The sequence below is a fragment of the Inquilinus sp. Marseille-Q2685 genome (assembly GCF_916619195.1).
GTDB lineage: Bacteria > Pseudomonadota > Alphaproteobacteria > DSM-16000 > Inquilinaceae > Inquilinus.
Genome location: NZ_CAKAKL010000006.1, coordinates 273,854 through 386,748, shown reverse-complemented (window position 1 = coordinate 386,748; position 112,895 = coordinate 273,854). Strand labels below are relative to the sequence as shown.

98 protein-coding genes and 1 riboswitch (1 of these 99 cut by a window edge) are annotated in these 112,895 nt (G+C 70.6%); of the genes, 54 read left to right on the top strand and 44 right to left on the bottom strand.

Annotated elements, in window-relative coordinates; translation table 11 throughout:
- The 7 genes from pbpC to LG391_RS25680 all read left to right on the top strand — a co-directional run.
- Positions 1–338, top strand: partial view of a penicillin-binding protein 1C gene (pbpC, locus tag LG391_RS25710; RefSeq protein ID WP_225770898.1) — the final stretch only. 1,786 nt of this gene lie to the left of the window's left edge; only the last 338 of its 2,124 coding nucleotides appear in the window; its start codon lies off the left edge, out of view; the stop codon is at positions 336–338.
- A 124-nt stretch (positions 339–462) separates the two neighbouring features.
- Positions 463–939, top strand: coding sequence for a MarR family winged helix-turn-helix transcriptional regulator (locus tag LG391_RS25705; protein WP_225770897.1), 477 nt, complete (start codon positions 463–465; stop codon positions 937–939).
- A 1-nt stretch (position 940) separates the two neighbouring features.
- Positions 941–2,077, top strand: a complete 1,137-nt coding sequence (locus LG391_RS25700) for an HlyD family secretion protein (RefSeq protein ID WP_225770896.1) — start codon at positions 941–943, stop codon at positions 2,075–2,077.
- 1 nt (position 2,078) lies between these two features.
- Positions 2,079–3,608: a DHA2 family efflux MFS transporter permease subunit gene (locus LG391_RS25695; protein WP_225770895.1), complete on the top strand. Its 1,530-nt coding sequence runs from the start codon at positions 2,079–2,081 to the stop codon at positions 3,606–3,608.
- Positions 3,609–3,733: 125 nt separating this feature from the next.
- Positions 3,734–4,489 (top strand): hypothetical protein, encoded by a 756-nt coding sequence (locus LG391_RS25690; protein WP_225770894.1) that lies wholly within the window; start codon positions 3,734–3,736, stop codon positions 4,487–4,489.
- The gene (locus LG391_RS25685; protein ID WP_225770893.1) at positions 4,489–5,052 is read left to right on the top strand and encodes a hypothetical protein; all 564 of its coding nucleotides are present in this window, start codon (positions 4,489–4,491) and stop codon (positions 5,050–5,052) included. The genes LG391_RS25690 and LG391_RS25685 overlap by 1 nt, the downstream gene beginning before the upstream one ends.
- A 161-nt stretch (positions 5,053–5,213) precedes the next feature.
- Positions 5,214–5,624 carry a hypothetical protein gene (locus LG391_RS25680; protein WP_225770892.1) on the top strand — a complete coding sequence of 137 codons (411 nt, stop codon included), beginning with the start codon at positions 5,214–5,216 and terminating at the stop codon, positions 5,622–5,624.
- A 61-nt stretch (positions 5,625–5,685) separates the two neighbouring features.
- Here LG391_RS25680 and LG391_RS25675 read toward each other — a convergent pair whose 3' ends face one another.
- From LG391_RS25675 to LG391_RS25660, 4 genes are all read right to left on the bottom strand, one after another.
- Positions 5,686–6,312 carry a macro domain-containing protein gene (locus tag LG391_RS25675; RefSeq protein ID WP_225770891.1) on the bottom strand — a complete coding sequence of 209 codons (627 nt, stop codon included), beginning with the start codon at positions 6,310–6,312 and terminating at the stop codon, positions 5,686–5,688.
- Between the two features lie 8 nt (positions 6,313–6,320).
- Entirely contained in the window at positions 6,321–8,273 is a 1,953-nt protein-coding gene (locus tag LG391_RS25670) for a bifunctional 2',3'-cyclic-nucleotide 2'-phosphodiesterase/3'-nucleotidase (protein ID WP_225770890.1), read from the bottom strand.
- 121 nt (positions 8,274–8,394) lie between these two features.
- The gene (locus LG391_RS25665) at positions 8,395–8,583 is read right to left on the bottom strand and encodes a YegP family protein (protein WP_225770889.1); all 189 of its coding nucleotides are present in this window, start codon (positions 8,581–8,583) and stop codon (positions 8,395–8,397) included.
- A 92-nt stretch (positions 8,584–8,675) separates the two neighbouring features.
- On the bottom strand, positions 8,676–10,118 hold the full coding sequence (locus LG391_RS25660) for a helix-turn-helix transcriptional regulator (protein ID WP_225770888.1): 1,443 nt from the start codon (positions 10,116–10,118) through the stop codon (positions 8,676–8,678).
- A 163-nt stretch (positions 10,119–10,281) separates the two neighbouring features.
- Between LG391_RS25660 and aceA the strand changes: the two genes are divergently transcribed.
- On the top strand, positions 10,282–11,559 hold the full coding sequence (gene aceA / locus LG391_RS25655; RefSeq protein WP_225770887.1) for an isocitrate lyase: 1,278 nt from the start codon (positions 10,282–10,284) through the stop codon (positions 11,557–11,559).
- Positions 11,560–11,588: 29 nt separating this feature from the next.
- Positions 11,589–11,792, top strand: a complete 204-nt coding sequence (locus LG391_RS25650) for a DUF4170 domain-containing protein (protein ID WP_225770886.1) — start codon at positions 11,589–11,591, stop codon at positions 11,790–11,792.
- 119 nt (positions 11,793–11,911) lie between these two features.
- Here LG391_RS25650 and LG391_RS25645 read toward each other — a convergent pair whose 3' ends face one another.
- Positions 11,912–22,570 carry a helix-turn-helix domain-containing protein gene (locus LG391_RS25645; RefSeq protein ID WP_225770885.1) on the bottom strand — a complete coding sequence of 3,553 codons (10,659 nt, stop codon included), beginning with the start codon at positions 22,568–22,570 and terminating at the stop codon, positions 11,912–11,914.
- 68 nt (positions 22,571–22,638) lie between these two features.
- Entirely contained in the window at positions 22,639–23,829 is a 1,191-nt protein-coding gene (locus LG391_RS25640; RefSeq protein WP_225770884.1) for a hypothetical protein, read from the bottom strand.
- A gap of 551 nt (positions 23,830–24,380) precedes the next feature.
- On the opposite strand from LG391_RS25640, the gene aqpZ reads away from it, so the two are divergent.
- Positions 24,381–25,103 carry an aquaporin Z gene (gene aqpZ / locus LG391_RS25635; RefSeq protein ID WP_225770883.1) on the top strand — a complete coding sequence of 241 codons (723 nt, stop codon included), beginning with the start codon at positions 24,381–24,383 and terminating at the stop codon, positions 25,101–25,103.
- A gap of 36 nt (positions 25,104–25,139) precedes the next feature.
- Here aqpZ and LG391_RS25630 read toward each other — a convergent pair whose 3' ends face one another.
- Positions 25,140–25,601 (bottom strand): GNAT family N-acetyltransferase, encoded by a 462-nt coding sequence (locus LG391_RS25630; protein ID WP_225770882.1) that lies wholly within the window; start codon positions 25,599–25,601, stop codon positions 25,140–25,142.
- A gap of 104 nt (positions 25,602–25,705) precedes the next feature.
- Here LG391_RS25630 and LG391_RS25625 point away from each other — a divergent pair, with 104 nt between their 5' ends.
- The 4 genes from LG391_RS25625 to LG391_RS25610 all read left to right on the top strand — a co-directional run bounded on the left by LG391_RS25625 (position 25,706) and on the right by LG391_RS25610 (position 30,477).
- Positions 25,706–26,959, top strand: coding sequence for a winged helix-turn-helix domain-containing protein (locus tag LG391_RS25625; protein WP_225770881.1), 1,254 nt, complete (start codon positions 25,706–25,708; stop codon positions 26,957–26,959).
- A gap of 111 nt (positions 26,960–27,070) precedes the next feature.
- Complete coding sequence (locus tag LG391_RS25620) at positions 27,071–28,216, top strand: alpha-D-ribose 1-methylphosphonate 5-triphosphate diphosphatase (protein ID WP_225770880.1); 1,146 nt, start codon at positions 27,071–27,073, stop codon at positions 28,214–28,216.
- Positions 28,217–28,290: 74 nt separating this feature from the next.
- Positions 28,291–29,205, top strand: a complete 915-nt coding sequence (locus tag LG391_RS25615; protein WP_225770879.1) for a cytochrome c — start codon at positions 28,291–28,293, stop codon at positions 29,203–29,205.
- A 99-nt stretch (positions 29,206–29,304) separates the two neighbouring features.
- Positions 29,305–30,477, top strand: a complete 1,173-nt coding sequence (locus tag LG391_RS25610; protein WP_225770878.1) for a serine hydrolase — start codon at positions 29,305–29,307, stop codon at positions 30,475–30,477.
- Between the two features lie 46 nt (positions 30,478–30,523).
- Here the strand turns inward: LG391_RS25610 and LG391_RS25605 are convergent, their stop codons facing one another.
- Positions 30,524–30,982, bottom strand: coding sequence for a cytochrome c (locus LG391_RS25605; protein WP_225770877.1), 459 nt, complete (start codon positions 30,980–30,982; stop codon positions 30,524–30,526).
- Between the two features lie 248 nt (positions 30,983–31,230).
- On the opposite strand from LG391_RS25605, the gene ykgO reads away from it, so the two are divergent.
- From ykgO to LG391_RS25585, 4 genes are all read left to right on the top strand, one after another.
- Positions 31,231–31,356 (top strand): type B 50S ribosomal protein L36, encoded by a 126-nt coding sequence (gene ykgO / locus LG391_RS25600; protein WP_026868615.1) that lies wholly within the window; start codon positions 31,231–31,233, stop codon positions 31,354–31,356.
- Positions 31,357–31,491: 135 nt separating this feature from the next.
- Positions 31,492–32,979, top strand: coding sequence for an FAD-linked oxidase C-terminal domain-containing protein (locus LG391_RS25595; RefSeq protein WP_225770876.1), 1,488 nt, complete (start codon positions 31,492–31,494; stop codon positions 32,977–32,979).
- Between the two features lie 157 nt (positions 32,980–33,136).
- Complete coding sequence (gene glcE, locus LG391_RS25590; protein ID WP_225770875.1) at positions 33,137–34,312, top strand: glycolate oxidase subunit GlcE; 1,176 nt, start codon at positions 33,137–33,139, stop codon at positions 34,310–34,312.
- A gap of 89 nt (positions 34,313–34,401) precedes the next feature.
- Entirely contained in the window at positions 34,402–34,662 is a 261-nt protein-coding gene (locus LG391_RS25585; RefSeq protein WP_225770874.1) for a GlsB/YeaQ/YmgE family stress response membrane protein, read from the top strand.
- 29 nt (positions 34,663–34,691) lie between these two features.
- Here the strand turns inward: LG391_RS25585 and LG391_RS25580 are convergent, their stop codons facing one another.
- A complete protein-coding gene (locus LG391_RS25580; RefSeq protein ID WP_225770873.1) occupies positions 34,692–35,345 on the bottom strand; it encodes a hypothetical protein in 654 nt (217 codons plus the stop codon).
- A 130-nt stretch (positions 35,346–35,475) separates the two neighbouring features.
- Between LG391_RS25580 and glcF the strand changes: the two genes are divergently transcribed.
- Entirely contained in the window at positions 35,476–36,780 is a 1,305-nt protein-coding gene (gene glcF, locus LG391_RS25575) for a glycolate oxidase subunit GlcF (RefSeq protein WP_225770872.1), read from the top strand.
- 115 nt (positions 36,781–36,895) lie between these two features.
- On the opposite strand, the gene LG391_RS25570 is transcribed toward glcF, so the two are convergent.
- Complete coding sequence (locus LG391_RS25570) at positions 36,896–39,478, bottom strand: penicillin-binding protein 1A (protein ID WP_225770871.1); 2,583 nt, start codon at positions 39,476–39,478, stop codon at positions 36,896–36,898.
- 194 nt (positions 39,479–39,672) lie between these two features.
- On the opposite strand from LG391_RS25570, the gene LG391_RS25565 reads away from it, so the two are divergent.
- Complete coding sequence (locus LG391_RS25565) at positions 39,673–40,140, top strand: phosphatase PAP2 family protein (protein WP_225770870.1); 468 nt, start codon at positions 39,673–39,675, stop codon at positions 40,138–40,140.
- 4 nt (positions 40,141–40,144) lie between these two features.
- On the opposite strand, the gene LG391_RS25560 is transcribed toward LG391_RS25565, so the two are convergent.
- From LG391_RS25560 to LG391_RS25550, 3 genes are all read right to left on the bottom strand, one after another.
- Positions 40,145–40,567, bottom strand: coding sequence for a VOC family protein (locus tag LG391_RS25560; protein WP_225770869.1), 423 nt, complete (start codon positions 40,565–40,567; stop codon positions 40,145–40,147).
- A 7-nt stretch (positions 40,568–40,574) separates the two neighbouring features.
- The gene (gene irrA, locus LG391_RS25555) at positions 40,575–40,991 is read right to left on the bottom strand and encodes an iron response transcriptional regulator IrrA (protein WP_225770868.1); all 417 of its coding nucleotides are present in this window, start codon (positions 40,989–40,991) and stop codon (positions 40,575–40,577) included.
- Positions 40,992–41,075: 84 nt separating this feature from the next.
- A complete protein-coding gene (locus LG391_RS25550) occupies positions 41,076–42,722 on the bottom strand; it encodes an electron transfer flavoprotein-ubiquinone oxidoreductase (RefSeq protein WP_225770867.1) in 1,647 nt (548 codons plus the stop codon).
- A 163-nt stretch (positions 42,723–42,885) separates the two neighbouring features.
- Here LG391_RS25550 and LG391_RS25545 point away from each other — a divergent pair, with 163 nt between their 5' ends.
- The 5 genes from LG391_RS25545 to LG391_RS25525 all read left to right on the top strand — a co-directional run bounded on the left by LG391_RS25545 (position 42,886) and on the right by LG391_RS25525 (position 47,575).
- Entirely contained in the window at positions 42,886–43,752 is an 867-nt protein-coding gene (locus LG391_RS25545) for a uracil-DNA glycosylase (RefSeq protein ID WP_225770866.1), read from the top strand.
- Between the two features lie 77 nt (positions 43,753–43,829).
- Positions 43,830–44,363 (top strand): molybdenum cofactor biosynthesis protein B, encoded by a 534-nt coding sequence (gene moaB, locus LG391_RS25540; protein WP_225770865.1) that lies wholly within the window; start codon positions 43,830–43,832, stop codon positions 44,361–44,363.
- A gap of 5 nt (positions 44,364–44,368) precedes the next feature.
- Positions 44,369–45,274 carry a PHB depolymerase family esterase gene (locus LG391_RS25535; RefSeq protein ID WP_225770864.1) on the top strand — a complete coding sequence of 302 codons (906 nt, stop codon included), beginning with the start codon at positions 44,369–44,371 and terminating at the stop codon, positions 45,272–45,274.
- Between the two features lie 299 nt (positions 45,275–45,573).
- Entirely contained in the window at positions 45,574–47,262 is a 1,689-nt protein-coding gene (gene leuA, locus LG391_RS25530; RefSeq protein ID WP_374200780.1) for a 2-isopropylmalate synthase, read from the top strand.
- 106 nt (positions 47,263–47,368) lie between these two features.
- Complete coding sequence (locus tag LG391_RS25525; protein ID WP_225770863.1) at positions 47,369–47,575, top strand: hypothetical protein; 207 nt, start codon at positions 47,369–47,371, stop codon at positions 47,573–47,575.
- Positions 47,576–47,607: 32 nt separating this feature from the next.
- Here LG391_RS25525 and LG391_RS25520 read toward each other — a convergent pair whose 3' ends face one another.
- Both LG391_RS25520 and LG391_RS25515 read right to left on the bottom strand, forming a co-directional pair.
- Positions 47,608–48,858 (bottom strand): DUF1501 domain-containing protein, encoded by a 1,251-nt coding sequence (locus LG391_RS25520; RefSeq protein ID WP_225770862.1) that lies wholly within the window; start codon positions 48,856–48,858, stop codon positions 47,608–47,610.
- 4 nt (positions 48,859–48,862) lie between these two features.
- Positions 48,863–50,182, bottom strand: a complete 1,320-nt coding sequence (locus LG391_RS25515; protein WP_225770861.1) for a DUF1800 family protein — start codon at positions 50,180–50,182, stop codon at positions 48,863–48,865.
- Between the two features lie 173 nt (positions 50,183–50,355).
- Here LG391_RS25515 and LG391_RS25510 point away from each other — a divergent pair, with 173 nt between their 5' ends.
- Positions 50,356–52,776, top strand: a complete 2,421-nt coding sequence (locus tag LG391_RS25510; RefSeq protein WP_225770860.1) for a 1-deoxy-D-xylulose-5-phosphate synthase N-terminal domain-containing protein — start codon at positions 50,356–50,358, stop codon at positions 52,774–52,776.
- Positions 52,777–52,780: 4 nt separating this feature from the next.
- Here LG391_RS25510 and LG391_RS25505 read toward each other — a convergent pair whose 3' ends face one another.
- The gene (locus LG391_RS25505) at positions 52,781–53,560 is read right to left on the bottom strand and encodes a 2-keto-4-pentenoate hydratase (RefSeq protein WP_225770859.1); all 780 of its coding nucleotides are present in this window, start codon (positions 53,558–53,560) and stop codon (positions 52,781–52,783) included.
- A gap of 66 nt (positions 53,561–53,626) precedes the next feature.
- Between LG391_RS25505 and LG391_RS25500 the strand changes: the two genes are divergently transcribed.
- The 8 genes from LG391_RS25500 to LG391_RS25465 all read left to right on the top strand — a co-directional run bounded on the left by LG391_RS25500 (position 53,627) and on the right by LG391_RS25465 (position 59,852).
- Positions 53,627–54,379 carry an SDR family oxidoreductase gene (locus LG391_RS25500; RefSeq protein ID WP_225770858.1) on the top strand — a complete coding sequence of 251 codons (753 nt, stop codon included), beginning with the start codon at positions 53,627–53,629 and terminating at the stop codon, positions 54,377–54,379.
- A gap of 86 nt (positions 54,380–54,465) precedes the next feature.
- Positions 54,466–55,203, top strand: coding sequence for a FadR/GntR family transcriptional regulator (locus LG391_RS25495; protein ID WP_225770857.1), 738 nt, complete (start codon positions 54,466–54,468; stop codon positions 55,201–55,203).
- Between the two features lie 129 nt (positions 55,204–55,332).
- Positions 55,333–56,331: a tripartite tricarboxylate transporter substrate binding protein gene (locus LG391_RS25490; RefSeq protein ID WP_225770856.1), complete on the top strand. Its 999-nt coding sequence runs from the start codon at positions 55,333–55,335 to the stop codon at positions 56,329–56,331.
- A 22-nt stretch (positions 56,332–56,353) separates the two neighbouring features.
- Positions 56,354–57,373, top strand: coding sequence for an aldo/keto reductase (locus LG391_RS25485; RefSeq protein WP_225770855.1), 1,020 nt, complete (start codon positions 56,354–56,356; stop codon positions 57,371–57,373).
- Positions 57,374–57,410: 37 nt separating this feature from the next.
- Entirely contained in the window at positions 57,411–58,334 is a 924-nt protein-coding gene (locus LG391_RS25480; protein ID WP_225770854.1) for a sugar kinase, read from the top strand.
- A 98-nt stretch (positions 58,335–58,432) separates the two neighbouring features.
- Positions 58,433–59,065 carry a bifunctional 4-hydroxy-2-oxoglutarate aldolase/2-dehydro-3-deoxy-phosphogluconate aldolase gene (gene eda, locus LG391_RS25475; RefSeq protein ID WP_225770853.1) on the top strand — a complete coding sequence of 211 codons (633 nt, stop codon included), beginning with the start codon at positions 58,433–58,435 and terminating at the stop codon, positions 59,063–59,065.
- Positions 59,062–59,568: a GNAT family N-acetyltransferase gene (locus LG391_RS25470; RefSeq protein ID WP_225770852.1), complete on the top strand. Its 507-nt coding sequence runs from the start codon at positions 59,062–59,064 to the stop codon at positions 59,566–59,568. The genes eda and LG391_RS25470 overlap by 4 nt, the downstream gene beginning before the upstream one ends.
- Positions 59,569–59,594: 26 nt before the next feature.
- Entirely contained in the window at positions 59,595–59,852 is a 258-nt protein-coding gene (locus tag LG391_RS25465) for a hypothetical protein (RefSeq protein ID WP_225770851.1), read from the top strand.
- 46 nt (positions 59,853–59,898) lie between these two features.
- On the opposite strand, the gene pgmG is transcribed toward LG391_RS25465, so the two are convergent.
- The 7 genes from pgmG to LG391_RS25430 form a co-directional block, all read right to left on the bottom strand.
- A complete protein-coding gene (gene pgmG / locus LG391_RS25460; protein ID WP_225770850.1) occupies positions 59,899–61,290 on the bottom strand; it encodes a phosphoglucomutase/phosphomannomutase PgmG in 1,392 nt (463 codons plus the stop codon).
- 26 nt (positions 61,291–61,316) lie between these two features.
- Entirely contained in the window at positions 61,317–62,639 is a 1,323-nt protein-coding gene (locus LG391_RS25455) for a UDP-glucose/GDP-mannose dehydrogenase family protein (RefSeq protein WP_225770849.1), read from the bottom strand.
- Positions 62,640–62,686: 47 nt separating this feature from the next.
- On the bottom strand, positions 62,687–63,556 hold the full coding sequence (galU, locus tag LG391_RS25450) for a UTP--glucose-1-phosphate uridylyltransferase GalU (protein ID WP_225770848.1): 870 nt from the start codon (positions 63,554–63,556) through the stop codon (positions 62,687–62,689).
- 160 nt (positions 63,557–63,716) lie between these two features.
- The gene (locus LG391_RS25445; protein ID WP_225770847.1) at positions 63,717–64,289 is read right to left on the bottom strand and encodes a hypothetical protein; all 573 of its coding nucleotides are present in this window, start codon (positions 64,287–64,289) and stop codon (positions 63,717–63,719) included.
- A gap of 17 nt (positions 64,290–64,306) precedes the next feature.
- The gene (locus LG391_RS25440; RefSeq protein ID WP_225770846.1) at positions 64,307–65,197 is read right to left on the bottom strand and encodes an Hsp33 family molecular chaperone HslO; all 891 of its coding nucleotides are present in this window, start codon (positions 65,195–65,197) and stop codon (positions 64,307–64,309) included.
- Between the two features lie 2 nt (positions 65,198–65,199).
- A complete protein-coding gene (argF, locus tag LG391_RS25435; RefSeq protein ID WP_225770845.1) occupies positions 65,200–66,126 on the bottom strand; it encodes an ornithine carbamoyltransferase in 927 nt (308 codons plus the stop codon).
- Positions 66,119–67,306 carry an aspartate aminotransferase family protein gene (locus tag LG391_RS25430; protein WP_225770844.1) on the bottom strand — a complete coding sequence of 396 codons (1,188 nt, stop codon included), beginning with the start codon at positions 67,304–67,306 and terminating at the stop codon, positions 66,119–66,121. Before LG391_RS25430 ends, argF begins: the two co-directional genes overlap by 8 nt.
- Before the next feature lie 199 nt (positions 67,307–67,505).
- Here LG391_RS25430 and rpmI point away from each other — a divergent pair, with 199 nt between their 5' ends.
- The 4 genes from rpmI (at position 67,506) to pheT (ending at position 71,713) form a co-directional block, all read left to right on the top strand.
- Positions 67,506–67,706, top strand: coding sequence for a 50S ribosomal protein L35 (gene rpmI / locus LG391_RS25425; RefSeq protein ID WP_034836893.1), 201 nt, complete (start codon positions 67,506–67,508; stop codon positions 67,704–67,706).
- Between the two features lie 18 nt (positions 67,707–67,724).
- Positions 67,725–68,090 carry a 50S ribosomal protein L20 gene (rplT, locus tag LG391_RS25420; RefSeq protein ID WP_034836891.1) on the top strand — a complete coding sequence of 122 codons (366 nt, stop codon included), beginning with the start codon at positions 67,725–67,727 and terminating at the stop codon, positions 68,088–68,090.
- A 115-nt stretch (positions 68,091–68,205) separates the two neighbouring features.
- Entirely contained in the window at positions 68,206–69,282 is a 1,077-nt protein-coding gene (pheS, locus tag LG391_RS25415; protein WP_225770843.1) for a phenylalanine--tRNA ligase subunit alpha, read from the top strand.
- A 28-nt stretch (positions 69,283–69,310) separates the two neighbouring features.
- Positions 69,311–71,713, top strand: a complete 2,403-nt coding sequence (pheT, locus tag LG391_RS25410) for a phenylalanine--tRNA ligase subunit beta (protein WP_225770842.1) — start codon at positions 69,311–69,313, stop codon at positions 71,711–71,713.
- Positions 71,714–71,852: 139 nt separating this feature from the next.
- Here the strand turns inward: pheT and LG391_RS25405 are convergent, their stop codons facing one another.
- Positions 71,853–72,968 (bottom strand): D-alanyl-D-alanine carboxypeptidase family protein, encoded by a 1,116-nt coding sequence (locus tag LG391_RS25405; protein WP_225770841.1) that lies wholly within the window; start codon positions 72,966–72,968, stop codon positions 71,853–71,855.
- Positions 72,969–73,306: 338 nt separating this feature from the next.
- Here LG391_RS25405 and LG391_RS25400 point away from each other — a divergent pair, with 338 nt between their 5' ends.
- From LG391_RS25400 to clpA, 3 genes are all read left to right on the top strand, one after another.
- On the top strand, positions 73,307–73,840 hold the full coding sequence (locus LG391_RS25400) for a phasin family protein (protein WP_225770840.1): 534 nt from the start codon (positions 73,307–73,309) through the stop codon (positions 73,838–73,840).
- Positions 73,841–74,011: 171 nt separating this feature from the next.
- A complete protein-coding gene (clpS, locus tag LG391_RS25395; protein ID WP_034844418.1) occupies positions 74,012–74,350 on the top strand; it encodes an ATP-dependent Clp protease adapter ClpS in 339 nt (112 codons plus the stop codon).
- Between the two features lie 39 nt (positions 74,351–74,389).
- The gene (gene clpA / locus LG391_RS25390) at positions 74,390–76,729 is read left to right on the top strand and encodes an ATP-dependent Clp protease ATP-binding subunit ClpA (protein WP_225770839.1); all 2,340 of its coding nucleotides are present in this window, start codon (positions 74,390–74,392) and stop codon (positions 76,727–76,729) included.
- A 281-nt stretch (positions 76,730–77,010) separates the two neighbouring features.
- Here the strand turns inward: clpA and LG391_RS25385 are convergent, their stop codons facing one another.
- Positions 77,011–78,426, bottom strand: a complete 1,416-nt coding sequence (locus LG391_RS25385) for a PLP-dependent aminotransferase family protein (RefSeq protein ID WP_225770838.1) — start codon at positions 78,424–78,426, stop codon at positions 77,011–77,013.
- A gap of 110 nt (positions 78,427–78,536) precedes the next feature.
- On the opposite strand from LG391_RS25385, the gene LG391_RS25380 reads away from it, so the two are divergent.
- Complete coding sequence (locus LG391_RS25380; RefSeq protein WP_225770837.1) at positions 78,537–79,412, top strand: DMT family transporter; 876 nt, start codon at positions 78,537–78,539, stop codon at positions 79,410–79,412.
- On the opposite strand, the gene LG391_RS25375 is transcribed toward LG391_RS25380, so the two are convergent.
- The 5 genes from LG391_RS25375 to LG391_RS25355 form a co-directional block, all read right to left on the bottom strand.
- Positions 79,409–80,329, bottom strand: coding sequence for a LysR family transcriptional regulator (locus LG391_RS25375; protein ID WP_225770836.1), 921 nt, complete (start codon positions 80,327–80,329; stop codon positions 79,409–79,411). The genes LG391_RS25380 and LG391_RS25375 overlap by 4 nt on opposite strands.
- An 85-nt stretch (positions 80,330–80,414) precedes the next feature.
- Positions 80,415–81,392 carry a magnesium transporter CorA family protein gene (locus LG391_RS25370; RefSeq protein ID WP_225770835.1) on the bottom strand — a complete coding sequence of 326 codons (978 nt, stop codon included), beginning with the start codon at positions 81,390–81,392 and terminating at the stop codon, positions 80,415–80,417.
- A 271-nt stretch (positions 81,393–81,663) separates the two neighbouring features.
- Positions 81,664–82,167, bottom strand: a complete 504-nt coding sequence (locus tag LG391_RS25365; protein ID WP_225770834.1) for a universal stress protein — start codon at positions 82,165–82,167, stop codon at positions 81,664–81,666.
- Between the two features lie 24 nt (positions 82,168–82,191).
- Entirely contained in the window at positions 82,192–82,944 is a 753-nt protein-coding gene (locus LG391_RS25360) for a TIGR02186 family protein (RefSeq protein ID WP_225770833.1), read from the bottom strand.
- Between the two features lie 3 nt (positions 82,945–82,947).
- Positions 82,948–83,868, bottom strand: coding sequence for a sulfite exporter TauE/SafE family protein (locus LG391_RS25355; RefSeq protein WP_225770832.1), 921 nt, complete (start codon positions 83,866–83,868; stop codon positions 82,948–82,950).
- 242 nt (positions 83,869–84,110) lie between these two features.
- Here LG391_RS25355 and LG391_RS25350 point away from each other — a divergent pair, with 242 nt between their 5' ends.
- The 3 genes from LG391_RS25350 (at position 84,111) to LG391_RS25340 (ending at position 88,888) form a co-directional block, all read left to right on the top strand.
- Entirely contained in the window at positions 84,111–85,271 is a 1,161-nt protein-coding gene (locus LG391_RS25350; protein WP_225770831.1) for an efflux RND transporter periplasmic adaptor subunit, read from the top strand.
- 24 nt (positions 85,272–85,295) lie between these two features.
- Entirely contained in the window at positions 85,296–88,397 is a 3,102-nt protein-coding gene (locus LG391_RS25345; RefSeq protein ID WP_225770830.1) for an efflux RND transporter permease subunit, read from the top strand.
- Positions 88,398–88,633: 236 nt separating this feature from the next.
- A complete protein-coding gene (locus LG391_RS25340) occupies positions 88,634–88,888 on the top strand; it encodes an acyl carrier protein (RefSeq protein ID WP_225770829.1) in 255 nt (84 codons plus the stop codon).
- Between the two features lie 34 nt (positions 88,889–88,922).
- Here the strand turns inward: LG391_RS25340 and LG391_RS25335 are convergent, their stop codons facing one another.
- Together LG391_RS25335 and LG391_RS25330 are read right to left on the bottom strand one after the other, a co-directional pair.
- On the bottom strand, positions 88,923–89,372 hold the full coding sequence (locus LG391_RS25335) for a GNAT family N-acetyltransferase (protein WP_225770828.1): 450 nt from the start codon (positions 89,370–89,372) through the stop codon (positions 88,923–88,925).
- Positions 89,373–89,510: 138 nt separating this feature from the next.
- Positions 89,511–89,750, bottom strand: coding sequence for a hypothetical protein (locus tag LG391_RS25330; protein WP_225770827.1), 240 nt, complete (start codon positions 89,748–89,750; stop codon positions 89,511–89,513).
- A gap of 134 nt (positions 89,751–89,884) precedes the next feature.
- Here LG391_RS25330 and LG391_RS25325 point away from each other — a divergent pair, with 134 nt between their 5' ends.
- Positions 89,885–90,682 (top strand): helix-turn-helix transcriptional regulator, encoded by a 798-nt coding sequence (locus tag LG391_RS25325; RefSeq protein ID WP_225770826.1) that lies wholly within the window; start codon positions 89,885–89,887, stop codon positions 90,680–90,682.
- Between the two features lie 84 nt (positions 90,683–90,766).
- Positions 90,767–91,186: a lysozyme inhibitor LprI family protein gene (locus LG391_RS25320; RefSeq protein ID WP_225770825.1), complete on the top strand. Its 420-nt coding sequence runs from the start codon at positions 90,767–90,769 to the stop codon at positions 91,184–91,186.
- On the opposite strand, the gene LG391_RS25315 is transcribed toward LG391_RS25320, so the two are convergent.
- The gene (locus LG391_RS25315; protein ID WP_225770824.1) at positions 91,187–91,618 is read right to left on the bottom strand and encodes a DUF2000 domain-containing protein; all 432 of its coding nucleotides are present in this window, start codon (positions 91,616–91,618) and stop codon (positions 91,187–91,189) included.
- A 131-nt stretch (positions 91,619–91,749) separates the two neighbouring features.
- Here LG391_RS25315 and LG391_RS25310 point away from each other — a divergent pair, with 131 nt between their 5' ends.
- A complete protein-coding gene (locus tag LG391_RS25310; RefSeq protein WP_225770823.1) occupies positions 91,750–92,214 on the top strand; it encodes an Lrp/AsnC family transcriptional regulator in 465 nt (154 codons plus the stop codon).
- Positions 92,215–92,309: 95 nt separating this feature from the next.
- Here LG391_RS25310 and LG391_RS25305 read toward each other — a convergent pair whose 3' ends face one another.
- Positions 92,310–92,879, bottom strand: coding sequence for a bifunctional precorrin-2 dehydrogenase/sirohydrochlorin ferrochelatase (locus tag LG391_RS25305; protein ID WP_225770822.1), 570 nt, complete (start codon positions 92,877–92,879; stop codon positions 92,310–92,312).
- Positions 92,879–94,600 carry an NADPH-dependent assimilatory sulfite reductase hemoprotein subunit gene (locus LG391_RS25300; protein ID WP_225770821.1) on the bottom strand — a complete coding sequence of 574 codons (1,722 nt, stop codon included), beginning with the start codon at positions 94,598–94,600 and terminating at the stop codon, positions 92,879–92,881. Before LG391_RS25300 ends, LG391_RS25305 begins: the two co-directional genes overlap by 1 nt.
- Before the next feature lie 123 nt (positions 94,601–94,723).
- On the opposite strand from LG391_RS25300, the gene LG391_RS25295 reads away from it, so the two are divergent.
- From LG391_RS25295 to cysC, 3 genes are read left to right on the top strand one after another with little or no spacing between them, the layout of a single operon-like run.
- Complete coding sequence (locus LG391_RS25295; RefSeq protein ID WP_225770820.1) at positions 94,724–95,467, top strand: phosphoadenylyl-sulfate reductase; 744 nt, start codon at positions 94,724–94,726, stop codon at positions 95,465–95,467.
- A gap of 3 nt (positions 95,468–95,470) precedes the next feature.
- Positions 95,471–96,265 (top strand): sulfate adenylyltransferase subunit CysD, encoded by a 795-nt coding sequence (gene cysD, locus LG391_RS25290; protein WP_225770819.1) that lies wholly within the window; start codon positions 95,471–95,473, stop codon positions 96,263–96,265.
- Between the two features lies 1 nt (position 96,266).
- Positions 96,267–98,162, top strand: coding sequence for an adenylyl-sulfate kinase (gene cysC, locus LG391_RS25285; protein WP_225770818.1), 1,896 nt, complete (start codon positions 96,267–96,269; stop codon positions 98,160–98,162).
- Between the two features lie 152 nt (positions 98,163–98,314).
- Here cysC and LG391_RS25280 read toward each other — a convergent pair whose 3' ends face one another.
- The 3 genes from LG391_RS25280 to murJ all read right to left on the bottom strand — a co-directional run bounded on the left by LG391_RS25280 (position 98,315) and on the right by murJ (position 101,173).
- Entirely contained in the window at positions 98,315–98,575 is a 261-nt protein-coding gene (locus LG391_RS25280) for a TfoX/Sxy family protein (RefSeq protein WP_225770817.1), read from the bottom strand.
- A complete protein-coding gene (gene trpS, locus LG391_RS25275; RefSeq protein ID WP_225770816.1) occupies positions 98,572–99,576 on the bottom strand; it encodes a tryptophan--tRNA ligase in 1,005 nt (334 codons plus the stop codon). Before trpS ends, LG391_RS25280 begins: the two co-directional genes overlap by 4 nt.
- 61 nt (positions 99,577–99,637) lie before the next feature.
- Positions 99,638–101,173, bottom strand: a complete 1,536-nt coding sequence (gene murJ / locus LG391_RS25270) for a murein biosynthesis integral membrane protein MurJ (protein WP_225770815.1) — start codon at positions 101,171–101,173, stop codon at positions 99,638–99,640.
- A gap of 620 nt (positions 101,174–101,793) precedes the next feature.
- Between murJ and chvE the strand changes: the two genes are divergently transcribed.
- The 3 genes from chvE (at position 101,794) to mmsB (ending at position 105,746) form a co-directional block, all read left to right on the top strand.
- Positions 101,794–102,855 (top strand): multiple monosaccharide ABC transporter substrate-binding protein, encoded by a 1,062-nt coding sequence (chvE, locus tag LG391_RS25265; RefSeq protein ID WP_225770814.1) that lies wholly within the window; start codon positions 101,794–101,796, stop codon positions 102,853–102,855.
- 140 nt (positions 102,856–102,995) lie between these two features.
- A complete protein-coding gene (gene mmsA / locus LG391_RS25260; RefSeq protein WP_225770909.1) occupies positions 102,996–104,510 on the top strand; it encodes a multiple monosaccharide ABC transporter ATP-binding protein in 1,515 nt (504 codons plus the stop codon).
- 12 nt (positions 104,511–104,522) lie between these two features.
- Complete coding sequence (mmsB, locus tag LG391_RS25255) at positions 104,523–105,746, top strand: multiple monosaccharide ABC transporter permease (RefSeq protein ID WP_225770813.1); 1,224 nt, start codon at positions 104,523–104,525, stop codon at positions 105,744–105,746.
- 64 nt (positions 105,747–105,810) lie between these two features.
- Here the strand turns inward: mmsB and thiD are convergent, their stop codons facing one another.
- The 6 genes from thiD to LG391_RS25225 all read right to left on the bottom strand — a co-directional run bounded on the left by thiD (position 105,811) and on the right by LG391_RS25225 (position 112,765).
- Entirely contained in the window at positions 105,811–106,611 is an 801-nt protein-coding gene (thiD, locus tag LG391_RS25250; RefSeq protein WP_225770812.1) for a bifunctional hydroxymethylpyrimidine kinase/phosphomethylpyrimidine kinase, read from the bottom strand.
- Positions 106,608–107,279 carry a thiamine phosphate synthase gene (thiE, locus tag LG391_RS25245; RefSeq protein WP_225770811.1) on the bottom strand — a complete coding sequence of 224 codons (672 nt, stop codon included), beginning with the start codon at positions 107,277–107,279 and terminating at the stop codon, positions 106,608–106,610. Before thiE ends, thiD begins: the two co-directional genes overlap by 4 nt.
- Positions 107,280–107,337: 58 nt before the next feature.
- Positions 107,338–107,433, bottom strand: a riboswitch (TPP riboswitch).
- 54 nt (positions 107,434–107,487) lie between these two features.
- Positions 107,488–109,350, bottom strand: a complete 1,863-nt coding sequence (locus tag LG391_RS25240; RefSeq protein ID WP_225770810.1) for a VWA-like domain-containing protein — start codon at positions 109,348–109,350, stop codon at positions 107,488–107,490.
- A gap of 4 nt (positions 109,351–109,354) precedes the next feature.
- Positions 109,355–110,416 (bottom strand): ATP-binding protein, encoded by a 1,062-nt coding sequence (locus tag LG391_RS25235; protein ID WP_225770809.1) that lies wholly within the window; start codon positions 110,414–110,416, stop codon positions 109,355–109,357.
- Complete coding sequence (gene rtcA / locus LG391_RS25230) at positions 110,413–111,453, bottom strand: RNA 3'-terminal phosphate cyclase (protein ID WP_225770808.1); 1,041 nt, start codon at positions 111,451–111,453, stop codon at positions 110,413–110,415. Before rtcA ends, LG391_RS25235 begins: the two co-directional genes overlap by 4 nt.
- An 88-nt stretch (positions 111,454–111,541) precedes the next feature.
- Entirely contained in the window at positions 111,542–112,765 is a 1,224-nt protein-coding gene (locus tag LG391_RS25225; RefSeq protein WP_304608563.1) for an RtcB family protein, read from the bottom strand.
- Between the last annotated feature and the right edge of the window lie 130 nt (positions 112,766–112,895).

The following is a 112,895-nucleotide window of genomic DNA, read 5'->3' as shown; positions in this document are numbered from 1 at the left end:
GGGCGGAGGATCTGCCGCCGCGGCTCAGGCGTCTGCCCTCCGGCCCGGTCACGGTCGCGCCGCTGCCGTCCCTGGCCGGGATCGAACCGCTGGCGATCGCCTTCCCGGCCGATGGCGCGGCGGTGGAGCGGCCGCGCGACGGCGACCGCTTCGGCTCGCTGGCCCTGGTCGCCACCGGCGGGCGGCGGCCGTTCCTGTGGATGGTCGACGGCCGGCCGATCCCGTCCTCGCCGCTGAAGCGCGACGCCGACTGGACACCGCCGGGCCCGGGCGCGGCGCAGATCACCGTGATCGACGCCACCGGCGCCACCGCGACGGCCAGAGTCTGGCTGCGCTGACAGCTTTCCCCGCCGCCGCGCGAATTCCTGCCGGCAGCCCTGCGCTGCGGCGATAGGTCCGTCGTTTGCGCAGGTCGGTCAGCGGCCATATAGTAAGGCAGTTTACAATCAGGTCGTTTCATAGATGAGCGAGACCAAGCCTCTCGTCAGCCTCTACACCCTGATCAAGGATCTCGATCAGCTGCTGCGCCGCCGCTTCGAGGAGCGGGTGCGCGCGGCCGGGCTGGACCTCACCCGGCCGCAATACCGGGTGCTGCTGTTCATCGACCGCAATCCCGGCATCACCCAGGCACGGCTGGCGGAGCTGCTGGACGTCGAGAAGATGACCGTCACCGGCCTGGTCGACCGGATGGAGAAGCGCGGCTGGGTCGAGCGCCGGCGCGACCCGCGCGACCGGCGCGCCCATGCGCTGCACCTGCTGTCGCCCGCCCGGCCGATCGTCGACCAGCTCGAGGCCATGATCGCGCAGTGGCAGGACGACTACAGCGCCCGGCTGCCGGCCGAGGTCATGGCCCGGCTGATCGGCGACCTGCAGATCCTGAAGACCAAGCTGACCTCTGAGACGGACGAACCGGCGGCCGATGCCGCCAGGCGGTGCTGAGATGCCGGACGGAAGCAACGACACGAACACGAAGCCCTCGCCGCAGCAGGCCAGCGACACGCCGGCCGCACCGATGCCGTCGCCGGCCAGGCCGCGCCGGCGCGGCCTGCGCCTGGCGCTGCTGGCCGGCGTGCCGCTGGTGATCGCGGTGGGCGGCCTGGCGCTCTACGCCATGGGCGGCCGCTATGCCGAGACTGACAATGCCTATGTCCATGCCGACACGGTGTCGATCGCGCCCGAGATCTCGGGCCGGCTGGTCGGCATCGACGTCGCCACCAACCAGCCGGTCCGGGCCGGCCAGGTGCTGTTCCGGATCGACGACCGGGCGCCGCGCTACGCGCTGGAGCAGGCGGAGGCCGACATGCGCCAGTCCGCCTTCGATTTCCAGGGCATCAAGGCCAATCTGGTAGAGCAGCAGGCGGTGCTGGAGCAGTCCCGCACCACCCAGGACTACCGCCAGAAGGACTACGACCGCATCGCCGCCCTGGCGAAGAACGGCAACGCCTCGCAATCCGCCCTCGACGACGCCCGCCAGGCGCTCGACATGGCCCGCAGCAATGTCGAGGTCGCCCAGTCGCAGATCGGCATGACCCTGGCCAAGCTGGGCGGCAATCCCGACCTGACGCTGGACGACTATCCGCCCTACCGCCAGGCCCAGGCCCGGCGCGACCAGGCGCAGCTCGACCTCGACCACACCCAGGTCAAGGCGCCGTTCCCCGGCATCGCCGCCAAGGCCGATGCGGTGCTGCCCGGCGCCTATGTCACTGCCGGCTCGCCGGTGCTGGCGATCGTCCGCTCCGACAAGGTCTGGATCGACGCCAACCTGAACGAGACCGACCTGACCAACGTCAAGACCGGCCAGCCGGTCGAGGTCACGGTCGACACCTATCCGGGCGTCACCTGGCAGGGCAAGGTCGACAGCCTCAGCCCGGCCAGCGGCGCCGAGTTCTCGCTGCTGCCGCCGCAGAACTCCAGCGGCAACTGGGTGAAGGTGACCCAGCGCATCCCGGTCCGCATCCTGGTCGACACCGCCGGCAAGCCGCAGCTGCGCGCGGGCATGAGCACCGAGGTCGCGATCGACACCGGCCATGCGCGCGGCCTGCCCTTCCTCGGAGGCACGGCGTTCGGAGCGCAGTGAGATGGCGGCCCCAGGCGAAAGCGTTCCCTATCGGGGGATGATCACGGTCTGCGTGATGCTGGCGACCATCATGCAGGCGCTCGACACCACCATCGCCAACATCGCCCTGCCCTACATGCAGGGCAACCTCGGCGCCAACCAGGACCAGATCAACTGGGTCCTGACCTCCTACATCGTCGCCGCGGCGATCATGACGCCGGTCACCGGCGCCCTGGTCAGCCGGATCGGCCGCAAGAACCTGTTCATCGTCTCGGTGATCGGCTTCGTCGCCGCCTCTGTGCTGTGCGGACTGGCCCAGAACGTCACCGAGATCGTGGGGTTCCGGCTGCTGCAGGGCGTGTTCGGCGCGCCGTTGGTGCCGCTGTCCCAGGCCACGGTGATCGACATCAACCCGCCGGAGCGGCGCGGCCAGGCCATGGCGATCTGGGGCGTCGGCGTCATGGTCGGCCCGATCCTGGGCCCTGTCCTCGGCGGCTGGCTGACCGACCACTACTCCTGGCGCTGGGTATTCTACATCAACGTGCCGATCGGCGCCCTGGCGCTGGCCGGCATGCTGATCTTCATGTCGAACAGCGGCCGGCAGGCGGCCAAGCGCTTCGACTGGCTCGGCTTCGCCTTCCTCAGCCTCGGCATCGGCGCGCTGCAGATGATGCTCGACCGCGGCCAGGACCAAGACTGGTTCAACTCGCTCGAGATCATCATCGAGCTGGTGCTGGCGGCGCTCGGCTTCTACCTCTTCGTCGTCCATCTGCTGACGGCCGACGCGCCCTTCGTCCGGCCGGCGCTGTTCACCGACCGCAACTTCGTGGTGGCCATGGTGGTGATGGCGATCGTCGGGTCGCTCTACTACTCGATCATGGCGCTGGCGACGCCGTTCCTGCAGAACATGCTGGGCTATCCGGTGGTCACCGCCGGCCTGGTGATGGGCCCTCGCGGCGCCGGCACCATGGTGGCGATGATGGTGGTCGGCCGCCTGATCGGGAAGGTCGACACCCGCCTGCTGCTGCTGATCGGGCTCGGCATGATCATCGGCTCGCTGTGGCGGATGAGCGGCTACAACCTCGACATCTCCTCGACCGAGTTCATGCTCGACGGGGTGGTGCAGGGCGCCGGCCTCGGCCTCGTCTTCGTGCCGCTCTCGACCATGGCCTTCTCGACCCTGCCGCGCCTCTATCTCGACGAGGGCGCCGGCATCTACAGCGTGTCGCGCAACCTCGGCAGCTCGATCGGCATCTCGATCGTCACGGCGCTGCTCACCCGCAACACCCAGATCAACCACCAGCTGCTGGGCGAGCATGTCACCGCCTTCAGCCCGGCGGTGCAGCAGCTGCCGGACATGATGTCGCCGGGCACCCTGACCGGTCGCGCCATGGTCGACCAGCTGGTCAACCAGCAGGCCTCGCTGATCGCCTATATCGACGACTTCAAGCTGCTGATGGTGCTGGCGATCGCGGCGATCCCGCTGCTGCTCCTGCTGCGCAAGCCCAAGGGCGGCGGCAGCGCGCCGGCGGTGTCGGTGCATGCGGATTGACGGCCGACCGACCCGGCAGGACTGGCCTCCCATCGCCGCGCCGGACCGTGTAGGCTCCACACACGGACGACGTGATGGAGTCATCGATGGGCCCTGGTGGCACCTACAACCGATATGCGATCCGCATGGCCGACCGCAAGGAGGAGGAGGCGGTCGTCATCAGTGTCGAGGATCTCGCCCGGACGCTGATCGATACCAACAAGTTCCTGGAGACCAACACTCGGGGAGCGCTCGACGTGCCGGGGATCATCCCCCTGCTGCGGGACGCGAGATCGGGCGTGGAGCTGCTGCGGGAACTGGGGCTGAACGGGAGATACTACACCAAGGAGATCAACGGCCGGACCTATGTGATCCTGCGAGGCTATGCCGGGTTGCGCAAGGTGCTCAGCGCCAGCCGATATCTGCCGACGAATCCGAAGGTGATCACCTACGGCCTGACCCGGGCGGCGGCCGCCGCCGAAGGCGCATTGAACGTCATCATCACCATCGTTGTTCTGGTGCCTCTTGAGATCATCCGCCATCTGATGGGGGAACAGACGCTCAGCCAAGTCTTCGGCAACGTTCTAAAAGGCACCATGGTTGCGGCTCTGTCAAGCGCCGCCAGCATTGGCGCGGCGTCTGTTCTCGCTCTGATGAACTTCCCGGTCTGTGTGGTAGTTGGCGGAGCGATCGTCGCGGGTTTGCTAGTCAGTATGGCGCTGGACCAGCTTGGGGTCGCTTCTAGTGTTTCAGGATTCATCTCGATAGCACTCGACAAAGCAGTGCAGCACTGGGCTGAAGATGAGGCCAGGAAAGCTCGCGGTCAGCGCATTCTCGGGCAATTCTACCATGACAACCCAGGGCCAAGCCCGTGGCGAGGCCTTATCCTGGGGCGGCGGTAGTGCAGCGCAACGGCCTCCTGGCGCGTCTGGCGGCCCTGCATGTCCGGCCCGGTACAAGGCCGCCTTGGTGGGTTATTCCCGTCTGGCTTCTGTTCGATGCCGTCGGCCTCTTCATCTGCGGTGTCGGCATCTCCGCCCTGAGCGATACGAGTGCCCAATTGGCAATGCACGCTGACGTGGTGCGGATTACGACGCCCGTGGGCTTCATCATGCTGTTCGGGCCTATTTTCCCGATAATGCACATCATCGGTCTGCTCGGCAATTGGGCGGAGCGTCGGCGGAAGCCTGTCATCGGCCTACGGCAAAGGCACTTGTGGGCGATTTTGTCGGTCCTGGTACTTGCGGTTTTTCCGCTGATCTTCATTGCCAATTGGATGATCGGGATCCCCTTGCGCGAACGGGCAGCGGCGGCCGGCTATATCGAATGCGACGGCATCTTTGACCGGCTGGAACGCGGCCACGCTTACACAACATACGCACTCTCTGCGGATCAATGTCGTAAAGCAGGCTTCCAGCGCAGCCGGATTGAGCCGGATTTCGACACGCCGCGGCCACCGGCTTGATGGCGCCACGGTGGTGACGGACGATCGCCCCCTCTCGTGCCGAGCCGGGTATCAGGAAACCGTGGATCTCCATTCCGGCATTGCTTTTGTTGGACGCTCTCGGCCTCTCCATGTTTGGTTGGGCCGTCTGCAGGCTCCAGGAGGTGGATGCGAGCTTGGCGATGCGTGCTGACGTGGTGAAGATCATGGTTCCCGGCGGCTTCATCATGCTGTTTGGCGCCGTTTTTCCGGTGGTGCACATCCTCGGCTGGCTTGCCGTGCGGGCGCATCGTCTGCGGAAGCAGGTGCTCGGGCTGCAGGAAAAATGGTGGTGGCTGATCGCCGGGGTACTGATCTGGGGCACGATCCCCATGACCTGGGTCGCCAATTGGACGATCGGAGAGCCGCTGCGCGAACGGGCTGCAGCGGCCGGCTATATCGAATGTGACAGTCTGTTCGACCGGCTGAGGCCGAACCGGGCCAATACGACCTACGCGCTGTCGGCGGATCTGTGCCGCAAAGCCGGCTTCAAGCGCAGCCGGATCGAGCCGGATTTCGTCACGCCGCGGCCGCAATCAGGGCTCCGGCCGTGATCGATCTGCGCCGCGGTCTGGCGATTCCTGGCCGGCGGTACAGGCGCCCGCGGGCCGGCGGTCAGTACTGCAGCCGGGTCGGACGGTCGGTGTACAGAATCTGGTGGCCTTCGCTGGCCTCCGCCCAGCTCTTCGGCATCCGAAAGCCGTCGAGCAGGAATTCGTCGACCGCCGCACGCATCTGCCGGGCGCAGATCTCGGCCGGAACGCGGCCGACGCCGGTTCCCATGCCCGGAAAGGCGATGACGCGCAGGCGGTCCGCCAGGGGCTCGCCGGTTGGCAAGGTGCCATGCCGGGCCAGCAGCAGGACGGCACGGGTCGCCAGGTAGGGATTGACGGTGTCCGGTCCCAGCACCATCGGCACCCGCATGGTCGGCGCGGCGATCAGGAAGGGCTGGGCAAGGTCGCCGGTCTCGACCACCTCGGCGCTGCCGACCAGCAGCTCGCCATGGTGGCGGTCCAGGATCAGGCGGCGCAGCCGGGTCTGGACCTCGACCCCGAACCGGTCGAGATACAGCGCGTCGATGCCGCCATCCATGAAGCCGAAGCTGTTCGCCGGGCTGACCACGGCGTCGCAGGCGACGTCGAAGATCGAGCCGCGGTGGACGCCGACGTCGGCGACATCGGCGAAGGCCTTCTCCCAGGCATCGGCGAGCCGGTTCTCCGTCGCGGCCAGGACGATCTTCATGGCGGCCGCTACCCCGCGAACACCAGCCGGTACTTCGCAAAACCGTCGCCGGCGTCGCCCATGGGCTCGACCGTCAGGCCGGGCGGCACCGCCTGGGCGGCGGCCGGGGCGCCGGGGAAGGTGACGACCGCGGTCTTCGGCAGCGGTGCGAAGCTCCAGTTGCCGTCGGCGGTCGGGTTGATCCGGCCCTGCTCGTGGATGAAGCGCACCAGCACGTCGCGGTTGGTGTCGGGCGCCTCGAGCACGATGGTCTTGCCGTCAAGGCCGGGGAAGCTGCCGCCGCCTCCGGCGCGGTAGTTGTTGGTGACCACGACGAAGTCCTGCTTCTCGTCGATCGGCTTGCCCTGGAACCGCAGGTCGACGATGCGGTGCGCGTCCGGCGCCACCAGCTTGCCGTCGCCGTCGTAGCGCGAGGCCTGGGTCAGGTCGATCCTGTAGGTGACGCCGTCGATCACGTCGAAATTGTAAGAGGGGAAGGACGGGTCGATCAGCGGCTGCTCCTCGGTCTTCGCCGGGTCGATCCGGTTGAAGATGCCGGCCGAGCGCTCCAGCCACTCCCGCACGATGGCGCCGGACACGCGCACCGCCCGCACCGTGTTTGGGTAGAGATACAGGTCGGCAATGTTCTTGATCGCGATCGGCCCTGCCGGGACGCTGGTGTAGTAGTCCGGCCCGCCGCGACCGCCGGCCTTGAACGGCGCCGCGGCCGAGAGCAGCGGCAGCCCCGCCGCCGGCGTGCCAGCCAGCAGCGGCGCCGCGTACCAGAGCTGGGCCTGGCTGACGATCTGCACCGACGGGTCGTCCGCCACCAGGGCGAAGTAGCTGGTGATCGGGGCGGTGATCTCGCCGACCGGCTGGCGCACATAGGCGAGGGTGGCGTCGTGCTCCGGCTGTGCCGCCGCCAGGATCTCCGGCCGCGATTCGACCAGCGGCGTGACTTTGCGGTCCTTCCGCTCGTAGATCGGCCGGGCCTCGGACTTGAAGGTCGCGACCGTCCAGGCGGCGCCGTCGCGCTCCAGCTCCAGGTCGATGATGCCGAGATGGCTGCCCCAGAAGCCGGCCATCACCGCCGGGATGCCGTGCAGCGCGCCGCGCTCGGCGTCCACGCCGTCGATGCCGGCGAAATCCGGGCCCGGGAAGACCCGGTGCTGGTGGCCGGTCAGGATCACGTCGATGCCCGGCACCTCGGCCAGGAACAGGGCCGCATTCTCCTCGCCGCCCTCGCGCGGGCCGCCGGCGATGCCGGAATGGCACAACGCCACCACCAGCTCGGCGCCGGCCTTTCGCAGTTCCGGCACATACCGCTTCGCGGCGTCGACGATGTCGGTGGTGGTGACGTGGCCGGCGAGATGGCCCTGGTCCCACTGCATGATCTGCGGCGGCACGAAGCCGATGACGCCGATCTTCACCGGCACCGCGGCGCCGCCGTCGTCCTTCAGATTGCGTTCCAGGATCTTGTACGGCGGCAGATAGGGGCTGCCGTCGGTCTTCAGCAGGTTGGCGCAGACCAGGGGGAAGTTCGCCCCCTGCATCATCGCGCGGCCCAGGTAATCGAGGCCGTAGTTGAACTCGTGGTTGCCCATGGTGCCGCAGTCATAGGCCAGGAGGTTCATGGCCTTGACGATCGGGTGCACCGCGCCGTTCTCCAGGCCGCGCTGATAGGCCATGTAGTCGCCCATCGGGTTGCCCTGGATCACGTCGCCGTTGTCGAACAGCAGGACGTTGGCGGCCTCGGCCCGGGCGGTGGCCAGCACCGCGGCGGTGCGGGCCAGGCCCATCGTGTCGTCGCCCTTGTCGCGGTAGTAGTCGTAGGGGAAGACGGCGACGTGCAGGTCCGTCGTCTCCAGGATCCGCAGCTTCAGCTTCGGCGCCGCGGCCCGCAGCGGGGCAGGGGCGAGGCCGATCGCGGCGGCGGCGACGCCCGCCTTCAGGGTGGTGCGGCGGGTCAGGCGGTCGAACATAGGGCGCTCCTGCGGCTGGGGCGCGCTAGTCTAGAGCGAAGCCTGTGACGGTTCCTAGCGGACGGCGAGGTGGAGTGACGCGCCGGGCGAGGCGAGGCTTCGCTCTCGCCCGGCGATGCTGTCAGGCGGTCTCGGCCGTCGTGTCCTCGGTCGGCGCCGCCGGCCCGTTCTTCTTGATCGACTCGATGGCGTTCTTGGCCGAGGCCTTGCTGGCATAGCCCTCGGTCGAGAAGATCGTCTCGGAGTTGTACTTGAACCGCACCCGGAACTCGCCGGCCTTGTCCTTGTAGATCTCGAACTTGTGCGCCATGGGGTTTCCCCTCCGGATTGAGACGTTCGCCCGGCAGTTTGATCGCGATACCCCAATATTCGCAAGCCGCTTTCTTGACGGCCGGCAAGGTTTCAGGCCGCCGGGGTGAACTGATAGGGCGTGGCACCGCGCAAATTCTCGTCCACCGACAGCACATGGTTCAGCGGCGGGAAGGCGCGCTGGTCGCAATCCGGCCGCTCGCACAGCCGGCAATGCAGCCCGATCGGCGCCGCCGCCTCGTCGGAGGCGAGGTCGATGCCGTCGGCATAGACCAGCTGGGCCGCATGGGCGATCTCGCAGCCCAGCGCCAGGGCGAAGCTCTGCCCCGGCGCGCGGAACCCGGCGCCGGGCTTCGACACGGTGCGGGCGATGGTGAACCAGCGGCTGCCGTCCGGCAGCTCCGCCACCTGGGTCTGGATCCGGCCGGGCGACCGGAAGGCGTCGGGCAGGATCCACAGGGGGCAGGCGCCACCCATCCGGGCGAAGGCGGAGTTGGTGGCGCCCAGCCGCTTGGAGACGTTGCCGGCCTTGTCGCTGCGGATCAGGAAGAAGGGCACGCCCTTGGCGCCCTGGCGCTGCAGCGTGGTCAGGCGGACCGAGACCTGCTCGAACGAGGCCTCGAAGCGGCTCTGCAGCACCTCGATGTCGTAGCGCAGCGCCGTCGCCGCCCGCCAGAACCGGTCATAGGGCATCATCACCGCCCCGGCCAGGTAGTTGGCCAGCACGATGCGGCCGAGCCGCGACGCCTCGGGGCCGGAAAAGCCGACCGGCGCCACCATCTCGTCCAGGAGGGCGCGGTACTTGATCAGCGCGATCTGCACCGCCAGGTGGAAGCTGCGGCTGGGCAAAGGCAGCATCTCGGACAGCAGGATGCGGCGGCCGTGCCGGTCGTAGCGGCGGCGCACCGGGCCCATCACCTCGACCGGCATCACCTTGACCCGCAGCGTCAGCTCCTCGTCGAGATAGCGGATCAGCCCCGGGAACAGGGCGCCGGGCTCGATCGCCCCGGCCTGCCAGATCTCCTCCGCCGCCGTCTCCAGCTCCGGGAAATGATGGCCATGCGCCTGCACCCAGTCGCGCACCTCGTCCAGCGGCGACGAGCCCTCGGCGATATCCGGCGCCGATTGCTGCTCGGCCAGGAGGCGCAGCGTCTCCCGCCCCTCGCGATAGGCCTGGTACAGGGCCAGCACCGCCTCGGCGGCCGCCGGGGCCTGGGCCGCCAGGTCGATGATATCCTGCCGCTTCAGCCCGGCCGTGCCCGGCCGCGGCGTGGCGAAGAGCGGGTCGCCGAACACCTCCGACAGGCCGCCGACCAGCCGCTCGCCCTCATCCTCGGCGAAGCTGGCGAGGTCGAGGTCGAAGATCTGGCCCAGCTTCAGCAGGATCTCGACCGTCACCGGCCGCTGGTTGCTCTCGATCAGGTTGAGATAGGAGGCGGAGATGCCCAGCCGCTCCGCCAGCTGCGCCTGGGTGACCTCGCGGTCGCGCCGCAGCCGCCGGATCTTGTGCCCCAGCATCGCCTTGCGCGCGGCCATCCGTCTTCTCCGATTTACAAAACCTGCATCAACAAACTTTACAACCTTTCCCTTTCACCCTCAACGCCGCGTTGACGCTGGTCGCAGCGCAACCCACCATCCTTCTCATCTTCGCAGCGCAACATGACGCGCTGCTTTGTCGGACTTGAAAAGGATTTACAGGATGGCTCCCCTCGACTCCCCGACCCCGACCCGAAGCGTTGCCGGCCGGTTCGACGGCATCGTCCGGGACTACGCCCCGGCCGATGTCGAGCGGCTGCGCGGATCGGTCCGGATCGAGCACACGCTGGCCCGGCTCGGCGCCGAGCGGCTGTGGGAGCTGATGCACAAGCGCGACTTCGTCAATTCGCTCGGCGCCACCAACGGCACCCAGGCGATGCAGCAGGTGCGGGCGGGGCTGGAGGCGATCTACCTCTCCGGCTGGCAGGTGGCGGCCGACGCCAACACCGCCGGCCAGATGTATCCGGACCAGAGCCTGTATCCGGCGGATTCGGTGCCGGAGGCGGTGCGCCGGATCAACCGCACGCTGCAGCGCGCCGACCAGATCGAGCATGCCGAGGGCGGCGCCAAGCGCCACTGGTTCGCGCCGATCGTGGCCGATGCCGAGGCCGGCTTCGGCGGGCCGCTGAACGCCTTCGAGCTGATGAAGGCGATGATCGAGGCCGGCGCCGCGGGCGTGCATTTCGAGGACCAGCTGGCGTCGGAGAAGAAGTGCGGCCATCTCGGCGGCAAGGTGCTTGTGCCGATGCGCAGCTTCATCCGCACCCTCAACGCCGCCCGCCTCGCCGCCGACGTAATGGACGTGCCGACCGTGCTGCTGGCCCGCACCGACGCCGAGAGCGCCAAGCTGATCACCAGCGACATCGATGAGCGCGACCATCCCTTCATCGACCGCACCACCCGCACCGAGGAGGGTTTCCATCCGATCAAGCCGGAGAACCGGATGGAGTATTGCATCGCCCGCGGCCTGGCCTTCGCGCCCTATGCCGACCTCTTGTGGATGGAGACGTCGAAGCCCGATCTCGGCCAGGCCAAGCGCTTCGCCGAAGGGATCCATAAGCACTTCCCGGGCAAGCTCCTGGCCTACAACTGCTCGCCCAGCTTCAACTGGAAGGCCAATCTCGACGACGCGACGATCGCCAAGTTCCAGCGTGAGCTGGGGGCCATGGGCTACAAGTTCCAGTTCATTACCCTGGCCGGCTTCCACAGCCTGAACTACGCCACCTTCGAGCTGGCGCGCGGCTACAAGGACCGGCAGATGGCCGCCTATTCCGAGCTGCAGCAGGCGGAGTTCGCGGCCGAGGCCAACGGCTACACCGCGACCAAGCACCAGCGCGAGGTCGGCACCGGATACTTCGACGCCGTCAGCCTCGCCATCTCCGGCGGCAAGGCCTCGACCACCGCGCTGCGGGAATCGACCGAAGCCGCCCAGTTCCACTGACCGTCCGTGCCCGATTGGAGGACACCCCCATGACCACCCGACCGAACCGCTTCTGGATCATCGGCGGCGAATATGCCGACACCCGCTTCGACCGGCTGATCGACGGCACCGAAAGCCTGCAGGGCCCGTTCGACAACTACGACGAGGCGCTGCACGCCTGGCGGCAGCTGGCCTCGGCCACCACCAGCAACGCGCATCAGCGCTACACCATCGCGCATGAGGGGGCTCGATAGAGCCGCCTGATCCGCGACCGGGCCGGGCGGCGCGGGCGCACCGTCCGGCCCTTCCACCGAAGCCGCCCTTCAGAAGACCCCGCTCGGGCCCGGCCGATCCGTTCGGCCGGGCTGCTTTATCAGGGCGTCGGCCCGCCGCCGCTGATCGGGGTCGAAGGCGGGCGCAGCGTCCGCGTCGGCACCGGGATGGTCGGCGATGGCGGCCGCAGCGTCCTCGTCGGTGCCGCGGTCGTCGGGGCGATGCTTGGGCTCGAGGGGGTGGTGGCCGGCGATGCGGTCGTCGGGCTTGCGGGCGGTGTAGCCGGAGCCTGCGAGGTCGGGGCCTGCGACGTGGTCGGAGCCGGAGGGCTGGTCGTCGTCGACGGCCGGGGCGAACGCGGGGTGATCGGCTGCTTGTCCGGATCGTCGCCCTCGAAAGCCAGGGAGACGATCGGCGTCAGCACGGCGATGCCGCCGGCCGCTAGCGCCAGCCAGCTGACGGTCAGCTGCAGGTTCTCCTTCCGGATCTCGATCGGGCGGGAGAAGCGCAGCAGCACGCGGCTGTCGTTGTGCGCCGCCCGGGCCGCGAACCATGTCAGCAGGGCGTCGGAGACGAAGCGGACGCCGTCGAATGCCGCCTCGCCGTACGATCCGCGCAGCGCGGCCTCGACCGCCGCCGTGCCGTCGCGGACCCCGAGGGCACCGGCGGCTGTCGGCGTCAGCCAGGTACCGCCCAGCTTCAGCGGGATGCGCAGGCCGGTGTTGCGATCGACCAGATTGGCGTTCCGCCGGCCGCTGAAGAAGCCGATGACGTTCTGAATGATGCCGCCCGAGCGGCCGAACAGCGACGTCGCGTGACTGGCGATCGCGTCGACCGTGCCTTTGAACGGGCTGGCGACGACCGACATCATGTTGACCAGGTTGGTGCCGGCATCGGCCAGGGAGAAGCGTCGTCCGCGCGCGGTCCGCACGTCGATCGGGTCCAGACTGAAGGAGCCGATGCCGAGCGCGCGGGTGACCGCGTGCTCGAACTGCCGCATCCGTGCCTTGATCGCATCGGTCTTCTGCGCGTCGGTCAGGCGGCTGCTGTGCTGCAGATGGGCGATGTCGGCGCGTGCCTGGCCGGCTTCCCACAGCACCTGCCTGATGTCGGCCGGGTCGACCCCCGCATCCCGCGCCACCCTGACCATGCGGTCCACATTGATGGCGAAGTTCTTCTCGCCGACCTGCCCGTCCACCGTCATCCGCCACCAGGACAGGCGGTTGAACTGCTGCGTCAGGGTGCGGCGCTGGCCGACCAGCGCGCGCATCGCCGTCGCCATGCCGCTGGCCACGGCCAGGATCCGCGACGGCACCAGCGTCGCCACGGTCACCGCAGTCCCGGCCGCGACGCCCAGCGTCGCCACCACGCGGACGGCGACCGCGGCGACGTCCCTGCGGGTGTGCGATCCCCAGCCGGTGCCGGTGCCGACCCGGTGCTTGTCCTCGGCAGTCAGGTCGGTCGGCTTGGGCGGGTCGGGACGCGGCACGGCGGTGGTGGCAGTGCGGGATGCCGGCGGCGCGGGCGGCAGGCCGGCCGCCCAGGCGTCGTAGGCGGTGCGTGCGGCAGCGCTCGCCGCAGCCTGGTGACGTTGCAGATCCTGCACCAGCTCCCGCGCCGGCCTGGCTTCGGCGTAGGTCAGGTTGGACCAGGTCCATCGATCGATGCTGGTCCGCCCGGCGTCGATCAGCGCCTCGTAGTTGCCGCGGATGAAAGCCCAGCCCAGATCCGGGTCGCGCCGCGCCAGGTCGGCGACGAAGGGCAGCATCGTCGTCGCCGTGCGGTTGTACATGCCCGGGTTCAGCGGCATCGCCATGCCGCTCTCGAACAGGACGGATCCCGGATGCCGTTCCACGAAGTCGACCAGGGCGGCGCGCAGCTCCGGCGACCGGGCGATGGCGTGGGCGCTGTGCTCGCCGATGGTCAGCTTCAGGTCCGGTACCAACTGCAGCAGCTCCTCCATCCTGGCGACATGGCGGGGCACGGTGATGCCGCCGCCGGGCAGCGGCTCCGGTGTCAGGTCCGGCCGGACATAGACGTCCAGGCACAGGTCGTTGACCACCACCCGCTTGCCGCCGGCGGCGACCTCCCGCAGCAGGGCTTTCAGCCCATCGAACTGCCGGTCATAGGCGGCCGTCGTCTCCTGCGGCCGCCCGTCATGGCCCAGCTTGACCTCGCCGGCGTTGCTGCGCAGGAACACGGGATAGCCGATCTCCTGGGCCTGCCTGATGCTGGCCATCAGCGCCTCGCGCTGCGCCGCGTTCCGGAACCGGAAGCCCTTTCGGCCCAGCAGCGTGGTCAGCGGACCGCGCATCAGCTCGGCGCCGACCGCCGCGAAGACGCCGGGATTCTCCAGGGTCAGATCCTTGAGGCGCCGCGCGCCTCTGGGATCGGTCGGGTCGAAGCGGATCTGCGGATCGACCCGTGCCGCCTTCTCCGGATCCGCGGCGTAGAGCGCCCGGAATTCGTCGGCCATCTGCCGCGGCACCCGGCCCGGCCAGGCGCGGCGGGACTTCGGCACATTCATGCCGGTGTAGCCGGTGGCGCCGGAATGGTCGATGTCGTTGCCGAACAGCCCACGATTGCCCGCCGCCATCTTCGTGGTCTGGACGGTCAGCGTGGCGTTGTCGCGCCGCCCGGTGTCCCGGGCCGCGGCGCCGGCATCGGCCATCACCCCGAGCAGATCCGGCGACAGCTCCGCCACCTCCCGCCAATGGGCCGACGGATGATAGGCGCCGTCGACGCCTTCCGCCGCCAGCTGGTCCTCCAGCGGACCGGTCCGGGCGAACTCCTCGATGATTCCGGCTTCCAGCCGCTCGAGCGACCTGGCGTCGCCGCCGGTCGGCGGACCCTTCTTGGTTTTCAGATCGGTCAGGCGCAGGGGCGGCGGCGAGCTACCCCCGGCCGGCGGCGTCGGCGGCGTGCCGCCCGGCGGCGGGCTGGCGGCCTCCAGCTCCGGTTCGTCCGCGGCGCGGCCTCCACCGGAACCGGGGACATCCCGATCCGATGCCTCGACGAACCGGTCCCACTGATCGTTCGCCCATGCCGTCAGCCGGTCCTGATAGGTGCCTCTGCCGGAGCTGCCCTCCTCCTCCCGATAGTGCAGTCCGATCTGGTCCCGCGCCGCTTGACGGTCCAGCGGGTCGTCCGCCTGGCGGGCGTGGATCTCGGCATAGGCGCCGCCCATCCGGGGGACCGGGTCGACGGGAATGCCCTCGGCCGCGAACGACCGGCGGACGCCCTGCGCAAAATCGAACTCCGCGAGGACGGCCTCCCCTTCGCCGCTCATATGGTGGTCGACCGCCTTGCGGACGAAATAGGCCCGCGCCAGGGCCATCAGATCCGACGGGTCGACGCCTAGCGCCGCGGCGAAGGCCGCCCGCACCGGTTCCGGGCTGTCGCTCATGGTCCGCAGGACCTCGCCCGGCGTCGGCGGCCTGGGACCGCCATCGTCATTGGCGTGGCGCAGTTCGTGCGCCAGGTATCGCAGCGTGTCGACGCCGCCCAGCAGATCCTCGCCGATCGTGATCGTCCGCGCGGCCCGGTTGGTCCTGGCGCCGATCCCTCCGATCTCGATCCGGTATCCCCGGCGGGTGGCGCCGATCAGGTCGTTCAGCAGGGTCGGGTCGCGACCGATCATGTTGAGGATGCCGGGCATCCGCAGGAAGCGTTCGAGCTCGGGCGGCAGCACCGGCTGCGCGTCGGGGCCGGCCTGCCGCCGCTCCGCCGCGACGGCGTCCAGGATACGCGAGGCGGTCCCGATCGCGTCGGCCTGGTCGAACGGCCGCAGCGGCGACTCCGGCGCCGTCTCGGCCGGCCGAGGCCGATGCGCCGCGTCGCCTCGAAGCTCGGCTGCGGTGACCCCCAGCGCCTCGGCGATCTTCGCCAGCGTTTCGTCGCCCGAGCGGGCCTCGGTCTCCACGTCCCGGACCGCCGACCGTGACACCCCTGCACGGTCCGCGAGCTCCGCCTGCGACAGGCCGTGCTCCTCGCGCAGCGCCTTGATCCGGCTGCCCAGCGCGGCCTGGGCGTGCCAGTCGGGAACATGCAGGCCGAGATCCTGGAGCTCGACACCCAGGGCATCCGCCAGCTTCCGGGCCTGCGCGCGGCTCGGCTCGCCCCCGTTCTCGTAATGGACGATGGTGGCCTTCGAGACCCCCGCTTCCTCGGCCAGCCGGGTCTGCGACCAGCCGCGCCCGGTGCGCAGGGCCGCCAGCTTGGGACCGAACGCCGCATGGGCGGTCGCGTGCGGAAGCGTGATCCCCAGCTCCTCCGGCGCGACCTGCAGGGTCTTCAGAAGCGCGTGCACGGCGTCCGCGCGGGGCTTTGCCTCGCCCCGCTCATACTTGCCGATGGCCGAGGACGAGAGGCCGGTGCGTTCGGCGAGCTGCTCCTGCGTCAGCCCTCGGCGCAGTCGGAGCGCCAGCAGCTTGTCGCCGAAATCGGGGTGGAAGGTGACCCGAGGCGACGCCGCTTCCAGGTCCGGCTCCCGGGCCCGTGCCTCGTTCCGCGGCTCCGGTCCGGTTGGGCGCGGCGCCGCGGGCTGCCCCGGCGCCGCGAGGCCGGGATCGGTGATGGTCCAGGCCGCGGCCTTGCGGTCGTCGCCTCGCGACCATGTCCGTTCATTGGCCAGGCCGGGCCCGCCCGGAAGCCTGCCCTTGGTGGAGATCACGGGCGCCCCCAGGGCGGCCGCCAGCGGCTCGGCGACGGCGTGGCCGTCGCCGGCCAGCAGCGCCACGGGCTGGCCGCGGCGGTAATCCCCCCGCGCTTGCAGATGAGCGGCGAACTCTTCCGGCGTGTAGCGGATGTCCCGGCCGCCCTGCTGGTAGAGGTCGCCGATGATCATGCCGTCCACGACCTGGGCCTCGACCGCGAAGGCGCCGCGCGGCACGCCGTGCAGCTGCTGGCCGTTCCAGGCGATGTCGGCCCGGCGCACTTCGATCGACGGCACCCGCTGCTCCGCGGGGCGCGGCGCGTATTCGACCAGCCCGTCCGGGCCGTCGGAGCGGACTGCGACGCGGATGTCGTCGCGGTTCAGCCGGGTCGCCAGCGCATCGGCCAGGGATTGGGCATAGGGCGTCAGGCCGCCGGTCGCCGGGGCCTCCGCCTCGTCCATGACCAGCAGGATTCTCGGCAGCGGCGCTGCCGGGTCGTCCGCCAGCTCGCCGAGGGTCAGGCGGGCGCCGTCAGGGCGATGGAACGGGGCGGCGGCGATCTCCTGCGCCAGCGCCGCCTCGGGGATCAGGCCGCCATCGATGTCCTGGGCGAAGATGCGCTGCCCGCCCAGCGCCACCGGCAGCACGTCGTGCGGCTGCAGCCCGGGCGGCACGTCCACCGCGCCCTGCGGTCCCCTCTGCGGGTCGCGGTCGATCAGGAAGGCCTGGCGCCGCGGAACTCCGGGCTCCGCCGCCGCCAGCGTCGGCGCGGCGTGGGGCGCCGGCTCCGGCCCGGCCATCAGGTCCGGGTACTCCGCGATCAGGCTCGCCCGCTGGGCCCGGCTCGCGGGGCCCTGCAACAGCGCTTCGCGGGCCGTGGCGTCGCCGCCCGTGCCGCCGCGCGCCTGCTGCTCTGCCGCGGCCTGGCGATAGCCCTCCCAGCCCTCGACCAGGCGGTTCATGTCCAGGCGGATCTGCTCCACCCCGTACGGGTCGGCCGCGCCCCGCGCCTCCAGATACTGGGCATAGGCGTCGACGATGCTCCGGTCAGCGCTCGACGCGCCGCTTTCGTCCATCAGCGTCCGGGCCCGGGCGATCGCGGCCAGTGCCGGCGCCAGCGGATCCACCGGCTCGGCGGGCGGCGGCTCGCTCTGACGGCCCCGCAGCGCCGGCGGAATCCGCGCGGCGGGATCGTCACCCGGCGGAACCGGCGCGTCCGGGTCGCGGCCTGCGGCACTCAGATCCCGCGGCTTCGGCCGCGCGGCCCGTTCGGCCAGCTGCGCCTGGATCGCCGGCATCAGGGCCGCGGCCGCCGCCTCCTGCTCCCGGGTCGGCGGCGCGCCGCGACCGAACCGCAGCTCCGGCTCCGGCAGCGGCGCCGGCCGGGACGCCGGGGTGTCCGCCCGCGGCGCCCAGTCGACCCCCCGGAAGCCGCCGGCCGCCTCGACCTGGGCGGGGCTGTCGCGCGAGACCACGAGGACCGGCCGCGGCCTCGCCTCGGGATCGCCCAGGAACCAGCGCTCGCCGGCCCTGATCCGGCCCGACACCAGGGCGTCGCCGGTGCCCCGGGGCACATGCGCCCAGTCGCGCAGCTGCGCGGTCGACAGGGTGGCGGGCGCGGTGGTGTCCGGCTCCTGCCAGCGGTTGTGGAACTTGTAGATGTAGAGGTCGCCGTCGGCGGCCAGCCGGCCGTCCTTCAGGGCGGCCATCAGGGCCCGGGCATCCGCCTCGCCGTGCAGCGCGACGTCGCCCCGCCCGATCGGGATGCGGTCCTCGGCCTGGCTGTCGCCCTGCATGACCAGGCGGTATCGCTGCGGTGCCGGCGCGGAGGCGCCGCCGTCCTCGCGGGCCGCCTGCGGCTCCGCCATCGGCGAGGGATCGCCCCGGTCGGCCTGGTTCCAGACCGTCGCCGCGTGCTCGGCGAAGGTCTCGCCATAGGTCTTGCCGGAGACGTCCCGCGGCTGGTTCCGGAACAGCTCGCCCATCTCGTGGGCGGCCTCCTCCCGCGTCAGCTCGCCGGCCTTGTACCGCGCGAACACCGCGCGGTCGGCGCTGTGCCGTTCGACCTTGGGGGGCAGCAGCCCGCCGTTCCGGTCCAGCTCGTCGCTGACGATGTATTCGGTCAGCCGGGAATGGCCTTCATCGGTCAGCTGGGCACGGACATAGGGCTCCGTGAACGCCTCCAGGCTCTCGAAGTCCCGGGGCGAAGGGGGGCGCCTCTCGTACTCGGCATGGGCCAGCTCATGCGCGAAGTTGCGGGTCATCTCCGGGATGAACAGCGCCTCGCCGCCGGGAAAATCCTTCAGCAGGTCGCGCAGCACGCTCGGATCGAGCGCGATCAGCTCCAGCCTGCGGGTGTAGGAGGCGATGGTGAATTTCTGGTCGTGCCCCAGCACGGCCAGGTCCGGGTGCGCGGCATTGATCAGCCGGACCTGGTGCCGGTCGGCGAACCGGATCAGCCGCATCAGCTCCGGCGACCGGGCGCACTGGTCCGCCAGGTCGGCGATCGTCATCTCCGGCATGCGCAGCGACTGCGGCGCGATGCGCTCGAAGATGGCCGCGGCGTCCTGCCGGTTCCGTTCGATCTCGGCCGGGCTCAGCCTGGCCGCGGCGCCTGCCGGCTCGTCGGCGCCGTGTCCAGCCGGGACCGGATCTCCGTCGCCGCGGATCGGCGGGGGCGCGGCCAGGGCCATGTCCAGCTCGGCCGGCGCCGCGGTCCGGGCGGCGGCCCGCCGGAAGTCGACCGGCGTGACCACGCCGTCGTCGGCCTGCTCCTCTTCCGGCTGGTCCCGGCGGGGATCGCGGCCGCGGCGGCCGTCGTCGCGCGAGACCGGGTCGATCGCGTCCAGCGACCGGCCGCCGGTCTCGGCCTCCCGCGCCAGCTTCGCCCGGATGCCGCGTTCGAGATCGTCCAGCATCTCGACGCCGAAGCGGCTGGTGTTGGAGCGGCCGGAGACGCGGGGATCGGCAGTGTCGACCAGGGCGATGCGGCCGTCGCGCATCACCACCAGCGAGAACCGTTCCACCGGAATCGGCCGCCCGGTCGCGGGGTCGATCGGCCGGCCCGCCAGCACCTCGCGGATCTGGCGGATCGAGGCCAGGCTGGTGGCGTTCAGCCCGGCATCGTTCAGCATCACCTGCCGGCCGCCGGCCGGGGTGACCAGGTCCCGCAGGGCCACGGCATCGCTGTCGAAGATCACCGCCGGTCGCTCGAACACGGCGGCGCGCTGGCCGGCGGCCAGCACCGGCAGGCCGGCGCTGCGCGCGGCGGCGGCTGCGGCGGCGTCGGCCGGCCGCGCCGGGGCGGCCGCGCCGTCCGCGGCCCGGGCGGTGCCCGGCAGGACGTCCGGCCCGTCGCCCGCGTCACGCGGGAAGGCCACCACCTTGTCGTAGAGGGCGAAGGCCGTCAGCCCCGGGCCGGCATCGACCCGCCGACCGAGATGCTGCGCGATGTCGATCTCGGTGGGGTTGCCGTCGCCCTCCAGCAGGAAGGCGCGGCCGTCCGACACCTGCACGGTCCGGGCCGATGTCGTGGCCGCGGCCGGCGCGACCCGCTGCAGCGGCTGGTCCGGGCCGGTCCGCCCGGCCGGCGCGTGCAGCACGTCCACGCCGGCCGCGTCCGCCAGCTTCCGGGCGAAGGCGGCGGCGTGCGGGCCGGCCTCCTCGACATCGAGGACGATATGGGCGTCCTGCCAGCTCTGGACCGCGCGGTCATGCTGGATCACCAGGTCGTGGGCGCTGACGGTGCGGCCGGTCGCGGTGACGGCGCGGCCGTCGTCGAGCAACCGGGTGACCCGGATCTCGACCGGGGTGCCGGCGCTCGGCCGGGCCGCCGCCGGAGGGACCTCCCGGCTCGCCGGCACCGGCCCGTCCTCCGCGCCGAGGGGGGCGGTCCGGCCGCTCGGCTCGGGCGCCCGGCCGGCGCCGGGCCGGGGCTGGGCGGGGGCGACGGGCGGCGCGTCCGGATCCGCGCCGGTCGCGGTCCGGGCCGTGGCGGCCGGGCTGCCCGGCGCCTCCGCCTCCCCCGTGGTGCCGGGCCGGGGCGCGGCCGTGGCCCCGGGGTCGGCCAGGGGATCGCGCAGGGTCAGGGACGACCGGGGATCGGTCGCCAGCGCCGAGGCCGGCATCGTGCCCTGCCGGACCGACGGGGCTTCCGGCATCTTCGGCCGGACGGCGAGGTTCATCGCCGTCCCGGGCACCGCGCCCAGGGCCGCCGCGACCATCTCACCGGTGTTCATGCTCCGGTGCTCGGTGATCCTGGCCGTCAGCTCGGCGCCGCCGAGATTGGTGGTGAGGTCGTTGCCGAGCTGGGCGACCAGGCCCGGCACCGACAGGCGCTGGACGCTCGGTGCCGGCGCGCCGGTGCCGGAGGAGCCGCCGCGCGAAGTGCCTGCGGTCGCCTCGGTGGAGCCGGCGGCCGCGTCATCCGCCGTGCCCGCGGCGCTGGTGGTGGCGGAGGAGCCGGTCCCGGTCGCCGCTGTGGTGCTGGTCGCAGCGGCGTCGCTGGTCGCGTTCGCGCTGGCGGTCACGACATCGTCGACCATCGTCGCGGTGCCGGTTCCGGCCGTCGTGGCGTCGTCCGCCAGGCCGGCCAAGTCGTCGGCGGCGTCGTCGACCAGATCGTCGGCGGTGCCGGCGGCGGTGCGCGTGGTGGCGGCCGGAACCGCGTCATCCGCCGCCGCGACGGCCGGGACGGCCTTGTGGATCGGGATCATGCCCGCGCCGAAGCCGGAGATGGCCGCGGTGCCCAGATTGATGCCTTCCCGGGCCAGCGACTTCAGCAGCAGGTCGCCGCCCTCGGCGGTGAACAGCTTGTTGTCGAAGGCCAGCCGGGTGGCGTCGGAGGCGATCTGGCCGCTGCCGTTGATCACCTGCCCGCCCATCCCGCCGGCGGAAGTCGAGAGGCCCCGCTGCCAGAGGGTCGGTTGCCTGATGACCTCGCCGGTGACGGCCTTTTGGGTGAACCGGCCGGCCAGGGCCTCCGAGATCTTGGTGCCCGTCGCGGTGGCGCCGCCGGTGGAGATCGACGAGATCGCGTCGATCGAGGTGTCCTTCAGCGTCGCCTTGATATGGTCGCCGCTGACGCCCATGCCGTCGCCGCCGCCGCCGAACGCGTCGATGCCGAGGCCGAGCAGGGAGCTGTGGCTGTCGGCATACATGTCCTTGCCGTCGAGGGTGGCGCCGAGGTCGCTGGCGCCGTCGATCGCCTCATAGGTCAGGAAGGTTGCGCCGGTGCCGATGACCGCGCCCATGGTGGCGCCGACGGAGGTTCCGACGGCGAAGCCGATGCTGGCGCCGGCGGCGAAGCCCAGCGCGGGGTTCATGCTGATCGCGGTGGCCGCGATCCCGACCGTGGTCGCCACCACCACGCGGCTGACCTCGTCGATCGTGTTCCAGGTCTCCTCGCTGTCCTGGAAGTCGTCGGCATGGCGCTGGAATTCGGACTCGAAGTCGCCCATCGCCGCCTTCATCTCGGCGGCATAGGCCTGCTGCGACATCGGGCTGGCCTCGTCCTTCCGGCGCAACTCGTTCAGGGCGTCGAGCCTGCCCTGGAGGAAGCCCTCGAAGTCGTCGCCCGCCCCGCCGCCGGTGACGAAGTCCCAGCCCTTGTGCAGCAGGCTGTGGTCGCTGACGGTGCTCCTGACCTTGGCCAGCGTGTCCTCGATCTGATCGATCGTTCGGCCCAGCTGCTCGTGGCGCATCTCGGTGTCGACATCGGTCAGCGCCTCGCGGCTGGCCTGCGCCAGACGGTCGGTGCCGGCGGCCCAGGCGTTGACCAGCTGCAGCTTGGCCTGGTCCTCCGGCTTCAGGTTCAGCTTGCCGGAGTCGTCGGTCTTGCCCTTGACCGTCTCGCGCAGCTCGTCCGCCAGCGCCCGGCGCACCTCGTCCCAGTTGTACCGGCTCATCTCCTTGTCCGGTTCCTGAACGAGGTCGTACCGCGCGGCCGTGCCGATCAGCGAGACCGTCGCGTCGCGGAGCGGCAGGCCCGGCAGCGTGGCGCGGACGCGCTGCACCGCGCTGGCGAAGTCGGTCTGCCGCGGTCGGGTGGCAATGCCGATCTCCGGCGAGAAAACGCCGCCGTAGCGATCGATGCGGGGTGGCATGAAGCGATCCTGTCCGCGAACAGCAGCCCGATCCAGGCCGGAGAGATAGGCCGCGGTCGGGCGAGGCGCTACTTCTTGCCGGCGTCCTTCTTGGCGTCGTCGTTCAGGTCGCCGATGTCATCGAGCTTGAAGTTGAACGGTTCGCTGGTCGCCGCCTTCGCCAGGGCGTAGTCGACCCAGTAATCCGCCTTGCCGTCCTGGCTCTTCCCGGCCATATCCTTGACCGCGTCCAGTCGGCCGTTGCCGTCCTTGGGGATCAGCTCGATACGCGTCCGGAAGATGGTCTGTCGGATATCGTTGGCCTCCTTCTCGGAGAAGAGGGGCTTGCCGTCCTTATCCTTGATGCCGGCGAAATCCTGCTTGGCCAGATTGACGGCGAGGTCGTTGTGCTCCTTGCCGTCCTTGCCGAGCAGCCAGGTCTTGACCATCGTGCCGCGCTGTTCTGCAGGCACGGTCCCCAGCGTCTTGGCGAAATCCTCCGGCGATTGGCTCTTATATTGGTCCGGGGCGAGATCCTGTACCTTCTCGGGGCTATAGGGGAAGTTGGCGGCCTTCGCCCGCTCGACGATGAAGCTGTCGCTGGCCGGATACTTCTCGAGCAGATCGTCGACAGCCTTTTTCTTCGTCGGCTCGTCCGCATCCCGGTACAGGTTCAGGTAGTTGTCGACGACCTGCCGCTTGATGTCGCCGTTGTCCTCGCCGTAATCCTTTTCGAGCAGCGGGAGCACGTTGCCCAGCGGGCCGTCCTTGTTTTCCTGGCCGATGACGTTGCGGATCATCGCCTCGCGCTGGGCAGGATCCTTGGTGCCGGTCAGCGCCTTCACCACGTCCGCCGGCGGCTCGGCCGTCGGTTCGTAGGTGGCGACCTTCTTATCGGACACCTCCGGCTCCCGCCCGTTCATCTTCGGCGCCACGACGAAGTCCACGTCAGTGTCGCCCGCATGGTAGAGCCGGATCAGATTCGGATTCTCGAACGCATTGAGCGGAATGACCTGAGTGGCGATCTGCTTGTCGCTCAGGCCCAGCTCGTAGCCGATCCTGTACTGCGAATCGCCGGCCTCGTCCGGCACGGCGACGTCGTATTGTGCCAGCAAGTCGTTGACGCTGCCGCCCGTCACCTGCTTGGCATAGCCGGAAAGGGTCTGCTCCCAGGCCTTGGACTGCTCCGGGGTGATCTGGGACATCGTGACCTTGCCGGCGTCGTCCCGCTTCTGCAGGACCAGATGTCCATCCTTGTCCCGAGTGATCGTGGCAACCATGACCGCGTTCCTTCCATCGCTCGACACACATCCGGGGCGCCACGGGCCGGCCCGCTGATTGGGCGAAGGCCGTCAGCGGCTTCTTTGACCTGGGCTGCGAATGGATTCCGCCTTCTCCCCCCAGAACTTTTGCAGCAACCCAGGAACAGTGCAATTGTTCCGCAACGTTTATGACATCCAGTCGCAACATCTCGGCGCATTCGTCATACAAATATCGGAAAGAGTAGGTCGTGTCCCAGGGAGTGGTGTAGGCAATGCCGTACCCGTCTCGACAAGCCGTTTCGGCCCGGATCCTTCGGATGACCCGGTAAGATCCAAGGCGCCAATAGCGGGCATTCGGGCCATCTGTGCCGACCGCTCTTCGAACATTTTCGGCCGGCATCCACCGGACGTCTGTATCCGTGCAGCCAGCAATTGCAATCGATCTTGAGACAAAAGCTAAACATCGTCTCAAAGTCACTTTATTGCGTATGATTACATAATACTATATATTGGCACTTCGATTTCTCCTCGCCACCAGCGGCGGTAGGAGATCGAATGGAGGGAACCTCATGCTCAAACGTGTCCTTGCAGAGGCCGTGGGGACGTTCTGGCTCGTCCTCGGCGGCTGCGGCACGGCCGTCCTGGCGGGCCAGCACGTCGGGTTTCAAGGCGTCGCCCTGGCGTTCGGGCTGACGGTCGTGACCGGGGCCTACGCCCTCGGCCGCGTCTCCGGCGGCCATTTCAATCCCGCGGTCACGGCCGGGCTGGTCGCCGCCGGCCGGACGCCGGCCTCCGATCTCGTGCCCTACATCATCGCCCAGGCGGTCGGCGCCATCATCGCCGCGGCCGTCCTCTACGCCATCGCCAGCGGCGCCCCGGGCTTCGACCTGGCCAAGGGCTTCGCCTCGAACGGCTATGCCGAGCATTCGCCCGGCGGCTACGGCCTGACCGCCGCGGCGATCAGCGAGGTGGTGCTGACGGCGGTGTTCCTGGTGGTGATCGTGGGCGTGACCGGCAGCAGCGCCACGGCGCCCTTCGCGCCGCTGGCGATCGGCCTGGCGCTGACCCTGATCCACCTGATCTCGATCCCGGTCACCAACACCTCGGTCAACCCGGCGCGCAGCCTGGGCCCGGCCGTGTTCGTCGGCGACTGGGCCCTGGGGCAGCTCTGGCTGTTCATCGTGGCGCCGCTGGTCGGCGGCGTCATCGGCGGCCTGATCGGGCGTTTCGTGACCGAGCCGGAAGCGTCGATCGGCGCGGCCGCCACCCCTCCGGGAGCTCCGGCGGAGTAAGCCGACGCTGGGCTGACGTACCGGTTCGCCGGGGCGTCAGTCCAGCGCCTTCTCCATGAACAGGCTCAGCGGGTCGGGCCCGTAGCCGCCGAACGGGCCGCAGTCCCGGTATCCGAAGCGGCGGTACAGCCCGATCGCCTCCGGCTGGTGGATCCCGGTCTCCAACTGGATCAGGCGGACGCCGAGGCCGCGGGCCTCGTGCTCGATCCGGGCCAGCAGGTCGCGGCCGACCTTCAGGCCGCGGGTCGCCGGGTCGACGAACATGCGCTTCAGCTCCGCCTGGCCGTCGGCCCCGACCACCAGCGCGCCGCAGCCGACCACCCGGCCCTCGCGCCGGGCCACGAAGAAGCGCACCTCCGGCCGCTCCAGCGACGTGATGTCGAGCATGTGGTTGCTCTCGGCCGGATACAGGCTCGCCATCAGGGCGTCCGACTGGCGGATCAGGTTGAGCACCGCGTCCTGGCGCGGCGGCTCCGGGGCGATGAGGGTGGCGGTCACGATGCGGAACCTCGGTGGTTTCGGTCCGACTATAGCCGGCCGCGGCGGCGCGCGAAGGGCTTTCCTCTTGCCTGGCCGCGGGCAGCTATGTTCTTGTCTTGTTCATGGCCGACTCCGCTCCGCTCACGATCCCGAACGCCGATGCCCGGCGCCTGTTCCTCGATCTGCACGCCCTGTCGGACCCGCCGCTCGGCCGGCTGACGGTCGAGGGCTGCCAGTCGGTGGTGGACCGCATCGGCTTCGTCCAGGTCGACAGCATCAACACGGTCGAGCGGGCGCATCACATGATCCTGTTCGCCCGCCGCCACGGCTACGTTCAGACCCAGCTGCCGCGGCTGGTGGAGAAGCCCCGCGGCCTGTTCGAGGGCTGGACCCACGACGCCTCGCTGATCCCGACCCGGTTCTTCCCCTACTGGTCGCGGCGCTTCGCCGATGTGCAGGCCCGCGCCGCCACCAGCCGCTGGTGGACCGAGGCGGGGCCGGACTTCCCGAAGGTGCTGGAGCAGGTGCGCCAGCGGGTGGCGGCGGAAGGGCCGCTGCTGACCCGCAGCTTCGAGGAGGAGCGGCAGCGCCCCTCCGGCGGCTGGTGGGACTGGACGCCGTCGAAGATGGCGCTGGAGTTCCTGTGGCGCACCGGGGTGCTGGCGGTGGCGCGGCGCGAGGGCTTCCAGAAGGTCTACGACCTGACCGAACGGGTGATCCCGGAGCAGCATCGCGGCCCGGCGCCCGACCCGGAGGAGGTGGTCGACTGGGCCTGCCGCTCGGCGCTGGAGCGGCTGGGTATCGCCCGGCCCGGCGAGATCGCCGGCTTCTGGGACCTGATCACCATCCGCGAGGCGGAGCAGTGGTGCGACCGGCTGACCCGGCGTGGCGATCTGCGCGTGGTCCATGTCCAGGGCGCGGACGGCAAGACCACCGCCGCCTTCGCCTTCGCCGATATCGAGGACCGGCTGGCCGCGGCGGCGCCGGCCCCGGACGTGCTGCGGGTGCTGTCGCCCTTCGACCCGGTGATCCGCAACCGGCAGCGGCTGGAGCGGCTGTTCGGCTTCGACTACCGCTTCGAAGCCTTCGTGCCCGAGGCGAAGCGCCGCTGGGGCTATTACGTCTTCCCGATCCTGGAAGGCGACCGCCTGGGCGGCCGGATCGACATGCGGGCCCGGCGCGACAGCGGCGACCTCGCCGTCGCCGGGCTGGGGGGGGAGCCGAAGGTGCGGTCCAGCAAGGCGCGGCTGCGCCGGCTGGAGACGCAGCTCGACCGCATCCGCCGCTTCGCCGGGGTCGAACGCGTGGTGTGGCCGGACGCCAAATCGTCGCTGTCATCCGCGAGTCATCAAATGGTCGCAAAGCTCGGGGCATAAGGTCGCCGGCGCGGGGCCGGCTTTGCGATGCCGGCCCGGCTGCCCATATAAGGCCGCGCGGGCGCACTCCGCCGGACCGATCGTGCGGAAGCGGATAGAGAAGGACTGGGTATGCCGGGGGATCTGATCGTCGCCCATGCGCGGATCGTGACCGCGGAGGACGTGCTGACCGGCAGCGTCGCCGTATCCGATGGGCGGATCACCGATCTGGACAGGGACGCGGCCTGCCCGCCCGGCGCGGTCGATTTCGAGGGCGACTACCTGCTGCCCGGCCTGGTCGAGCTGCACACCGACCATCTCGAGCGGCACTACACGCCGCGGCCCGGCGTGCGCTGGCCGGCGGTGACCGCGGTGATGGCGCATGACGCCCAGGTGGCGTCGGCCGGCATCACCACCGTGTTCGACGCCCTGGCCCTGGTCGGCGGCCGCAACGGCGAGGACCGGCTGGAGACGCTGCGGCCGATGGTCGACGGCATCCGCCAGGCCCAGGCCGGCGGCATGCTGCGGGCCGAGCATTTCCTGCATCTGCGCTGCGAGGTCACGGAAGCGCAGGTGCTGCAGCTGTTCGAGCCGTTCCGCGACGACCCGCTGGTGCAGTTCATGTCGGTGATGGACCATGCCCCCGGCCACCGCCAGTTCTCGGACCTCGCCAAGTACCGCGAGATCTACAAGGGCATGCTGGGCCTGACCGACGAGCAGATCGACGCCCAGATGGCGGAGCGGATCGCCGCCTCGCGCACCCATGGCGTGGCCAACCGCGACGCCTTGGCCGCCTTCGGCCGCGGCCGCGGCCTGCCGATCGCGAGCCATGACGACGAGACCCCGGCCCATGTCGAGGAGGCCGCGGCGCTGGGCATGGTGGTGTCGGAGTTCCCGACCACCCTCGCCGCCGCCCGCGCCGCGCGCGAGCACGGGCTGCAGATCCTGATGGGCGCGCCGAACCTGGTCCGCGGCGGATCCCATTCCGGCAACGTCTCGGCCGGCGAGCTGGCGCGCGAGGGGCTGGTCGACATCCTGTCCTCGGACTACGTCCCGGTCAGCCTTCTGCACGGCGCCTTCACCCTGGCCGAGGGCGAGCACGGCATCGGCCTGCCGCAGGCGCTGGCGACGGTGACGGTCAACCCCGCCCGCGCCGCCGGCCTCGAGGATCGCGGCCGGATCGAGCCCGGACTGCGCGCCGATCTGCTGCGGGTCCGGCTGGTCGACGGCGTGCCGGTGATCCGCGCCGTCTGGCGCGAGGGTGAAAGGGTCGCATGACCCCGGAATGACGGGCCAGGGCGAAGGATCGGGTTATAAGGGCTGATCCGCCTGTTCGCGTTCCGGAGGCCAGCATGCGTCCGTTCCCGGTTCTTACGGCCTTGGGCCTGTGGCTCGCCCTCGGATCGGCCGCCGCCGCCCAGACGGCAGACCCGGCCGCACCCGCCCCGGCACCCGACCCGGCCGCCTCCGACCCGGTGGCGCGCGGCGCCTACGTCTTCGCCGCCGGCGGCTGCGCCGCCTGCCACACCGCGGCCGGCGACGCCGCCAAGCCGCTGGCCGGCGGCCGGGCGCTGAAGACCGCCTTCGGCACCTTCTACACGCCGAACATCACCCCCGACCCCGAGACCGGCATCGGCAAGTGGAGCGAGGAGGATTTCCGCCGGGCGCTGCGCGAAGGCGTGTCGCCCTCGGGCGAGGATTTCTATCCGGCCTTCCCCTATACCGCCTATACCGGCATCACCGACCGCGACCTCTCCGATCTCTGGGCCTATCTGCGCAGCGTCCCGCCGGTGCGGCAGGCGAACAAGCCGCACGAGCTCTCCTGGCCCTATTCCTGGCGCGCCCTGCTGCCGGGCTGGCGCCTGCTGAACTTCACCGAGGGGCCGTTCCTGGTCCCGGCCGGCCAGTCCGCCGACTGGTATCGCGGCGCCTATCTCGTCCGCGTGCTCGGCCATTGCGGCGAATGCCACACGCCGCGCGACATGTTGGGCGGACTGAACTGGTACAGCCCCTTCGCCGGCAACCCCCAGGCGCCGGAAGGGCAGGGCAAGATCCCGAACATCACGCCCGACCCGGAGCACGGGATCGGTGAATGGAGTGACAAGGACATCGCCTATTATCTGGAGACCGGCTCGACCCCCGACGGCGACTTCGCCGGCGGCGCCATGAGCGAGGTGATCCGGGACAACACCAGCAAGCTGACCGCCGTCGACCGCGAGGCGATCGCCACCTATCTCAAGAGCCTGAAGCCGCTCTCCGGCCCGTGACGGCGAATCGGGGCTGGGCCTTGCCGATGATCCTGTCCTAGACTGCCCCCCGCCGCATCAAGGCGGCGCCGCCCAAGGGGCGAAGAAGCAGGGTCAGGGATGGCGATCGAGCTGGAGACGAACGAGGCGGCGCCGGAGGCGACGCTCGCCAATTGGCGCCAGGCGCCCTACAGCCGCTGGGGCTTCCGCAATGTCCGCCGGCTGGTGCCGGTGGCCGAGATCCCGCGCGGCGAATTCGCCGCCTGCCTGAAGCCCGGGCCGGCGCTCGACCTGGACCGCATCGCGGTGCCGGGGCAGGACGGGTCGGTGGCCCGGCTGATGGCCGAGAGCGACACCGACGGCATCCTGGTGCTGCATCGCGGCCTGATGGTGGCCGAGCACTACGCCCACGGGCTGGGGCCGAAGGCGCAGCACATCGTCTTCTCGATCAGCAAGTCGATCACCGGCCTGATCGCCGGCATCCTGGCCGGCCGCGGCCAGCTCGACCCCGATGCGCCTGTGACGGCCTATGTGCCGGAGGCGGCGGGCTCCGCCTATGACGGCGCCACGGTGCGCCATGTGCTGGACATGACGGTCGGCATCCGCTTCGTCGAGGACTATGTCGACCCGGCCGGCGACGTCGCCCGCTACCGCGTCGCCATGGGCTGGAACCCGCCCGGCGAGGTGGCGCGGGACAACGACCTGCACGGCTTCATCGCCCGCCTGCCGGCCGACGGCAGCCGGCATGGCGAGACCTTCCACTACGTCTCGCCCAATTCCGACATGCTGGGCTGGATCTGCGAGCGGGCCTCAGGCATGCGTTTCGCCGCACTGATGACGGAGCTGCTGTGGCGGCCGATGTGGGCGGAGGCGGATGCGTTCATCACGCTCGACCGGCTGGGCGCGCCGCGCACCGCCGGCGGCATCTGCATGACCCTGCGCGACCTGGCCCGGATCGGCGAACTGGTGCGGCGGGACGGCCGCGCCGGCGGGATTCAGGTGGTGCCGCAGGCCTGGGTGGACGACATCCTCGACAACGGCGACCCGCAGGCCTGGGCGCGGGGCGACCTGGCGCATCTGGCGCCGCAGGGGCGCTACCGCAGCCAGTGGTACGTGCTGGGGCCGGGGCGCGACGTGCTCTGCGGCATCGGCATCCACGGCCAGTGGATCTATGTCGACCGCGCGGCGGAACTGGTCATCGCCAAGATGTCGTCGCAGCCCACGGCCGTCGACGACGCGCTCGACCACCGGCTGCTGGCCGGCTTCCGGGCCATCGCGCAGGCGGTCGGGTAGGCCGGGTTCGCGGATGCGACCCCGGCCGGCGTGACACGGCGATTCGTCAGCTCTTCTTCACCCGATAAGTCTCGTGGCAGGCGCCGCAGGATTGGCCGACCGCGGGGAAGGCGGCCTTCACCTTGGCGGCATTGCCTTCCTGGGCGGCGGCGTCCAGCGCCGCGATGGCGTCGTGGTTGGCCTTCACCTTGGCCTGGAAATCGGCCCAGTTGGCCCAGATCTCCGGCTTGGCCGCGCTCTTGCCGACGCCGACCGCCGTGCCTTCCGGGAACAGGGCCAGCAGGTTGGCGCTCACCCCCGCCATCTTCGCGGTCGCCGCCTTGACGTCGTCGATCGTGCCCTGGTTGTCGCGCACGAAGCCGGTCAGGGTCTTGACGCTGGCGCCATAGGTCTTCATCGCATCCTCGCGCTGGGCCACCACCTCCTCGGGCGTGGCCGCCCAGGCGATGGCGGCGCCGCAGCTGACGATGGCGGCGGTGATGACGGCGAACTTCAACGAACGCATGGTGCCTCCCCTCGGGTGGGTGCCGGTCCGGCGATGATGGGCGCGAGTATGCTGGAGGATTTGTTGCGATCTCCAGCCCGTTCCCGCTCCGGTCCCCGGTTCGCTGCGACGTGTCGCAGGGTTACGCAGCAAATCGTTACGCGCCCGGTTGACAGCCGGCGGGTCGGCCACTATGGTCCGCGCCTCGAATTCCGGCCCGCGAGCTCCGGCTCCCGGCGGCGCCGGCGCCGCCGCATGGGATATGGATCATGAAAGTCGCGAACTCGCTGAAGACCCTGAAGAGCCGTCACCGCGCCTGCCGCGTCGTCCGCCGCAAGGGCCGTGTCTACGTCATCAACAAGGAGAACCCGCGCTTCAAGGCGCGCCAGGGCTGATCTCAGCCGCTCCTCGATATGATCGAAGGCCGTGTCCCCGGACGCGGCTTTTTGATTTTGCGGCTTTTGGATCTTTGTGGCCGAGCTTGCCGGATCGGCCCGGCCTTCCTATCGCCCGCGGCGGAGGTCCCGCCGATGAAGATGCCAGCCCCCGATGCCGCCGTCCTGGCCCGCCGCGAGGAGATCGCCGCGGCGCTGCGTGCCATCGTTCCGGGCGAGGGCGTGATCACGGCGGAGAGCGAGCGCCGCGCCTATGAATCGGACGGGCTGACCGCCTACCGCACCCTGCCGATGATCGTGGTGCTGCCCTCGACCACCGCGCAGGTCTCGGCGGTGCTGCGCACATGCCACGAGATGGGGGTGAAGGTGGTGCCGCGCGGCGCCGGCACCTCCCTGTCCGGCGGCGCCCTGCCGCTCGAGGACGGCGTGCTGCTCGGCCTCGGCAAGTTCAACAAGGTGCTCGAGATCGACTTCGACAACCGCTGCGCCCGGGTGCAGCCGGGGGTCACCAATCTCGGCATCACCAACGCCGTCGCCCATGCCGGCTTCTATTACGCGCCCGACCCGTCGAGCCAGATCGCCTGCACCATCGGCGGCAACATCGCCGAGAACTCCGGCGGCGTGCACTGCCTGAAATACGGGCTGACCACCAACAACGTGCTGGGGCTGGAGGTGGTGCTGATCGACGGCACCGTGCTGCGCCTCGGCGGCAAGCACCTCGATTCGCCGGGCTACGACCTGCTCGGCGTGCTCACCGGCTCGGAAGGCCTCCTGGCCGTGGTCACCGAGGTGACGGTGCGCCTGTTGCGCCGCCCGGCGACCCAGCGCGCCGTGCTGATGGGCTTCCCGTCGTCGGAGGCCGGCGGCGACTGCGTCGCCCGCATCATCGGCGCCGGCATCATCCCGGGCGGGCTGGAGATGATGGACAGGCCCGCCATCCATGCGGCCGAGGCCTTCGTCAAGGCCGGCTACCCGCTGGATGTCGAGGCGCTGCTGATCTGCGAGCTGGACGGGCCGGAGGCCGAGGTCGACCACCTGATCGAGCGGGTCGAATCGATCGGCCGCGTCTGCGGCGCCACGATCTGCGTCGTCAGTCGCAGCGAGGAGGAGCGGCTGCGCTTCTGGGCCGGGCGCAAGGCCGCCTTCCCGGCGGTCGGCCGGATCAGCCCCGATTACTACTGCATGGACGGCACCATTCCGCGGAAGCGCCTGCCCGAGGTGCTGGCCCGGATGCAGGAGATGTCGCGCCGCCACGGGCTGCGCGTCGCCAATGTCTTCCATGCCGGCGACGGCAACCTGCACCCGCTGATCCTGTACGACGCCAATGTCCCGGGCGAGCTGGAGAAGGCGGAGGAGTTCGGCTCCGACATCCTGAAGCTGTGCGTCGAGGTCGGCGGGGTGCTGACCGGCGAGCACGGCGTCGGGGTCGAGAAGCGAGACCTGATGGAGGTGCAGTTCGGGCCGGAGGACCTGGCGCAGCAGCAGCGGCTGAAATGCGCCTTCGACCCGGACGGGCTCCTGAACCCCGGCAAGGTGTTCCCGACCCTGCACCGCTGCGCCGAGCTCGGCCGGGTGCACATCCACCACGGCGCCACGCGCTTCCCCGACCTGCCGCGCTTCTGATGGCAGGCCTTGGCTCGTTGGCTCCTTTCTTGTCATGCCCGGGCTTGACCCGGGCATCCAGGAGATGTCGAGGCCGCTCTGGGTGGCCCCTGGATTGCCGGGTCAAGCCCGGCAATGACAGAAGGGGGAAAGGCCAATTCCCCTCCTGGTGTGACCGATGACCGAGACGCTGAAGCCCGAGACCGACGACCAGGTGCTCGAGATCGTCCGCTGGGCCTTGGCCGGCGAGGTGCCGCTGGAGCTGGTCGGCCGCGGCAGCAAACGCGGCTTCGGCCGGCCGGTGCAGGCGGCGCATGCGCTCGATCTCTCCGGCCTCGCCGGAATCGAGGTCTACGAGCCGGAGGAGCTGGTGCTGACCGCCCGCCCCGGCACGCCGATGGCGGAGATTGAGGCGGCGCTGGCCGCCCGCGGCCAGGCCCTGGCTTTCGAGCCTCCGGATCTCGGCCCGCTCTACGGCGGCCCGGCCGGCGCCGGCACGCTCGGCGGCACCGTCGGCTGCAACCTGTCGGGGCCGCGCCGGCTGAAGGCCGGCGCCGCGCGGGACCATGTGCTGGGGATCGAGGCCGTCTCCGGCCGCGGACAGGCCTTCAAATCCGGCGGCCGGGTGGTCAAGAACGTCACCGGTTACGACTTGCCGAAGCTGCTGACGGGCGCCTTCGGCACGCTGGCCGCCATGACCCGGATCACGGTCAAGGTGCTGCCGGCGTCGGAGACGGTGCGCACCCTCGCGGTCACCGGGCTGGACGACGCGGCCGGCGTCGCCGTGCTGACCCGGGCGCTGACCAGCCCCTACGAGGTCTCGGGCGCCGCCCATCTGCCGGCCGGCATCCTCGGCGCCGCCGCCCGAAGCCTGGTGCGGATCGAGGGCTTCGGCCCCTCGGTCGACAGCCGTGTGGCGGCGCTGTCGCAGCTGCTGGGGGAGGCCGGGCATCTCACCGTGCTCGACCCCGGCGAATCGGTCGATCTCTGGCGCCGGATCCGCGACGTCGCGGCCTTCGCCGACGATGACCGGGCCGTGTGGCGGGTCTCGGTGGCGCCGACCGCCGGGCCGCAGGTCGCGGCCGCCGCCGGCGGCGCGCATTACTTCGACTGGGGCGGCGGGCTGGTCTGGATCGCCGTTCCTGCCGACGGCGACGCCAGGGCCGCCGCGATCCGGGCGGCGGTCGCGGCCGCGGGCGGCGGGCACGCGACGCTGGTCCGGGCCCCGGCCGGGCTGCGCGCCGCGCTGCCGGTGTTCGAACCGCAGCCGCCGGCGCTGGAAGCGCTGGGCCGCCGGGTGCGCGAGGCCTTCGACCCGAAGGGAATCCTGTCGCCGGGGCGCATGACGGCCTGACGGCGTCGGGGGCGTGTGAAAGGACCGGAAACCTCGCCGTCGCTCATGGGTTATGATCGGATGGTCGACTCGCCTCGGAGGGAGAGCCCATGGGCATCATCGGCACCATCATCATCGGTTTCGTCATCGGTCTGGTCGCCAAGTTCCTGATGCCCGGGCGCGACCCGGGCGGTTTCATCATCACCATCCTTCTCGGCATCGCCGGGTCGGTGGTCGGCGGCTGGCTCGGCCTGCAACTCGGCATCGTGCCGGAGAGCGGCTTCGGCCGTTTCCTGCTGGGCGTGGTCGGCGCCATCGTGCTGCTGATCATCTACCGGATCATCGCTGGCCGCAGCAGCAGCGCCGGCTGAGAGTGCGGGCGGCCCGCGGGCCGCCCGTCCTACCGCACCGCTTTCGCCAGATGCGCGTAGGGCTCGCCGCGGCGCGGCTGCAGCGCCTGCGCCGCATCGGTGTCGGCATGGGTGGCCCGCAGCAGCGTCGGGGTCCCGTCCGCCGCCAGCTCCACCGTCGCGAACACCAGCTCGCCGCAGGGCGCCGGCCAGCCGATCGGCCGCACCCCCGACACCGTGGCCGCCGCGTAGGGCGAGCAGTCGGAGGCGACGTCGACACCGGCCGCCGCTGGCTTGCCGCCGACAAAGCGCCAGACGGCCACCTGCTTGCCCACCTGATCGAACACCGCCGCCGGCTCGCCATAGCGGGCCTTCAGCGGGGCCAGCGCGTCCGCGGCGCTGCGCGGCCCGCCCGAGTCGAAGCGCACGGTCTCGGCCACCGAATACAGCCGGTTGCCCTGGGCCGGCGGGGTGAACTGCAGCAGCAGCGTGCCGTCGCCCGGCCGTGCCGAGGCGACCAGGCCGGTCCAGGGCGCCTCGCCCGGCGCGGCGAAGGTCACCGCCCGGCCGGCGAAGGCGGCAGCCTGACGCGGCGTCTGCCCCAGCGCGATGTCCTGGACCACCGGCCCTCCGGCCCATGCCGTGCCGGACAGGCCGCACAGCAGAGCCGCGAGCAGGGCCTGGCCCATCCGAACCATTGTCATCTCGGCCTCCCGGTGTTTGCGGCCAGCGTACTAACCCCCATGACGGTTGACAACGCTCCCGGCCGCATCGGCCGGGTTCCCTTTGCGCCGGGCCGCGGGCTACTGTCGGCGCAACGACGGGAGGGTGCGGGTGCAGACTCATTTCTCGCTGGCGCAACTGGCCGATCCGGACAATGCGGTCTCGGAACAGATCCTGCGCACCTGCGTGCACTGCGGCTTCTGCCTCGCCACCTGCCCGACCTACACGGTGCTGGGCGACGAACTCGACAGCCCGCGCGGCCGCATCTACCAGATCAAGTCGATGCTGGAGGGCGGCGGCCCGGCGCCGGCCAGCGTCGCCAAGCATCTCGACCGCTGCCTGTCCTGCCTGTCCTGCATGACCACCTGCCCCTCGGGCGTGCACTACATGCACTTGGTCGATCACGGCCGTGCGGTGGTGGAGAAAACCTATCGCCGGCCGCTGCAGGATCGGGCGATCCGGGCGCTGCTGGCGGCCGTGCTGCCGCGGCCGCGGCTGTTCCGCTTGGCGCTGATGGGGGCGATGGCGGCCCGGCCGGTGGCGAGGCTTCTGCCCAGGCGGCTGCGCGCCATGCTGGCCCTGGCGCCGCGCCGGCTGCCGCCGCCCAGCCCGGTCGACCGGCCGCAGGTCTTCGCCGCCGAAGGGCCGCGCAAGCGGCGGGTGGCGCTGCTGTCCGGCTGTGCCCAGACCGTGCTGGACCCGGCGATCAACGAGGCGACGATCCGCCTGCTGACCCGTCACGGGGTCGAGGTGGTGGTGGCGCCGGGCGCCGGCTGCTGCGGGTCGCTGACCCACCATATGGGACGGGAGGAGGCGGCGCTGGCCTCGGCCCGGGCGAACATCGAGGCCTGGGGCCGCGTCCTGGAGGAGGGCGGCCTCGACGCCATCGTGGTCAACACGTCCGGCTGCGGCACTACGGTCAAGGATTACGGCCACATGTTCCGCGCCGACCCGGCCTGGGCCGGGCGCGCGGCCAGGATCTCGGCCCTGGCGAAGGACGTCACCGAGCTGATGGACGAGATCGGGCTGAACCCGCCGGCGCGGCCGGGCGGCCAGGCCGTGGCCTACCATTCCGCCTGTTCGATGCAGCACGGCCAGCGCATCGCGGCGCCGCCGCGCCGCCTGCTGGCCGCCGCGGGGTTCGAGCTGCGCGAGGTGCCGGACGGGCATCTCTGCTGCGGCTCCGCCGGCACCTACAACCTGCTGCAGCCGGAGATCGCGGACGAGCTGCGGGCGCGCAAGGTGCGGGCGGTGGAAAGCACCGGGGCCGCGATCGTCGCCGCCGGCAATATCGGCTGCATCACCCAGATCGGCCTCGGCACCGCCCTGCCGGTGGTGCACACGGTCGAGCTGCTGGACTGGGCCACCGGGGGGCCGAAACCGGCTGCCCTGAAGCTCGCCCCGGCGGCCGCCTGACGCGGTTTTCTGCGCTTCCGGTGCTCACGCACCAAATGTGCGCTGCGCTCCGGTTCTCGAAAACCACGCCAGCCGACTCACCGGGACGCGCTTCAGACCAGCCTCTTGAGACCGGTCAGTAAAGACCGCCCGTTCCTGTCAGCGCATCCTGGCTGGTCTCGCCGAAGGTGTCGGCGACCGGCGGCGGGCCGGGCTCGGTGCCGGGGCGGAACGCCTCCATGATCACATCCGACCCGCCCGGCTCCGCCGCATAGCCGTTGCGGCGGTCGACATAGGCGAAGCTGACCCCGGGCGGCACTGCGAAGGCGCCGGGGTCGTCCCCGGCCAGCGCGTCCTTGATGAAGTCGCTGAAGATCGGCACCGCGATCGAGCCGCCGGTGGCGCCGGCGCCCAGGCTGCGCGGCTTGTCGTAGCCGACGAAGATGCCGACCGCGAGCTTCGGCGAGAATCCCACGAACCAGACGTCGTTCGAATCGTTGGTGGTGCCGGTCTTGCCGGCCAGCGGCAGGCCGAGGCCGGCGAGCCGGGCGGCGGTGCCGCGCTGGGTGACGCCCTGCAGGATCGAGATCATCTGGTAGTTGGCGATCGGGTCGTCCAGCTGTTCCCCGCGCGGCCGCTGCGGCGCCGGCTGGCCGGTCCAGGAGGTCGCGGCGCAGGGGATGCAGTCGGCCCGGTCCGGTCCCACGACGCCCTGCTGCCGCAGGCTGCGGCCGTCGCGGTCCTGCACCCGCTCGATCAGATAGGGGCTGATCTGGTAGCCGCCATTGGCGATCGTGGCATAGGCCGTGGTCAGCTTCAGCGGCGTGGTCTCGCCGGCGCCCAGGCCCATCGCCGGATACAGCGGCATGTTCTGGTAGATGCCGAAGGCCTCCGCCGTCTCCTTGACCGGCTGCAGGCCCATCTCGACCAGGAGGCGCACCGTCATGACGTTGCGCGACCGCTCGACGCCCGAACGCAGCGTAGCGAGGCCGATGAAGCCGCCGCCGTAGTTGCGCGGCCGGTAGCGGCCGGCGCCCTGGCCCTGGTCGACCGAGATCGGCGTGTCGTAGATCAGGCTGGACGGGGTGTAGCCGTGCTGCAGCGCCGAGAGATAGACGAAGGGCTTGAAGGCCGAGCCCGGCTGGCGCTGCGCCTGGGTGGCGCGGTTGAACTCGCTGAGCGAGAAGTCGAAGCCGCCCGACATCGCCAGCACCTTGCCGGTGAAGGGCTCGATGGCGACCAGCGCGCCCGACACCTCCGGCACCTGGCGCAGCGAATAGGCGGCCAACGCCGGCGCCGAGGTCTTGGCCCCGGCCGGCTGCACCCAGATCACGTCGCCCTTGGCCAGCACGTCGTCGGCGCCGCCGACCTGGCGGCCCATGCGGCCGTTCTCGACCCGGCGGGCCCAGGTCAGGTCGGCGCGGTCGATGCGGCCCTGGCTGCCATCCTCCAGCCCGATGGTGGCGGCCTGGCGGTCGACCTCCAGCACCACGGCCAGGGTCCAGCCGTCGATCTGGGCCGGCCGGTCGATGCCGGTCAGGAAGCGCTGCCACACCGGCCGGTCGTCCTTCGGCGCGGCGGTCGGGGCGACCGCGGCCGCCGATGGCTGCTGCTGGTCCGGCAGGCGCACGCCCATTGCCGACAGCGCGCCGAGCAGCCGTCCCTGCTGTGCGGGGGGCTGGGCGGCCGGCTGGGCCGGCGCCTGGGCGGCCTCGGCCTGCGCCACGGCCTCGGCCGAGGCCGGCAGATCGAGCATGGCCGAGATGTTGGTGATCGGCCCGCGCCAGCCGCGGTTGCGGTCGAAGCGCTCGAGCCCGGCGCGCAGCGCCCGGTCGGCGAAGAGCTGCAGCCGCGGGTCGAGCGTGGTGCGCACCGCCAGCCCGCCGCGATAGAGCTGGTCGTTGCCGAAGGAGCGGCGCAGCGACCGGCGAACCTCCTCGGCGAAATAGGGGGCGTGCACGGTTTCCAGCGGCGCCTGGGCCCGCACCGCCAGCGGCTCGGCCTTGGCGGCGGCGGCCTGCTCGGCGGTGATGGCGCCGTCCTGGGCCATGCGGTCGAGCACGTAGTCGCGGCGGGTGCGCGCGGCCTCCGGCCGGGTGATCGGGTTGTAGTTGTTCGGCGCCTTCGGCAGCGCCGCGAGGAACGCCGCCTCGGACAGCGACAGCTCGGCCGGCGGCTTGCCGAAATAGCGGGCCGAGGCCGCGCCGACCCCGTAGGCGCCGCGGCCGAGATAGATCTCGTTGAGATACATCTCCAGGATCTGGTCCTTGGAGAAGTCGTGCTCGATCTCGAAGGCCAGGATCAGCTCGCGCAGCTTGCGCAGGGCGCTGACCTCGTTGGTCAGCAGCAGGTTCTTGGCCACCTGCTGGGTGATGGTCGAGCCGCCCTCGAGCCGGCGGCCGTGCCGCAGGTTCTTGATGTTGGCCACCATGGCGCGGGCCAGGCCGGACGGGTCGACGCCGTGATGGTGGCGGAAATTCTGGTCCTCGGCCGAGATGAAGGCCTGCACCAGATAGGGCGGCAGGGCGGACAGCGGCACCACCACCCGGTTCTCGACATAGTATTCGCGCAGCAGCGATCCGTCGGCGGCGTAGATCCGGGTGGTCTCGGGCGGCTGATAGGCGGCGAGCTGGCCGGCATCGGGCAGGTGCAGCTCGGGTCCGGCGGCGGTGGCCAGGAGCTTCAGCAGGACGGCGGCGACGGAAAAGCTGGCGGACATGCGGGCGGTTCAATGGTCCCAGGGCGTCTCTTACTAAACGTTCAACCGGCGAATCGGAAACGCCTTCTTCTGAACGAGGCCATGCGGCAGATGGGGGGCGGGCCGCGAGACACGTCCCTCCGCGCCCTTCCGGCGCCGCAGCCTGCGCCGCCATGCCGCTTCGCCGGCGGCCCCGCGCGTGGGATGATGGCGGCATGAAGACAATCGTCCTCCTGATGTCGATCGGCCTGCTCGGCTGGTGGCAGGTGGTCGTGCCGCTGCAGGTCATCGTCGCGGCCGCCGCCTTCGCCCGCGGCCGGTGGCGGCTGGCCGTGTTCAGCCTGGCCGCACTGGCCATGGCGGTGGCTGCGGTCGCGGCCGCGCGGGCGGTCGTCGATTGGCACCCGGACGGCTTCGGCCGGATCGGGGTCGTGCTGCCCAGTGGCCATTCGGCCCTGGTCGTCGTCGCGGTGACGACGGTGGCGGCGCTGGCCTGGCCGCGCTGGTCGCGGCGGCGCATCGCGGCAGCGGCGGCGCTGATCCTGGCCGTCGGCGGGGTCATGGCCGTGAGCGGTCATACGGTCGGGGACGTGCTGGTCGGCCTGGCGCTGGGCGGCGTCTCGGTCCTTGCCGCCGGGGGCGTCGCGCGGTTCCGCTGGCCGCGCCGGACGGCACCGGCCTGAGGACTCAGTAGTTCGGCCAGAGCCCCGGCGTGGCCAGCTCGATGACGTGGCCGTCGGGGTCGGCGAAATAAAGGCTGGTGCCGCCGCGCGGCCACGCCATCTCTCCGGTCAAATCGACACCGGCGTCCGTCAGCCGGGCGCGCCAGGCGTCGAGATCCGCGGCCGGCACGGCGAAGGCCATGTGCAGCCGCCCCGTGCCCTCGTGCCCGGGGATGGTGCCGGAGGATTCCACCACGTCCTCGGAGGTGGCGCCGGCCAGGAACAGCAGCAGCACGCCCTGGCGGCCGGCGTCCAGCGCCACCAGCCGCGGGCTGCGCAGCATCACGCGCAGGCCCAGCACCCCTTCGTAGAAGGCGGCGGCGCGATCCAGGTCGGCGACGTAGAGCGAGGTCTCGAGCAGCCCGTCGATGCGCGGCGCGGCGGTCATGGCGCCGTCAGGCGTCATCCGTGAGGCGGATCACCACGTCGACCCGGGCGATGCGGGTGCCGGCCGGCGCCTCGGGCAGGGCCGAGACCACCACCGCCTCGCCATGCACGTCGCGCAGCTCGCCCGTGGCCTCGTGGTAGAAGTGATGGTGGTCGCGGATGTTGGTGTCGAAATAGGAGCGGCCAGCCTCGACCACCACCTCGCGCAGCAGCCCGGCCTCGGTGAACTGGTGCAGGGTGTTGTAGACGGTCGCCAGCGCCATGGCCTGGCCGGCCGCCAGCGCCTCGCCGTGCAGCGCCTCGGCGGTGACGTGGCGGTCGCAGCCGTCGAACAGCAGCCGCGCCAGCGCCACGCGCTGGCGGGTCGGCCGCAGCCCGGCCTCGATCAGCCGGTCGATGGGGACGGTGTCGTGAGCGTCCGTCATTCTGGTCCTGCAATGATCCCCTTCGCACCATAATCTGTGCGGCTCCGGGGAACAACACCCCGGCGCCGGGGATCGATCCGCATCCTACATCATCTGGTAGTTCGGGCCGCCGCCGCCCTCCGGCACGGTCCAGACGATGTTCTGCTTCGGGTCCTTGATGTCGCAGGTCTTGCAGTGCACGCAGTTCTGCGCGTTGATCACGAAGCGCGGGTCGCTGCCGTCCTCGTTGCGCACCACCTCGTACACCCCGGCCGGGCAGTAGCGCTGCGCCGGCTCGTCGAACACCTTCAAGGTGTAGGCGATCGGGACCGACGGGTCCTTCAGCTTCAGATGCGACGGCTGGTTCTCCTCATGGTTGGTGTTCGACAGGAACACCGAGGAGAGGCGGTCGAAGGTGATCACCCCGTCCGGCTTCGGATAGTCGATCTTCTTCGACTGGGCGGCCGGTCGCAGCGTCTCGTTGTCCGCATGCTTGTGGTGCAGGGTCCAGGGCAGCTTGCCGCGGGTCCACAGCTCGAGGCCGGAATAGAGCGTGCCCAGGATGGTGCCCCAGCGGAAGGCCGGGCGGCAGTTGCGCACCACCGTCAGCTCCTGCCACAGCCAGCTCGCCTTCAGCCGCTCCGGATAGGCCGTCACCTCGTCATGGCCCTCGCGGCCCTCGGCCAGGGCGTCGAACACCGCCTCGGCGCAGACCATGCCGCTCTTCATCGCGGTGTGGTTGCCCTTGATCCGCGGCACGTTGACGAAGCCGGCGGAGCAGCCGATCAGGCAGCCGCCCGGGAAGGTCAGCTTCGGGATCGACTGCAGCCCGCCCTCGTTGATGGCGCGGCCGCCATAGGCCAGGCGCTTGCCGCCCTCCAGCGTGGGCCGGATCAGCGGGTGCGTCTTGAAGCGCTGGAACTCCTCGAAGGGCGACAGGTACGGGTTCTTGTAGTCCAGCGCGACGACATAGCCGATCGAGACCAGGTTCTCGCCGAAATGGTAGACCCAGCTGCCGCCATAGGTCTCGTTGTCCAGCGGCCAGCCGAAGCCGTGCTGCACCAGGCCGGGCCGGTGGTTCTCCGGCTTCACCTCCCACAGCTCCTTCACGCCCAGGCCGAAGGTCTGCGGGTCGCAGTCGGCGCGCAGGGCGAAGCGCTCCATCAGGATCTTGGCCAGCGACCCGCGCACGCCCTCGCCGATCAGCGTGTATTTGGCGTGCAGCTCCATGCCCGGCGTGTAGTTGCCGGTCGGCTGGCCGTCCTTGCCGATGCCCATGTCGCCGGTGGCCACGCCCTTGACCGAACCATCTTCGTGGTACAGCACCTCCGCCGCGGCGAAGCCGGGATAGATCTCGACCCCCAGCGCCTCGGCCTGCTGCGCCAGCCAGCGCGTCACCAAGCCCATGCTGACGATGTAGTTGCCGTGGTTGTGCAGCTCCTTCGGCAGGCCGAAATTGGGCAGGCGGAAGCTGCTGACGCTGGTGTAGTAGTGGAACTCGTCCTGCGCCACCGGCGTGTCCAGCGGCGCCCCCTTCTCCTTCCAGTCGGGGATCAGCTCGTTCAGGGCGCGCGGGTCCAGGACCGCGCCCGACAGGATGTGGGCGCCGACCTCCGACCCCTTCTCCAGCACGCAGACGCTGACCTCGCGCCCCGTCTCCGCCGCCTTCTGCTTCAGCCGGATCGCTGCCGCGAGGCCCGCCGGCCCCGCGCCCACGATCACGACGTCGTACTCCATCGATTCGCGTTCCATCGCGCGTTCCTGTCGTTTGGTTGGCGGCATGCTACAGAAATGCATCCCGGGAATCGAATGGCCGATCATGTCGCGCTGGCTTTGGCTCCGGTTGCGACGTGTCGGCCCAAGCGGACGCTGCGGCAGGTGTTGACAGGCCGGGCGGCGCGGCGGCTTCTAGCGCATGGACAGGATCAGCGAATCAGCCGTGCAGCCCGCCGAGATCATCGCCCTGCTGAGATGGTACCAGGACGCTGGCGTCGACGAGACGATCGGCGACGATCCGGGCGCGCTCGGGCGTCCTCGCAAGGCCGCGGCGCCGACGGCGGTCCAGATGGCGCCGGCGCCGCAGCCCGCCCCCGCCGCCCCGGCCCCCCAGGTCCGCGCGGTCGGCGCGGCCGCGGTGCTGCCGGGCAGCGACGCCGCCACCGGCGACGCCCGCCGCATCGCCGCCGGCTGCAGCACGCTGGAGGAGCTGGCGGCGGCGCTGGCCGCCTTCGACGGCTGCGGGCTGAAGGCCACCGCCACCCAGATGGTCTTCGCCGACGGCAACCCCGAAGCCGACATCATGATCGTCGGCGAGGCGCCGGGGGCGGAGGAGGACCGGCTTGGCAAGCCCTTCGTCGGCCAGTCCGGCAAGCTGCTGGACCGCATGCTGGCGGCGATCGGGCTCGACCGCACCACCGTCTACATCTCCAACATCGTCAACTGGCGGCCGCCCGGCAACCGCCAGCCGAACGCGGCGGAGATCGCGATCTCGCTGCCCTTCATCGAGCGCCACATCGCGCTGATGCAGCCGAAGATCCTGCTCTGCGCCGGCGGCACCTCGGCCGCCGCGCTGCTGGCGACGCGCGAGGGCATCACCCGCATCCATGGCCGCTGGTTCGACCGGTCCTTCCCGGACCTGCCGGCGCCGGTGCCGACCATGCCGATCTATCATCCCGCCTTCATCCTGCGGCAGCCCAGCATGAAGCGCGACGTCTGGCGCGACCTGCTGGTGCTGAAGCACCGGATGAAGGAGCTGGGCTGCGGCTTCGCGTCCGCCGGCTGACCGTCGTTTCACTTTTCCCGGCGCATCCCGTCGGCTAGCTTGGCCGCTTCGTTCGACCACCGCATTTGGGGGGACGCATGCCGGGCCGGATCGACGAGTCACGCCCGTTCATCGCCGTCAACATCGCGCTCCTGACCGTGTCCGACACGCGCACCGCCGCCGACGACAAGTCCGGCGACACGCTGGCCGAGCGCATCGCCGCGGCCGGCCATGCGGTGCGCGAGCGGCGCATCGTCAAGGACGACCAGGCGGCGATCGAGGCGCAGCTCAGGGCCTGGATCGCCGATTCGGAGATCGACGTGGTGGTCGCCACCGGCGGCACCGGCGTCACCGGCCGCGACGTGACGCCGGAGGCCTTCCACGCGGTCTACGAGAAGCACATCCCGGGATTCGGCGAGCTGTTCCGCTGGCTGTCCTACGACAAGATCGGCACCTCGACGATCCAGAGCCGGGCGACCGCGGGCGTCGCCGGCGGCACCTATCTGTTCGCGCTGCCGGGCTCTCCCTCCGCCTGCCGCGACGCCTGGGACCTGATCCTGAAGGACCAGCTCGACAACCGGTTCCGGCCCTGCAATTTCGTCGAGCTGATGCCGCGCCTCCGCGAGAAATGACCACGATGACTTCGCTTCTTCGCGCCGGCCGGCTGGCCGCCTTCGCCTGCCTTCTCGCCGTGGCCGCCTGCGCGGCGCCGGGCAACGGCCCCCGCTCCGCCGCTCCGGCCGCCAGCACCGTCGCCCAGCTGCCGCCGCTTCCGACCAGCGGCTGCGGCCTTCCCGCCGCGGAAGGGCGGCAGACGCTGAAGTTCCAGGGCGCGTCCTGGCGCTACATCGTCGACCTGCCGCCCGGCTACGACAAGTCGGTGCCCACCCGGCTGATCCTGGCCTTTCACGGCCGCACCGGCACGGCCGAGAAGGTGCGGACCTATTTCGACCTGGAAGGCCCGGCGGCGCGGCCGGCGATCGTGGTCTATCCCCAGGCGCAGGGCGGCTGGGGCGGCCGGGCGGACCGCGACATGGCCTATGTCGACACTCTCCTGGCCCGGCTGAAGGCGACGCTCTGCGTCGACCAGAACCAGATCTTCGCCGCCGGCCATTCCATGGGCGGCAGCTTCGTCAACGACCTGTCCTGCGGTCGCGCCGGGGTGTTCCGCGCCACCGCCGTGGTCGCCGGCGGCATCGGCAGCGTCCGCCCCTGCCGGGGTCAGGTGGCGGCGATCCTGCTGCACAACCCGAAGGACAACATGGTGCCCTACAGCCAGGGCATCGCCGAGCGCGACAAGCGGATCGCCCAGAACCGGCTGGCCGCCACCCCGGTCGACGCCAGCGCCACCTTCCGCTGCAAGCGCTGGGGCAAGGCCGACATCGCCGACCCGGTGGTGTTCTGCGACCTGCCGTCGACCATGAACGGCCGCCGGCCCTATTCGCATGGCTGGCCGGACGGCACCGGGCCGACCATCACCGGCTTCTTCGACCGGATCACCGACCAGCGGATTCAGTTGACAGAGCGGCCCCCGGCCCCTTAGGTGGGGGGCATGACGATCCGACTTCGCACGCTTCGACTTATCTGATCGGCGCCCCGAAGGGCGCTGAAACCGAAGCCGCTGCGACCTCTCTTCCGGATCCCCTCCATGACCCCCGACCGATCGTATCGACAGGCTTTCTCCCGCATTTCCCGGGACCTGCTGCGACTTATCACCGGCCGCTGAGCGGCGCATCGCGCGCCCGGCGGCCGTCTTCGCGCATCCGTGTCATGCGCCCGTCGTCAATTCGCCCTATCCTCATATGTCCGGCCGCCCGCCGGCCGGTGCGAGAGAGAAATCCGATGTCCGTGATGCAACCCAAATCCGGAATGCCGATCGAGAAGTACCGCCCGGTGCAGACCGTGGCGCTGACCGACCGGCAATGGCCGAACCGCGTCATCGACCGCGCCCCGGTCTGGTGCTCGGTCGACCTGCGCGACGGCAACCAGGCCCTGATCGAGCCGATGGGCACCGACCGCAAGCAGCGGATGTGGGACCTCCTGGTCCGCATGGGCTTCAAGGAGATCGAGGTCGGCTTCCCCGCCGCCTCGCAGACCGATTTCGACTTCGTCCGCCACCTGATCGATAACGATCTCATCCCCGACGGCGTCACCATCCAGGTGCTGACCCAGTCGCGGGAGGAGCTGATCCGCCGCACCTTCGACGCCATCCGCGGCGCCAAGCGGGCGATCGTCCATCTCTACAACTCGACCTCGACGCTGCAGCGCCGGGTGGTGTTCGGCCTCGACCGCGACGGCATCACCGAGATCGCGGTGCGCGGCACCAAGCTGATCAAGGATCTGGTGCCGACGGTGCCGGAGACCGAGATCGTGTTCCAGTACTCGCCCGAGAGCTTCACCGGCACCGAGCTGGACTATGCCCGCGACATCTGCGGCGCGGTGCTCGACGTCTGGCAGCCGACGCCAGAGAGGAAGGCGATCCTGAACCTGCCGGCGACGGTCGAGATGGCGACGCCGAACGTCTATGCCGACCAGATCGAGTGGTGCCACCGCAACTTCGCCCGGCGCGACAGCTTCGTGCTGTCGGTGCATCCGCACAACGACCGCGGCACCGGTATCGCCGCGACCGAGCTGGCGCTGATGGCCGGCGCCGACCGGGTCGAGGGCACGTTGTTCGGCAATGGCGAGCGCACCGGCAATGTCGACATCGTCACGCTGGGGCTGAACATGTTCACCCAGGGCGTCGACCCCGAGCTCGACCTGCACGATGTCGGCGAGATCGTCCGCACCGTCGAATACTGCAACCAGCTGCCGGTGCATCCGCGCCACCCCTATGGCGGCGAGCTGGTGTTCACCGCCTTCTCCGGCTCGCACCAGGACGCGATCAAGAAGGGCTTCGCGGCCATGGAGAAGAGCAACAGCGGGCTGTGGGAGGTGCCGTACCTGCCGATCGACCCGCAGGACATCGGCTGCAGCTACGAGGCCGTGATCCGGGTCAACAGCCAGTCCGGCAAGGGGGGCGTCGCCTATCTCCTGCTGACCGATCACGGCCTCGATTTGCCGCGCAAGCTGCAGGTGGAGTTCAGCCAGGTGATCCAGAAGCTGGCCGACGAGACCGGCAAGGAGATCTCGTCCAAGGTGATCTGGCAGGAGTTCGAGCAGGAGTACCTGGCCCCCGGCCGGGTCGAGGTGGTCGGCCACACCACCCTGCCGACCGGCCGCGGCGAGCGCCACATCGAGGCGCAGGTGAAGATCGACGGGGTGGAGAAGACGATCAAGGGCGAGGGCAACGGCCCGCTCAACGCCTTCGTCGACGCGCTGCGGCGCGAGATCGGGGCGGATGTCGACATCGTCGACTATCGCGAGCACGCGCTGCGCAGCGGTTCCGACTCCAGCGCCGCGACCTATGTCGAGGCGCGGGTCGGCGGCAGGACGCTGTTCGGCGTCGGCATCGACAGCAACATCGTCATGGCCTCGCTCAAGGCCGTGGCCAGTGCCGTGAATCGCGGAGCCCGCAAGGGCGCCGTGTAAGGCCCGGGCCTGCCGGGTCCGCGGCCGGCGGACCCGGATCGGGTCGCCGGGCATTGTGCGAGAACGCGACGGCAGCCCGCCGGCGCGGCGAACCGAGGAGGGGACCATGCCGCAGCTTCGACCCGATGACCTGTCCGCCGACGAGAAGGACGCGCTGGGGCGCATCCACCGCCACGAGCCCGGCGTCGCCGACCATGTCCGCCTGGCCCTGCAGGCCCGCGGCCTGATCGAGGAGCGGCAGGGCAAATGGGCGCTGACCAATGACGGCAGCGTGCTGCTCGCCAGCATCGGGCTGGGCAAGCTCGACACCTGACGGGCGGTTGCCGGGCTGGCCGGGCGGTCCTGTCAGGCCCGCCTGACCAGCTCCCGCATCGGTGCCGCCTCGACGCTGCCGGGGAAGACGACGCGGTCCAGCGCGTCTCCCGGCAGGCCGAGATGGTCGCGGAACACGCCCTTGACCACGGCGCGCAGATCCGTGGTCGGGGCCAAGTCGCGGCCCTGGTACAGCCTGTCCTGCGCCAGTCCCGGCCAGTCGGCCAGCACCCGGCCGCCATGCACCGCGCCGCCGGCCAGGAAGGCGACCGAGCCGGTGCCGTGGTCGGTGCCGCCGGAGCCGTTGGCCGCGGCAGTGCGGCCGAACTCCGTCACCGTCAGGATCGCGGTCTGCCCCCAGGCGTCGCCGAGCCCGCGGCGCAGCGCCTGCAGCGTCGCGGCATAGCCGGCGAGCAGCCGGTCCAGCCGCTTCACCTGCTGCACATGGGTGTCCCAGCCATACAGCTCCATCACCGCGATGCGCGAGCCGCCGGGATCGGCCAGGAACCGGCCGGCGGCCTCGGCCAGCTGCAGGTCGGCGCCCGCCGCGGCCCCGGCCATGGCGTTGCCGGCCATCGCGCCCTGGGCCGGCGTGGCCGGGCCCGCCGCGGAGGCGGATTGCACCATGCCCTGGATCTGCCGGCCGAAGGCGGTGGTGTCCAGGCCGGCGGCATAGGCCGCGTGCAGCGCCAGGTCGCGGTCGTACAGCCGGGCGACCAAGTCTGGGAAGCCGGGCGGCAGCCCGGCCGGCTTGTCCGGCAGCCAGGAGGTGACCGGCGTGGCGCCGCGCAGCACCAGCGGGACCTCCTCGGCGAAGGCGATGCCGAAGCGCCGGTCGGTGGCGCCGATCAGGCCCAGCGTGCGATTCAGCCAGCCGTCGCGGGTACCGTCCAGCCGCGCGGCCCCGGTCTCCAGCAGGTCCTGGCCGTCGAAATGCGACCGGTCGCGATAGGGCGAGGCCACGGCGTGCAGCGGCAGGAAGCTGCCCTCGGCGTACCAGTCCTTCAGCGGCGCCAGGCCGGGATGCAGGGCGAAGCGCCCGTCCAGGTCGACCATGCCGCCGTCCCGGCCGGGGTCGGGCGGCAGCAGGGCGCCGCGCAGCGCGCGCAGCTCCGGGTCGGCATAGGGCGGCATCGCCGCCAGCCCGTCCAGCGCGCCGCGCAGGATGATCAGGACGAAGCGCTGCTGGATCGGCGCCTTGGCCAGCAGCAGCCGAGCCGGCAGCACCGTCGCCGCGGCCGTGGCTGCCATTCCGCCGAGAAGATGGCGTCGGGTCAGGTCCATCCTCTCACCTCCTCTGGAATTCGGGGCTCAGCAGCGCCAGGGCCATGCCCTCGCGCTGGCTCGGCGCGCCGCGCAGCACGTCCCTGGTCTGCTCCGACAGGGTCGGGCCCAGCAGCGCCTCGGCGAAGGGCAGGGGCGACTGGTCGGCGACGAGGCGCGGGATCACCTGATAGCTCCATTCGATCCGCTCCATCACCAGCTCCGGCGCCAGCCAGTCCGATTCCCGGTCCGGCCAGCCCTGCGGCGACGGCGCGTCATAGATCTTCTGCCCCAGCCGGCGGGCCCAGTTCACCGCGGCCGGCCCGGCCTCGGCGAGGTCGAAGCCGCGCGCGGCCGAGACCACGAGGTCGAGCGGCGACTTGAACTTGCGCCGTTCCGGCCGCCAAGCCTCCGGGCTGTCGATCAGCGCCTCGGACACCGCGGCCAGGTCGCCGCCGGTATCGCGGAAGGTCTTGGCCAGCCGGTCGACTGCGTCCTGCGGCGGGTCGTCGGCGATGAAGTGGCGGGCCAGCTGCGTGGCGATGTGCCGGGCGGTCGACGGATGCGCGGCCAGGGCGTCCAGCGCCGCCTCGCCCTCGGCCTCGCCGGCCTCGGGGTAGGTCCTGCCCAGGAAGGTCTTCGGCCCGGGCTCGTGGCCGGTCGGGCGGAAGGCGAAGACGGTGCCGGGCGGGTCCTTGGCCCGGCCGGGCGTCCAGCCGGTCAGGATCATCGCCAGGGCCCGCACGTCGGCCTGGGTGTAGCCGCCGTCGACGCCCAGCGTGTGCAGCTCCATCAGCTCCCGCCCCAGATTCTCGTTCAGCCCGACGCCGGCCTTCTGCCCGTATTTCGAGTTCGGGCCGATCGAGCGGACATTGTCGAGATAGAACAGCATCGCCGGGTGATGCACCACCGCGCCCAGCAGGTCGCGGAACCTGCCGGTCGCGAAGGGGCGGATCGCCTCGGCCTCATAGGCGCCGGCGAAGGGCATGACATAGGTCTGGGCGTAGGCGACGGTGAAGTGGTTGGTCCAGAACTTGACCAGCCGTTCGCGGAACGGTGTGTCGCTGGCGATCGCCGACTGGATATGCGCCGCACGGTCACGGTCGCGCAGCGCCCGGGCCTCCTCCTGGGGCGGCTTGCGGCTCTCCTCGTCGGGCGCCGACTGGACCGCGATCAGGACGTCCAGCGCGGCCCGGGTCATCGGCATGTCGCCCGCCGGCGCCACGGGCTGGCGGATCTGCGCCCGCAGCCAGTCCCAGGGGTTGTCGGCAAGGGTCTCGAGCTGTCCCGGCCGGGCGCCAAACCCGAATCGATTGGCGGCGATGGCCGCCTCGACGAGAGACATGGTTCTCCGTCTCCGCTCTCGGACGATCGGCCCCCTTCGCCTCCTGCACGGCGGGGCGGCGGGATTCCGTCGGCCGGCGTCGCGCCGGTGGGAGCGCGCCGCCGTTGCGTCCGGTTCACTGACGTGCTCCTTAGCGTAAGGGCTGATCCGCAGCAGGGCGAGGGTGTCGGGCGATGGGGACGGTTGGTCGCAGGACGCGGGACGCACGCATCGAGACCGAAGGCGCGGCGGCGGCGGACCGGCTGCGCCTGCTCAAGGCGCTGGAGAAGAAGATCCTCTGGCTGTCCGCCTGGACGATCCACAACGCCAATCATCTCCGGCCCAACCCGGACGGGCTGAAGGTCGGCGGCCACCAGGCCTCGTCGGCCTCGCTGGTCACGCTGATGACCGCGCTCTATCTCGACGTGCTGCGGCCGCAGGACCGGGTGGCTGTGAAGCCGCATGCCAGCCCGGTGTTCCACGCCATCCAGTACCTGCTGGGCCAGCAGACGCGCGAGAATCTCGAGAATTTCCGCTCGCTCGGCGGGGCCCAGTCCTACCCGTCGCGGACCAAGGATGCCGACGACGTCGACTTCTCCACCGGCTCGGTCGGGCTCGGCGTCGCCATGACGCTGTTCGCCTCGATCGCCCAGGACTATGTCGCGCTCAAGGAGTGGGGCCGCGGGGCCAAGGCCGGCGGCCGCATGGTGGCCCTGCTGGGCGACGCCGAGCTCGATGAAGGCAACATCTACGAGGCCCTGCTGGAGGGCTGGAAGCACGACGTCCGCAACGTCTGGTGGGTGATCGACTACAACCGCCAGAGCCTGGATTCGATCGTCACCGAGCGCCTGTTCGCCCGCATCGACAAGCTGTTCGAGAACATGGGCTGGCGGGTGGTGACGCTGAAATACGGCCGGCTGCTGGAGGCCGCGTTCCGCCGCCCGGGCGGCGAGGCGCTGCGGCGCTGGATCGACGAATGCCCGAACCCGCTCTACTCCGCCCTGGTCTATCAGGGCGGGGCGTCCTGGCGCCGCCAGCTGCTGGCCGATATCGGCGGCGAGGCGGGCATCCCCGAGCTGCTGGCCGACCATGACGACGACGCCCTGGCCGCGCTGATGACCAACCTCGCCGGCCACGACATGGACACGGTGCTGGCGGCGTTCCACGGCATCGCCGACGACGTGCCGACGGTGTTCATCGCCTACACCATCAAGGGCTTCGGCCTGCCCTTCGCCGGGCACAAGGACAACCATGCCGGGCTGATGAACCCGGAGCAGATGGCCGCCTTCCAGGCCGGCCAGGGCGTGCCCGAGGGGCGGGAGTGGGAACCCTTCGCCGGCATCGACGACCTGGCCGACGAGCTGCGCGCCTTCCTCGCCGCCGTGCCCTTCGCGGCCGAGGGGCGCCGGCGCTACACCGCCGCCCGCATCCCGGTGCCGGCCGCGCTCGACGTCGCCCTGGCCGAGACCATGTCGACCCAGGAGGGCTTCGGCCGGATCATGGGCGAGCTGGCCAAGCGCGAGGATGCGCTGGCCGAGCGCGTGGTCACCACCTCGCCCGACGTCACCGTCTCGACCAATCTCGGCGGCTGGGTGAACCGCCGTGGCATCTTCGACCGGCATGTCCGCGCCGACGTGTTCAAGGAGCAGAAGGTGGTCTCGGCCCAGCGCTGGGGCATGTCGCCGGACGGCCAGCATGTCGAGCTGGGCATCGCCGAGAACAACCTGTTCATCAACCTCGCCGCGCTGGGCCTGACCCATTCGCTGTTCGGCGAGCGGCTGCTGCCGGTCGGCACCCTGTACGACCCGTTCATCGCCCGCGGCCTCGATGCGCTGAACTACGCCTGCTACCAGGATGCCCGCTTCATGCTGGTGGCGACGCCGTCCGGCCTGACCCTGGCGCCGGAAGGCGGGGCGCACCAGTCGATCGGCACGCCCTTGATCGGCATGGCCCAGGACGGCCTGGCCAGCTTCGAGCCCGCCTATGTCGACGAGCTGGCGGCGATCATGGCCTGGGGCTTCGACTACATGCAGCGCGACACGTCGGACCCGAAGGCCAGCGACTGGGTGCGCGACCATGACGGCGGCTCGGTCTACCTCCGTCTGTCGACCCGGCCGCTGGAGCAGCCCCGGCGCGACATGACCGAGGATTTGCGCCAGGCCATCATCGCCGGCGGCTACTGGCTGCGCCAGCCGGCGCCCGGCGCGTCGCTGGCCATCGCCTATACCGGGGCCGTGGCGCCGGAGGCGATCGCCGCTTTCGAGCAGGTGCTGGAGGACATCCCTGGCGCCGGCCTGCTGGCGGTGACCTCGGCCGACCGGCTGAATGCCGGCTGGCATGCCGAGCTGGCGGCGGTGCGCGCCGGCCATGCGGTCGAGCCCTGCCTGGCCCGGCAGCTGCTGGCGCCGCTGGCGTCGGACGCGGCGCTGGTCACGGTGCTGGACGGACATCCGGCGACCCTGTCCTGGCTCGGCGGCGTGCACGGCCACCGGGTCAAGCCGCTGGGCGTCGAGCATTTCGGCCAGTCCGGCACCATCCCGCAGCTCTACCGCAAATACGGGATCGACGCCGACGCCATCCTCGACGCCTGCGCCGCGGCCCTGCTGGGGCGGTGACCTTCTAGGTCTCCACCTCCACCCGGCCCAGCGCCTCGATCTCGATCGCGATTCGGGCGCCGGGGCCGGGCCATTGGGTCTGCACCAGGCTGCCCAGCAGCACGATCTCGCCGGCGACCAAGCCCCGGCCGCGACGGGCCAGGGTCCCGGCCAACCAGGCCAGGGCGTTCAGCGGATGGCCCAGCACGTCGCGGCCATGGCCGTGTCCGGCCTCGGCGCCGTCGACCCACATGCGGCCGGACAGGGCGGCCAGATCCAGGCTGCGCCAGTCCGCGACCGGCGGTCCCAGCACGCAGCCGGCCTGGAAGAAGTCGTCGGCCAGCAAAGTCGGCGCGCCCAAAGCGGCGAAATCGGCATAGCGGTCGTCGACCACCTCGATCGCTGGCAGCACCGATTCCACCGCCGCTTCCAGCGCGTCGCGGCCGTGCTCACCCGGCGGCAGGTCGCGGCCGATGCGGACCGCGATCTCGCATTCGACGCCGACCCGGGGATGCGCTGCCGCCGGGAAACGGCCGGGGCTCTCCTGGACATTCGCCTGGAAGATGCCGCCCTCGCAGGGCTCCGGGATGCCGAGAAAACGCGGCATCACCGGGGTGGTGCAGCCGATCTTCCAGCCGGCCCGCGGCCCCAGCCGGGCCGACAGTCGCTCATGCACCGCATCCTGCAGCCGGCGCGCGGCGGCGAGGTCCGGCGGGCGCAGCGCCTCCGGCAGGCCGGGGAAGGCGCCGGGCCGCAGCCGGTGGCCGGCCAGGACCCCGGCGGCAGAATGGCGATCGATTGCCATCGCGCACTCCATTGGTAGGGCTTTTATCCTCTGCTACGTTCATTCGTCGGACAAGCGGAGGATGCCATGGCCGGGGTGCTGCTCGTCACCGGCGCCGGACGGGGAATCGGCGCCGCCATCGCCCGGCTGGGCGCGGCCCGGGGCTGGCGCGTCGCGGTCAATTACGGCCGGTCGCGCGCGGCGGCGGAGGCGCTGGTGACGGAGATCGCGGCGGCGGGCGGCGAGGCCGCTGCCTTCGCCGCCGATGTCGGCGACAGCGCCGCGGTGGCGACGATGTTCGCGGACATCGACCGGGCGCTCGGCCCGGTCACGGCCCTGGTCAACAACGCCGGGGTGATCGGCCCGGTGACCCGGGTCGACGGGATGGACGACCCGCAGGGGCTGGCGGCGCTCTACGCCACCAACGTCTTCAGCATGTTCTACTGCAGCCGCGAGGCGATCCGCCGGATGTCGCGGCGCCGGGGCGGGCCGGGCGGCGTGATCGTCAACATCTCCTCGGTCGCGGCGCGGCACGGCGGGCTGCCGCAGGAGGTCGCCTACGCCTCGTCCAAGGGGGCGGTCGATTCCTTCACCACCGGCCTGGCGCGCGAGGTGTCGGCCGACGGCATCCGCGTCGTCGGCCTGCGTCCCGGCCTGACCGACACCGACATCAACGACGATCATGTCGGCGGCAAATCGGTGCTCGGCGCTGTCGCGCCGACCATCCCGATCGGCCGCATCGGCCGGCCGGAGGAGATCGCCGAGGCCGTGCTGTTCCTCTTGTCCGACGCCGCTTCGTACATGACGGCGACCACGATCGACGTGTCGGGGGGGCGCTGACCTCCCCTTATTTTTGTCAAATCATTGCAACGCGGGAGATTTCGGCGACAATGGCCCAGGATCCAAAGAAGGTCGAAGACCGCGGCATGAAGAAAAACGGTTATCCTTCCGCCGGCCTGCACGGCCGGGTGGTCCACGATATCGGAGCCCGGATCGTCACCGGGCAGATCCCTCCCGGAGACACATTGCCGAGCGAAGGCGAACTGGCCGAGACATACGGCGCCAGCCGCTCCGCTATCCGCGAGGCGGTGAAGGTGCTGGCCGCCAAGGGTCTGGTCGAGCCGCGGCGCCGCTCCGGCACCCGGGTACGGCCGCGCGAGGCCTGGAACCTGCTGGACCCCGACATCCTCGGCTGGCATTCGCCCGAGGCGCTGATCCCGAGCTTCCGCCGCGACCTGGTCGAGCTGCGCTGGGCGATCGAGCCGGCGGCGGCGGAGCTGGCGGCCCGCCGGTCGCAGCCCGAGGACCGGGCGCTGATCCAGGAGGCGCTCGACGAGATGGAGAGGGCCGGGGAGGATCCGAACGCCTTCTACCGCGCCGATGTCCGCTTCCACCTCGCCGTTTTCGCCGCCAGCCGCAACGCGCTGATCGAGCGGCTGAGCACCATCCTCGGGCCGCTGCTGACCATGAGCTTCCAGGCCCAGGCGCGGCGCAACCGGGCCTTCCCGCTGGCGGTCGGCGACCATCGCGCGGTCTATGAGGGCATCGCCGCCGGCGACGCCCGGGCGGCGCGCAAGGCGATGCAGTTCATCATGAACCAGAGCGCCCGCGAGCTGGAGGCGGCGAGCCCGGAGACGGCCATCGCCGCGGATGCCCCGGCCTGACCGGGGCGGGCGGCGCGGGTTGCCAGCGCCGCATTCCTCCGCGACAATTCCGGCCCACCGGGCGCTGCCCTGCGCCGCGCCCGGACCATAACAATCACATCATCGCTTGACCGACCCAGGGGGAGACGCATGACCAAGCTGCACGGCCTGTTCCGACGAACCGTTCTGCTCGCGGGCCTGACGGCCTGCTTCGCGCTGCCGGCCGGCATGGCCTCGGCGGCCGATGCCTTCCCGTCCCGGCCGGTGACGCTGGTGGTGCCGTTCGCGGCCGGCGGCTCGACCGACCTGATCGCCCGCATCATCGCCGAGAAGATGACCGAGGATCTCGGCCAGACCGTGATCGTCGAGAACAAGGCCGGCGCCGGCGGCAACATCGGCGCCGACGCCGTCGCCAAGGCCGATCCGGACGGCTACACCATCCTGATGGGCACGATCGCGACCCATGCGCTGAACCCCGCGGTCATGAAGCAGATGCCCTACGACCCGGTGAAGGATTTCGCGCCGGTGTCGCTGCTGGTGCTGGTGCCGAACGTGCTCGAGGTGAACCCCGAGCTGCCGGTGAAGTCGGTGCAGGAGCTGATCGCGCTGCTGAAGTCCAAGCCGGGCGAGTACAGCTACGCCTCCTCCGGCATCGGCACGCCGCTGCACCTGTCGGGCGAGCTGTTCAAGAGCCTCGCCGGCGTCGACATGGTGCACGTCCCCTATCGCGGCGCCGGGCCGGCGCTGAACGACGTGGTGGCGGGCCAGGTGCCGATCATGTTCGACAACCTGCCGTCCTCCACCTCCTTCATCAAGGCCGGGACCCTGCGGCCGCTGGCGATCACCACCAAGACCCGCTCGCCCAGCTTCCCCGACCTGCCGACGATGGAGGAGGCGGGAGTGCCGGGCTACGAGACCTACACCTGGAACGCGCTGTTCGCCCCGGCCGGCACGCCGCAGGCGGTGGTCGACCGGCTGAACGCCGCGGCGGTCAAGGCGGTGAAGGACCCGGCGCTGCAGCCGCGCCTGGCCGAGCTCAGCGCCAGCGTCGTCGGCTCCAGCCCGGACGAGCTGGCCAAGCACGTGACGTCGGAGCTGGCGAAATGGGCCCCGATCGTCGAGGCCTCCGGCGCCGCCGATTCTCAATAAGCACCCGACAGGAGCTCCGCCGATGCCGATCGATACCCGACGCCTGGGGCGCACCGATGTCGAGGTGACCACGCTCGGCTTCGGTACGGCGGCGCTCGGCGAGCTCTTCGTCAAGGTGCCGGAGCCGCAGGCCCATGCGACGCTGCAGGCGGCCTGGGACGCCGGCATCCGCTATTTCGACACCGCCCCCTGGTATGGGCTGGGCCTGGCCGAGCACCGGCTGGGCAGCTTCCTGCACGGCCAGCCGCGCGGCGACTTCCGCGTCTCCACCAAGGTCGGGCGCTGGCTCAAGCCGTCGCCCGACCCGGAGACCTTCCACTCCGAGAAATGGGCCGGCGGCCTGCCCTTCGACGTCGTCTTCGACTACGGCTATGACGGCATCATGCGGGCGGTGGAGCAGATCTGGATGCGGCTGACCCTGCCGCGGATCGACCTGCTGCTGATCCACGACCTCGACCTGCCGCACCACAAGACCGACGCCCGGGTGCGGGCCCATCTCGACCGGCTCTCCGCCTCCGGCTGGCGGGCGCTGGAGCAGCTGAAATCCTCCGGCGTGGTCGGCGCGGTCGGCGCCGGCATCAACGTCATGGGCATGATCCCGCGGCTGCTCGACGCCGCCGATCTCGACGCCTTCCTGGTGGCGATGCCCTACACGCTGATGGACCAGGAGCCGCTGGCGGAGGAGTTCCCGCTGTGCCAGCGGCACGGCGCCGGCATCGTCATCGGCGGCGTCTTCGCCTCCGGCCTCCTCGCCACCGGGCCGGTCGCGGGCGCCAAGTACAACTATCGCGACGCGACGCCGGAGGAGCTGGAGCGCTGCCGCAAGATCGAGCGGGTCTGCGCCGCGCATAACGTGCCGCTGGCGGCGGCGGCGCTGCAGTTCCCGCTCGGCCATCCCAGCGTCGCCTCGGTGATCCCGGGCGCGCTGTCGCCCGACCAGGTCACGCGCAACGTCGAGAATTTCCGCTACCCCATTCCCGCCGGGCTGTGGTCGGATCTGAAATCCGAAAGCTTGATTCGCGCCGACGCGCCGACGCCCTGACCCGGGACCGGCTGCGAGCCGGGAAGGGGTTGTGGTAATGCGGGTGGCATCGATCGGCGAGTGCATGATCGAGATCGCGGTGAAGCCGGGCGGCGACGCCCAGCTCTCCAGCGGCGGGGACACGCTGAACACCGCGGTGTACCTGGCCCGCCAGGGCGTCGCGGTCGACTACGTCACCGCGCTGGGCGACGATCCGTACAGCGACGAGATGCTGGCCCGTTGGCAGGCGGAAGGGGTGGGGACCGGGCTGGTGCCGCGCCTGCCCGGCCGGGTGCCCGGACTCTACATGATCCGCACCGACGATCGGGGCGAGCGGACCTTCCACTACTGGCGCGACCGGGCGCCCGCGCGGGAGGTCTTCGAGTTGCCAGGTGCTGGCGAACTGGCCCAGACGCTGGCCGGCTACGGCCTGCTCTATTTCTCCGGCATCACCCTGTCGCTCTACAGCGATGGCGGCCGCGACACCTTCCACGCGGCGCTGTCGGCGGCCAAGGCGAAGGGCGCGCGCATCGTCTTCGACGGCAACTACCGGCCGCGCGGCTGGCCCGACAAGGCCAAGGCCCAGGCCGTGTTCGCCCGGTTCCTGGCGCTCGCCACCCATGCCCTGCCGACCTTCGACGACGAGCAGGCGCTGTTCGGCGACGCTGACCCGCAGGCGACCATCGCCCGGCTGCGCGGCTATGGCGTCGGCGAGATCGCGGTGAAATGCGGCGGCGAAGGCTGCCACATCGCCACGGCCGAAGGCGTGACGCATGTGCCGGTGCCGCAGGTGGTGACGCCGGTCGACACCACCGCGGCCGGCGACAGCTTCAACGCCGGCTACCTGGCCGGCCGCTTCGCCGGGCTGGACCCGGCGGCCTCGGCCCTGCGCGGCCATCGTCTGGCCGCAGCGGTGATCGGCCATCGCGGCGCGGTGGTGCCGCGCGACGCCATGCCGGATTTTGCGGGCGGCCCTGCCTGATCCGAGGCGGATGACTCTCATCTGTCATCCACAATTTGCTAAGGTGCCGGCGCAACCCGAACGCCCGGCCCTTCACACCTGACCGATCGAGACCTGTCATGACCGTCGACGCCATCATCGCCCGCGCCCCGATCATCCCCGTGCTGACCGTCGAGACGGTGGAGGCGGCGGTGCCGCTGGCCCGTGCCCTGGTCGAGGGCGGCCTGCCGGTGCTGGAGGTGACGCTGCGCACCAAGGCCGCGATCGACGTCATCGCCGCCATGGCGGCGGAGGTGCCGGAGGCGATCGTCGGCGCCGGCACGGTGCTGAACCCGGCCGACCTCGACGCCTCGCGCCGCGCCGGCGCCGTGTTCGGCGTCAGCCCCGGCCTGACCCCGGATCTGGCGCGGGCGGCGGAGGGCTTTCCGTTCCTGCCAGGCGCGGTGACGCCGTCGGAGATCATGGCCGCGCGCGACCTCGGCTACGGCGTGCTCAAGTTCTTCCCGGCCGAGATCTACGGCGGGCAGTCGGCGCTGTCGGCCCTGGCCGGCCCCTTCGCCGGCATGCGCTTCTGCCCGACCGGCGGCGTCCGCGAATCCAACCTGCGGGCCTATCTGGCGCTGCCGAACGTCGCGGTGGTCGGCGGCACCTGGATCGCCGGCAAGTCCGAGGTGGCGGCCGGCGACTGGGCCGCAGTCACCGCCCGCGCCCGCCGCGCCGTGGCGATCGCCCGCGGCGAGGAGGAGGCGTGACAGAGGCGCCCGCCGTCACGCTGCGGGCAAGCCGGATCGAGGACGCGGGCGGCATAACCGAACTGCACAGCCAGCCGCGTTTCCGCTGGGGCACGCTGCGCCCGCCTTTCCCGTCCATGGAGGCCGTGCGGAAATGGCTGGCCGACCGGTCGCCGGACGACGTGCACATCGTCGCCGAGGCGGATGGCCGGATCATCGGCGATGCCGGGCTGCACCGCGGCAAGGGCCGCCGGGCCCATGCCGCCGTGATCGGCATGGGCGTGCATGACGACTTCGCCGGCGGCGGCGTCGGCACCGCGCTGATGGCTGCGCTGATCGACGCCGCCGACAACTGGCTGGACCTGAAACGGCTGGAGCTGACGGTCTGGACCGACAACGCGCCGGCCCTGGCCCTCTACTGCAAATTCGGCTTCGTCGAGGAAGGCGTGATGCGCGCCTACGCCTATCGCGACGGCGCCTATGTCGACGCCCTGGCCATGGCAAGGCTCAGGGGGATTGGATAGGGGGCGCTGCGGAGGGGGACTACGCAATGAGCGAAGACCGGAAGCCGGCCACGTGGAGGGTCGTCCTCGCGTATATTCTTGATTTCTTTACAGTGTTTTTCGGACTTGGCTATCTCATCGGATGGCTGACGGGCCAGTTGACCGACAACGGCTTCCAGCTGCACGGCTTTCCCGCCTTCGTGCTGTTTGCGCTGATGATCGCCTATTTCGTCGTCTGCCACCGCTATCTCCGCGGGACGCTTTGGCGCCATATCCTGGGCGCGCCGCGACCGCGGACGGCATAGCAGGCAGGGCCGGGTTCACCCTCAGTGAACCCGGCTGCGCGGAGACTCAATGCGCCGAGGCGGTGAAGCTGGGCTCGGCCAGGCCGCTCTGCTTCAGCTGGTCGACGATCTGGGCCTTCAGCCGCGCCAGCCCGGCCTCGTCGCCGCTCTCGGCGCGGGCCACCAGCACGTCCTGGGTGTTCGAGGCGCGCAAGAGCCACCAGCCGTCCGGCGTGGTCACCCGGGCGCCGTCGATGTCGTTCACATCGGCGCCGGCCTGGCGCAGCCGGGCCATCACCTCGTCGATCACCGCGAACTTCCGGCTCTCGTCGACCTGGAACCGCACCTCGGGGGTCGAGACGGTGCTGGGGAAGGTGTCGCGTAGCGCCGCCAGCGTGCCGCCGCTGCGGCTGACCTGGGCCACCAGACGCACGCCGCAATAGAGAGCGTCGTCGAAGCCGTACCACTTGTCGGCGAAGAAGATGTGGCCCGACATCTCGCCGGCCAGCGGCGACTTCACCTCGGCCATCTTCGCCTTGATCAGGGAATGGCCGGTCTTCCACATCAGGGGATTGCCGCCCAGCTTCGCGATCGCGTCGAACACGGTCTTGCTGGTCTTGACGTCGGCGATCACGGTGCCGCCGGGGTGCCGCGGCAGCACGTCGATGGCGTAGACCGCCACCAGCATGTCGCCCGGGATGATCCGGCCCTGGCCGTCGATCGCGCCGATGCGGTCGGCGTCGCCGTCGAAGGCGATGCCCAGGTCGGCCCCGACCTCGGCCACCTTGGCCTGCAGCGCCACCAGGTTGTCCGGGATGGTCGGGTCCGGATGATGGTTCGGGAAGCGGCCGTCGATCTCGTCGAACAGCAGGATGTGCTTGCCCGGCAGCGTCGCGGTCAGGCGCCGCAGCACCTCGCCGGCGGCGCCGTTGCCGTTGTCCCAGACCACGGTCAGGTCGCGGGTGCCGTCATAGTCGCGCCGCAGCCGCTCGACATAGAGGTCGCGCAGGTCGAGATCGCTGACCTTGCCGTCGCCCGTCTCCAGGTCGCCGGCGGCGGCGATGCGGCCGATCTCCAGGATCTGGTCGCCATAGACCGCGCCCGAGCGCAGCACCATCTTGATGCCGTTGTAGTCGGGCGGGTTGTGCGACCCGGTGACCATCACCCCGGCATCGGCGTCCAGGTGCTTCTGGGCGAAGTACAGCATCGGCGTCGGCCCCAGCCCGACCCGCACGACCTCGAGCCCGGTCGAGGCCAGGCCCTGGACCAGCGCCGCCTCCAGCTCCACCGAGCTCAGCCGGCCGTCATAGCCGACCACCACCTGCCGGCCGCCCTTGCGCTTGACGATGGTGCCGAAGGCCGCGCCCACCGCCCGGTAATCGGCGGCGTTCAGCGTCTTTCCGATGACGCCGCGGATGTCGTATTCGCGCAGGACGGTGGGATGGAAGCTGTGGGTCATGATCGGGGGACGGTCCTTGAAGAGTTTCAGCCGGCCGAGCCCGGGATCGGGCGGCCGATGCTGTGATAGCGGAAGCCGGCCGCCTGCATGTCGGCCGGCTTGTAGACGTTGCGCAGGTCGACGAAGACCGGGCCACCCATCAGCGTGACCATCCGCGCCGGGTCGAGGGCGCGGAACTCGTTCCATTCGGTCAGCACCACCACGCCATCGGCGCCGCGCAGCGCCTCATAGGCGCCGGTCGCGTAGTCGATGTCGCTCAGCAGCTTGCGCGCCTCCTTCATCGCCGCCGGGTCGTAGGCGCGGATCCGGGCCCCGGCCTTCTGCAGCGCCGGCACCACCGTCAGGCTCGGGGCGTCGCGCATGTCGTCGGTGTTCTGCTTGAAGGCGAGGCCCAGCACGGCGATGGTCTTGCCGGCGACGCTGCCGCCGAAGGCGGCGATCACCCGCTCCGCCATCTCGATCTTGCGGGCGTCGTTGACCTCGATGACGGTCTCGATCAGGCGCTGCGGCGCCCCGGCCTCGCGTGCGTTCTGAACGAAGGCCGCCGTGTCCTTGGGGAAGCAGGAACCGCCATAGCCCGGGCCGGGATGCAGGAACTTCGGCCCGATGCGGTTGTCCAGGCCGAGCGAGCGGGCGACGTCATGGACGTTGGCGCCGACCTGCTCGCACAGGTTGGCGACCTCGTTGATGAAGGTCACCTTCATCGCCAGGAAGCTGTTGGCGGCGTATTTGATCAGCTCCGCCGTCTCCAGTGCCGTGGTCACGATCGGCCGCTCGATCAGGTACAGCGGCCGGTAGACGTCGGACAGGACCTTGCCGGCGCGCTCGCTTTCGGCGCCGATGATCACGCGGTCCGGCAGCATGAAGTCGCCGATCGCCGAGCCCTCGCGCAGGAACTCGGGGTTGGAGGCGATGTCGAAATCGGCGTCCGGCCGGGCCCTGCGGATCGCCTCGGCGACCTTGCGGCCGGTACCGACCGGCACCGTCGACTTGGTGACGACGACGGCGTAGCCGGTCAGCGCCCGGGCGATCTCCTCGGCCGCGGCGAAGACAGAGGACAGGTCGGCATGGCCGTTGCCGTGCCGGCTCGGCGTGCCGACGGCGATGAACACCGCATCGACGCCGTCGACCGCCGCCGCCAGATCGGTGGTGAAGGACAGGCGGCCGGCGGCCGCGTTCTTCGCCACCAGCACATCGAGGCCCGGCTCATAGATCGGCATCTCGCTGCGCTTCAGCTGCTCGATCCGGCCGGCATCCTTGTCGACGCAGACGACGTCGTGGCCGAACTCCGAGAAGCAGGCGCCGGAGACGAGACCGACATAGCCGCTTCCGATCATCGCGATGCGCATGGGCGCACCATCTCCCTAGTTCCGCCGGCTGACCTCAGCCGGCCGGGTCACAGATAGCGGGCGACGGCCTCGCGCAGCGCGGCGGACAGGTCCGGCCGGTCCAGCCCGTAGGCCAGGTTGGCGGCGATGAAGCCGACCTTGTCGCCGCAATCGAAGCGGTCGCCCTCGAAGCGAACGCCGTGGAAGGGCTGGCTGCCGATCAGCCGGGCCATCGCGTCGGTCAGCTGGATCTCGCCGCCCGCGCCGCGCTCCTGCCGGTCGAGATGGCTGAACACCTCCGGCTGCAGGATGTAGCGGCCGACGACCGAGAGGTCGGACGGGGCGTCCTCCGGCTTCGGCTTCTCGACCAAGCCGGTGACCTCGGCCACCGTGCCGTCGTCCTGGCCGATGGCGAGGATGCCGTAGCGCGAGGTCAGCTCCTTCGGCACCTCGCGCACCGCGATCAGGTTGCCGCCATGGGCGCCGTAGGCCTGCACCATCTGCGCCAGCAGCGGGGTCCGGCACTTGAAGATCTCGTCCGGCAGCAGCACGGCGAAAGGCCGGTTGCCGACCAGGTGGCGGGCGCACCATACGGCGTGGCCGAGGCCCAGCGGCTGGGCCTGGCGGACGAAGCTGAACTGGCCGGGCGGCAGCTCGGCGTCGCGCGCGGCCTTCAGCTGCTCCGCCTTCTTGCGGGCTTCCAGCGTGGCGTAGAGCTCGGCGTTCTCGTCGAAATGGTCCTCCAGCGCGGTCTTGCCGCGGCTGGAGACGAAGACGAACTCCTCGATCCCGGCGGCTTTGGCCTCTTCGACGGCATATTGCAGCACGGGCTTGTCGACGACGCAGAGCATCTCCTTCGGCACCGCCTTGGTGGCGGGCAGCGACCGGGTACCGAGGCCTGCGACGGGGAAGACGGCGACCTTGACGGGCTCAGACATGAATGCCTTCTCTGAAACTCGGGACACCCGCTATGAACAACTCATATCCCGCCTTGTGCCACAGAGCGGGACGAAAAGAAAATCGGGTGGAGCCGGGGTCCGTTCCGGCCGGCCTCGGGGCGGCCCGGGGCGGTGACGGAACCGGGCCGGGCGATCACCGCTACGGCAGGACGAGAGGCGCCAGATACTGCCGGATATTGGCCTCGAACTGCCGGTCGAACTCGTTCATCCCGTCCTGCAGCAGGCCGGCCTCGGCGCGGGTCTGGTCGGCGACGCTGGAGCCGTCGGTCACGGTGGTCGACCGCTCGACCCGGACATCGGTGTAGCCGCCGGTGTAGCTGCCGACCGGGCCGACCTCCAGACGGGCCGCCAGCCGCAGGGTCAGCCTCTGCGAGGGCTGGTCGTTGAAGATCGAGGTCAGCCCGCCCTGGGTCGCCAGCTGCTCCCGGGTCAGGCTGGCCTCCTGGATGATCAGCTGCCCGGCGCCGGCGCGGCCGCCGGCCTGCAGGCGGGCGGCAGCCCAGCCGCGGATCGCCGCCGCCGGGCTCTGCACCGACTGCGTTGCCGCCGGCACCGAGCGGTCGACGGTGTCGATGCGGGCGAGGTTCAGCCGGATCGGCTGGCGGCCGGCGAAGCTGACCGGCGCCACGCTGGCCAGCTCCGGCCCGCCGCAGGCGGCGAGCAGCAGAAGGGCGGCGCCGGCAAGGAGGCTGCGACGGGTCGGGTGCATCATCGGATCCTCCGGATGGATCAGGCCGCGTACAGCGCCGCGAGCTGGTCCCGGTCGAAATCGTATCGGGTGTTGCAGAACTCGCAGGCGACCTCGACCCGGCCGTCGACGGCCAGGGCTTCGATCTCCGCCTTCGGCATCGACTTCAACATCGACGCCACCCTCTCGCGCGAGCAGCGGCAGGAGAAGCGCATCGGCTGGGGCGGGAAGACCCGGACGCCGTCCTCGTTATAGAGGCGGTACAGCAGCGCCTCGCCGGACAGGGCCGGCTGGGTCAGCTCGTCGTCGGTGGCGGAGCCGAGCAGCACCATGGCGCGGCGCCAGTCGTCCTCGCGGTCGGTCGGCACCTGCTTCTCGGGGTCGGGCAGCCGTTGCAGCATGATGCCGCCGCCGCGCCAGCCAGCCTCGCCATGCCGCACGGCGGAGCGCAGCCCGGCCTGCAGCTGCTCGGACTGCCGGAAATAATGCTGGGCGCATTCCCACAGCGTCTCGCCCGACAGCTCGACGATGCCCTGGTAGCGCTCGGTGTTCTCGCCCTGGTCGACGGTGAAGGCCAGATAACCCTTGCCCAGCAGCGCCGGCACCGTGGTGCCGGTGCCGGCCAGGCGGGACTCGTCGAACATGGCGTTGGCGCGGACCGCGCCGTCGCTGGTGACGTCGGCCACCACCAGCTGCACCGGCCCGTCGCCCTTGGCCTGCAGGGTGAAGACGCCTTCGTATTTCAGGGCGCTGGCCAGGAGGGCGGTCAGCACCACCGTCTCGGCCAGCAGATGGGCAACCGGCTCGGGGTAAGCATGGCGGCCGAGGATGTCGTCGAGCAGCGGCCCGAACCGGACCAGCCGGCCGCGCAGCCCCGACGCCTCGATCTGGAAGGGGAGGACGAGGTCGTCCCCCCCGGTCTGTACCGCCATCGTCACTTCGCCTCCAGGGCCCCCAGGCACCACAAGAGGATGCCCTTCTGGGCGTGCAGGCGGTTCTCCGCCTCGTCCCAGACCACCGATTGCGGGCCGTCGATCACCCCGTCCGTCACCTCCTCGCCGCGATGGGCCGGCAGGCAGTGCATGAACAGGGCGTCGGGCTTGGCCTGCGCCATCAGCCGTTCGTCGACCTGGTAGGGCCGCAGCAGGTTGTGGCGCGACGGCGCGTCCTTGTCGCCCATCGACACCCAGGTGTCGGTGACCACCAGGTCGGCGCCGCGCACCGTCGTCTCCGGGTCGGTGCCGACCGAGACGCGGGCGCCTTCGCGATGCGCCCACTGGATCAGGTCGGCCGGCGGCGACAGCTCGTCCGGGCAGGCCAGGCGCAGCTCGAAATCAAACATGCCGGCGGCGCGGATCCAGGAGCGGGCGACGTTGTTGCCGTCACCTGACCAGGCGGCGACGCGCCCGGCGATCGGCCCGCGCTTCTCCTCGAAGGTCATCACATCGGCCATCAGCTGGCACGGATGGGTCTCGTCGGTCAGGCCGTTGATCACCGGCACCGTCGCGTTCTCGGCCATCTCGCGCAGCCGGTCCTCGTCCGAGGTGCGCAGCATGATGGCGTCGACATAGCGCGACAGCACCCGGGCGGTGTCGCCGATGGTCTCGCCGCGGCCGAGCTGGATCTCGGTGCCGGTCAGCATCACCACCTCGCCGCCCAGCTGGCGCATCCCGACCTCGAAGGAGACGCGGGTGCGGGTCGACGGCTTCTCGAAGATCAGCGCCAGGGTGCGGCCGGCCAGCGGCTTCGACCGCTCGCCGCGCGGGTCGGTGCGCTTCAGCTCGATCGACCGGTCGATGATCTGCCGCAGGTCGCTCTTGGACAGGTGATGCAGGTCGGTGAAATGCCGCACGTCAGCCATTCGCCACCGCCTTCGCCCGGGCGGCGCACACCTGGTCGAGGATCGAGACCGCCTCGGCGATCTCGGCCGCGCCGATGGTCAGCGGCGGCAGGATGCGGATGACGTTCTCGCCGGCGCCGACGGTCAGCAGGCCGGCGGCGCGCAGCTCGGGCACCATCTGGTCGCTCGGCTCCACGCATTTCAGCCCCAGCATCAACCCGGTGCCGCGCACCTCCTCCAGCACCGTCGGGTGGCGGGCGACCAGCGCCTCCAGCTCGGCCTTCAGCTGCCGGCCGGCGCGCTCCACCTGCTCGAAGAAGCCGTCGGCCAGGACGATGTCGAGCACGGCGTTGCCGATCGCGGTCGCCAGTGGGTTGCCGGCATAGGTCGACCCGTGCGTGCCCGGGGTCATGCCGCAGGCCGCCTCCTCGGTGGCCAGGAAGGCGCCGAGCGGGAAGCCGCCGCCGATGCCCTTGGCGACGCACATCACGTCCGGCGTGATCCCAGCCCATTCATGGGCGAAGAACCTGCCGGTCCGGCCGTAGCCGCACTGGATCTCGTCGAAGAACAGCAGCAGGCCGAACTCGTCACAGACGCGGCGCAGCTCGCGCAGATACTCCGGCGTTGCCGCCTTGATGCCGCCCTCGCCGATGATCGGCTCGATGCAGATCGCTGCGGTCTCGTCGGTGATCGCCGCGCGCAGCTCGTTCATGTTGCCCCAGGCCACCTGGTCGAAGCCCTCGACCAGCGGGCCGAAGCCCTTGATCAGCTTCTCGCCCTTGGCGGCCGAGATCGCGGCCAGGGTGCGGCCGTGGAACGAGCTGGTGACGGTGATGATCCGCCAGCGCTTCGGGTTGCCGCGGGTATAGTGATACTTGCGCACCAGCTTGGTGGCGCCCTCCCAGGCCTCGGCTCCGGAATTGGTGAAGAACACCGTGTCGGCGAAGGTGGCGTCGACCAGTCGCTGGGCCAGGCGCTCGCCCTCCGGGATCCGGTACAGGTTCGAGGTGTGCCAGAGCTTCGCGCCCTGCTCCTGCAGCGTCTTCACCAGATGCGGGTGGCAGTGGCCCAGCGCCACGACCGCGATGCCCGCCGCGAAGTCCAGGTATCGTCGCCCGTCCGTCCCGAACAGATACGCCCCTTCGCCCCGCTCGAAGGCGAGGTCGGCACGCGCATAGGTCGGCATGACAGCGGGAATCATGGACAGGCTCGCTGAGAGTGAGTCTCGGTCAGAGTCTCGTGGTTGCGGGAAGGAGGCGACTAAGCCCAGTTTATGCGGCGCTTGTCAACGCGCGCCCGTGCCGTTATAACGCGCGCTCCGTTCGGGTGGCGAGGCCGGGGTCCGATCCCCGGGGCATGCCCAACCACCCATTCACCGTCTTCCTTCGGAAGGACCGAAAATGCCCAAGATGAAGACCCATTCGAGCGCCAAGAAGCGCTTCCGGCTGACCGCCTCCGGCAAGGTCCGCTACAACTCGGCCTACCGCCGCCACCGCCTGCTGACCAAGACCAAGGCGGCGAAGGAGCGGAACCAGGGCACCAAGGTGATGTGCGACGCCGACGCGACGAAGGTGAAGCGCTATCTCCTGGTCAACGGCTGAGCAGAGGAGCGCTGAGCAATGGCACGAGTTTCCCGCGGCGTCACCAGCCACGCCCGCCACAAGAAGATCCTCAAGCTCGCCAAGGGCTACCGCGGCCGCGCTTCGACCAACTATCGCATCGCGATCGAGAAGGTCGAGAAGGCGCTGCGCTATGCGTATCGCGACCGGCGCAACAAGAAGCGCGACTTCCGCGGCCTGTGGATCCAGCGCATCAACGCCGGCGTGCGCGAGCACGGCCTGACCTATTCGAAGTTCATGCACGGCATCAAGCTGGCCGGCATCGACATCGACCGCAAGGTCATGTCCGACATCGCCACGCGCGATGCGGAGTCGTTTAAGGCCTTGGTCGATCAGGCCCAGGCCGCGCTCAAGAACGCCGCTTGATCCGACCCCGCCCCGGCGGGAACGGACAGAGCGAAAGGAAGCGGGGGTCGGGCCTGAGGGCTCGGCCCCTTTTTTCATGGCCGTTTCACGGTCGACGCCATCGAGGATGCAGGCGATGGAACAGGTAGAGACGCTAAAGCGCGAGGTGGCTGCGGCGCTGGCCCAGGCCCAGGATCTCGCGGCCTTGGACGCCGTGCGGGTCGCGGCGCTGGGCAAGAAGGGCAGCCTGACCGGCCTGATGGCGGGCTTGCGCGACCTCGACCCCGAGGCGCGCAAGGCCTTCGGCGCCGCACTGAACGTGGCCAAGGACGAGATCACCGCCCTGCTCGACGCCCGCAAGGCGGAGCTGGAGCGCGCGGCGCTGGACGCCCGGCTGGCGCGCGAGACGGTCGACGTCACCTTGCCGCCGCGGCCGGAGCGGACGGGCCGGATCCACCCGATCAGCCAGACCCGCGACGAGATGGTGGCGATCTTCGCCGAGATGGGCTTCACCGTCGCCGAAGGCCCGGACATCGAGGACGACTGGCACAACTTCACCGCGCTGAACATCCCGCCGGAGCATCCGGCGCGGCAGATGCACGACACCTTCTATCTGCCGGACCGGCCGGACGGGAAGGCGGCGGTGCTGCGCACCCACACCTCGCCGGTGCAGATCCGCACCATGCTGTCGCAGAAGCCGCCGATCCGCATCGTGGCGCCGGGCCGGACCTTCCGCTCGGACTACGACCAGACCCACACCCCGATGTTCCATCAGATCGAGGGGCTGGTGATCGACGAGGCCATCCATATGGGCCATCTGCGCGGCTGCCTGATCGAGTTCTGCCGCGCCTTCTTCGACGTGCCCGATCTGCCGCTGCGCTTCCGCCCCAGCTTCTTCCCCTTCACCGAGCCCTCGGCCGAGGTCGATATCGGCTGCTCGCGCAAGGGCGGCGAGCTGAAGCTGGGCAATTACGGCGACTGGCTGGAGATCCTGGGCTGCGGCATGGTCCATCCGAAGGTGCTGGAGGCCTGCGGCATCGATTCCACCCGCTACCAGGGCTTCGCCTTCGGCATGGGGATCGAGCGCCCGGCGATGCTGAAATACGGCATCCCCGACCTGCGCACCTTCTTCGAGGCCGATCTACGCTGGCTGAAGCACTACGGCTTCGTGCCGCTCGACGTACCCAGCCTGGCCACCGGCCTGACCCGCTAGTCCCGCCCGCCGCATCGAGACCGCGACCATGAAGCTGACCCTGTCCTGGCTCAAGGACCATCTCGACACCACGGCGTCGCTGGGCGAGATCACCGACGCGCTGACCAGCCTCGGCCTCGAGGTCGACGGCGTCGAGGACCCGGCCGCCGCCCTGGCGCCCTTCACCATCGCCTATGTCAAATCGGCGGTGCAGCACCCCAACGCCGACCGGCTGCGGGTCTGCATCGTGGATACGGGGAAGGGCGAGGTGCAGGTGGTGTGCGGCGCGCCCAACGCCCGCACCGGCATGAAGGGCGTGTTCGCGCCGGCCGGCGCCTACATCCCCGGCACCAAGGTGGACCTCAAGGCCGGGACGATCCGAGGCGAGGCCTCGAACGGCATGCTGGTGTCGGAGCGGGAGCTCGGCCTGTCGGACGAGCATGACGGCATCATCGAGCTGCCGGACGACGCGCCGCTCGGCGCCTCCTTCGCCGCCTGGCGCGGCCTGGACGACCCGGTGATCGAGATCGGGCTGACCCCGGACCGGGCCGATTGCGCCGGCATCCGCGGCATCGCCCGCGACCTCGCCGCCGCCGGCCTCGGCACGCTGAAGCCGATCGACGAGACGCCGGTCGAGGGCCGTTTCAGGACCGACCTGACCGTCGGCCTCGACTTCCCGGCCGATGCGGCCTCGGCCTGCCCGATGTTCGCGGCCCGGGTGTTCCGCGGGGTGAAGAACGGCCCCAGCCCGGCCTGGCTGCAGGCGCGGCTGAAGGCGATCGGCCTGCGGCCGATCTCGGCGCTGGTCGACATCACCAACTACTTCACCTTCGACCGCAACCGGCCGCTGCACGTCTTCGACGCGGGTAAGGTCAAGGGCGGCCTGCGGCTGCGGCTGTCGCAGGGCGGCGAGACGCTGGCGGCGCTGAACGACAAGACCTACACCCTTCCGCCCGGCGTCACGGTGATCGAGGACGACACCGGCCCGCTCAGCCTCGGCGGCATCATGGGCGGGGCCTCGACCGGCGTGTCCGACGAGACCACCGAGGTGATCCTCGAGGCGGCGCTGTTCGACCCGGTGCGCACGGCGATGAGCGGCCGGGCGCTCGGCATCAGCAGCGATGCGCGCTACCGCTTCGAGCGCGGCGTCGACCCGGCGGCGGTGGTCGCCGGCATCGAGCAGGCGACCCGGATGATCCTGGAGCTGTGCGGCGGCGAGGCCTCGCAACTGGTGATCGCCGGGCACGAGCCCGACTGGCGCCGGACCCTGACCCTTCGCCCCGCCCGGGTCGAAAGCCTGGGCGGCGTGGACGTGCCGCGCGAGCGGCAGGTGTCGATCCTGTCGGCGCTGGGCTTCGGCGTGTCGGACGGCGCGGACGGGCTGATCCAGGCGGCCGTCCCGTCCTGGCGCGGTGACGTCCATGGCGAGGCCGACCTGGTCGAGGAGGTGCTGCGGGTCAACGGCTTCGACGCCATCCCGGCGGTGCCGCTGCCGAAGCTGACGACGCTGACCCAGCCGGCGCTCAGCCCGGCGCAGAAGGCGCGCGAGCTGGTGCGCCGGACCCTGGCGGCCCGCGGCCTGGACGAGGCGGTGACCTGGTCCTTCATGGACGGGCGCGACGCCGGCTGGTTCGGCTTCCAGAACAGCGGGCTGAAGCTGCTCAACCCGATCGCGTCGGACCTCGACACGATGCGGCCATCGGTGCTGCCGAACCTGATCCGGGCGGCTGGGCGCAACGCCGCGCGCGGCCTGCCGGACGCGGCGCTGTTCGAGATCGGCCCGGCCTATCGCGACGCCACCGAGACCGGCCAGGCCATGGTCGCGGCCGCGGTCCGCTCGGGCCTCAGCGGCCCGCGCCACTGGGCGCAGCCGCCGCGGCCGGCCGACGTCTTCGACGCCAAGGCCGACGCGATCGCGGCGCTGGAGGCGGCGGGCGCGCCGGTGGCCAACCTCGCGGTCTCGACCGACGCGCCGGACTGGTACCATCCCGGCCGCTCCGGCTGCCTGCGGCTGGGCCCGACGGTGCTGGCGCATTTCGGCGAGCTGCACCCGGCGGTGCTGTCGGCGCTGGTGGTCGACGGGCCGGTGGTCGGCTGCGAGGTCTTCCTCGACGCCGTGCCGCAGCCGAAGAAGAAGGCCGGCACGGCCAAGCCGCTGCTGAAGCTGGCCGCCTTCCAGCCGGTGGTGCGCGACTTCGCCTTCGTGGTCGAGGATTCGGTGCCGGCCGACCGCATCCTCAAGGCGGCGAAGGGGGCGGACAAGGCGCTGGTCGCCGACGTCGCGCTGTTCGACGTCTATCGCGGCCCCGGTGTGCCGGAAGGCCGCAAGTCGCTGGCGCTTGCGGTGACGCTGCAGCCGGTCGAAGCGACCCTGACTGACGAGGCGATCGAGGCCGTGGGCAAGAAGATCGTCGCCGCGGTCGAGAAGCAGGGCGGCACGCTGCGGGGGTAGTCGCGGCGCTGCCTGTTCCACCCCTGCTTGTCATCACCGGGCTTGACCCGGTGATCCAGGGGCTGTCGACGGCAGCGCAAGCTGCCCCTGGATTGCCGGGGCAGGCCCGGCAATGACGATGAAGAGGGGCGGTTAAGCCTCAGCGGTGCCGGCGCAGCGGCCGCGGCTTGGGCAGGGGGATGTCGGCCAGGGCGCTCGGCACCGGCTCGTAGGCCACGCGCTGGGCCTTGGGGCGGGCCGCGGCGTGCAGCGCGATCATCGCGCCGATGCCGTCGGTCCCTGCGGATCCGTCATCCTCGGCGTCGCCCTCGCCTTCGGTCGCCGCCGCCAGCAGCGGCTCGTCCAGCACGTCCGGCCGGCGGTCCGGCAGCGGCGGCTGGAACGGGCTGGACGCCACCCGAGGCGCCGCCGCGGCCGGCGCCTCGGCGACATAGGCGCCGGTGCCCTCATGCGACTCGAAGGCCTCGTCCAGCAGCTCCGCCATCTTGGCGTTGCGGGCGATCGGGCTGGTGCCGCCGAAGATCACGCCGATCAGCCGGGTGCGGCCGCGCACGGCCGACGCCACCAGGTTGTAGCCCGCGGCCCGGATGTAGCCGGTCTTCATCCCGTCCATGCCGGCATAGGACTGCATCAGCCGGTTGTGGTTCGGGAAGTTGCGGCCGCGATAGCGGAAGTTCTTGGTCGCGAAATAGGGGTAGTACTGCGGATAGTCGTTGATCAGCGCGCGGGCCAGCACCGCCATGTCGTGCGCGGTCGAGACGTTGTCCGGGTCCGGCAGGCCGTTGGTCGAGGTGAAGGTGGTGCGGCTCATGCCCAGCGCCCGCGCCTGCTGCGTCATCATCCGCGTGAAGCGGGATTCGCTGCCGCCGATCGCCTCGGCCAGCACCACCGATGCGTCGTTGGCCGACTGGGTGACCAGGCCCAGGATCGCGTCCTCGACCCGGATGCGGGACCCGGTGGTCAGGCCCAGCTTGGTCGGCGACTGCGAGGCGGCATAGCTCGACACCGACAGCCGCGTGTCGAGCGTGAGGTCGCCGTTCTGCAGGCTGCGGAACGTCAGGTACAGCGTCATCAGCTTGGTCAGCGACGCCGGGTACAGCTGCTGGTTGGCGTTCTCCTCGTGCAGCACCTCGCCGGTGCGCGCGTCGATGACATAGGCAGCATAGCGCGACGCCGCCTCCGCCCGGGCGGGCAGAAGCGCCAAAGCGAGGCAGGCAAGAAAAACTGCCGCCGATCGCGCAACGATACCTGCCATGCCGACCCCCCGCCCACGCCGGTTGCGGATCTTGATTCAAGCGTGATTGCAGAAGTCTAAATTAACCCGTTGATTTTTGTCCATAAACCAATTCGTGAACACGGCAAAAATCTGCCGGCCGGTCCGGTGGGTCCGGTTGCAAACCATCCTGGCAGCATCGCCGATCCCGAGGCAATGCCCTTGGCCGGAGGTCCCGATTCGTCGGGCATGTTGCACTGCACAAAAAACGTTGACAGATCGAATCGATCTGCTCATAAAGGCGGCATGTTGCAGTGCAGCATGGCTGGGCGGCGCCCCGGGCGGCGACGGTCCGCTGCGAAGCATTTGGAGCCGTCGTCATGACCACCGCCAAGAGCCGTGCCGGCGCGAGCAAGCTCGCTGCCGTCGAGACCACCACCGAGACCGTGAGGGACACCGTGGCAGACACCGTCAAGGCCAGCCAGGCCGCCGTCGAGAAGAATGTCGCCCAGGGCCTCGCCCTGACCAAGGACCAGTTCGAGAAGGCGGCCCAGGCCGCGACCAAGAACTTCGATGAGCTGGTCGCCTTCGCCAAGGGCAATGTCGACGCCGTGTTCGCGTCGGCCGCCGTCTTCGCCCAGGGCACCGAGCAGCTGACCCGCGCCTGGTTCGCCCTGCAGCACGGCGCCGCCGAGCAGGCTGCCGAGGCGACCCGCTCGCTGCTCGCCGCCAAGACCCTGCGCGAGGTCGTCGACCTGCAGTCGGCCTACAGCAAGACCGCCTTCGACGGCTTCGTCGCCGAAAGCAGCAAGCTGTCGGAGCTGGGCCTGAAAGTGACCAACGACGCCGTGGCGCCGATCGCCGCCCGCGTCAACGTCGCGGTCGAGACCTTGTCTAAGCCGCTCGCCGCCTGATCCGGCTTCCTCCCCCGGATCAGCGGCCCCACGGCCCCGGCGACATCGCGTCGCCGGGGCCGTTCGCATTTCAGCTATCGCGTTCTTTCCGCATCGCGGGCCTACAACTCCGGGCCCCGCGGCACTATCATCATGATCGGGTTCAAAACCGGCAGCACGCATCCCATATCCATGAGCGACACCGAACGGAAGGATGATCGAGGAGGCGGCAACGACGCCGGCACCGGGGTTGTCGTTCAGACCAGGCCGCGGACGAAGAAGCCGTCCATGTACAAGGTCCTGATGCTGAATGACGATTACACGCCGATGGAGTTCGTCGTCCATGTCCTGGAACGCTTCTTCGCGAAGAGCCGCGAGGAAGCCACCACCATCATGCTCCATGTTCACCGTCGGGGTGTGGGCGTCTGCGGCGTTTTCACCTACGAGGTGGCGGAGACGAAGGTGGCGCAGGTGATGGACTTCGCGCGCCGCAATCAGCATCCTCTACAATGTATTCTTGAGAAGGCCTGACCAGAGGTCTGGCGGGCCCTCCCGGCATGGGGACGACCGATGCTCTCGCGGAATCTGGAGCAGACGCTGCACAGGGCCCTCGCTTTCGCCAATGAGCGACGGCACGAATACGCCACGCTCGAGCACTTGCTGCTGGCATTGTCCGAGGACCAGGACGCCGTCGCGGTGATGCGCGCCTGCGGCGTCAATCTCGAAAAGCTGCGCCGCGACCTCGTCGGCTATATCGACACCGAGCTCGCGACCCTGAAGATCGACGGGATCGAGGACGCGAAGCCGACCGCCGGCTTCCAGCGCGTGCTGCAGCGCGCCGCCATCCACGTCCAGTCCTCGGGGCGGGAGGAGGTGACCGGCGCCAACGTCCTGGTCGCCCTGTTCTCCGAGCGCGAGAGCCACGCGGTGTACTTCCTGCAGGAGCAGGACATGTCCCGCTTCGACGCCGTCAACTACATCAGCCACGGCATCGCCAAGGCCGGCGCCTCGGGCGGGGCGCGGTCGGGCGGCAGCGGGGCCGGTGAATCGCGCCCGGTCTCGGGCGCCGACGAGGATGCGCAGGCGGAGAAGGTCGTGAAGAAGGGCTCGGAGGCGCTCAGGACCTATTGCGTCAACCTCAACGAGAAGGCCTCGAAGGGCAAGATCGACCCGCTGATCGGCCGCGAGGCCGAGATCGAGCGGACGATCCAGATCCTCTGCCGCCGCTCGAAGAACAACCCGCTCTATGTCGGCGACCCCGGGGTCGGCAAGACCGCGATCGCCGAGGGGCTGGCCCGCCGCATCGTCGACGGCGAGGTGCCGCCGGTGCTGGCCGACGCCACCATCTTCGCCCTCGACATGGGCGCGCTCCTGGCCGGCACCCGCTACCGCGGCGATTTCGAGGAGCGGCTGAAGGCGGTGATGACCGAGCTGGAGAATCTGCCTGGCGCGGTGCTGTTCATCGACGAGATCCACACCGTGATCGGCGCCGGAGCCACCTCGGGCGGGGCGATGGACGCCTCCAACCTGCTGAAGCCGGCCCTGGCCTCGGGCGCGCTGAAATGCATCGGCTCGACCACCTACAAGGAATACCGGAACTATTTCGAGAAGGACCGCGCCCTGGTGCGCCGGTTCCAGAAGATCGACGTCAACGAGCCGTCGGTCGACGACACGGTCAAGATCCTGCAGGGGCTGAAGAGCTATTACGAGAAGCACCACCAGGTGCGCTACACCGCGGACGCGATCCGCACCGCGGTGGAGCTGTCGGCCCGCTACATCGGCGACCGCAAGCTGCCGGACAAGGCGATCGACGTGATCGACGAGGCCGGCGCCGCCCAGATGCTGCTGCCGCCGTCGCGCCGGAAGAAGACCATCGGCATGCGCGACGTCGAGGCGGTGGTGGCGAAGATCGCCCGGATCCCGCCGAAGAGCGTCAGCCGCGACGACAAGGCGCTGCTGCAGACGCTCGACCGCGACCTGAAGACGCTGGTGTTCGGCCAGGACCAGGCGATCGACGCCCTGTCGGCCGCGATCAAGCTGGCCCGCGCGGGCTTGAGGGAGCCGGAGAAGCCGATCGGCAACTACCTGTTCTCCGGCCCGACCGGCGTCGGCAAGACCGAGGTGGCGCGGCAGCTGTCCCGGCTGCTGGGCATCGAGCTGGTGCGCTTCGACATGTCGGAATACATGGAGCGGCATTCGGTCAGCCGGCTGATCGGCGCGCCCCCGGGCTATGTCGGCTTCGACCAGGGCGGGCTGATGACCGATTCGGTCGACCAGCACCCGCACTGCGTGCTGCTGCTGGACGAGATCGAGAAGGCGCATCCGGACGTCTTCAACATCCTGCTGCAGATCATGGATCACGGGAAGCTGACCGATCACAACGGCAAGTCGGTCGATTTCCGCAACGTCATCCTGATCATGACCACGAATGCCGGCGCGACCGAGCTGACCAAGCAGTCGATCGGCTTCGGCGCGACGCGCAAGGAGGATGCGGACAAGGAGGCGATCAACCGGATGTTCACGCCGGAGTTCCGCAACCGGCTCGACGCGATCATCCCCTTCGGCCATCTGACGCCGGAGATCGTGTCGCAGGTGGTCGACAAGTTCGTGATCCAGCTCGAGACCCAGCTGGCCGACCGGCACGTCACCGTCGAGTTGTCCTCGGCGGCGCGGCAGTGGCTGGTCAAGCGCGGCTATGACGAGCTCTACGGCGCCCGGCCGATGGCCCGGGTGATCCAGGAGCACATCAAGAAGCCGCTGGCCAACGAGCTGCTGTTCGGCAAGCTGGTCAAGGGCGGCCAGGTCCGGGTCGACGTGGCGGAAGACGGCGAGAGCCTGACCTTCGACTATGTCGAGAACCCCTCGGCCCCGGCCTCCGACGACGCGACCAAGGAGACCGAGCTGGCCTGAGCGGCGGCTGGGCGGAAGACAAGAGAGGGCGTCCTGCGGGGCGCCCTTTCTGTTTGGGGTCGGATCGGCGCTTTGCGTTGCCTCTCCCGCTTGCTCGACCTTTTCACAATGCCCCATCCCTCACTGTCATTGCGAGGAGGCGAAGCCGACGAAGCAATCCAGGGGCCGGTGCGCATGGCCCCTGGATTGCTTCGCTGCGCTCGCAATGACGGTGTTTGGAATTCTGAAAAGGTCGCGCAAGCGGGAGAGGCAATCTGCTCTGACGTCCGACGGAAGCACCCTCACCCACGCATCGCCTCCTCCAGAACCGTGAAGACCCGAGGGCTGGCCGACTGGGCGACGTTGAAGCGCAGGTACCGGCTGGCGCTGCGGGACGGGCTGAACACGTCGCCGGGCGCCAGCACCACGTCGCGGGCCAAGGCGCGGCGCGCCACCTCGGCCGAATCGAGGCCGTCGGGCAGGGCCGCCCACAGGAACATGCCGCCGCGCGGCTCGACCCAGGGCGCCAGGCCGAGGGCGCCGAGCCGCCGCGCCGTCTCGCCCATCGCCCGCGCCAGCCGGCCGCGCAGCCCTTCGACGTGGCGGCGATAGCTGCCGTCGGTCAGCAGCCGGTGCACCAGCCGTGCCGCCAGGGCGCCGTTGGAGAAGCTGGTGGCCAGTTTCAGGTCGGTCAGCCCCTCGACCCAGTCCGGCCGGGCGGCGATGAAGCCGCAGCGCACCGCGGCGGACAGGGTCTTGGAGAAGCTGCCGATATGGATCACCCGCTGCAGCCCGTCCAGCGCGGCCAGGCGCGGCGACGGCTCAGTCTCGAAATCGGCGAAGATGTCGTCCTCGACCACCACCAGGTCGTGCGCCTCGGCCAGTGTCAGCAGCCGGTGCGCGGCCTGCGGCGCCAGGCTGGCGCCGGTCGGGTTGTGCAGGGCGGCGTTGGTGACGTAGAGCTTCGGCCGGTGCTCCGCCGCAGCGCGGGCGAAGGCGTCGAGGTCGGGGCCGGCCGGGGTGCGCGGCACGCCGATCACCCGGGCCCGGTGGGCACGCAGCACGCCCAGGAAATTGAAGTAGCAGGGGTCGTCGACCAGCACGGAATCGCCGGGCTCCAGCAGGAATCGGCCGATCAGGTCGATCGCCTGGGTGCCGCCGTCGGCCAGCAGGATCTGCCCGGCCTCGGCGGCGATGCCGCGCTCCGCCAGCCGCCCTGCCAGGTGCCGGCGCAGCGGGGCGAAGCCCAGCGGCGAGTCGTACTCGACCAGCCCTTCGCCCTCCGACCGGGCCAGGCCGCGCAGGGCCCGGCGGATCGCCGGGTCGGGCATCCAGTCGGCCGGCAGCCAGCCGCAGCCGGGCTTCAGCGCCGGGCCGGCGCCGGGCTCCGGCGTCTCCAGCGACTGGCGGGCGATCCACAGCGGGTCGATCGTCCGGTCCAGCCGCCGGCCGGGCTCGGCCAGGGTCAAAGGCTGCGCGCGCCGGGCGACGTAGAAGCCGGATCCGGGGCGGGCGGCGATCGCGCCTTCCGCCGCCAGCCGGTCATAGGCCTCGACCACGGTCGATTTCGAGACGCCCAGCGCCTCGGCCAGGCGGCGGATCGACGGCACCTTGGCGCCCGGTGCCAGGGCACGGCTCTCGATCCGCTGCCGGATGCCGTCCATCACGGTGGATACAAGGGTGGCGCCGTCTCGCGGCGCAGGGACCAGATCGAGCATCCGTACCGGGCTCCGGACCAGGACAGTTTGGCGAAACTGTACTCTACCATCTCTGGCCGGCGCCGTCGCCGGGCGCGATGCTGGACATCATGCAGACACTTCGAACGACCATGAGCGGATCCTCGAACGAGGCGGCGGCGGGCTGGATCAACGGCCTGCTCGGCGTGCTCATCTTCAGCGGTTCGCTGCCGGCCACACGCGTGGCGGTGCTCGACCTCGACCCGCTGTTCCTGACCCTGGCCCGGGCGGCGATCGCCGGGCTGCTCGGCGGTACGATGCTGCTGGCGCTGCGGCCGCAGCGGCCGGAACGGTCGGATCTCGGGCCGCTCGTGGTGGTGGCGCTCGGCGTCGTGGTCGGCTTCCCGCTGCTGACGGCCTTGGCGCTGCGCTATGTCACCTCGGCCCATGCCATCGTCTTCGTCGGGCTGCTGCCGATCGCCACCGCCGTGTTCGGCGTGCTGCGCGGCGGCGAGCGGCCGCGGCCGGCCTTCTGGGCCTTCTCCGTGGCCGGCGCCGCGATCGTCGGCGGCTATGCGCTGCGCCAGGGGGCCGAGGCCTCGCTGCTCGGCGACGGGCTGATGCTCGCCGCCATCCTGGCCTGCGGCCTGGGCTATGCCGAAGGCGCCCGGCTGTCCCGCCGGCTCGGCGGCTGGCAGGTGATCTCCTGGGCGCTGCTGCTGTCGCTGCCGCTGGCGCTGCCGGCGACGCTGCTGACCTGGCCCTCCTCCTGGGCCGGGGTCGGCTGGCCGGCGCTGGCCGCGCTCGCCTATGTCTCGCTGTTCTCGATGCTGATCGGCTTCATCTTCTGGTATCGCGGCCTGGCGCTGGGCGGCATCGCCGCGGTCGGGCAGATCCAGCTGCTGCAGCCCTTCTTCGGCCTGGCCCTGGCCGCGACGCTGCTGCACGAGCCGGTCGGCTGGGGCCTGGTCGGCTGCGCCGCCGCCGTCGTGCTGTGCGTCGCCGGGGCGAAACGGTTCGCCCGTTAGGCCCGATCCATCCGCCGGACATGCTCGACGAAGCGCCGGGCCGCACCCAGCGGCTCGGCGTCGCGGCGGGCCAGGTGCAGCGGCGCCACGAGCGGCGCGGCCAGGCGCAGCGTGGCGACGCCGCCGGTGTCCAGCCGGGCCATCGAGGCCGGGACGATCGACACGCCGAGACCGGCCTCGACCAGGCTCAGCGTCGACACCAGGCGCGGCGCCTCCTGCGCGATGCGCGGGCTGAAACCGGCGGCGCGGCAGGCGGCGATGATCGAATCATAGAGGCCCGGCCCGCTCGGGCGGCGGTACAGCACGAAGGGCTCTTCGGCCAAGGCCGGCAGCGGGATCGGGCCTGTCCGGGCAGCCAGCGGATGGCCGGCCGGCACGACCGCGACCATCGGTTCGTCCAGCAGCGGCTCGACCACGAGGCCGGCCGCGTCGCCGACCGGCGAGCGGATGAAGGCCGCGTCCAGCCGGCCCAGCCGCAGCGCCTCGACCAGTTCGCCGGTGCTGGCCTCCTCCATCGCCAGTTCGACCTGCGGCGCGGCCTCGCGGAAGCCGCGGATGGCGGCGGAAACGAAGGGGTGGAAGGCGGCGGAGCTGGTGAAGCCGACGGCGACGCGCCCCAGCTCGCCGCGCCCGGTGCGCCGCACCGTCTCCAGCGCGCGGTCGAGCTGGGCCAGGATCGCGCGGGCCTCGGCCAGGAGGACCAGGCCGCTCTCGGTCGGCTGCACGCCGCGCGGCAATCGGTGGAGGAGGGGGACGCCCAGCGCCTGCTCCAGCGCCTTGATCTGCTGGCTCAGCGGCGGCTGCTGCATGCCCAGCCGCTCGGCCGCCCGGGTGACATGCCCCTCCTCGGCCACGGCGACGAAGTAGCGGAGATGGCGCAGCTCGATCATCGGCATCCGGGAAGTATGGAACGCCATGATGCCATTGGACGATGATTGTGCCGAGGGCGGCCGGGTTAAAGCCGTCATGGCGAGGAGCGGTGCGCCTGAGGGAAGCGTCTCCTTACAGCCACCCCTTCCGCTTGAACCAGAGATACGGCAGCACCGCGGACAGGACCATCAGCCCGAGCGCCCAGGGATAGCCGACCGCCCATTTCAGCTCGGGCATCACCTCGAAGTTCATGCCGTAGATGCTGGCCACCAGGGTCGGCGGCAGGAACACCACGGCGGCGACCGAGAAGATCTTGATGATCGCGTTCTGCTCGATGTTGATCATCCCCATCGAGGCGTCGAGCAGGAAGGTGATGTTGTTGCCGATGAAGGTGGCGTGGTCGGTCAGCGACGCGACGTCCCGGCTCAGGCTCTTCAGATGGGTGCGGAACACCTTGTCCTTGGTGGCGTCGCCGACGGCCAGGAAGCTCAGCAGCCGGGCCAGGCTGACCAGGCTCTCGCGCGCCTTCGACACCAGGTTCTGGCTGCGGCCGATCTGCTTGAGGTTGGCCTCCAGCTCCTCGTTGGTGGTGCGCTTGTGCACCGCCTCGTGGACCTTGAAGATGCGCTGCGACAGCACGTCGACCTCGCCCGCCACCCGCTCCAGGATGTCGGCGGTGCGGTCGACGATGGCCTCCAGGAGCCCGATCAGCGTGGCCGAGCCCGACGGGCACAGCATCGGCTGGCGCTCGGCATGGGCGATGAAGCCGGTCAGCGACTTCGGCTCGGCGTAGCGGATGGTGACGAGGGTCTGGCCCTTCAGCACGAAGGTGATCGGGGCGGTGCCCGGCGCGTCGGTCTCGGTGGCGTAGAGCACGCTGGCGGTCATGAACATGCCGCCGTCTTCCTGGTACAGCCGGCTCGACGCCTCGATCTCCTGCATCTCCTCGCGGGTCGGCAGCAGCAGGCCGAGCTGCTGCTCGGCCAGCCGCTCCTCCTCGGCGGTCGGGTTGAACAGGTCGATCCAGACCGTGTCCGGCGGGAAGCCGGCGCCCTCGGCCGGCTCGACCGAGGCGAAACGGGCGTTCGATAGCGTGTAGATGCGCAGCATCGCGGTCTGTCCCCTGCGGGCCGGCGCATCGCCGGGCCGGGGCGCCGCGGTGTCTAGCGGGGCCTTCCAGCCGGCGCGGCGCCGGGCCGTCCGTTCCCTTTCGGGGCGATCCGGTCGGGTCGCCTCTGGTGGTCTGTCTCGTCCCGGCCGGGACGACTGTCTGGCTCGTCCATGTCTCGATTCATCGAAGGCCGGGTCTGCCGGCGCCCGTCACGCTCGGATGCCACCGCAGGATGGCGCCGTCAAGCCGGCCGCCATGCGGATCCGGGCGTCAGGTCAGGGCGTCGATCGCCTCGGTCGTCAGGTTGCCCGGCACGATGGTCAGCGGGATCCGCAGCCTGGCGATGGCCCGGCTGCTGGTCAGGTACTGGATCAGCGGGCCGGGGCCGGCGGAGGAGACGGTGTCGGCGCCCAGCACTAGCACCGAGATCGACGGCTCCTCGGCGATCAGGGCCAGGAGCTCGTCGCGGGCGGCGCCCTCGCGGATGTGCAGGATCGGGATGGTGCCGGTCAGCTGGTTGACCTCGCGCGCTACCCGCTGCAGCCGCTGCTCGGCCTCGTGCCTCGCCTCCTCGCGCAGCACGTCCTCGATCGCGCCCCAATGCTGGATCTCGCTCGGGCTGATGACGTGCAGCAGGGCGCCGCGGCCGCCGGTGTGCTGGGCCCGCCGGCAGGCGTAGCGCAGCGCCGCCCGCCATTCCTCGGTGTCGTCGACGACAACGAGGAAGATGCGCGGCAGCTCCTGCTTCGGGGTTTCTGGGGCGTTGTCGGTCATGGCACCCTCAAACATGGGAAGGGGTCAGGCGCGGCGGAAGACGACGCTCGCCAGCCAGCCGGAGGCGACGGCGATGATGATGGCGGCCAGCCCGTACAGCGCCGGCTCGCTCTGCGCGAACTCGTAGATCTCGGCGCCCATCCCGACCTTGCCGACGATCAGCGGCGTGGTCTGGGCGTCGACCACCTGGCCGCCGCGGAACAGATAGGCCTCGACCTGGTACTGGCCGGTCGGGACGTTGGCCGGGAACTCGATCCGGGTCCGGAACAGGCGGCCGCTGAGGAAGCTGACCTGGCCGGTGTCGGTGACATAGAGGCCGGCGCGCTGCAGGCCGCGGATCAGCGCATCGCGATAGGCGGCGATGGCCTCGGGCCCGGCCTCGCGGTCGTCCTCGCTCACGGCCAGCTGCAGGTATTTCAGCCCGATGCCGGCGCGCTCCAGCACCGGCGGCGGCGCCAGCTGCTCCAGCGGCTTGCTCGAGGCGACGGCGTAGAAGCCGGGCACCCCGCTGAACTTCATGCTGGCGTGGTTCAGCCAGATGCCGGCGACGCGGTCCTTCTCGCGCACCGTGGCCCGGTCGGACGGGCCGCGCACCACCACCGCCACGTCGCCCTCGCCCTCGGTGGCGCCGAACAGCAGCACGCGCGTGCCGGTGAAGCCGGTGTTGATGGCGATGACGTGGTCGGACAGGTCGGCGACCAGGTCCTGGGCGGCGCCGGGCCGGCAGACGGTCAGCGCCGCGGCCCAGACGGCGACGGCGAGGGCGAAGCGCAGCACGGCTCAGCCCCCCCGGCGCATGGCGACGGAGAACAGGTCGGCCGGCGTGCCGATCAGGTCGAAGCCGACCTTGATGCAGATGATCAGCACCAGCGTGGCCAGGAGGGCGCGGGCCTGGTCGCCGCGCAGCCGGCCGCTGGCATGGGTGCCGAACTGGGCGCCGATCACGCCGCCGGCCAGCAGCAGCAGGGCCAGCAGCACGTCGACCGTCTGGTTCTGGAAGGCCTGCAGGAAGCAGACCAGGGCGGTGGTGAAGATGATCTGGAACAGCGAGGTGCCGGCCACCAGCGACGCCGGCATGCCCAGCAGGTAGATCATCGCCGGCACCAGGATGAAGCCGCCGCCGATGCCCATGATCGCGGTCAGGAAGCCGCCCAGCGCGCCGATCGCGATCGGCGCCAGGGCGCTGATGTACAGCCGCGACTTCGGGAACCGGGTCTTGAACGGCAGGCCGTGGAACCAGCCGTGCTTGTGCAGCTTGCGCCGCTGCCCGGGGGAGCGGCGCTGGCGCAGCATCGACCGCAGGCTCTCGACCAGCATCAGCCCGCCGACCGTGCCCAGGAACAGCAGGTAGAACAGGTTGATGGCGAGGTCGATCTGGCCCAGCAGCTGCAGCAGGCTGAACAGCCGCACCCCCAGCACGCTGCCGACGGCGCTGCCGGCCAGCAGCACCAGCCCCATCTTCAGATCGACATTGCCGCGCCGCCAATGCGCCAGCATGCCGGACACGCTGGCCGCGACCAGCTGGTTGGCCTGGGTGCCGACCGCGACCGCCGGCGGGATGCCGATGAAGATCAGCAGCGGCGTCATCAGGAAGCCGCCGCCGACGCCGAACAGGCCGGACAGGAACCCGACCAGCCCGCCCATGCCGAGAATCAGCAGGGCGTTCACCGAGACCTCGGCGATCGGCAGATAGACTTGCATGGCGCGGGGTCCCGTCCAGTCCCAGCCGCACCTTAGTCGGTGAGAGGGCATATGCGAAGGCCGTTGGCAGCGGCGGCGGAGCGATGCTGCGGCGGCATGGGCGCCCCGGTTACCTATGCCGTACATGCATGTATGTTTCCGGTTAGCTCGCGCGCCGCCGTCTAGTGTATGGTGCTGCGCTTTTTGGATTCACAACATGAGCCCGTATGATCAAACGCGGGCCTTGAGGGGCGGACTCGCGCATGATCCTCCGTTTCTTCCTGGTCGGCATCGCCCTGATCGTCATCGTCGGCGGGCTGGTCGGCATGAACGTCATGCGCGACAAGGTGGTGGCGGACATGTTCGCCAACCCGCAGATCCCGCCGGTCGCCGTCTCCGCCGCCAAGGCCGAGGCGAAGACCTGGGCCGACTATCTCGAGGGCATCGGCACCGTCTCGGCGGTCGAGGGCATCCAGGTCGCCTCCGAGGTCGCGGGCACCGTCAAGTCGATCGACTTCAAGGCCAACGACACGGTCCAGGCCGGGCAGCGGCTGGTGCAGCTGGACGATTCGATCGACCAGACGGATGCGCGGCTGTACCAGGCGGCGATCGACCTGGCGCAGCGGACCCTGGATCGGGTGTCGTCGCTGCGGGCGCGCGGCAACGCGCCGCAGGCCGATCTGGACACGGCGAATGCCGAGCTGCTGAAGGCCCAGGCCCAGCTCGCCCGCGCCGAGGCGGTGATCGAGAAGAAGGCGGTGGCGGCGCCCTTCGCCGGCATCGTCGGCATCCGCAAGGTCGATATCGGCCGCTACGTCGCCGCCGGCGATGCGCTGGTGACGCTGCAGCGCCTGGACCAGGTCTATGCCGACTTCACCCTGCCGGAGCAGGCGTTCAGCCGCATCAGCCAAGGCCAGAAGGTGGAGGTCCGGGCCGACGCCTTCCCGGACCAGGTGTTCCGCGGCCAGGTCACCGGCATCGAGCCGGTGGTCGACACCGCCAGCCGCATGGTCAGGGTGCGGGCCACCATCGACAACCCGGACCTCAAGCTGCGCCCCGGCTTCTTCGCCAATGTCCGGCTGATCCTGCCGGAGCGGCCGAACGTCGTGACCGTGCCGCAGACCGCGATCACCTTCAGCCTCTACGGCGACACCGTCTTCGTGATCCGCGAGAAGCAGGCGGAGGCCGGGCAGCAGCAGCCCGCCGGCCCGGGCGCGGGCCAGGCGCCGGCCGGGCCGCAGCTGGTGGTGGAGCAGGTCTTCGTCCGCGTCGGCCAGCGCCAGGGCGCCGTGGCCGAGATCGTCGAGGGGGTGAAGGCGGGCGACCAGGTCGTCACCTCCGGCCAGCTCAAGCTGCAGAACGGCTTCCCGGTGGTGATCGACAACTCGGTCGATCCCAGCCGTCCTCCGCAGGCCGGGTCATAGGCCCGGCCGGGAAGGGGGAGCGCCATGAACTTCACGTCGATCTTCATCCGCCGGCCGGTGCTGGCCTCGGTGATCAGCCTCCTGATCCTGCTGCTCGGCATCCAGGGGCTGGCGACCTTGCCGGTGCGCCAGTTCCCGAAGACCGAGGAGACGGTGATCACCATCACCACCGCCTATCCGGGCGCCAGCGCCGACCTGATGCAGGGGTTCATCACCACCCCGATCGCCCAGGCGGTGGCGAGCACGGAGGGGCTGGACTACGTCACCTCCTCCTCGGTCCAGGGCGTCAGCACCGTGTCGGTGCACATGAAGCTGAACGCCAATCCGGATGCGGCGCTGACCGAGGTGCTGACCAAGGTGCAGCAGGTCCGCAACGACCTGCCGGACGAATCGAAGGACCCGGTGGTGGTGAAGGGCACCGGCCAGGACATCGCCATCCAGTACATCGCGCTGGACAGCGACCGGATGTCGCCGGAGGAGGTGACCGAATACATCACCCGGGTGGTGCAGCCGCAGCTGTCGACCACCGAAGGTGTCGCCGAAGCCGAGATCCTGGGCGCCAAGAGCTTCGCCATGCGGGTCTGGGTCGACCCCATGCGGCTGGCCGCGCGCCAGGTCACGGCGGCCGACGTGGTGGCGGCGATCCGGGCCAACAACTTCCAGTCGGCGCCGGGCCGCACCGAGGGCGAGCTGGTCACCTTCGCCATCCGCACCGACACCACGCTGCGCACGGCCGAAGCCTTCGGCGACCTGGTGGTGCGGTCCGACGGGTCCAACATCGTCCGGCTGAAGGACGTGGCCCGGGTCGAGCTGGGCAGCGAAAGCTATGATTCGCGGGTCACCTTCAACGGGCGCGAGGCGATCTTCGTCGCCATCAACCCGACCCCCGCGGCCAACCCGCTGACCACGGCGGCCAATGTCCGCGCGGCGATGCAGGACATCGTGCGCCAGATGCCGGAAGGCATGCGCGGCGAGATCGTCTACGACGCCACCGAGTTCATCGAGGCCTCGATCTGGGAGGTCGGCAAGACCATCCCCGAGGCGGTGGCGATCGTCGTGGTCGTGATCCTGCTGTTCCTCGGCTCGTTCCGCGCCGTGGTCATCCCGGTCGTGACCATCCCGCTGTCGCTGATCGGCGTGCTGTTCTGCCTCTACGCGCTCGGCTACTCGATCAACACGCTGACGCTGCTGGCCATGGTGCTGGCCATCGGCCTGGTGGTCGACGACGCCATCGTGGTGGTCGAGAACATCCACCGCCACATCGAGGAGGGGCTGACGCCGCGGCAGGCGGCGCTGAAGGGGGCGGCGGAGATCGCCGGGCCGGTGGTGTCGATGACCATCACGCTCGCCGCCGTCTACGCCCCGATCGGCTTCGCCACCGGCCTGACCGGGGCGCTGTTCCGCGAATTCGCCTTCACCCTGGCCGGCGCCGTGATCATCTCCGGCATCGTCGCGCTGACCCTGTCGCCGATGATGACCAGCAAGCTCCTGAAGCCGCACGGCGCGGGCGCCGGCCGGTTCCAGCGGACGGTCGACCGCTTCTTCACCGGGCTGCAGGGCTGGTACCACCGGCGGCTGCACAGCTCTCTGAACTACCGGCCGGTGACGGTGTTCCTGGCGGTCGTGCTGCTGGCCGCCTCGGCCTTCCTGTTCGTGAACACGCCGCCCGAGCTGGCGCCGGAGGAGGACCAGGGCTTCGTGTTCATGATCCTCGAAGGCCCGCGCTACGCCAACCTGGAATACATGAACCGGTTCAGCGACAAGCTGATCAAGGACCTGCAGGCGATCCCGGAGCATGACGCGATCTTCTCGGTCAACGGCGCCGGCTCGCTGGCCTCCGGCTTCGGCGGCATGACCTTCAAGCCCTGGGGCGAGCGCACCCGCAGCGGCGCCGAGATCCAGGCCCAGGTCCAGCAGGTCGTGGGCGGCATCGCCGGGGTCGAGGGCTTCGCCATCACGCCGCCGGCCCTGCCAGGTTCCTCCGGCGGACCGCCGGTGCAGTTCGTGATCAAGGCCCCCGGCTCGCCGCAGCTGGTCTACGAGATGGCGCAGCAGATCGCCAACGAGGCGCGCAAGAGCGGCCTGTTCCTGTTCGCCAACGCCACCCTCTCCTTCGACCGGCCGGAGCTGTCGGTCGAGATCGACCGCAACAAGGCGGCGGCGCTGGGCATCAACATGGACGACATCGGCGTCACGTTGAACGTCATGCTGGGCGGCAACGACATCGGCCGCTTCGACCGCGACAACCGCAGCTACAAGGTGATCCCGCAGGTGGCGCAGGAGAGCCGGCTGAACCCGGAGGAGCTGAACAAGTACTTCGTCCGCACCGCCGGCGGCGACCTGATCCCGCTGTCCTCGGTGGTGACGCTGAAGACCCAGGCGACGGCGAACTCCTATACCCAGTTCAACCAGCTGAACAGCTCGACCATCCAGGGGGTGCCGACGCCGGTGATCGTCACCCTCGGCCAGGCGCTGACCTTCCTGCAGCAGACGGCCGACCGGATCCTGCCGCGCGGCGTGACCTACGACTACGAGGGCGATTCGCGGCAGTACATCACCGAAGGCAACACGGTGATGATCGCCTTCGCCTTCGCGGTGATCGTGATCTTCCTGGTGCTGGCGGCGCAGTTCGAAAGCTTCCGCGACCCGCTGATCATCATGATGTCGGTGCCGCTGTCGATCTTCGGCGCGCTGGCGGCGCTGAATCTCGGCTCGATCCTCCAGCTCACCGGCGCCAGCATCAACATCTACACCCAGATCGGGCTGATCACCCTGGTCGGGCTGATCACCAAGCACGGCATCCTGATGGTGGAGTTCGCCAACACGCTGCAGGAGCAGCAGGGGCTGTCGCGGCGCGACGCGATCGAGCAGGCGGCGGCGATCCGCCTGCGGCCGATCCTGATGACCACGGCGGCGATGGTGCTGGGCGTGGTGCCGCTGCTCTATGCCAGCGGCGCCGGCGCCGCGGCGCGGTTCTCGATCGGCCTGGTGATCGCGTCCGGCATGTCGATCGGCACGCTGTTCACCCTGTTCGTGGTGCCGATGGTCTACACCTACCTCGCCCGCGACCATCACCGGGTGGTGGAGGAAGACGAGCCGCCGGCCCATCCGACGCCGGCGGAGTAGGGCAGGACCGATCGGGTTCGCCAGAGGGCGAGCCCGGTCGATGCGCATCGTTCAAATGTAAATAGATTTTGTGAACCATTATTGGAAAATGAAGATTATTTTCAAGTATATCTGGGGGTGCAATATCGCAGGATTTATTTCCCCTTTCTTTGCGGAATGAGCGATATAGTCATGAATCTATCGATCATGATGGTTCGAATTGGATCTCACGCATTTGGAATGAAAGGGATAGAGCCATGTCGACAGCCGCCAAACCGACGAAACAGGATATCCAGAACAAGCTGACGACCTATATGGCTCAGGGTCTGGGGGTGCCCGCTGCAAGTATCGATCCTTCCGCGCGGTTCCTGGTCTCGGGCGGCAATTCGATCTTGTTCATGCAGATGATGAGCCGGCTGGAGAATGACCTGGGGATCGCGGTCAATGTCGAGTCCGCGGCACGATTCGATACGATCGCGGACCTCTCCGCTCATCTGGCAACGCAGGTCTAGCCTTCCACCGGAGGGCCGGCTTCGCGGCCGGCCCTCAGCGCGTCAGGTCCTTCTGCATTGCGAAGGCAGGCTCGAGATCGGTCATCACCGGGCCGGTGACACGGAAGCCGTAGCGCTCGTAGAAGGCTCGGGCGCGCCCGCCGGCGACGACATGCAGCGAGCGGGCGCCGAGGGCGATGGCGCGCGTCTCGGCCTCGGCCAGCAGCCGCCTGCCGATGCCCCGGCCCCAGGCGGCGGGATCGACGAACAGGTCCTCCAGCTCGGCCTCGCCGTCGCCGCACGGGAGAACCGTGGCGAAGCCGGCGATCGCACCGTCCCGCTCCGCGACGACGGCCGCGGGCAGGTGCTCCGCCGGGACCTGCCGGGCCTCGGGCAGGGCCCGCAGCGCCTCGACATGGTCGCCCCAGGCCAGGGAAGCGCGCAGCTTGAGGGCTCCCAGCGCGTCCCGGTCCTGCGGCCGCGCGGGGCGAATGCGGATCGTCATCCGGACGCAGTACCAGCGCCGGCGGCGCCGCGGCAACGCCTTCCGATGTCAGCGGCCGCGGGGAGACGTTGCGGCCCGTGCCGTGGCGGGGCGCCGATCCGGCGTGAGGCCCGTCAGGCCGATTCGTCCTGCCATGTCTCACGGGCCTCGCCGTTCCGCGCCGGGCTGGCGGTGGCCGTCGCGCACGGCGTGCCGGACCTGGTCGCGGCGGACTCCCATGTCGGCGAGCAGGTGGTCGCTGAGCGCCAGCAGCATCGCCGTGTCCCGCCGGATCCGCAGCTGATGCCGGATCCAGGCCAGGCCGCGGGCGGCGGCGGTCGCCGGCCGGGCCGTGGCAGCGGCTGCCCGCGAGTCGCGGAATGAAACGACCGTCGTCATTGTCGGGTCTCCTCGGCTGTCGATCCCCGATGCTGGCCCGGTCGGGGGCGGGATCGATGTCACCTGAGTCACCCTAGGGCGATCGAGGCTTTTCGTGTTAGCGCCACTCCGCCGATTTATGTATGTGAGTCGCCATGATCCATCCGGACAATCGGGTCCATCCCGATCTCGACCGGCCGCAGGCGGACGACTATCCGGCCCCCGCCCTCACCTTCGCCGGCGAGGTCGAGGCCGGGCTGCACTTCCGGTCGCACAGCCATCGCTGGGCCCAGCTGTTCCACATCGTCTCCGGTTCGGTGACGGTGGAGACCGGCCGCGGCAGCTTCGTGGTGCCGCCGGAACGGGCGCTGTGGATCCCGCCGGGCGTGCCGCATGCCGTCACCTATCTGCAGCGGTCGGCGCTGCGCTACCTGTTCCTGCGGCCCGAGGCGGTGCGCCACCTGCCGCGTGACCCGTCGGTGATCCGGCTGTCGCCGCTGCTGCGCGAGCTGGTGCTGGCGCTTCTGGGCTATCCGCGCGACGCCGCGACCGGCGGCCCGGCGGGGCGGATCGTCGGCGTGATCCTCGACCAGCTGGTGACCGAGCCGATCGCTCCGCTGCATCTGCCGATGCCGCAATCCGCCCGGCTGCGGCGGGCTGTGGCCGAACTGACGACCGACCCGGCGCGGACCGACGGCCTGGCCGAGGTGGCGCGACGGGCGGCGCTGTCGGAACGGTCGTTCGAGCGGCACTTCCGGGCCGAGACCGGCCTGAGCTTCCGCGCCTGGCGGCGCCAGGCCAGGCTCCTGAAGGCGGTGGAGTGGCTGTCGCTCGGCGTCCCGGTCGGCGAGGTGTCCGACCGGCTCGGCTATGAAGGGCCGAGCGCCTTCGTCGCCGGCTTCCGCAAGGCCTTCGGGGTCACCCCCGGACGGTATTTCGCGGAAGGCGGCTGAGCCGCTCCCTTGGCAGGTCGCGCAGGACGCGGTACCGAGTCCGATACGGCAGCGGAATTTCTGCTGAAAATAGGAGGATCGTCCATGCGCGCTTCATTCGCCGGCCTGGTTGCCCTGCTGGCGGTCGCCGCCGCCATTCCGACATCCGCCAGGGCCGACGACTGCGACAATGCCCCGGGCGGGCAGGCCGGGCTGAACGAGTGCTACGGCAAGGCGTTCAAGGCGTCGGATGCCGAGCTGAACAAGCTCTACAAGGAGATCGAGGCCCGGCTGAAGGACAATCCGGACTCGACGAAGCTGCTGGTGACGGCGCAGCGGGCCTGGGTCGCTTTCCGCGACGCGGAATGCAACTTCCAGACATCCGCCGTCTCGGGCGGTAGCGCCGCCCCGATGATCCGTTCGATGTGCCTGGACGGCCGGACCAGGGCCCGGATCGAGGATTTCAAGACCTATCTCAGCTGCGAGGAAGGCGATCTGAGCTGCCCGGTTCCGGCGGCCAACTGATCAGCGCAGCAGCTTGAGCGAGCCGGTCAGCGACCTGACCCATTGCGCCGGGCCGGCGAGCCCCAGCCCGTCGATCTCCTCTTCGCCCAGGTCGCGGGCGGGGAAGGCCGCCTCGTATTCGGCATAGGCGTGCAGCGACCGGGCGAAAGCCGGGAAGGGCACCACCGCCCGCTCGCCGATCCCCTCGACCGGCGGTCGGGCCAGCGCCTTCAGCAGCAGCGCCCGGATCGCCTCCGCATCCGCCTGCAGCACCGGCACCGGCTGGTTCGAGCTGATGTCGATGGTGCGGTCGTGACGGTCGGTCAGCCGGCGCGCCGCCAGGGCCGGCAGCCGGGCGCCCAGGCCGATGGCGATGGCGCCGGCGGTGTTGGCGATCAGCCCCAGCGGCAGGCCGGGGTTCACGACGATGGCGAGGCGGAGGTCCTGGGTCATGGCGGCTTTCGCGATGGTGCGGTCCATGTGGCAGGATAGCCCGGTCCGGCTGGTCGATCCTGCCTATCCTTGCGTCGAATGGCCGTGGTTCTGGTAGGATCTGCCGGTAAGAACCTTCCTCAAGGCAGAACATGCTCGAGCCGGTCGATCTTCGCATCCTCACCGCCCTGCAGCAGGACGGCCGCCTGACCAACCAGGCGCTGTCGGCCGAGGTCGGGCTGTCGACCTCGCCCTGCTGGCGGCGGGTCCGCCAGCTGGAGGAAGACGGAGTCATCCAGGGCTACGCGGCGCTCCTGGACCGGCGGCGGATCGGCCTCGGCGTGCTCGCCTTCATCCGGGTCAGGATCGACAGCCACAGCGAGGCGGAGGCGGAGGAGTTCTCGGAGAGCGTCCGGCAGCTGCCGGAGGTGGTCGCCTGCTACAGCATCGCCGGCGATTCGGACTTCCTGCTGCAGGTCGTCGCCCCGGACCTGGACAGCTATGCCGATTTCGCCATGGCGGTGGTGCGCCGCCTGCCCGGGATCAAGGAGATGCAGACCATGTTCGTGCTGAAGGAGATCAAGCCGTTCAGGGGTTTCCCGCTCGACAAGGCGTAAGGCCTCAGGGCTGGCGCAGCACCACGACGGCATAGAGCGGCGCGATCCTGCTGGTCGCGGGGGCCTTCCTGATCCCCGGAGAGGCGTCTGAGAGCTCAGGCCCCCGGCCGGCCCAGCCAGCCTTCGCCGTCGATCACCGAATCGACCGCGCGGGAGATCTCCGCCGGGCCCTTGCCCTGGGCCCGCAACTCGGAGCGCAGCAGGCCCAGCCGGGCCAGGCGGGCGCCCCAGTCGCGGTGGATCAGCCGCTCGGCCGCAAGGCGCAGCCGGGCGGCCAGGCGCGGGCTCTGGCCGCCGGTCGAGATCGCCACCACCAGGTCGCCGCGACGGACGATCGCCGGCAGGTGGAAGTCGCACAGCGCCGTCCGGTCCTCGACATTGACCAGCAGGCCGAGGCGGCGGGCGAGCAGGGCGAGGTCGGCGGCCCGGCCCTCGTCCAGGTCGGCCACCAGCAGCAGGCGATGGGCGGCGAGATCGGCCGCGCCCGGCAGCCGGCGCCGCAGCCTGTCGCCGGCGGCGAGCGCCAGGTCGGGCGAGGGGGCGTCGGCGAAGACCGTGACGGTGAAGCCGCCCTCGTCCAGCTGGGCCAAGCGGCGCATCGCCTTGTCGCCGGCGCCGACCAGGGCGACCGGAACCGCCTCGGGGCACAGGGAGATCGGCAGCATCAGGCGGCCTCGGCCTCGCGGCCGATCAGCGCGGTCAGCCGTTCCAGCCCCTGGCGGTGGCAGTAGTCGCCGAAGCCCTCGCCCGGCAGCCGCTCCTGCGCGAAGGCGGCGAAGATCGGCTCCAGCGTCGTGGCGATCGCCGCCTCCGGCACCTTCTCCGCCAGCTTGGCGTTCAGCCGCGTGCCCTCGAAGTCGCCGCCGACGAACAGGGCGAAGGTGCCCGGGGTGCGGCCGACGATGCCGATGTCGCCGGCATAGGGGCGGGCGCAGCCGTTCGGGCAGCCGGTCATGCGGATGCTGAGGCGCTCGTCGATCAGCCCGTGCCGGCGCAGCACCGCCTCGAAGGCATCGACGACAGGCTCGCGGATCCGTTCGGCCTCCGACAGCGCCAGGCCGCAGGTCGGCAGGGCCGGGCAGGCCAGCGCCCAGCGCCGCACCTGGGTCAGGTCTTCGGCGAAGACCACGCCATGGCTGCGCAGATGCGCCGTGATCTCGTCGCGCTCGCCAGGCGCGATGTCGGCGATCAGGATGTCCTGCTGCGGCGTCAGCACCGCCGGCTTGGCCCAGTTCTCGAACAGGGTGCGCAGCGCGGTGCGCAGCCGCACGGCCGGGCCATCCTGGATCCGGCCGCTGGCGACCGGCAGGCCCAGCCAGAAGCGGCCGTCGCCCTGCTCGTGCCAGCCGAGATGGTCGGGCATCTGGAACGGCGCATGCGGCAGCGGGTCGGCCAGCACCCGGCCGAACTGGCGCTCCAGCTCCGTCCGGGTCCAGTCCAGCCCCATGTCGTCCAGCACGTATTTCAGCCGGGCGCGCTTGCGGTCGGCGCGGTTGCCGTGGTCGCGATACAGGCGGATCACCGCCTCGGCGCCCTGCAGCAGCTCGCCCGGGCCCACCGAGGCGATCGGCGAGCCCATGCGGGCATAGGTGCCGGGCTTGGTGTGGGTCAGGCCGTGGCCGCCGCCGAGATTGAGGTTGTAGCCGACCAAGTGGTCGCCCTCGAACACCGCGAGGATGCCGAGGTCGTGGGTCAGGATGTCGACCGTGTTGTCCTCGGGTGCCGCCAGGCCGATCTTGAACTTCCGCGGCAGGTAGGTCGCGCCGTACAGCGGCTCGTCGACCGATTCGGCCGGGGCCTGGCTCTCCTCGTCGAGGAAGATCTCGTAATAGGCCCGGCTCTTCGGCAAGAGGCGCGTCGACAGGAAGCGGGCATCGGCCTCGAGGCGCGCGTGCACCGCGTCGCGGATCGGCGCCGGGGTGGTCATGACGTTGCGCACCACGTCGCCGCAGGCGGACATGGTGGTCAGCATCGAATGGTTGATGTCGGCGATCGTCGCCTTCAGGTTCCCCTTCAGGACACCGTGGAATTGGATCCCCTGGCGCGTGGTAATCCGCACCGATCCGTTGGCATATTTGTCGGCGATGGCGTCGAGGGCGAGGTACTGCTCGGCCGTGATCCGTCCGCCCGGGATGCGGGCGCGGACCATGAACTGGTATTCCTTCTCCAGCCCCTGCTTCTTCCGCGCGGTCGCGGTGTCACGGTCGTACTGCTCGTAACTGCCGTGGAATTTCAACAGGTTATAGCTTTCCTCGGTGACCGAGATGCCGGGCGTGGCGAGGTCGGCGGCGATGCCGCCGCGCAGGAATCGGCTCTGTTCCTTCACGCCTTCGACGGCGGAAAGCTTCGGCGGGGCCGCGGGCGCGGCGGTCGGATCGGCGGACATCGGCGGCGGCGTTCTATCCACAATTGATGGTTGACATTAGTCCCGAGATTCACACACAGTCAATCAGCAAATGCGCTCCATTTTACAGTAAAATTGGAGAAATTTGCCGACCATGAGCGCCCGATGTCCGTCTCTGCCGCTGCACATCCGCAGCTCGATCAGGAGCTGATCGCCGCCGAATTCGACGGGCTGGAGGGGCGTGCGCTGATCGAAGGGGCGCTGGCGGATCCGCGGCTCGGGCCGGTCGCGCTGGTGTCGTCCTTCGGCACCGAATCGGCGGTGCTGCTGGCCCTGGTGGCCGAGGGCGCGCCGGCCACGCCGGTCATCTTCCTCGACACGCTGCGGCATTTCGGCGAGACTCTGCGCTACCGCGACCGGCTGGTCGCGCAGCTCGGACTTGTGGATGTACGCTCGGTCAGGCCCGACCCCGCCGAAATCGCCCGACGAGACCCCGACCTGCTGCTGTTCCAGCGCGATCCGGACGCCTGCTGTGCCCTGCGCAAGGTCGAGCCGCTGGAGCGGGCGCTGTCCGGCTTCGGCGGCTGGATCACCGGCCGCAAGCGCTTCCAGGCGCTCACCCGCGCCGCGCTGCCGGCGGTCGAATGGGCGGCCGACGAGCGCCGCTTCAAGATCAACCCGCTGGCCGGCTGGTCGCCCGACCGGGTCGCCGCGGAGTTCGAGGCCCGGGGCCTGCCGCATCATCCGCTGGAGGCCGACGGCTTCCTGTCGATCGGCTGCATGCCCTGTACCGAGCGGGTCGCGCAAGGCGCCGACCCGCGCTCCGGCCGCTGGTCTGGCCAGGCCAAGACCGAATGCGGTATCCACCGCTCCGCCGATCCCGTCCCCTCCCAGGTCACGCCCCTCTAGGTCATGAATCATCTCGACGAACTCGAAGCGGAGAGCATCACGATTCTCCGCGAAGCCTTCGCCCGTATCGATCGGCTGGCGATGCTCTGGTCCATCGGCAAGGACTCGACCCTGATCCTGTGGCTGCTGCGCAAGGCGTTCTTCGGCCATGTGCCGTTCCCGCTGGTCCAGCTCGAGACCCATATGGAGCTGCCCGAGGTCTATGAGTTCCGCGATCGGCTGGTGCGCGAGTGGAACCTGCCGCTGATCGTCGAGGATTGCCCGCCGGAGGAGCTGATGGACCAGACCCTGGCGCCCGGCGGCCGGGCGGCGGCGCGCAAGACCGAAGGGCTGAAGGCGGTGATCCAGCGCGAGGGCTTCGAGGGCATCATCGTCGGCATCCGCCGCGACGAGCAGGGCACGCGGGCGAAGGAGCGGGTGTTCAGCCCGCGCAGCTTCGAGGGCGCCTGGGACGTGGCCGACCAGCCGGCCGAGTTCTGGGGCCAGTACAAGACCCGGTTCGAGCCCGGCACCCATGTCCGGATCCACCCGATCCTGAAATGGACCGAGATCGACGTCTGGCGCTACACCCAGCGCGAGGGCATTCCGATCGTGCCGCTGTACCTGGCCAAGGACGGGCTGCGCTACCGCTCGCTGGGCGAGAAGAACATCACCCTGCCGGTGGCCAGCGACGCCGATTCGATCGAGGCGATCATCGCCGAGCTCGAGACCACCAAGGTCTCCGAACGGTCCGGCCGCATCATCGACAACGAGACCGAGGACGGCTTCGAACGCCTCCGCAGCGCGGGATACATGTGAGATGGACGGGATCGTCGCCCTGCACCCGGCGCTGGCCGCCGCCCGCACCCTGCGCGTCGTCATCGCCGGCCATGTCGACCACGGCAAGTCGACCCTGATCGGCCGTCTGCTGCACGACACCGGCACGCTCGGCCCCGAGCGCGTCACGGCGGTCGAGGCGATGAGCAGGAAGCGCGGCATGCCGTTCGAATGGTCGTTCCTGATCGACGCGCTGCAGTCCGAGCGCGACCAGGGCATCACCATCGACACCGCCGAGGTGCAGTTCCGCACCCCGCGCCGGCGCTACGTGCTGATCGACGCGCCGGGCCATGCCGAGTTCCTGAAGAACATGGTCTCCGGCGCCGCCGGGGCCGATGCGGCGCTGCTGCTGGTCGATGCCCGCGAGGGCACGCTGGAGCAGTCGCGCCGCCACGCCCTGATCCTCGGCCTGCTCGGCATCACCCAGGTGGTGGTGGCGATCAACAAGATGGACCTGGTCGAATACGACCAGGCCCGGTTCCAGGCCGTGGTCGACGAGATCTCGGCCTATCTCGGCAGCGTCGGCATCACGCCCGCGGCGGTGGTGCCGCTGGCCGCCCGGCACGGCGAGAACATCGCCGCCCGATCGACCTTGATGCCCTGGCATGACGGGCCGTCGCTGGTCGAGGCGCTGGACGGGCTGGAAGCGGCGCCGGCGCCGACGGAGCAACCGCTGCGCCTGCCGGTGCAGGACGTCTACAAGTTCGACGAGCGACGCATCGTCGCCGGCCGGATCGAGAGCGGCGCGCTGGCGGTCGGCCAGACCCTGCGCTTCGCGCCCTCGGGCAAGGTGGCGCGCATCGCCACGATCGAGAGCTGGCCGGCGGCGGAGATCACCAGCGCCCGGGCCGGCCAGGCGGTCGGGCTGACGCTCGACCCGCCGGTCTTCGTCGAGCGCGGCCAGGTCGCGACCCTGGTCGAGCAGGCGCCCGAGACCGCGACCCGGCTGAAGCTGCGTCTGTTCTGGCTGGCGCGCGAGCCGCTGCGCCCCGGCGCCCGGCTGACCCTGCGCCTGGCCACCGCCGAGCACACGGTGACGGTGGAGCGCATCGCCCATGTGGTCGAGGTGCACACGCTGGAGACCCGGACGGCGGAGCTGGTGCGGCGCAACGAGACGGCGGAGATCGAGGTCGTCGGCCGCACCGCCATCGCCTTCGACCGCCATGCCGAGCTGCCGGGCACCGGCCGCGGCGTGCTGGTCGACGGCTACGACATCGTGGGGGGCGTCACCATCCTCGACGCCACCGCCGACAGCCGGCTCCTGTTCCCGACCGAGCGCCGGGTCGACGCCGCGGCCCGGCGCCTGGCCAACGGCCATGCCGGCGGCGTGGTCTGGCTGACCGGCCTGTCCGGCTCCGGCAAGTCGACCCTGGCGACGGCGCTGGAATCCCGCCTGTTCGCCCGCGGCTGGCAGGCGACGGTGCTGGACGGCGATTCGCTGCGCACCGGCCTCGGCCGCGACCTCGGCTTCTCGACCGAGGACCGGGCCGAGAACGTCCGCCGCGCGGCCGAGGTGGCGCGCCTGTTCGCCGAGGCCGGGCTGATCGCGATCGTGGCGCTGATCTCGCCGGAGCGCTGGCACCGCGCCCTGGCCGGCGACGTCATTGGCGACGGCTTCCGCGAGGTGTTCGTGAAGGCGGATCTCGCGATCTGCGAGCAGCGCGACCCCAAGGGGCTCTACGCCAAGGCGCGGCGCGGCGAGATCCAGGGCTTCACCGGCGTCTCCGCCCCCTATGAGGCGCCGGAGACGCCCGACCTGACGATCGACACCGGCGCGATGCCGGTGGATGCCGCGATCGACCTGCTGGAGTCCTTCGCCATCACCAGCTTCGCCGGCTCCGCCAAGCGGGCCGGGGAGGACGCGGATCCGTCGATCTGATAGCCCTCGGCCCGAAATATCGACCCGTCATGGCGAGCCCCGAAGGGGCGTGGCCATCCAGGGCCGCTCGCACCGGCCTCTGGATGGCCACGGCGCTCCGCGCCTCTCCATGACAAAAGGGGCCGGAGAGTCGATCTGAAACGGCCGCCCGCCTACTCCACCCCGGCGTCCTTGCGCAGCAAGGCGCGCAGCTCCTGGGGCAGGGCGGCCCAGTGCTGGTTGGTCAGGGCGCCGTGCAGGGCGTAGAGCGCGTTGACCGTGATCAGCTCCGGCTGCGCCGCCTTCAGGCGCTGCCAGGCCTCGACCGGGCCGATGGCGCGCAGCTCCGCCTCGGTGGTGATGCCGACGGCGGCCAGCCACTCCGCGGTCTTGGGCCCGAGATTGGGCAGGGACGAGATCGGGCGCTCCCTCACGGCCGCAGCAGCCCCATGATCTCCTGGGTCTCGGCCAGCACCGGCGCCGCGATGGCCGCGGCCTTCTCGCCGCCCCGGCGCAGCACCGCGTCGACATGGCCGGGATCGGCCATCAGCCGGCGCATCTCGCCGCCGATCGGCGCCAGCACCGCCACCGCCACGTCGGTCAGGGCGCCCTTGAAGGTCGAGAACGGCGCGCCGCCGAACTCGGCGAGCACCGCGTCGACATCCTTGCCGGCCAGGGCGCCGTAGATGTTGACCAGGTTCTCGGCCTCCGGCCGGCCGGCCAGGCCCGCCGCCTCGGTGGGCAGCGGCTCGGGGTCGGTCTTGGCGCGGCGGAACTTCAGCGCGATGGTGTCGGCGTCGTCGGTCATGTTGATGCGGCTGTAGTCGGACTCGTCCGACTTGCTCATCTTCTTCGACCCGTCGCGCAGGCTCATCACCCGCGTCGCCGACCCCAGGATCTGCGGCTCCGGCAGCGGGAAGAACTCGACGCCGTAGCGCTGGTTGAAGGACTGGGCGATGTCGCGAGTCAGCTCCAGATGCTGCTTCTGGTCCTCGCCGACCGGCACATGCGTGCCCTTGTACAGCAGGATGTCCGCCGCCATCAGCACGGGATAGGCCAGGAGGCCGTGCATCGCCGTGTCCTGCTGCTTGCCGGCCTTGTCCTTGAACTGGGTCATGCGCCGCAGCCAGCCCAGCGGGGTGACGCAGGAGAACAGCCAGGCCAGCTCGCTGTGGCCGGGCACCTGGCTCTGCGCGAACAGGATGCTGCGCTCCGGGTCGATGCCGACGGCGAGCAGGGTCGCGGTCAGCTCGCGGATATGGGCGCGCAGCTCGCTCGGCACCTGCGGCACGGTCAGCGCGTGCAGGTCGACGACGCAGTAGATGGTCTCGAACTCCGCCCCGTCCTGCAGCGCCACCCAGTTCCGCACCGCGCCGAGATAGTTGCCGAGATGCATGTTGTGGGTGGGCTGGATGCCCGAGAAGATGCGCTTCATATCCGCCGGTGCCGCAGAGGGGTGGGGAGGCACGGTTTATGGCCGGGCCGGTGTCGCCGGGTCAACCCGCCAGATGCCTGCGCCGCCGGAAGCGCGCCAGCGCGCCGCGGTCGACCGCGCCCAGGGCCAGGCACAGCGCGGCGTAGAGCGCGGCGCCGCCGGCGATCAGCGCGGCCAGGGCCGCAGTGCCGGTCGCGGCCATGCCCTGCCGGGCCAGCAGCAGCCCGGCGACCATGCCCAGCGCCGCCAGCACGATCCGGCCGCCGCGCCGGCGCAGCCCGGCATCGACCGGCAGGGCGCCGCGGCGGCGCAGCGACCAGGCCAGCAGCCCGGCATTGGCCCAGGCGGAGGCGGCGGTCGCCAGCGCGATGCCGACATGGCCCAGAGGGCGCATCAGCAGCACGGCGCCGGCCACGGCCAGGACCGTGGCGGCCAGCGCGGTGCGCATCGGCGTCGCCGTGTCCTGCCGGGCGAAGCACAGGGTCGAGAACACCCGGATCAGGATATAGGCCGGGATGCCGGCGGCGTAGGCGGCCAGCGCCCCGGCGACGGCCACCGTCTGCTCCGGCCCGAAGGCGCCGCGCTCGAACAGCCTATGGACGATCGGCCCGGCCAGCAGGACCAGCCCGGCGGCGGCGGGCAGGCCTAGCAGCAGCCCGACCTCGATTGCCCGGCTCTGGATCGCCGCGACATCCGCCGCCCGATCCTCGACCAGGAGGCGGGTCAGGGTGGGCAGGAGCGCGGTGCCCAGCGCGATGCCGACGATGCCGAGCGGCAGCTGGGTCAGCCGGTCGGCGTAATAGAGGGCGCTGACCGCGCCGGCCGGCAGGAAGCTGGCGATCAGCGTGTTCAGCACCATCTGGATCTGGGTGATGCCGGTGCCGATGGCGCCCGGCCCCATCAGCACCACCAGCCGGCGCAGCCGTGGCCCGATCCGCGGCGGCATCAGCCGCACCGGCACGCCGTGGCGGCGGCAGGCCAGCGCCAGCCAAGCCAGCTGGACGATGCCGGACAGGGTGACGCCGACCGCCAGCGCCCGGCCGGGCGACCCGGCGAGATGCGTGCCGAACAGGAGAGCCGCGATCAGCACCAGGTTGAACAGGATCGGCGCCGCCGCGAAGGGGGCCAGCCTCTCCTGCGCGTTCAGCACCCCGCCCAAGAGGGCCGAGACCGACATCAGCAGCAGATAGGGGAAGGCCAAGCGCGCATAGTCCAGCGCCAGGGCTTCGCGCACCGGGTCGTCAACGAAGCCGGGGGCGATCCCCGCCAGGATCGCCGGCATGGCCAGCAGCGCCAGCAGGGTCAGCGGGATCAGCACCGCCAGCAGGGCGGCCAGCACCTCGCCGGCGAAGGCCAGCGCGGCGGCCCGGCCGTTCTCGCCGCGCTCGGCCGCGTATTGCGGCACGAAGGTGACCATGAAGGCGCCGTCGGCGAACAGGCGCCGGGCCAGGTTGGGCAGCTTGACCGCGATCACGAAGGCGTCGGCCATCGGCCCCGCGCCCAGCAGCGAGGCGGTCAGGATATCGCGGGCGAATCCGGCGATCCGGCTGACGGCCGTCAGCCCCCCGACCGTCGCCATGCCGCGCAGCAGGGACATGGGCCGGAGCTTTAGCCGGGTTTTGCGGCGGCGGGAAGACGGCTCCCTGTCCGTCCCCTGCCGTCATTGCGAGGAGGCGAAACCGACGAAGCGATCCAGGGCCGGTGCTGGGATTCTGCAAGGAGGAGGACGCGTCCATATCGGAGGCGTCTGTAGAGGGGACCTAGAACAAGCCGCTGCCTCTGCCAATTCAATCGATTACCATGTCCTGGCGGCGGCGCTTGACAGCGCGGCGACGTGGCGAGAGATTACGGTCAAATTGTATGAGGATTGGATCGGCGGCGCCGAACCCGTAACCACAAGACAAACCGCAAGGCGGCGCAGCCGCTTTCACAGGGAGGAGCATATGGATCTCACCACATCGACGAGGCGGCGGGCTTGATCGTCCGGCGGCAGGCCGTGCGGCGCTCCGCGAAGAGCGCGCGCGAAGGCTCGACCGCCGATCGGCGTGCGCCGGCAGGGCCGGCGGCAGGGTTCCATCGATGCCGCAGCCACGGGCGGCCCGGCCGGAACGGCCGGGGGTGGCGCGGCATCATCGGCCGTCATGCGGCAACAGCGCGCCGGGATCATGCCGGAACGGCAAGCCCGGGCGCAGAAGAGAGTAGCAGAGGGAGAAAACGGTGAAGCTGATCACATCCATCACCGCGCTGGCGCTGGGGCTGTCCGCCTTCGCGCTGTCCGCGCAGGCCGCCGAGAAGGGCCTCGTCGGCGTCTCGATGCCGACCAAGACCTCGGCGCGCTGGATCGCCGACGGCGACAACATGGTCAAGTCGCTGCAGGCCAAGGGCTACGAGGCCGACCTGCAATATGCCGGCGACGACATCCCGACCCAGCTGTCGCAGATCGAGAACATGGTCACCAAGGGCGCCAAGGTGCTGGTGATCGCCTCGATCGACGGCACCACCCTGTCCTCGGTGCTGCAGCAGGCGCATGACGCCGGGATCAAGGTCATCGCCTATGACCGCCTGATCCGCGACACGCCGAATGTCGACTACTACACCACCTTCGACAACTTCCAGGTCGGCGTCCTGCAGGCGGGCTCGCTGGTCGACGCCCTCGGCCTCAAGGACGGCAAGGGCCCGTTCAACATCGAGCTGTTCGGCGGCTCGCCGGACGACAACAACGCCTTCTTCTTCTACAACGGCGCGATGTCGGTGCTGCAGCCCTACATCGACAGCGGCAAGCTGAAGGTGCCGAGCGGCCAGATGGGCATGGACAAGGTCGGCATCCTGCGCTGGGACGCCGCCACCGCCCAGGCCCGCATGGACAACCTGCTGTCGGCCTATTACGGCGACAAGAAGGTCGACGCCGTGCTGTCGCCCTATGACGGCCTGTCGATGGGCATCATCGCCTCGCTGAAGGCGGTCGGCTACGGCTCGGGCGACCGGCCGCTGCCCTATGTCTCCGGCCAGGACGCCGAGGTGCCGTCGGTCAAGTCGATCCTCGCCGGCGACCAGTACTCGACCGTGTTCAAGGACACCCGCGACCTCGCCAAGGTCACCGTCGACATGATCGACGCCGTGATGGGCGGCAAGGAGCCCCAGGTCAACGACACCAAGACCTACAACAACGGGGTCAAGGTGGTGCCGTCCTACCTGCTGACGCCGGTGCCGGTGACCAAGGACAACGTCCAGAAGGTGCTGGTCGACAGCGGCTACTACACCGCCGACCAACTGAAGTAATCTGACGTGCCCCCAGGGCCCCGTGCCTCCGGGCGCGGGGCCTTGTCGTTGCGTCTGCCGCGGTCTCCGCGGCAGGCCGGCGCCCGTGGCGAGCGGAGCCAGAGGTGGATACAGTTACCCCTGTCGATACGATCCTGGAGATGCGCGGGATCACCAAGACGTTCCCGGGCGTGAAGGCGCTCAGCAACGTCAACCTCGCGGTCAGGCGCGGCGAGATCCACGCCGTGGTCGGCGAGAACGGCGCCGGCAAGTCGACCTTGATGAAGGTCCTGTCCGGCGTCTACCCCCACGGCTCCTACGAGGGCGAGATCCGGTTCGAGGGGAAGGAACGGCAGTTCCGCTCGATCTCGGACAGCGAGGAAGCCGGCATCATCATCATCCATCAGGAGCTGGCGCTGGTGCCGCTCCTGTCGATCGCCGAGAACCTGTTCCTCGGCAACGAGGTAGCCAGCCGCGGCATCATCGACTGGAACGAGACGCTGGTCCGGGCCCGGGCGCTGCTCGACAAGGTCGGGCTGAAGGAGAACCCGGCGACGCTGGTCACCAATATCGGCGTCGGCAAGCAGCAACTGGTCGAGATCGCCAAGGCGCTGTCGAAGGAGGTGAAGCTCCTGATCCTCGACGAGCCGACGGCCAGCCTGAACGAGAGCGACAGCGACGCTCTGCTGGAGCTGCTGCTGGAGTTCAAGCGCCAGGGCATCTCCTCGATCCTGATCTCGCACAAGCTGAACGAGATCACCAAGGTCGCGGATTCGATCACCATCCTGCGCGACGGGTCGACCATCGAGACGCTGGACGCGCGGGGCGGCGAGGTCAACGAGGACCGGATCATCAAGGGCATGGTCGGCCGCGACCTGACCGACCGCTATCCCGAGCGCGAGCCCAAGCTGGGCGAGGTCCTGTTCGCGGTGAAGGGCTGGAGCGTCTACCATCCGCTGCATTCCGACCGGCAGGTGATCAAGGGCATCGACCTGCATGTCCGCGCCGGCGAGGTGGTGGGCATCGCCGGGCTGATGGGCGCGGGGCGGACCGAGTTCGCGATGAGCGTGTTCGGCCGGTCCTGGGGCCAGAAGATCACCGGCACGGCGACGATGCGGGGCAATCCGATCGACCTCGCCACCGTGCCCAAGGCGATCGCCGCCGGCCTCGCCTACGTCACAGAGGACCGCAAGCAGCTGGGGCTGGTGCTGGGCGATTCGATTCAGCACAACATCCCGCTGGCCCATCTTCCCGGCGTGGCCCGCCGCGGCATCATCGACGAGATGCGCGAGCTGGGCGTCGCCTTCGACTACCGGCGCAAGCTCAACATCCGCTCCTCCGGCGTGCAGCAGCAGACGGTCAACCTGTCGGGCGGCAACCAGCAGAAGGTGGTGCTGAGCAAGTGGCTGTTCGCGGGGCCTGAGGTGCTGATCCTCGACGAGCCGACCCGCGGCATCGACGTCGGCGCCAAATACGAGATCTACACGATCATCAACCAGCTGGTGGCGTCCGGGAAGGGCGTCATCGTGATCTCGTCGGAGATGCCCGAGCTGCTGGGCATGTCCGACCGGATCTACGTCATGAACGAGGGCCGCATCGTCGCCGAGATGCCGGCCCAGGAAGCCTCCCAGGAAAACATCATGCGGGCGATCATGCGCTCGAGAGAACGGGTCTAAGGAAGCACGGCCATGGCCACCGAAACGACCGCCCTGCAGACTCGCGCGAACCAGCGGATCGGCGAGTTCCTGAAGCACAACATCCGCGAATACGCGATGCTGCTGTCGCTCGTCGCGATCATGATCATCTTCCAGGTCGCGACCGACGGCCGGCTGTTCACGCCGCTGAACCTCAGCAACCTGATCCAGCAGAACGCCTATGTCATCGTGCTGGCCTTCGGCATGCTGCTGGTGATCGTCAGCGGCCATATCGATCTGTCGGTCGGGTCGGTCGCGGGCTTCGTCGGCGCGGTCGGCGGCGCGCTGATGGTGTGGCAGGGCGTCGACCCCTGGCTCTCGGCCATCGCCTGCCTGGCGCTGGGCGCCGCGATCGGCTCGGTCCAGGGCTATTTCATCGCCTATCGCAAGATCCCGTCCTTCATCGTCACCCTGGCGGGCATGCTGGCCTTCCGCGGCCTCTGCATCATGGTGCTGGCCGGCGAGCGTGCCGGGCCGGTGCCCGCCGACTTCCAGAAGATGTCCTCGGGCTTCATCGCCGAGCTGTTCGGCTCGATGCCGGAGCTGTTCTCGGGCAACGGCAAGGTCTGGATCACGACGCTGCTGATCAGCCTGGCCGTGCCGCTGATCCTGGTCTGGTTCAACGTCAAGAAGCGGCGCAACGAGATCCAGCACGGGGTGGAGCAGGAGCCGCTGCTGTTCTTCGTGATCAAGAACGTGGCGACTCTGGTGGCGCTGGCCGGGCTCGGCTACCTGCTGGCCACCTATAACGGCCTGCCCAACATCCTGATCCTGATGGGCGTGCTGGTCGTGCTCTACGCCTTCGTCACCACCCGCACCACGCTCGGCCGCCGCATCTACGCGGTCGGCGGCAACGAGAAGGCGGCCAAGCTGTCCGGCATCAACACCGAGAAGCTGGTGTTCCTGACCTTCGTCAACATGGGGGTACTGGCGGCGCTGGCCGGGCTGATCACCACGGCGCGCCTGACCTCGGCGACGCCGCAGGCCGGCAACCAGTACGAGCTCGACGCCATCGCCGCCTGCTTCATCGGCGGCGCCTCGGCCTCGGGCGGCGTCGGCAAGATTACCGGCGTGGGGATCGGCGCCTTCATCATGGGCGTGATGAACAACGGCATGTCGATCCTCGGCCTCGGCATCGACCTGCAGATGGTGATCAAGGGCCTGGTTCTGCTCGCCGCCGTCGCCTTCGACGTCTACAACAAGAACAAGGTCGGCTGAGCACAACGCTGCTCCAGTCCGAAGGCGGGCGTCCGGTGTCCGGCGCCCGCCTTTTCTGTTCCAGTCACCCCCACCAGCGGTGGAAATGGTGCAGGGGCCCGTGGCCGCCGCCGACCGACAGGCGGTCGGCCGCGGCCAGCGCTCCGGTCAGGTAGTCCTTCGCCTCGCGCACCGCCGTCTCCAGGTTCGGCCGCTGCGGCAGCAGGGCCGCGATGGCCGAGGACAGGGTGCAGCCGGTGCCGTGGGTGTTGCGGGTGGCGATCCGCGGCGCCGCGAGCGTCAGCGACCCGGCTGCACTCAGCAGCAGATCCGGGCTCTCCGCCTCCTCCAGATGGCCGCCCTTCAGCAGCACGGCCCGGGGCCCCAGCGCCAGCAGCGCCGCGGCGATTTCCGGCATCTCGTCCCGGCTCTCGGCCGGCGCGCGGCCCAGCAGGTCGGCGGCCTCCGGCAGGTTCGGGGTGATGACGGTCGCGAGCGGCAGCAGCTCCTCGCGCAGCGCCGCCACGGCATCCGTGTCCAGCAGCCGGTCGCCGCTCTTCGCCACCATCACCGGGTCGACCACCACCTGGGTCAGCCCGTGCCGGCGCAGCGCCTCGGCCACGGCGCGCACGATCTCGCCGGTCGCCAGCATGCCGATCTTGACCGCGTCGATCCGGACATCGGCCAGCAGGCAGTCGATCTGCTTCGCGACGAAGGCCGGCGGCACCAGCTCCACCGCCTGCACCCCGCGGGTGTTCTGGGCGACCAGGGCGGTGATCACGGCACAGCCATAGGCGCCGAGGGCCGAGAAGGCCTTCAGGTCCGCCTGGATGCCGGCGCCGCCCGAGGGATCGGTGCCCGCGATGGTCAGCACGTTGGGGATCATCGCGGCCTCCGCCCTTCGGCCACCGCCGCGGCGATCGCCCGGGCCGCCGCCTCGGGGGCGGGCGCGGCGCAGATGGCCGAGACCACGGCGACGCCGTCGGCCCCGGCCGCGATCACGTCCGCGGTCCGGGCCGCGTCGATGCCGCCGATGCCGACGGCCGGCAGCGGCACCAGCCGGCGCAGCGCCCGGAAGCCGTCGACCCCGATCGGCGGCCGCGCGCCCACCTTGGTGGTGGTCGCGAAGACCGGGCCGATGCCGGCGTAGTCGGCGACGGCCGGATCCACCGCCCGCGCCTCGGCCGCGTCATGCACGGTGACGCCGACGATGCGGCCGGGGCCTAGGAGGCGCCGCGCCGTCGCCGCCGGCATGTCGCGGTCGCCGAGATGGACGCCGTCCGCGCCCACCGCCAGGGCCACGTCGACCCGGTCGTTGATCACCAGGGGCACGCCATGCGGCGCCAGCACCGCCTGCAGCGCCCCGGCCGCGGCGATCAGCGCCCGGGTGGTGGCGTCGGGGTCGCGCATCTGCACGATGGTGACACCGCCCCGCGCCGCCGCCGCGGCCACTTCGGCCACGCCGCGCGGCCCGCTCAGCCGCGTGTCGGTGACGAGATAGACCGACAGGTCGAAGCACCGCCTCGGTTCCGTTGCCTCTGCAGCCGCAGCCATTCCGCTCCTCCTCCGGCGAAGGGCGGTCGGCGATCGATCCTCAGGGATCGGGGCCCGGGCGGGCATCGCGTGACGGCTCCCTTCGCTGGCATGACCCAGATCAGGTTCGACGGGTATGATCTCAGCCCGTTTCCGGGCACCCCGTGTCACTTCCGCGCCCAGGCTCGCAGGCCGGGGCGGCCGGTGTCAAGCGCACCGGCCGGGCGGTTCACTCCGGCCGCTCGAAGTGGAATTGCGGCGCCGCGGTGCGGAAGGGCAGGCGGGCGCCCTCCGGCATCAGGAAGGCGTGCTCCCGCCGGATCGACAGCACGTCGCAGGCGCCGTCGGTGATGACCAGGATCGGCGCGTCGCGCGGGGAGCCGGCGTCGCCCTCCCGCCGGGCGATGGCCGGCTGCAGCACCGTGCCGCCGCGGCCGCGGACCTCCACCCGCTGCAGCAGCGTCTCCGGCGGCAGGAAGCCCATGTCGTGGACCCCGGCGTCGCATTGCACGACGCGCACCAGCGGCACCTCGCGGCTGATGGCGTAGCTGGCGATGGCCCCCAGCGCCCGGGCCAGCAGCCGCGGCGGCATCGAGCCCGAGGTGTCCAGCACAGCGCCGAAGGTGCGGGCGGCCAGCCGTTCCTCCGGGCGCAGCCAGACCGGCCGCGGGATGTCGGGCGTGGCCGCCTGCCGCCGGCTGGCCCGGGCGAAGCTGCGCCGGCTGTCCAGCGGCGGGAAGAAGGTGTCCAGCCAGTGGCCCAGCCGGACGTCCCAGGGGATCGGCGGGTGCTGGATCGCGCGGATCTCTTCGACCAGCTCGCCGGGCAGATCGCCGCGTCCGGTGCCGGCCAGGTGCAGGTCCAGTCCCTCGGCCAGCGCGCGGCGATAGAAGGCGTCGAGGTCGGTGCCCGGCCCGGTCCACCAGGCCGGCGGGCGGTTCCCCAGCATGTCGACCTTGCCCTTGCCACGCAGGGTGCGGGCCTTGTTCAGCCGCCGGATCAGCCGCAAGTCGCGGGTGATCCGGTCGTAGATCGCCTCGGCTGATTCGCGTTCGAAGCCCAGTTCCGGGTCCAGCAGCAGGGTGTCGAAAGGCACCTCGCCGACGCCCATCTCGACCAGCCAGCCATTGATCACGTAGTCGCAGGCGACGTTCCACAGGAAAGGATCGCGGCCCTGGCGGCGCGGCTCGTGCCGCAGCCCGACATGCAGCAGCTCATGCGCCATGACGAATTTCAGCCCCTCATAGGTCCAGGGCAGCTTCGGGTTCAGGTAGATCCGCCGCAGCTCGGTGTCGACGGCGGCGACGGCGATGTCCAGCTGCCGGCACAGCGCCTCGTCCTCGACGATTTCGAAGGTCGCCGCCAGCGCGGCCAGCAGCGGATAGCCGGCGATGAACCAGGCGCGGGCGCGCTCGGCCGGCGAATTCGGGTTGCGCTTCGGCCCGGCCAGGCCGCGCGCGGCGGTGCCGGCCGCCTCGATCGCGTCGGCGACGCTGCGGCGGATGGCGGTGGCCAGCCCCTCCTCCCGGTTCCGCCGCAACGCCGGCGTCAGCGGCGGGGCGTCGGCGGCGATGATCCAGCCGGGCTCTCCCGCGCCGGCGATGCCCAGCCGCGGCTGCGCCGCCAGCGCGGCCGGATTCTCGGCCAGCCAGCGCGCCAGCTCCGCCACGTCGCGGCCCGGCGGCTGCGCCGGCCAGGGCAGGCTCTCGGGGCGGCGGCCGATGCCCAGCGGGCGCAGGAACTCGGCCGCGACCAGCCCGCAGGCGGTTCGCCAAGCCTCGTCCGGGCGGGCCGGATCGACATGGTTCAGGTGCTCGTGCAGCAGCGCCTGGGCCAGGACATGGGCCCATTCGGCCGGATCGGCCCGGCGCCAGACATTGGCCTCGATCGTCAGCAGCGGCTTGCCGCTGGGGCGGTGGCGCGACAGGGCCAGCCGGACGAAGCCGTCGGGCGGGAAGGGGCGGGACGGGCGCGCCGGCCGCCACTCCGACCCGTCGACCAGCCAGGCGAACAGCGGATGGTCGCCCAGCAGGGCGCAGCCGGCGGCGATGGCGCGCAGGTTCTCCTTCGGCGGCTCCCGCGTCCTGGCCATGGCGTCAGCCCGCCCGCTGCGCCGCCAGCCGCGGCAGGGCGCGCGCCAGCTCGATCGTGTACCAGGCCGGCAGGGCGGCGCCGCTCTCGGTCTCGGTCACCACCAGCTGCGCCAGCTCGGTCGAGATCCGCGCCAGGGTCACGATCAGCTCCTTCGCGCGGTTGGCCAGCTGCCGCGCCTCACGGCCGGCGGCGGCCTCGTCTTCCGGCAGCTCCTTGATCAGCCGGTCGCGCAGCTGCTGCACCAGGAAGTACAGGATGTCCCGCTCCTCCGGCTTCTCCGGCCAGCCGCGGTCGCCCTTCAGGATCGCCGACAGATCGTGTGCCCGCTCGCGCAGCTTGGCGAAGGCGGTGAACTGCTGGGCATGCGCCGGGGTCAGCAGGCCGCTGGCCAGCACCTTGATCTCCTCCAGCGTGATGCCCGGACCATAGGCGTGCAGGGCGCGGGACAGCATGTCCCAGGCCCGCGGGGTCGAGAACGGCTCCTCATGCTTCGGCGGCTTGGACCAGAGATGGTCCGACCGCTGCTCGACATAGGACACGACCAGCTCGTGCACCCCGGCGCCGCCGGCCCAGTCCAGCCAGTCGCGGGCCGAAGCGCGCAGCTGGACATGGACCAGGCGGTTGACCAGGGCGGAGGACAGCGGCCGGGTGATGGCCGCATCCTCCGCCCGGTTGCCGGCGCCGATCACGATCGTGCCCTCGGGCAGGCGGTACTCGCCCACGCGCCGGTCCAGAATCAGCGAGTAGAAGGCCTTCTGCACCTCCTGCGAGCAGGCGTTCAGCTCGTCCAGGAACAGGCAGTAGGGTTCGTCCCGCGCGATGATGGTCGGCGGGCAGAAGCGCGACTTGCCGTCGACGATCTGCGGCACGCCGATGATGTCCTCCGGCGCCAGCTGCGAGCCGAGCAACGACACGCAGGGCAGGCCGACGGACTCGGCGAAGGCCTGGACCAGCGCCGATTTGCCGATGCCCGGCGGCCCCCAGATGAAGACCGGCAGAACGCCGGCCACGTTCAGCAGGAACGGGGCCAGCGTCCGCGGCGTCAAGGTCTGCGCGGCGTTCATGCCGTCTCCTTGCTCTGTCGTCCCGCCACCTTGACCAGCACGCTGCGGCCGGTGTGGCGGGTCACCGCGATCCGGGGACCGAGGAAGGCCTCGATCACCGCGATGTTGGTCAGGGTGTGCGGCGTCGGCGCGACCGTGACGAAGCGGCCGCCCGCGCCCAGCGCCATGGGCAGCAGCAGCTGGTCCGCCAGATGCGGGCCGACCGGGGCGCGGCTGGCGAGGAACAGCCGCACCGCCTTGGCCGTCGCGGCCGCGATATCCTCCGCCGGCAGGCCGGGCTGGCCATGGCCGGTGAAGACCTCGGTCGCGTGCTCATGCGCCACCGTCACGGTCAGGCAGTTGCCCGGCCCGTCCGCGGCGACCGCGCGGCCGGGAACGACCGTGTCGTCCCGCCAGCGCAGGGCCTTGGCGAAGGCCGCCGTCTCCCGCGCCGCGATGTGCAGCGGCAGGTGGGTGACCACCGCCTCCACCTGCCGCGACAGCAGGGCGCCGCGCCGCTCCAGCACCAGCGGCGCCGGCTTGCCGCGCGGCATCACCTCGACCTCGATCACGCCGCCGCCAGCCGGATGGAAGCCGTGCCGGCGCAGCGCCGCCCGGGCGTGGAAGCCCATGCGGTGCAGCAGCGGCAGGAAGGCCCGCTCGGCGAAGTCGAAGCTCGGCGCGCCCATGGCATGGGTGCCGCCCTGCAGCCGCAGCCGCGACGGGGCACTCGCCAGGGCCAGTGGCAGCAGCACGGTCTGCAGCACCAGCAGCGTCGCCCCGGCCGAGCCGATGGCGAAGTCGTAGTCGCCGGCCACGACCGGCCCCGGCGCGAAGCCGAGCGCGGTCGAGCCCAGCTCGGCCCCCGTCACCGTGGCCCGGCCGATCGCGGCCGCCGCCCTCACGGCCGTGAGGTGCTGGCGCAGCAGGCCCGGCTTGGCGCGGCCCGCCCGGATCCGCTCGATCCGGAACGGGGTCCCGGTCGCCAGGGACAGGGTCAGGGCCGAGCGCAGGATCTGGCCCCCGCCCTCGCCCAGGGATCCGTCGATCGTGATCATGGTCGTTTCTTTCGTTTCTTGTTGGGACCACGAGACGACGACGGCGGACGGCCGGTCCGGGCCGCCCGGACCGGCGGCCCGTGGCACTCTATCCCTTGACGCAGACGATCTGGCGCAGCGTGTGCACCACCTCCACCAGATCCGCCTGGGCGGCCATCACGGCGTCGATGTCCTTGTAGGCCTTGGGTGTCTCGTCGATGACGCCCTCGTCCTTCCGGCACTCGATCCCCGCGGTGGCGGCTGCATGGTCGGCGACTGTGAACCGCCGCTTGGCCTCGGTCCGCGACATCACCCGCCCGGCCCCGTGGGAGCAGGAGCAGAAGCTGTCGGGGTTGCCCTTGCCGCGGACGATGAAGGACCGCGCCCCCATCGATCCCGGGATGATGCCCAGGTCGCCCTCGCGGGCGCGCACGGCGCCCTTGCGGGTGACCCAGACGCTCTCGCCGAAGTGATGCTCCCGCTCCACGTAGTTGTGGTGGCAGTTGATCGCCTCGTCGGTGACGCCGAAATCGGTGAAGGCGGCGGCCATCGCCGCCAGCGCCTGCTTCAGCATCACGTCCCGGTTGGCGCGGGCGTAGTCCTGCGCCCAGCCGACCGCGTCCATGTAGTCGACGAACAGGTCCGAGCCCTCGGCCAGATAGGCCAGGTCCCGGTCCGGCAGGTGGATGAACTGCCGCTCCATCTCGCGGCGCGCCGCGGCGATGAAGAAGCTGCCGATGCGGTTGCCCACCCCGCGCGACCCGGAATGCAGCATCACCCAGACGCGGTCGTCCTGGTCCAGGCAGACCTCGATGAAGTGGTTGCCGCCGCCCAGCGTGCCGATCTGCCGCGCCGGCGAGTGCTTGGTGGAGATCGCCGGGTACTTGTGCTGCAGCGCGTCGTAGCGCTGCTTGAACGACGAGTACCAGGCGTTCTCCGCCGCGCGCGGGACATCCTGCCCGTGATCGGCCATCCCGACCGGGATCGCCGCCTCGAGCGCGGAGCGCAGCCCGGACAGGCTGTCCGGCAGCTGGTGGCTGGTCAGCGTCGTGCGCACCGCGCACATGCCGCAGCCGATGTCGACGCCGACCGCCGCCGGGATGATCGCCCCGCGGGTCGGGATCACCGAGCCGATGGTCGCGCCCTTGCCGTAGTGCACGTCCGGCATCGCCGCGACATGCTTGTGGATGAAGGGCAGCGTTGCGGTGTTCAGCAGCTGCTGGCGCGAGCCGTCATCGACCGGCACGCCGCGGGTCCACATCTTGACCGGCCTGGCGCGCGTGTCGCGCGCCGGGGCGAAGCTTTCGGTGAGAAGGTCGTAGGTCCGGTCCATGATGGTGATCCTTGAGTCCAGAAGGACGCATGGGGACGAGGGTTGATGAAACCTTGCCTGTCCGGGCCGAGGCCCGGTCGGGCTCCTGCTCTACCGCTGAGCTACGGACCCGTCCGAAGACAGATCCGGC

What these genes read in the sequence shown, in the direction of transcription:
- LG391_RS25340 (WP_225770829.1), top strand. Translation starts at nt 88,634, where the DNA reads ATGTCGACAGCCGCCAAACCGACGAAACAGGATATCCAGAACAAGCTG.
- LG391_RS25350 (WP_225770831.1), top strand. Translation starts at nt 84,111, where the DNA reads ATGATCCTCCGTTTCTTCCTGGTCGGCATCGCCCTGATCGTCATCGTC.
- cysD (WP_225770819.1), top strand. Translation starts at nt 95,471, where the DNA reads ATGAATCATCTCGACGAACTCGAAGCGGAGAGCATCACGATTCTCCGC.
- LG391_RS25445 (WP_225770847.1), bottom strand. Translation starts at nt 64,289, where the DNA reads ATGATGCACCCGACCCGTCGCAGCCTCCTTGCCGGCGCCGCCCTTCTG.
- LG391_RS25495 (WP_225770857.1), top strand. Translation starts at nt 54,466, where the DNA reads ATGAAGAAAAACGGTTATCCTTCCGCCGGCCTGCACGGCCGGGTGGTC.
- LG391_RS25430 (WP_225770844.1), bottom strand. Translation starts at nt 67,306, where the DNA reads ATGATTCCCGCTGTCATGCCGACCTATGCGCGTGCCGACCTCGCCTTC.
- LG391_RS25510 (WP_225770860.1), top strand. Translation starts at nt 50,356, where the DNA reads ATGGGGACGGTTGGTCGCAGGACGCGGGACGCACGCATCGAGACCGAA.
- LG391_RS25335 (WP_225770828.1), bottom strand. Translation starts at nt 89,372, where the DNA reads ATGACGATCCGCATTCGCCCCGCGCGGCCGCAGGACCGGGACGCGCTG.
- LG391_RS25380 (WP_225770837.1), top strand. Translation starts at nt 78,537, where the DNA reads ATGAGCGGATCCTCGAACGAGGCGGCGGCGGGCTGGATCAACGGCCTG.
- LG391_RS25675 (WP_225770891.1), bottom strand. Translation starts at nt 6,312, where the DNA reads ATGAAGATCGTCCTGGCCGCGACGGAGAACCGGCTCGCCGATGCCTGG.
- rpmI (WP_034836893.1), top strand. Translation starts at nt 67,506, where the DNA reads ATGCCCAAGATGAAGACCCATTCGAGCGCCAAGAAGCGCTTCCGGCTG.
- mmsA (WP_225770909.1), top strand. Translation starts at nt 102,996, where the DNA reads ATGCGCGGGATCACCAAGACGTTCCCGGGCGTGAAGGCGCTCAGCAAC.
- LG391_RS25485 (WP_225770855.1), top strand. Translation starts at nt 56,354, where the DNA reads ATGCCGATCGATACCCGACGCCTGGGGCGCACCGATGTCGAGGTGACC.
- LG391_RS25565 (WP_225770870.1), top strand. Translation starts at nt 39,673, where the DNA reads ATGAAGACAATCGTCCTCCTGATGTCGATCGGCCTGCTCGGCTGGTGG.
- LG391_RS25660 (WP_225770888.1), bottom strand. Translation starts at nt 10,118, where the DNA reads ATGGCCGCGCGCAAGGCGATGCTGGGGCACAAGATCCGGCGGCTGCGG.
- LG391_RS25375 (WP_225770836.1), bottom strand. Translation starts at nt 80,329, where the DNA reads ATGGCGTTCCATACTTCCCGGATGCCGATGATCGAGCTGCGCCATCTC.
- LG391_RS25665 (WP_225770889.1), bottom strand. Translation starts at nt 8,583, where the DNA reads ATGGCGCACAAGTTCGAGATCTACAAGGACAAGGCCGGCGAGTTCCGG.
- pgmG (WP_225770850.1), bottom strand. Translation starts at nt 61,290, where the DNA reads ATGACCCACAGCTTCCATCCCACCGTCCTGCGCGAATACGACATCCGC.
- LG391_RS25625 (WP_225770881.1), top strand. Translation starts at nt 25,706, where the DNA reads ATGGCCGACTCCGCTCCGCTCACGATCCCGAACGCCGATGCCCGGCGC.
- LG391_RS25305 (WP_225770822.1), bottom strand. Translation starts at nt 92,879, where the DNA reads ATGCTGCCGATCTCCCTGTGCCCCGAGGCGGTTCCGGTCGCCCTGGTC.
- LG391_RS25365 (WP_225770834.1), bottom strand. Translation starts at nt 82,167, where the DNA reads ATGACCGACAACGCCCCAGAAACCCCGAAGCAGGAGCTGCCGCGCATC.
- LG391_RS25385 (WP_225770838.1), bottom strand. Translation starts at nt 78,426, where the DNA reads ATGCTCGATCTGGTCCCTGCGCCGCGAGACGGCGCCACCCTTGTATCC.
- LG391_RS25545 (WP_225770866.1), top strand. Translation starts at nt 42,886, where the DNA reads ATGGACAGGATCAGCGAATCAGCCGTGCAGCCCGCCGAGATCATCGCC.
- mmsB (WP_225770813.1), top strand. Translation starts at nt 104,523, where the DNA reads ATGGCCACCGAAACGACCGCCCTGCAGACTCGCGCGAACCAGCGGATC.
- LG391_RS25680 (WP_225770892.1), top strand. Translation starts at nt 5,214, where the DNA reads ATGCGTGCTGACGTGGTGAAGATCATGGTTCCCGGCGGCTTCATCATG.
- LG391_RS25500 (WP_225770858.1), top strand. Translation starts at nt 53,627, where the DNA reads ATGGCCGGGGTGCTGCTCGTCACCGGCGCCGGACGGGGAATCGGCGCC.
- LG391_RS25645 (WP_225770885.1), bottom strand. Translation starts at nt 22,570, where the DNA reads ATGCCACCCCGCATCGATCGCTACGGCGGCGTTTTCTCGCCGGAGATC.
- LG391_RS25400 (WP_225770840.1), top strand. Translation starts at nt 73,307, where the DNA reads ATGACCACCGCCAAGAGCCGTGCCGGCGCGAGCAAGCTCGCTGCCGTC.
- LG391_RS25670 (WP_225770890.1), bottom strand. Translation starts at nt 8,273, where the DNA reads ATGTTCGACCGCCTGACCCGCCGCACCACCCTGAAGGCGGGCGTCGCC.
- LG391_RS25560 (WP_225770869.1), bottom strand. Translation starts at nt 40,567, where the DNA reads ATGACCGCCGCGCCGCGCATCGACGGGCTGCTCGAGACCTCGCTCTAC.
- LG391_RS25455 (WP_225770849.1), bottom strand. Translation starts at nt 62,639, where the DNA reads ATGCGCATCGCGATGATCGGAAGCGGCTATGTCGGTCTCGTCTCCGGC.
- LG391_RS25570 (WP_225770871.1), bottom strand. Translation starts at nt 39,478, where the DNA reads ATGTCCGCCAGCTTTTCCGTCGCCGCCGTCCTGCTGAAGCTCCTGGCC.
- thiD (WP_225770812.1), bottom strand. Translation starts at nt 106,611, where the DNA reads ATGATCCCCAACGTGCTGACCATCGCGGGCACCGATCCCTCGGGCGGC.
- leuA (WP_374200780.1), top strand. Translation starts at nt 45,574, where the DNA reads ATGTCCGTGATGCAACCCAAATCCGGAATGCCGATCGAGAAGTACCGC.
- LG391_RS25615 (WP_225770879.1), top strand. Translation starts at nt 28,291, where the DNA reads ATGCGTCCGTTCCCGGTTCTTACGGCCTTGGGCCTGTGGCTCGCCCTC.
- LG391_RS25330 (WP_225770827.1), bottom strand. Translation starts at nt 89,750, where the DNA reads ATGACGACGGTCGTTTCATTCCGCGACTCGCGGGCAGCCGCTGCCACG.
- LG391_RS25515 (WP_225770861.1), bottom strand. Translation starts at nt 50,182, where the DNA reads ATGTCTCTCGTCGAGGCGGCCATCGCCGCCAATCGATTCGGGTTTGGC.
- LG391_RS25585 (WP_225770874.1), top strand. Translation starts at nt 34,402, where the DNA reads ATGGGCATCATCGGCACCATCATCATCGGTTTCGTCATCGGTCTGGTC.
- LG391_RS25700 (WP_225770896.1), top strand. Translation starts at nt 941, where the DNA reads ATGCCGGACGGAAGCAACGACACGAACACGAAGCCCTCGCCGCAGCAG.
- LG391_RS25535 (WP_225770864.1), top strand. Translation starts at nt 44,369, where the DNA reads ATGACTTCGCTTCTTCGCGCCGGCCGGCTGGCCGCCTTCGCCTGCCTT.
- pheS (WP_225770843.1), top strand. Translation starts at nt 68,206, where the DNA reads ATGGAACAGGTAGAGACGCTAAAGCGCGAGGTGGCTGCGGCGCTGGCC.
- pheT (WP_225770842.1), top strand. Translation starts at nt 69,311, where the DNA reads ATGAAGCTGACCCTGTCCTGGCTCAAGGACCATCTCGACACCACGGCG.
- LG391_RS25690 (WP_225770894.1), top strand. Translation starts at nt 3,734, where the DNA reads ATGGCCGACCGCAAGGAGGAGGAGGCGGTCGTCATCAGTGTCGAGGAT.
- LG391_RS25225 (WP_304608563.1), bottom strand. Translation starts at nt 112,765, where the DNA reads ATGGACCGGACCTACGACCTTCTCACCGAAAGCTTCGCCCCGGCGCGC.
- LG391_RS25650 (WP_225770886.1), top strand. Translation starts at nt 11,589, where the DNA reads ATGACCACCCGACCGAACCGCTTCTGGATCATCGGCGGCGAATATGCC.
- LG391_RS25525 (WP_225770863.1), top strand. Translation starts at nt 47,369, where the DNA reads ATGCCGCAGCTTCGACCCGATGACCTGTCCGCCGACGAGAAGGACGCG.
- LG391_RS25370 (WP_225770835.1), bottom strand. Translation starts at nt 81,392, where the DNA reads ATGCTGCGCATCTACACGCTATCGAACGCCCGTTTCGCCTCGGTCGAG.
- trpS (WP_225770816.1), bottom strand. Translation starts at nt 99,576, where the DNA reads ATGAAGCGCATCTTCTCGGGCATCCAGCCCACCCACAACATGCATCTC.
- LG391_RS25695 (WP_225770895.1), top strand. Translation starts at nt 2,079, where the DNA reads ATGGCGGCCCCAGGCGAAAGCGTTCCCTATCGGGGGATGATCACGGTC.
- murJ (WP_225770815.1), bottom strand. Translation starts at nt 101,173, where the DNA reads ATGTCCCTGCTGCGCGGCATGGCGACGGTCGGGGGGCTGACGGCCGTC.
- LG391_RS25310 (WP_225770823.1), top strand. Translation starts at nt 91,750, where the DNA reads ATGCTCGAGCCGGTCGATCTTCGCATCCTCACCGCCCTGCAGCAGGAC.
- LG391_RS25550 (WP_225770867.1), bottom strand. Translation starts at nt 42,722, where the DNA reads ATGGAACGCGAATCGATGGAGTACGACGTCGTGATCGTGGGCGCGGGG.
- LG391_RS25300 (WP_225770821.1), bottom strand. Translation starts at nt 94,600, where the DNA reads ATGTCCGCCGATCCGACCGCCGCGCCCGCGGCCCCGCCGAAGCTTTCC.
- LG391_RS25345 (WP_225770830.1), top strand. Translation starts at nt 85,296, where the DNA reads ATGAACTTCACGTCGATCTTCATCCGCCGGCCGGTGCTGGCCTCGGTG.
- LG391_RS25640 (WP_225770884.1), bottom strand. Translation starts at nt 23,829, where the DNA reads ATGGTTGCCACGATCACTCGGGACAAGGATGGACATCTGGTCCTGCAG.
- rplT (WP_034836891.1), top strand. Translation starts at nt 67,725, where the DNA reads ATGGCACGAGTTTCCCGCGGCGTCACCAGCCACGCCCGCCACAAGAAG.
- LG391_RS25465 (WP_225770851.1), top strand. Translation starts at nt 59,595, where the DNA reads ATGAGCGAAGACCGGAAGCCGGCCACGTGGAGGGTCGTCCTCGCGTAT.
- LG391_RS25355 (WP_225770832.1), bottom strand. Translation starts at nt 83,868, where the DNA reads ATGCAAGTCTATCTGCCGATCGCCGAGGTCTCGGTGAACGCCCTGCTG.
- LG391_RS25440 (WP_225770846.1), bottom strand. Translation starts at nt 65,197, where the DNA reads ATGGCGGTACAGACCGGGGGGGACGACCTCGTCCTCCCCTTCCAGATC.
- galU (WP_225770848.1), bottom strand. Translation starts at nt 63,556, where the DNA reads ATGTCTGAGCCCGTCAAGGTCGCCGTCTTCCCCGTCGCAGGCCTCGGT.
- LG391_RS25580 (WP_225770873.1), bottom strand. Translation starts at nt 35,345, where the DNA reads ATGACAATGGTTCGGATGGGCCAGGCCCTGCTCGCGGCTCTGCTGTGC.
- LG391_RS25320 (WP_225770825.1), top strand. Translation starts at nt 90,767, where the DNA reads ATGCGCGCTTCATTCGCCGGCCTGGTTGCCCTGCTGGCGGTCGCCGCC.
- LG391_RS25480 (WP_225770854.1), top strand. Translation starts at nt 57,411, where the DNA reads ATGCGGGTGGCATCGATCGGCGAGTGCATGATCGAGATCGCGGTGAAG.
- LG391_RS25520 (WP_225770862.1), bottom strand. Translation starts at nt 48,858, where the DNA reads ATGGACCTGACCCGACGCCATCTTCTCGGCGGAATGGCAGCCACGGCC.
- LG391_RS25240 (WP_225770810.1), bottom strand. Translation starts at nt 109,350, where the DNA reads ATGGCCAGGACGCGGGAGCCGCCGAAGGAGAACCTGCGCGCCATCGCC.
- LG391_RS25605 (WP_225770877.1), bottom strand. Translation starts at nt 30,982, where the DNA reads ATGCGTTCGTTGAAGTTCGCCGTCATCACCGCCGCCATCGTCAGCTGC.
- LG391_RS25325 (WP_225770826.1), top strand. Translation starts at nt 89,885, where the DNA reads ATGATCCATCCGGACAATCGGGTCCATCCCGATCTCGACCGGCCGCAG.
- LG391_RS25595 (WP_225770876.1), top strand. Translation starts at nt 31,492, where the DNA reads ATGAAGATGCCAGCCCCCGATGCCGCCGTCCTGGCCCGCCGCGAGGAG.
- LG391_RS25620 (WP_225770880.1), top strand. Translation starts at nt 27,071, where the DNA reads ATGCCGGGGGATCTGATCGTCGCCCATGCGCGGATCGTGACCGCGGAG.
- LG391_RS25505 (WP_225770859.1), bottom strand. Translation starts at nt 53,560, where the DNA reads ATGGCAATCGATCGCCATTCTGCCGCCGGGGTCCTGGCCGGCCACCGG.
- cysC (WP_225770818.1), top strand. Translation starts at nt 96,267, where the DNA reads ATGGACGGGATCGTCGCCCTGCACCCGGCGCTGGCCGCCGCCCGCACC.
- moaB (WP_225770865.1), top strand. Translation starts at nt 43,830, where the DNA reads ATGCCGGGCCGGATCGACGAGTCACGCCCGTTCATCGCCGTCAACATC.
- argF (WP_225770845.1), bottom strand. Translation starts at nt 66,126, where the DNA reads ATGGCTGACGTGCGGCATTTCACCGACCTGCATCACCTGTCCAAGAGC.
- ykgO (WP_026868615.1), top strand. Translation starts at nt 31,231, where the DNA reads ATGAAAGTCGCGAACTCGCTGAAGACCCTGAAGAGCCGTCACCGCGCC.
- LG391_RS25405 (WP_225770841.1), bottom strand. Translation starts at nt 72,968, where the DNA reads ATGGCAGGTATCGTTGCGCGATCGGCGGCAGTTTTTCTTGCCTGCCTC.
- aceA (WP_225770887.1), top strand. Translation starts at nt 10,282, where the DNA reads ATGGCTCCCCTCGACTCCCCGACCCCGACCCGAAGCGTTGCCGGCCGG.
- LG391_RS25705 (WP_225770897.1), top strand. Translation starts at nt 463, where the DNA reads ATGAGCGAGACCAAGCCTCTCGTCAGCCTCTACACCCTGATCAAGGAT.
- clpA (WP_225770839.1), top strand. Translation starts at nt 74,390, where the DNA reads ATGCTCTCGCGGAATCTGGAGCAGACGCTGCACAGGGCCCTCGCTTTC.
- rtcA (WP_225770808.1), bottom strand. Translation starts at nt 111,453, where the DNA reads ATGATCACGATCGACGGATCCCTGGGCGAGGGCGGGGGCCAGATCCTG.
- LG391_RS25490 (WP_225770856.1), top strand. Translation starts at nt 55,333, where the DNA reads ATGACCAAGCTGCACGGCCTGTTCCGACGAACCGTTCTGCTCGCGGGC.
- clpS (WP_034844418.1), top strand. Translation starts at nt 74,012, where the DNA reads ATGAGCGACACCGAACGGAAGGATGATCGAGGAGGCGGCAACGACGCC.
- LG391_RS25610 (WP_225770878.1), top strand. Translation starts at nt 29,305, where the DNA reads ATGGCGATCGAGCTGGAGACGAACGAGGCGGCGCCGGAGGCGACGCTC.
- LG391_RS25315 (WP_225770824.1), bottom strand. Translation starts at nt 91,618, where the DNA reads ATGACCCAGGACCTCCGCCTCGCCATCGTCGTGAACCCCGGCCTGCCG.
- thiE (WP_225770811.1), bottom strand. Translation starts at nt 107,279, where the DNA reads ATGGCTGCGGCTGCAGAGGCAACGGAACCGAGGCGGTGCTTCGACCTG.
- aqpZ (WP_225770883.1), top strand. Translation starts at nt 24,381, where the DNA reads ATGCTCAAACGTGTCCTTGCAGAGGCCGTGGGGACGTTCTGGCTCGTC.
- glcE (WP_225770875.1), top strand. Translation starts at nt 33,137, where the DNA reads ATGACCGAGACGCTGAAGCCCGAGACCGACGACCAGGTGCTCGAGATC.
- LG391_RS25235 (WP_225770809.1), bottom strand. Translation starts at nt 110,416, where the DNA reads ATGAACGCCGCGCAGACCTTGACGCCGCGGACGCTGGCCCCGTTCCTG.
- LG391_RS25295 (WP_225770820.1), top strand. Translation starts at nt 94,724, where the DNA reads ATGTCCGTCTCTGCCGCTGCACATCCGCAGCTCGATCAGGAGCTGATC.
- eda (WP_225770853.1), top strand. Translation starts at nt 58,433, where the DNA reads ATGACCGTCGACGCCATCATCGCCCGCGCCCCGATCATCCCCGTGCTG.
- irrA (WP_225770868.1), bottom strand. Translation starts at nt 40,991, where the DNA reads ATGACGGACGCTCACGACACCGTCCCCATCGACCGGCTGATCGAGGCC.